This is a genomic window from Tsukamurella strandjordii (assembly GCF_039525985.1).
GTDB classification, from domain to species: Bacteria; Actinomycetota; Actinomycetes; order Mycobacteriales; family Mycobacteriaceae; genus Tsukamurella; species Tsukamurella strandjordii.
On the sequence record NZ_BAAAII010000016.1, the window covers coordinates 30,148 to 144,756 of the forward strand.

General features: G+C 70.4%; 107 protein-coding genes and 1 riboswitch (1 of these 108 only partly in view). Of the genes, 68 read left to right on the forward strand and 39 right to left on the reverse strand.

Annotated features, from left to right (window positions below; all coding sequences use genetic code 11):
* From ABD108_RS21035 to ABD108_RS21045, 3 genes are all read left to right on the forward strand, one after another.
* Positions 1-1,100 (forward strand): glutamine synthetase family protein (locus ABD108_RS21035; protein ID WP_343931301.1); only part of this gene is annotated, 1,100 nt, incomplete at its 5' end.
* A 12-nt stretch (positions 1,101-1,112) separates the two neighbouring features.
* Positions 1,113-4,142 (forward strand): bifunctional [glutamine synthetase] adenylyltransferase/[glutamine synthetase]-adenylyl-L-tyrosine phosphorylase, encoded by a 3,030-nt coding sequence (locus tag ABD108_RS21040; RefSeq protein WP_220655873.1) that lies wholly within the window; start codon positions 1,113-1,115, stop codon positions 4,140-4,142.
* A 54-nt stretch (positions 4,143-4,196) separates the two neighbouring features.
* Positions 4,197-5,135, forward strand: coding sequence for an endonuclease/exonuclease/phosphatase family protein (locus tag ABD108_RS21045; RefSeq protein WP_343931302.1), 939 nt, complete (start codon positions 4,197-4,199; stop codon positions 5,133-5,135).
* Positions 5,136-5,137: 2 nt separating this feature from the next.
* Here the strand turns inward: ABD108_RS21045 and ABD108_RS21050 are convergent, their stop codons facing one another.
* The gene (locus tag ABD108_RS21050; RefSeq protein WP_343931304.1) at positions 5,138-5,614 is read right to left on the reverse strand and encodes a nitroreductase family deazaflavin-dependent oxidoreductase; all 477 of its coding nucleotides are present in this window, start codon (positions 5,612-5,614) and stop codon (positions 5,138-5,140) included.
* Positions 5,615-5,693: 79 nt separating this feature from the next.
* Positions 5,694-6,245, reverse strand: coding sequence for an FKBP-type peptidyl-prolyl cis-trans isomerase (locus ABD108_RS21055; protein WP_343931305.1), 552 nt, complete (start codon positions 6,243-6,245; stop codon positions 5,694-5,696).
* 140 nt (positions 6,246-6,385) lie between these two features.
* Between ABD108_RS21055 and ABD108_RS21060 the strand changes: the two genes are divergently transcribed.
* Entirely contained in the window at positions 6,386-6,919 is a 534-nt protein-coding gene (locus ABD108_RS21060; RefSeq protein WP_343931306.1) for a P-loop nucleotide/nucleoside kinase family protein, read from the forward strand.
* A gap of 10 nt (positions 6,920-6,929) precedes the next feature.
* Here the strand turns inward: ABD108_RS21060 and ABD108_RS21065 are convergent, their stop codons facing one another.
* Both ABD108_RS21065 and glnA read right to left on the reverse strand, forming a co-directional pair.
* Entirely contained in the window at positions 6,930-7,112 is a 183-nt protein-coding gene (locus ABD108_RS21065) for a hypothetical protein (protein WP_220655868.1), read from the reverse strand.
* A gap of 118 nt (positions 7,113-7,230) precedes the next feature.
* On the reverse strand, positions 7,231-8,664 hold the full coding sequence (gene glnA / locus ABD108_RS21070) for a type I glutamate--ammonia ligase (protein WP_220655867.1): 1,434 nt from the start codon (positions 8,662-8,664) through the stop codon (positions 7,231-7,233).
* Between the two features lie 190 nt (positions 8,665-8,854).
* Between glnA and ABD108_RS21075 the strand changes: the two genes are divergently transcribed.
* Positions 8,855-9,337 (forward strand): RDD family protein, encoded by a 483-nt coding sequence (locus ABD108_RS21075; RefSeq protein ID WP_220655866.1) that lies wholly within the window; start codon positions 8,855-8,857, stop codon positions 9,335-9,337.
* 18 nt (positions 9,338-9,355) lie between these two features.
* Here the strand turns inward: ABD108_RS21075 and ABD108_RS21080 are convergent, their stop codons facing one another.
* Genes ABD108_RS21080 through ABD108_RS21090 form a run of 3 tightly spaced genes read right to left on the reverse strand, consistent with a single transcriptional unit; the run spans position 9,356 to position 14,274 of the window.
* The gene (locus ABD108_RS21080; protein WP_220655865.1) at positions 9,356-10,117 is read right to left on the reverse strand and encodes a DUF4191 domain-containing protein; all 762 of its coding nucleotides are present in this window, start codon (positions 10,115-10,117) and stop codon (positions 9,356-9,358) included.
* 21 nt (positions 10,118-10,138) lie between these two features.
* The gene (gene lipA, locus ABD108_RS21085; RefSeq protein WP_220655864.1) at positions 10,139-11,164 is read right to left on the reverse strand and encodes a lipoyl synthase; all 1,026 of its coding nucleotides are present in this window, start codon (positions 11,162-11,164) and stop codon (positions 10,139-10,141) included.
* Positions 11,165-11,223: 59 nt separating this feature from the next.
* Positions 11,224-14,274, reverse strand: coding sequence for an MMPL family transporter (locus ABD108_RS21090; protein ID WP_343931307.1), 3,051 nt, complete (start codon positions 14,272-14,274; stop codon positions 11,224-11,226).
* A gap of 148 nt (positions 14,275-14,422) precedes the next feature.
* Here ABD108_RS21090 and ABD108_RS21095 point away from each other — a divergent pair, with 148 nt between their 5' ends.
* Positions 14,423-14,842: a winged helix-turn-helix transcriptional regulator gene (locus tag ABD108_RS21095; RefSeq protein ID WP_305112138.1), complete on the forward strand. Its 420-nt coding sequence runs from the start codon at positions 14,423-14,425 to the stop codon at positions 14,840-14,842.
* Here the strand turns inward: ABD108_RS21095 and lipB are convergent, their stop codons facing one another.
* The 4 genes from lipB to ABD108_RS21115 form a co-directional block, all read right to left on the reverse strand.
* On the reverse strand, positions 14,843-15,547 hold the full coding sequence (gene lipB, locus ABD108_RS21100) for a lipoyl(octanoyl) transferase LipB (protein WP_220655862.1): 705 nt from the start codon (positions 15,545-15,547) through the stop codon (positions 14,843-14,845).
* Positions 15,548-15,557: 10 nt separating this feature from the next.
* A complete protein-coding gene (locus ABD108_RS21105) occupies positions 15,558-16,469 on the reverse strand; it encodes a TIGR01777 family oxidoreductase (RefSeq protein ID WP_343931308.1) in 912 nt (303 codons plus the stop codon).
* The gene (gene sucB, locus ABD108_RS21110; RefSeq protein ID WP_343931309.1) at positions 16,466-18,217 is read right to left on the reverse strand and encodes a 2-oxoglutarate dehydrogenase, E2 component, dihydrolipoamide succinyltransferase; all 1,752 of its coding nucleotides are present in this window, start codon (positions 18,215-18,217) and stop codon (positions 16,466-16,468) included. The genes ABD108_RS21105 and sucB overlap by 4 nt, the downstream gene beginning before the upstream one ends.
* A 169-nt stretch (positions 18,218-18,386) precedes the next feature.
* On the reverse strand, positions 18,387-19,919 hold the full coding sequence (locus tag ABD108_RS21115) for a leucyl aminopeptidase (protein WP_343931310.1): 1,533 nt from the start codon (positions 19,917-19,919) through the stop codon (positions 18,387-18,389).
* 132 nt (positions 19,920-20,051) lie between these two features.
* Between ABD108_RS21115 and ABD108_RS21120 the strand changes: the two genes are divergently transcribed.
* The 5 genes from ABD108_RS21120 to ABD108_RS21140 all read left to right on the forward strand — a co-directional run bounded on the left by ABD108_RS21120 (position 20,052) and on the right by ABD108_RS21140 (position 26,290).
* Positions 20,052-21,368, forward strand: a complete 1,317-nt coding sequence (locus tag ABD108_RS21120; RefSeq protein WP_220655858.1) for an alanine racemase — start codon at positions 20,052-20,054, stop codon at positions 21,366-21,368.
* Positions 21,365-22,702 (forward strand): D-arabinono-1,4-lactone oxidase, encoded by a 1,338-nt coding sequence (locus ABD108_RS21125; RefSeq protein WP_343931311.1) that lies wholly within the window; start codon positions 21,365-21,367, stop codon positions 22,700-22,702. Before ABD108_RS21120 ends, ABD108_RS21125 begins: the two co-directional genes overlap by 4 nt.
* Positions 22,703-22,720: 18 nt before the next feature.
* On the forward strand, positions 22,721-23,977 hold the full coding sequence (locus ABD108_RS21130; RefSeq protein ID WP_425579809.1) for a uracil-xanthine permease family protein: 1,257 nt from the start codon (positions 22,721-22,723) through the stop codon (positions 23,975-23,977).
* A gap of 10 nt (positions 23,978-23,987) precedes the next feature.
* A complete protein-coding gene (gcvT, locus tag ABD108_RS21135) occupies positions 23,988-25,088 on the forward strand; it encodes a glycine cleavage system aminomethyltransferase GcvT (protein WP_220655857.1) in 1,101 nt (366 codons plus the stop codon).
* 98 nt (positions 25,089-25,186) lie between these two features.
* Entirely contained in the window at positions 25,187-26,290 is a 1,104-nt protein-coding gene (locus ABD108_RS21140) for a branched-chain amino acid aminotransferase (protein WP_343931312.1), read from the forward strand.
* 6 nt (positions 26,291-26,296) lie between these two features.
* Here the strand turns inward: ABD108_RS21140 and ABD108_RS21145 are convergent, their stop codons facing one another.
* On the reverse strand, positions 26,297-27,514 hold the full coding sequence (locus ABD108_RS21145; protein WP_343931314.1) for an oxygenase MpaB family protein: 1,218 nt from the start codon (positions 27,512-27,514) through the stop codon (positions 26,297-26,299).
* 159 nt (positions 27,515-27,673) lie between these two features.
* Between ABD108_RS21145 and ABD108_RS21150 the strand changes: the two genes are divergently transcribed.
* Positions 27,674-28,894 carry an HNH endonuclease gene (locus tag ABD108_RS21150; RefSeq protein WP_343931353.1) on the forward strand — a complete coding sequence of 407 codons (1,221 nt, stop codon included), beginning with the start codon at positions 27,674-27,676 and terminating at the stop codon, positions 28,892-28,894.
* Between the two features lie 7 nt (positions 28,895-28,901).
* Here the strand turns inward: ABD108_RS21150 and ABD108_RS21155 are convergent, their stop codons facing one another.
* Genes ABD108_RS21155 through ABD108_RS21165 form a run of 3 tightly spaced genes read right to left on the reverse strand, consistent with a single transcriptional unit; the run spans position 28,902 to position 32,046 of the window.
* Positions 28,902-29,654 (reverse strand): adenosylcobinamide-GDP ribazoletransferase, encoded by a 753-nt coding sequence (locus tag ABD108_RS21155; RefSeq protein WP_343931315.1) that lies wholly within the window; start codon positions 29,652-29,654, stop codon positions 28,902-28,904.
* A 1-nt stretch (position 29,655) separates the two neighbouring features.
* Positions 29,656-31,356 carry a nicotinate-nucleotide--dimethylbenzimidazole phosphoribosyltransferase gene (gene cobT / locus ABD108_RS21160; protein WP_343931316.1) on the reverse strand — a complete coding sequence of 567 codons (1,701 nt, stop codon included), beginning with the start codon at positions 31,354-31,356 and terminating at the stop codon, positions 29,656-29,658.
* 3 nt (positions 31,357-31,359) lie between these two features.
* A complete protein-coding gene (locus tag ABD108_RS21165; protein WP_343931317.1) occupies positions 31,360-32,046 on the reverse strand; it encodes a DUF3043 domain-containing protein in 687 nt (228 codons plus the stop codon).
* Positions 32,047-32,101: 55 nt separating this feature from the next.
* Here ABD108_RS21165 and ABD108_RS21170 point away from each other — a divergent pair, with 55 nt between their 5' ends.
* The 7 genes from ABD108_RS21170 (at position 32,102) to ABD108_RS21200 (ending at position 37,520) form a co-directional block, all read left to right on the forward strand.
* Complete coding sequence (locus ABD108_RS21170; protein WP_343931318.1) at positions 32,102-33,178, forward strand: glycerate kinase family protein; 1,077 nt, start codon at positions 32,102-32,104, stop codon at positions 33,176-33,178.
* Between the two features lie 69 nt (positions 33,179-33,247).
* Positions 33,248-33,601: a HesB/IscA family protein gene (locus ABD108_RS21175; protein WP_220655849.1), complete on the forward strand. Its 354-nt coding sequence runs from the start codon at positions 33,248-33,250 to the stop codon at positions 33,599-33,601.
* A gap of 78 nt (positions 33,602-33,679) precedes the next feature.
* Entirely contained in the window at positions 33,680-34,660 is a 981-nt protein-coding gene (locus ABD108_RS21180; protein WP_220655848.1) for a carbohydrate kinase family protein, read from the forward strand.
* A 47-nt stretch (positions 34,661-34,707) separates the two neighbouring features.
* On the forward strand, positions 34,708-35,364 hold the full coding sequence (gene trhA, locus ABD108_RS21185) for a PAQR family membrane homeostasis protein TrhA (RefSeq protein WP_220655847.1): 657 nt from the start codon (positions 34,708-34,710) through the stop codon (positions 35,362-35,364).
* Positions 35,361-36,032 carry an oxygenase MpaB family protein gene (locus ABD108_RS21190; RefSeq protein ID WP_343931319.1) on the forward strand — a complete coding sequence of 224 codons (672 nt, stop codon included), beginning with the start codon at positions 35,361-35,363 and terminating at the stop codon, positions 36,030-36,032. The genes trhA and ABD108_RS21190 overlap by 4 nt, the downstream gene beginning before the upstream one ends.
* Positions 36,033-36,111: 79 nt before the next feature.
* The gene (locus ABD108_RS21195) at positions 36,112-36,867 is read left to right on the forward strand and encodes a MerR family transcriptional regulator (protein ID WP_343931320.1); all 756 of its coding nucleotides are present in this window, start codon (positions 36,112-36,114) and stop codon (positions 36,865-36,867) included.
* Positions 36,864-37,520: a hypothetical protein gene (locus ABD108_RS21200; protein ID WP_343931321.1), complete on the forward strand. Its 657-nt coding sequence runs from the start codon at positions 36,864-36,866 to the stop codon at positions 37,518-37,520. The genes ABD108_RS21195 and ABD108_RS21200 overlap by 4 nt, the downstream gene beginning before the upstream one ends.
* On the opposite strand, the gene asnB is transcribed toward ABD108_RS21200, so the two are convergent.
* Positions 37,517-39,481 carry an asparagine synthase (glutamine-hydrolyzing) gene (gene asnB / locus ABD108_RS21205; protein ID WP_220655845.1) on the reverse strand — a complete coding sequence of 655 codons (1,965 nt, stop codon included), beginning with the start codon at positions 39,479-39,481 and terminating at the stop codon, positions 37,517-37,519. The genes ABD108_RS21200 and asnB overlap by 4 nt on opposite strands.
* A gap of 232 nt (positions 39,482-39,713) precedes the next feature.
* Here asnB and ctaC point away from each other — a divergent pair, with 232 nt between their 5' ends.
* The 3 genes from ctaC (at position 39,714) to ABD108_RS21220 (ending at position 42,082) form a co-directional block, all read left to right on the forward strand.
* The gene (gene ctaC, locus ABD108_RS21210) at positions 39,714-40,814 is read left to right on the forward strand and encodes an aa3-type cytochrome oxidase subunit II (protein ID WP_220655844.1); all 1,101 of its coding nucleotides are present in this window, start codon (positions 39,714-39,716) and stop codon (positions 40,812-40,814) included.
* A 3-nt stretch (positions 40,815-40,817) separates the two neighbouring features.
* Entirely contained in the window at positions 40,818-41,249 is a 432-nt protein-coding gene (locus tag ABD108_RS21215; protein ID WP_220655843.1) for a cytochrome c oxidase subunit 4, read from the forward strand.
* A gap of 104 nt (positions 41,250-41,353) precedes the next feature.
* Positions 41,354-42,082 (forward strand): hypothetical protein, encoded by a 729-nt coding sequence (locus ABD108_RS21220; protein WP_343931322.1) that lies wholly within the window; start codon positions 41,354-41,356, stop codon positions 42,080-42,082.
* 123 nt (positions 42,083-42,205) lie between these two features.
* Here the strand turns inward: ABD108_RS21220 and qcrB are convergent, their stop codons facing one another.
* The 4 genes from qcrB to ctaE are packed head-to-tail and all read right to left on the reverse strand — an operon-like array spanning position 42,206 to position 46,582.
* Positions 42,206-43,831 carry a cytochrome bc1 complex cytochrome b subunit gene (gene qcrB, locus ABD108_RS21225; RefSeq protein ID WP_220655841.1) on the reverse strand — a complete coding sequence of 542 codons (1,626 nt, stop codon included), beginning with the start codon at positions 43,829-43,831 and terminating at the stop codon, positions 42,206-42,208.
* Complete coding sequence (gene qcrA, locus ABD108_RS21230) at positions 43,831-45,012, reverse strand: cytochrome bc1 complex Rieske iron-sulfur subunit (protein ID WP_255585458.1); 1,182 nt, start codon at positions 45,010-45,012, stop codon at positions 43,831-43,833. The genes qcrB and qcrA overlap by 1 nt, the downstream gene beginning before the upstream one ends.
* Complete coding sequence (gene qcrC, locus ABD108_RS21235) at positions 45,009-45,929, reverse strand: cytochrome bc1 complex diheme cytochrome c subunit (RefSeq protein WP_220655839.1); 921 nt, start codon at positions 45,927-45,929, stop codon at positions 45,009-45,011. Before qcrC ends, qcrA begins: the two co-directional genes overlap by 4 nt.
* Positions 45,930-45,967: 38 nt before the next feature.
* Positions 45,968-46,582, reverse strand: coding sequence for an aa3-type cytochrome oxidase subunit III (ctaE, locus tag ABD108_RS21240; RefSeq protein ID WP_220655838.1), 615 nt, complete (start codon positions 46,580-46,582; stop codon positions 45,968-45,970).
* Between the two features lie 145 nt (positions 46,583-46,727).
* Between ctaE and ABD108_RS21245 the strand changes: the two genes are divergently transcribed.
* The 4 genes from ABD108_RS21245 to ABD108_RS21260 are packed head-to-tail and all read left to right on the forward strand — an operon-like array spanning position 46,728 to position 49,663.
* Positions 46,728-47,168 carry a hypothetical protein gene (locus ABD108_RS21245; RefSeq protein ID WP_220655837.1) on the forward strand — a complete coding sequence of 147 codons (441 nt, stop codon included), beginning with the start codon at positions 46,728-46,730 and terminating at the stop codon, positions 47,166-47,168.
* Positions 47,169-47,191: 23 nt separating this feature from the next.
* Positions 47,192-48,238 carry an anthranilate phosphoribosyltransferase gene (gene trpD / locus ABD108_RS21250; RefSeq protein ID WP_220655836.1) on the forward strand — a complete coding sequence of 349 codons (1,047 nt, stop codon included), beginning with the start codon at positions 47,192-47,194 and terminating at the stop codon, positions 48,236-48,238.
* Complete coding sequence (locus ABD108_RS21255) at positions 48,235-48,801, forward strand: aminoacyl-tRNA deacylase (RefSeq protein ID WP_343931323.1); 567 nt, start codon at positions 48,235-48,237, stop codon at positions 48,799-48,801. The genes trpD and ABD108_RS21255 overlap by 4 nt, the downstream gene beginning before the upstream one ends.
* A gap of 10 nt (positions 48,802-48,811) precedes the next feature.
* Entirely contained in the window at positions 48,812-49,663 is an 852-nt protein-coding gene (locus ABD108_RS21260) for an HpcH/HpaI aldolase/citrate lyase family protein (RefSeq protein ID WP_220655834.1), read from the forward strand.
* Between the two features lie 3 nt (positions 49,664-49,666).
* Here the strand turns inward: ABD108_RS21260 and ABD108_RS21265 are convergent, their stop codons facing one another.
* Positions 49,667-49,942 (reverse strand): Lrp/AsnC family transcriptional regulator, encoded by a 276-nt coding sequence (locus ABD108_RS21265; RefSeq protein WP_220655833.1) that lies wholly within the window; start codon positions 49,940-49,942, stop codon positions 49,667-49,669.
* 25 nt (positions 49,943-49,967) lie between these two features.
* Positions 49,968-51,803, reverse strand: a complete 1,836-nt coding sequence (locus tag ABD108_RS21270; RefSeq protein WP_220655832.1) for a DEDD exonuclease domain-containing protein — start codon at positions 51,801-51,803, stop codon at positions 49,968-49,970.
* A 134-nt stretch (positions 51,804-51,937) separates the two neighbouring features.
* On the opposite strand from ABD108_RS21270, the gene ABD108_RS21275 reads away from it, so the two are divergent.
* The 5 genes from ABD108_RS21275 (at position 51,938) to ABD108_RS21295 (ending at position 57,244) form a co-directional block, all read left to right on the forward strand.
* Positions 51,938-52,177: a hypothetical protein gene (locus ABD108_RS21275; RefSeq protein ID WP_220655831.1), complete on the forward strand. Its 240-nt coding sequence runs from the start codon at positions 51,938-51,940 to the stop codon at positions 52,175-52,177.
* 118 nt (positions 52,178-52,295) lie between these two features.
* A riboswitch (cyclic di-AMP (ydaO/yuaA leader) is annotated at positions 52,296-52,459 on the forward strand.
* 15 nt (positions 52,460-52,474) lie between these two features.
* The gene (locus ABD108_RS21280) at positions 52,475-53,170 is read left to right on the forward strand and encodes a C40 family peptidase (protein WP_305112117.1); all 696 of its coding nucleotides are present in this window, start codon (positions 52,475-52,477) and stop codon (positions 53,168-53,170) included.
* A gap of 75 nt (positions 53,171-53,245) precedes the next feature.
* The gene (locus ABD108_RS21285; RefSeq protein ID WP_343931324.1) at positions 53,246-54,292 is read left to right on the forward strand and encodes an NlpC/P60 family protein; all 1,047 of its coding nucleotides are present in this window, start codon (positions 53,246-53,248) and stop codon (positions 54,290-54,292) included.
* A 43-nt stretch (positions 54,293-54,335) separates the two neighbouring features.
* Positions 54,336-56,054, forward strand: coding sequence for an acyl-CoA dehydrogenase family protein (locus ABD108_RS21290; protein ID WP_343931325.1), 1,719 nt, complete (start codon positions 54,336-54,338; stop codon positions 56,052-56,054).
* A gap of 59 nt (positions 56,055-56,113) precedes the next feature.
* Positions 56,114-57,244 (forward strand): glycosyltransferase family 4 protein, encoded by a 1,131-nt coding sequence (locus ABD108_RS21295; protein WP_220655827.1) that lies wholly within the window; start codon positions 56,114-56,116, stop codon positions 57,242-57,244.
* A gap of 57 nt (positions 57,245-57,301) precedes the next feature.
* On the opposite strand, the gene ABD108_RS21300 is transcribed toward ABD108_RS21295, so the two are convergent.
* The gene (locus ABD108_RS21300) at positions 57,302-59,107 is read right to left on the reverse strand and encodes an AMP-dependent synthetase/ligase (protein WP_343931326.1); all 1,806 of its coding nucleotides are present in this window, start codon (positions 59,105-59,107) and stop codon (positions 57,302-57,304) included.
* A gap of 148 nt (positions 59,108-59,255) precedes the next feature.
* Here ABD108_RS21300 and ABD108_RS21305 point away from each other — a divergent pair, with 148 nt between their 5' ends.
* The 9 genes from ABD108_RS21305 to ABD108_RS21345 all read left to right on the forward strand — a co-directional run bounded on the left by ABD108_RS21305 (position 59,256) and on the right by ABD108_RS21345 (position 67,423).
* Positions 59,256-59,666: a hypothetical protein gene (locus ABD108_RS21305; RefSeq protein WP_220655825.1), complete on the forward strand. Its 411-nt coding sequence runs from the start codon at positions 59,256-59,258 to the stop codon at positions 59,664-59,666.
* Complete coding sequence (locus ABD108_RS21310; protein ID WP_343931327.1) at positions 59,659-60,120, forward strand: SRPBCC family protein; 462 nt, start codon at positions 59,659-59,661, stop codon at positions 60,118-60,120. The genes ABD108_RS21305 and ABD108_RS21310 overlap by 8 nt, the downstream gene beginning before the upstream one ends.
* A complete protein-coding gene (locus tag ABD108_RS21315; protein WP_343931328.1) occupies positions 60,120-61,331 on the forward strand; it encodes an ArsA family ATPase in 1,212 nt (403 codons plus the stop codon). Before ABD108_RS21310 ends, ABD108_RS21315 begins: the two co-directional genes overlap by 1 nt.
* Complete coding sequence (locus ABD108_RS21320) at positions 61,324-61,830, forward strand: hypothetical protein (RefSeq protein WP_305112110.1); 507 nt, start codon at positions 61,324-61,326, stop codon at positions 61,828-61,830. Before ABD108_RS21315 ends, ABD108_RS21320 begins: the two co-directional genes overlap by 8 nt.
* Entirely contained in the window at positions 61,827-62,789 is a 963-nt protein-coding gene (locus tag ABD108_RS21325; protein ID WP_343931329.1) for an ROK family protein, read from the forward strand. Before ABD108_RS21320 ends, ABD108_RS21325 begins: the two co-directional genes overlap by 4 nt.
* A gap of 98 nt (positions 62,790-62,887) precedes the next feature.
* Positions 62,888-63,598 (forward strand): lysophospholipid acyltransferase family protein, encoded by a 711-nt coding sequence (locus ABD108_RS21330; protein WP_220658403.1) that lies wholly within the window; start codon positions 62,888-62,890, stop codon positions 63,596-63,598.
* Between the two features lie 11 nt (positions 63,599-63,609).
* The gene (locus tag ABD108_RS21335) at positions 63,610-64,086 is read left to right on the forward strand and encodes a polyadenylate-specific 3'-exoribonuclease AS (protein ID WP_343931330.1); all 477 of its coding nucleotides are present in this window, start codon (positions 63,610-63,612) and stop codon (positions 64,084-64,086) included.
* A gap of 27 nt (positions 64,087-64,113) precedes the next feature.
* Positions 64,114-65,511, forward strand: a complete 1,398-nt coding sequence (locus tag ABD108_RS21340; protein WP_220658402.1) for a class II 3-deoxy-7-phosphoheptulonate synthase — start codon at positions 64,114-64,116, stop codon at positions 65,509-65,511.
* Positions 65,512-65,548: 37 nt separating this feature from the next.
* On the forward strand, positions 65,549-67,423 hold the full coding sequence (locus ABD108_RS21345; protein ID WP_343931331.1) for an acetate--CoA ligase: 1,875 nt from the start codon (positions 65,549-65,551) through the stop codon (positions 67,421-67,423).
* Between the two features lie 42 nt (positions 67,424-67,465).
* On the opposite strand, the gene ABD108_RS21350 is transcribed toward ABD108_RS21345, so the two are convergent.
* A complete protein-coding gene (locus ABD108_RS21350) occupies positions 67,466-68,254 on the reverse strand; it encodes a GTP pyrophosphokinase (protein ID WP_344186375.1) in 789 nt (262 codons plus the stop codon).
* Between the two features lie 10 nt (positions 68,255-68,264).
* On the reverse strand, positions 68,265-70,457 hold the full coding sequence (gene pknB / locus ABD108_RS21355) for a Stk1 family PASTA domain-containing Ser/Thr kinase (RefSeq protein WP_343931332.1): 2,193 nt from the start codon (positions 70,455-70,457) through the stop codon (positions 68,265-68,267).
* Positions 70,458-70,577: 120 nt separating this feature from the next.
* On the opposite strand from pknB, the gene ABD108_RS21360 reads away from it, so the two are divergent.
* Entirely contained in the window at positions 70,578-70,958 is a 381-nt protein-coding gene (locus tag ABD108_RS21360; protein WP_220655816.1) for an Rv2175c family DNA-binding protein, read from the forward strand.
* A gap of 6 nt (positions 70,959-70,964) precedes the next feature.
* On the opposite strand, the gene ABD108_RS21365 is transcribed toward ABD108_RS21360, so the two are convergent.
* The 6 genes from ABD108_RS21365 to ABD108_RS21390 form a co-directional block, all read right to left on the reverse strand.
* Positions 70,965-72,524 (reverse strand): alpha-(1->6)-mannopyranosyltransferase A, encoded by a 1,560-nt coding sequence (locus ABD108_RS21365; protein WP_343931333.1) that lies wholly within the window; start codon positions 72,522-72,524, stop codon positions 70,965-70,967.
* Between the two features lie 36 nt (positions 72,525-72,560).
* On the reverse strand, positions 72,561-73,364 hold the full coding sequence (locus ABD108_RS21370) for an iron ABC transporter ATP-binding protein (RefSeq protein WP_343931334.1): 804 nt from the start codon (positions 73,362-73,364) through the stop codon (positions 72,561-72,563).
* Positions 73,361-74,395, reverse strand: a complete 1,035-nt coding sequence (locus tag ABD108_RS21375; protein WP_343931335.1) for an iron chelate uptake ABC transporter family permease subunit — start codon at positions 74,393-74,395, stop codon at positions 73,361-73,363. The genes ABD108_RS21370 and ABD108_RS21375 overlap by 4 nt, the downstream gene beginning before the upstream one ends.
* Positions 74,382-75,350: an ABC transporter permease gene (locus tag ABD108_RS21380; RefSeq protein WP_343931336.1), complete on the reverse strand. Its 969-nt coding sequence runs from the start codon at positions 75,348-75,350 to the stop codon at positions 74,382-74,384. The genes ABD108_RS21375 and ABD108_RS21380 overlap by 14 nt, the downstream gene beginning before the upstream one ends.
* The gene (locus ABD108_RS21385; protein WP_220655813.1) at positions 75,347-76,339 is read right to left on the reverse strand and encodes an ABC transporter substrate-binding protein; all 993 of its coding nucleotides are present in this window, start codon (positions 76,337-76,339) and stop codon (positions 75,347-75,349) included. The genes ABD108_RS21380 and ABD108_RS21385 overlap by 4 nt, the downstream gene beginning before the upstream one ends.
* Before the next feature lie 115 nt (positions 76,340-76,454).
* Positions 76,455-77,543, reverse strand: coding sequence for a polyprenyl synthetase family protein (locus tag ABD108_RS21390; RefSeq protein ID WP_343931337.1), 1,089 nt, complete (start codon positions 77,541-77,543; stop codon positions 76,455-76,457).
* Between the two features lie 84 nt (positions 77,544-77,627).
* On the opposite strand from ABD108_RS21390, the gene metF reads away from it, so the two are divergent.
* Positions 77,628-78,512 (forward strand): methylenetetrahydrofolate reductase [NAD(P)H], encoded by an 885-nt coding sequence (metF, locus tag ABD108_RS21395; protein ID WP_415847201.1) that lies wholly within the window; start codon positions 77,628-77,630, stop codon positions 78,510-78,512.
* On the opposite strand, the gene ABD108_RS21400 is transcribed toward metF, so the two are convergent.
* The 3 genes from ABD108_RS21400 to ABD108_RS21410 are packed head-to-tail and all read right to left on the reverse strand — an operon-like array spanning position 78,502 to position 81,433.
* Complete coding sequence (locus ABD108_RS21400) at positions 78,502-79,254, reverse strand: LppM family (lipo)protein (protein WP_220655810.1); 753 nt, start codon at positions 79,252-79,254, stop codon at positions 78,502-78,504. The genes metF and ABD108_RS21400 overlap by 11 nt on opposite strands.
* Positions 79,251-80,831 (reverse strand): phytoene desaturase family protein, encoded by a 1,581-nt coding sequence (locus ABD108_RS21405; protein ID WP_343931338.1) that lies wholly within the window; start codon positions 80,829-80,831, stop codon positions 79,251-79,253. The genes ABD108_RS21400 and ABD108_RS21405 overlap by 4 nt, the downstream gene beginning before the upstream one ends.
* On the reverse strand, positions 80,828-81,433 hold the full coding sequence (locus ABD108_RS21410) for a GNAT family N-acetyltransferase (RefSeq protein ID WP_305112102.1): 606 nt from the start codon (positions 81,431-81,433) through the stop codon (positions 80,828-80,830). Before ABD108_RS21410 ends, ABD108_RS21405 begins: the two co-directional genes overlap by 4 nt.
* A gap of 253 nt (positions 81,434-81,686) precedes the next feature.
* On the opposite strand from ABD108_RS21410, the gene ABD108_RS21415 reads away from it, so the two are divergent.
* The 23 genes from ABD108_RS21415 to ABD108_RS21525 all read left to right on the forward strand — a co-directional run bounded on the left by ABD108_RS21415 (position 81,687) and on the right by ABD108_RS21525 (position 108,587).
* Entirely contained in the window at positions 81,687-82,100 is a 414-nt protein-coding gene (locus tag ABD108_RS21415; protein ID WP_220655808.1) for an SAV_6107 family HEPN domain-containing protein, read from the forward strand.
* A 104-nt stretch (positions 82,101-82,204) separates the two neighbouring features.
* Positions 82,205-82,615, forward strand: coding sequence for a DUF3040 domain-containing protein (locus ABD108_RS21420; RefSeq protein ID WP_220655807.1), 411 nt, complete (start codon positions 82,205-82,207; stop codon positions 82,613-82,615).
* A gap of 733 nt (positions 82,616-83,348) precedes the next feature.
* Positions 83,349-83,780: a division/cell wall cluster transcriptional repressor MraZ gene (gene mraZ, locus ABD108_RS21425; protein ID WP_220655806.1), complete on the forward strand. Its 432-nt coding sequence runs from the start codon at positions 83,349-83,351 to the stop codon at positions 83,778-83,780.
* Between the two features lie 179 nt (positions 83,781-83,959).
* Positions 83,960-84,955, forward strand: a complete 996-nt coding sequence (gene rsmH / locus ABD108_RS21430; RefSeq protein WP_220655805.1) for a 16S rRNA (cytosine(1402)-N(4))-methyltransferase RsmH — start codon at positions 83,960-83,962, stop codon at positions 84,953-84,955.
* Positions 84,952-85,779, forward strand: coding sequence for a cell division protein FtsL (ftsL, locus tag ABD108_RS21435; protein ID WP_220655804.1), 828 nt, complete (start codon positions 84,952-84,954; stop codon positions 85,777-85,779). The genes rsmH and ftsL overlap by 4 nt, the downstream gene beginning before the upstream one ends.
* Positions 85,776-87,737 (forward strand): peptidoglycan D,D-transpeptidase FtsI family protein, encoded by a 1,962-nt coding sequence (locus tag ABD108_RS21440; RefSeq protein WP_343931339.1) that lies wholly within the window; start codon positions 85,776-85,778, stop codon positions 87,735-87,737. Before ftsL ends, ABD108_RS21440 begins: the two co-directional genes overlap by 4 nt.
* A 24-nt stretch (positions 87,738-87,761) precedes the next feature.
* Positions 87,762-89,339, forward strand: a complete 1,578-nt coding sequence (locus tag ABD108_RS21445) for a UDP-N-acetylmuramoyl-L-alanyl-D-glutamate--2,6-diaminopimelate ligase (RefSeq protein ID WP_343931340.1) — start codon at positions 87,762-87,764, stop codon at positions 89,337-89,339.
* Positions 89,336-90,871 carry a UDP-N-acetylmuramoyl-tripeptide--D-alanyl-D-alanine ligase gene (locus tag ABD108_RS21450; protein ID WP_343931341.1) on the forward strand — a complete coding sequence of 512 codons (1,536 nt, stop codon included), beginning with the start codon at positions 89,336-89,338 and terminating at the stop codon, positions 90,869-90,871. The genes ABD108_RS21445 and ABD108_RS21450 overlap by 4 nt, the downstream gene beginning before the upstream one ends.
* Positions 90,868-91,953 (forward strand): phospho-N-acetylmuramoyl-pentapeptide-transferase, encoded by a 1,086-nt coding sequence (gene mraY, locus ABD108_RS21455; RefSeq protein WP_220655800.1) that lies wholly within the window; start codon positions 90,868-90,870, stop codon positions 91,951-91,953. Before ABD108_RS21450 ends, mraY begins: the two co-directional genes overlap by 4 nt.
* A gap of 2 nt (positions 91,954-91,955) precedes the next feature.
* Entirely contained in the window at positions 91,956-93,419 is a 1,464-nt protein-coding gene (gene murD, locus ABD108_RS21460; RefSeq protein WP_220655799.1) for a UDP-N-acetylmuramoyl-L-alanine--D-glutamate ligase, read from the forward strand.
* Positions 93,416-95,044: a putative lipid II flippase FtsW gene (gene ftsW / locus ABD108_RS21465; protein WP_343931342.1), complete on the forward strand. Its 1,629-nt coding sequence runs from the start codon at positions 93,416-93,418 to the stop codon at positions 95,042-95,044. The genes murD and ftsW overlap by 4 nt, the downstream gene beginning before the upstream one ends.
* Complete coding sequence (gene murG, locus ABD108_RS21470) at positions 95,038-96,120, forward strand: undecaprenyldiphospho-muramoylpentapeptide beta-N-acetylglucosaminyltransferase (protein ID WP_343931343.1); 1,083 nt, start codon at positions 95,038-95,040, stop codon at positions 96,118-96,120. The genes ftsW and murG overlap by 7 nt, the downstream gene beginning before the upstream one ends.
* Positions 96,117-97,592, forward strand: coding sequence for a UDP-N-acetylmuramate--L-alanine ligase (gene murC, locus ABD108_RS21475; RefSeq protein ID WP_220655796.1), 1,476 nt, complete (start codon positions 96,117-96,119; stop codon positions 97,590-97,592). The genes murG and murC overlap by 4 nt, the downstream gene beginning before the upstream one ends.
* Positions 97,589-98,290 (forward strand): cell division protein FtsQ/DivIB, encoded by a 702-nt coding sequence (locus ABD108_RS21480; protein WP_220655795.1) that lies wholly within the window; start codon positions 97,589-97,591, stop codon positions 98,288-98,290. Before murC ends, ABD108_RS21480 begins: the two co-directional genes overlap by 4 nt.
* Positions 98,291-98,481: 191 nt before the next feature.
* Positions 98,482-99,630, forward strand: a complete 1,149-nt coding sequence (gene ftsZ / locus ABD108_RS21485) for a cell division protein FtsZ (protein ID WP_220655794.1) — start codon at positions 98,482-98,484, stop codon at positions 99,628-99,630.
* A gap of 36 nt (positions 99,631-99,666) precedes the next feature.
* Positions 99,667-100,428, forward strand: a complete 762-nt coding sequence (gene pgeF, locus ABD108_RS21490) for a peptidoglycan editing factor PgeF (protein ID WP_220655793.1) — start codon at positions 99,667-99,669, stop codon at positions 100,426-100,428.
* Positions 100,425-101,135, forward strand: a complete 711-nt coding sequence (locus tag ABD108_RS21495) for a YggS family pyridoxal phosphate-dependent enzyme (RefSeq protein WP_220655792.1) — start codon at positions 100,425-100,427, stop codon at positions 101,133-101,135. Before pgeF ends, ABD108_RS21495 begins: the two co-directional genes overlap by 4 nt.
* Positions 101,136-101,187: 52 nt before the next feature.
* The gene (locus tag ABD108_RS21500) at positions 101,188-101,862 is read left to right on the forward strand and encodes a cell division protein SepF (protein ID WP_220655791.1); all 675 of its coding nucleotides are present in this window, start codon (positions 101,188-101,190) and stop codon (positions 101,860-101,862) included.
* Positions 101,863-101,884: 22 nt separating this feature from the next.
* A complete protein-coding gene (locus ABD108_RS21505; RefSeq protein WP_220655790.1) occupies positions 101,885-102,184 on the forward strand; it encodes a YggT family protein in 300 nt (99 codons plus the stop codon).
* 158 nt (positions 102,185-102,342) lie between these two features.
* Positions 102,343-103,140: a DivIVA-like cell division protein Wag31 gene (gene wag31 / locus ABD108_RS21510; RefSeq protein WP_220655789.1), complete on the forward strand. Its 798-nt coding sequence runs from the start codon at positions 102,343-102,345 to the stop codon at positions 103,138-103,140.
* A 27-nt stretch (positions 103,141-103,167) separates the two neighbouring features.
* Positions 103,168-103,827, forward strand: a complete 660-nt coding sequence (locus ABD108_RS21515; protein ID WP_220655788.1) for a hypothetical protein — start codon at positions 103,168-103,170, stop codon at positions 103,825-103,827.
* Positions 103,828-104,077: 250 nt separating this feature from the next.
* Positions 104,078-107,200 (forward strand): isoleucine--tRNA ligase, encoded by a 3,123-nt coding sequence (ileS, locus tag ABD108_RS21520; protein WP_255585707.1) that lies wholly within the window; start codon positions 104,078-104,080, stop codon positions 107,198-107,200.
* A complete protein-coding gene (locus ABD108_RS21525; protein WP_220655786.1) occupies positions 107,169-108,587 on the forward strand; it encodes a DNA polymerase IV in 1,419 nt (472 codons plus the stop codon). Before ileS ends, ABD108_RS21525 begins: the two co-directional genes overlap by 32 nt.
* 13 nt (positions 108,588-108,600) lie before the next feature.
* Here the strand turns inward: ABD108_RS21525 and ABD108_RS21530 are convergent, their stop codons facing one another.
* The 3 genes from ABD108_RS21530 to ABD108_RS21540 form a co-directional block, all read right to left on the reverse strand.
* Positions 108,601-109,779 (reverse strand): HNH endonuclease signature motif containing protein, encoded by a 1,179-nt coding sequence (locus ABD108_RS21530; RefSeq protein ID WP_255585453.1) that lies wholly within the window; start codon positions 109,777-109,779, stop codon positions 108,601-108,603.
* On the reverse strand, positions 109,776-110,216 hold the full coding sequence (locus ABD108_RS21535) for a DUF222 domain-containing protein (RefSeq protein ID WP_255585452.1): 441 nt from the start codon (positions 110,214-110,216) through the stop codon (positions 109,776-109,778). The genes ABD108_RS21530 and ABD108_RS21535 overlap by 4 nt, the downstream gene beginning before the upstream one ends.
* Before the next feature lie 88 nt (positions 110,217-110,304).
* The gene (locus tag ABD108_RS21540; RefSeq protein ID WP_220655785.1) at positions 110,305-110,694 is read right to left on the reverse strand and encodes an SRPBCC family protein; all 390 of its coding nucleotides are present in this window, start codon (positions 110,692-110,694) and stop codon (positions 110,305-110,307) included.
* A gap of 101 nt (positions 110,695-110,795) precedes the next feature.
* Here ABD108_RS21540 and ABD108_RS21545 point away from each other — a divergent pair, with 101 nt between their 5' ends.
* Complete coding sequence (locus tag ABD108_RS21545; RefSeq protein WP_343931344.1) at positions 110,796-111,596, forward strand: DUF6891 domain-containing protein; 801 nt, start codon at positions 110,796-110,798, stop codon at positions 111,594-111,596.
* A 3-nt stretch (positions 111,597-111,599) separates the two neighbouring features.
* On the opposite strand, the gene ABD108_RS21550 is transcribed toward ABD108_RS21545, so the two are convergent.
* Positions 111,600-112,547: an asparaginase domain-containing protein gene (locus ABD108_RS21550; RefSeq protein WP_343931345.1), complete on the reverse strand. Its 948-nt coding sequence runs from the start codon at positions 112,545-112,547 to the stop codon at positions 111,600-111,602.
* 140 nt (positions 112,548-112,687) lie between these two features.
* Here ABD108_RS21550 and ABD108_RS21555 point away from each other — a divergent pair, with 140 nt between their 5' ends.
* Positions 112,688-113,188: a WKL family lipoprotein gene (locus tag ABD108_RS21555; RefSeq protein WP_305112089.1), complete on the forward strand. Its 501-nt coding sequence runs from the start codon at positions 112,688-112,690 to the stop codon at positions 113,186-113,188.
* A gap of 4 nt (positions 113,189-113,192) precedes the next feature.
* Here ABD108_RS21555 and ABD108_RS21560 read toward each other — a convergent pair whose 3' ends face one another.
* The gene (locus ABD108_RS21560; protein WP_220655781.1) at positions 113,193-114,191 is read right to left on the reverse strand and encodes a hypothetical protein; all 999 of its coding nucleotides are present in this window, start codon (positions 114,189-114,191) and stop codon (positions 113,193-113,195) included.
* Here ABD108_RS21560 and lspA point away from each other — a divergent pair.
* Positions 114,190-114,609 carry the 5' portion of a signal peptidase II gene (gene lspA / locus ABD108_RS21565; RefSeq protein WP_305112088.1) on the forward strand. 135 nt of this gene lie beyond the right edge of the window, so 420 of the gene's 555 nt are visible here — the first part of the coding sequence; its start codon is at positions 114,190-114,192; the stop codon falls past the right edge of the window. The genes ABD108_RS21560 and lspA overlap by 2 nt on opposite strands.

The window sequence follows — 114,609 nt, forward strand, 5'->3', positions numbered from 1 at the left end:
GGGTGGGCAACGACGGCGAGATGCACTCCGTGCGCATGTTCTGCGACATCGCGATGCCCGACGGTACGCCGTCGTGGGGCGACTCCCGGCACGTCCTGCGGCGCCAGCTCAACCGCGCCGCCGACCTCGGATTCTCCTGCTACGTGCACCCCGAGATCGAGTTCTATCTGATGAAGAAGGAACTCGACCCGCACGGCAATCCGATCCCCGCCGACAACGGCGGCTACTTCGATCAGGCCGTGCACGAGACCGCCCCCAACTTCCGGCGCGCCGCGATCGAGGCGCTCGAAGCCATGGGCATCTCCGTCGAATTCAGCCACCACGAGGCGGGCCCCGGCCAGCAGGAGATCGACCTGCGGTACGCGGACGCACTGTCCATGGCCGACAACGTGATGACCTTCCGCTATCTGGTCAAGGAAGTCGCGATGGCCGGCGGCGTGAAGGCCTCCTTCATGCCCAAGCCCTTCAGCGACCACCCCGGCTCGGGCATGCACACCCACATGAGCCTGTTCGAGGGCGATTCCAATGCCTTCCACGACCCCGACGACGAGCTACAGCTGTCGGCCACCGGCAAGGCCTTCATCGCGGGCATCCTGCATCACGCCCCCGAGATCTCCGCCGTCACCAACCAGTGGGTGAACTCCTACAAGCGCCTGGTGACCGGCGATGAGGCGCCCACCGCGGCCACCTGGGGCGCCGCGAACCGGTCGGCGATGGTGCGGGTGCCGCTGTACACCCCCAACAAGTCCAGCAGCCGCCGCATCGAGGTGCGCTCGCCCGATTCGGCGTGCAACCCGTACCTCGCCTTCGCCGTGCTCTGCGCGGCCGGACTCGAGGGCGTCAAGGGCGGGTACGAGCTGCCCGAGGCCGCCGAGGACGATGTGCGGCAGATGACGGCGCGCGAGCGCCGCTCCATGGGATTCCGCGACCTGCCCACCGCCCTCGATGACGCCCTGGTGCTCATGGAGAAGAGCGAGCTGGTCGCGGAGACCCTGGGGGAGCACGTCTTCGAGTACTTCCTGCGCAACAAGTGGTCGGAGTGGAACGACTACCGGTCGGTGGTCACCCCGTTCGAACTCAACCGCTACCTCTCGCTGTAGGCGGGGGCGACGGTGCCGCCGACCAATCGCGAGGTGCGCCGACCGAGTGCCGGTCGGCTGGGACTGCTCGACCCCAATGCGGAGGACAACCTCCGCCTGCTCGGGTGGGCGAACTCCGCCTGCAGTGACGTGCTGTGGGCACTGTCCCGCGCCGCCGATCCCGATTGGACCCTGCGTGCGCTGGTACGGCTGCGCGAGGCGGTCGGCGAGGAGTGGGAGGAGATCGCGGGACTCATCCTGTCCGACACCACCTTCCGCGGCCGGCTGTTCGGTCTCCTCGGTGCCTCCGATGCGCTCGGCGACCATCTGATCAGCAATCCGTCGTCCTGGCGGCTGCTGACCGATACCGCGCCGCTGAAGAGCCGCGACGAGGTGATCGACGCGATGCTGGCCTCGGTGGACGCAGTGAAGGTGCCCGGCCGCCCCGACGACGATCTGCTCTACCGCGCGGCGATCACCGGGGGAGAGGCGATCTCGAAGCTGCGCGACGCCTACCGCGACCTGATCATGGTGCTCGCCGCCCGGGACCTCGCGGAACTCGTGGAGAACGAGCCGACCCTGCCCTTCCCGCTCGTCGGTGCGCACCTGGCGGACCTGGCCGATGCGGCCCTGACGGCCGCGCTGTCCGTGGCGGTGGCCACCACCTTCCCCGACTCCGATCCCGAGGGCAGGCTCGCGGTGATCGCCATGGGCAAGTGCGGTGCGCGAGAACTGAACTACGTGTCCGATGTGGACGTGATCTTCGTGGCCGAGCCCGCCGATTCGGCGAGCGCGCGGTTGGCCGGCGAGATGATGCGGATCGGCTCGGCGGCCTTCTTCGACGTGGACGCGGGCCTGCGCCCCGAGGGCAAGAACGGCAGCCTCACCCGCACACTGGATTCCCATGTGGCGTACTACAAGCGGTGGGCCAAGACCTGGGAGTTCCAGGCGCTGCTCAAAGCGCGCCCGCAGACGGGCGATCTGCGACTGGGCCACGACTACATCGCGGCGCTCAGCCCGATGGTGTGGGACGCCAGCCAGCGTGAGGACTTCGTGCCCGAGGTGCAGGAGATGCGCCGCCGGGTGGAGGAGAACATCGCCCCGGACCTGCGCGAGCGGGAACTGAAATTGGGACGCGGCGGCCTGCGGGACGTGGAGTTCGCCGTGCAGCTCCTGCAACTCGTGCACGGCCGCACCGATGAATCGCTGCGGGAACTGAGCACCGTCTCCGCGCTCTCCGCCCTCACCGCCGGCGGCTACGTGGGACGGGAGGACGGCGCCAACTTCACCGCCTCGTACGAGTTCCTGAGGCTGCTGGAACACCGCCTCCAGCTGCGGCGGATGGAGCGCACCCACCTGCTGCCGCCCGCCGATCACGAGGAGGCCTGGCGCTGGCTCGCGCGCGCCGCGCACATCCGTCCCGACGGTGACCGCGACGCCACCGGCGTGCTGCGTGCCGAACTCAAGCGGCAGTCCGCCCGGGTGCGGCGGCTGCACACCAAGCTGTTCTACCGGCCGCTGCTGGATTCGATCGCGCACCTCGACTCCGATGCCATGCGGCTGTCGGACGACGCCATCATCTCCCGGCTCGGCGCACTCGGCTTCCGCCAGGCCGGGAACGCCCTCGCGCACCTCAAAGCGATGGCGGATTCCTCCCGCCGTGGCAGGATCCAGACCATCCTGCTGCCCACCCTCCTCGAATGGCTCAGCGAGACACCGAATCCCGACGCCGGCCTGCTGAACTACCGCAAGCTCTCGGAGGACCTGCGCGATGTGGAGTGGTACCTGCGGGTGCTGCGCGACGAATCGGTGGTGGCGCAGCGATTGATGACGGTGCTGGGATCGTCGACCTTCGTCGCCGAACTCCTCGCCCGGTCGCCGGAAGTGATCCGGCTGTACGCCGACGGTGCCACCGGCCCGAAACTCACCGAGACCTCGCCGCAGGAGGTCTACAACGGGATGCTCGCCGCGGTCAGTCGTGCGCCGCACCGGGACCGGGCCATCGCCGTGGCCCGCGCCATGCGCCGCAGCGAGATCGCGCGCGTGGCCTCGGCCGACATCCTCGGCATGCTCACGGTGCCGGAAGTGTGCACCGCACTGTCGTCGGTGTGGGCCGCCGCCCTCGATGCGGCCCTGGTCTCCGAGATCGCCAGCACCATCGCCGAACGGGAATCCAGCGGCCGGGACGCGCCGCCCGGTGCGCCGGCGCGGATCGCGGTGATCGGCATGGGACGCCTCGGCGGCCACGAGATCGGCTACGGCTCCGACGCCGACGTGCTGTTCGTGTGCGATCCGGTGTACGGCGCCGACGAGGCCGACGCCGTGCGCTGGGCGAACCAGGTGGCGGACGCCGTCCGTACTCGGCTCGGCGCACCGTCGGTGGATCCGGGGCTGGAGGTGGACACCGGGCTGCGCCCCGAGGGCCGCAACGGACCGGTCGTGCGCACCCTGGCCGCGTACCGCGCCTACTACGCGCAGTGGGCCCAGCACTGGGAGGTGCAGGCGCTGTTGCGGGCCACGCACGTGGCCGGCGACGAATCGTTGTCGCTCGAATTCCTGCACATGGTGGACGAGACCCGGTACCCGGCGGGAGGCGTCTCGCCCGACACCGTCAAGGAACTGCGACGCATCAAGGCGCGGGTGGATTCGGAGCGGTTGCCCCGCGGCGCCGACCCCGCCACGCACACCAAACTCGGGCGCGGCGGCCTCTCGGACGTCGAGTGGACGGTGCAGCTCGAGCAGTTGCGCTACGCGAGTGACGTTCCGGCGCTGCAGAACACCTCGACGCTGGAATCTCTCGATGCGATCGGCTCGCACGAGCTGCTCCCCGAGGCCGATGTGGAACTGCTCCGCGACGCCTGGCTCACCGCGACCCGCGCCCGCAACGCCCTCTTCCTGGTGCGTGGCAAGCCCGTCGATCAGCTGCCGGGCCCGGGTGCCGTCCTGTCCAACGTCGCCTACGTGGCGGGCTGGCGGGGGAGTTCGCTCGACTTCCTCGAGGACTACCTGCGCACCACGCGCCGCGCCCGCGCCGTGGTCGACCGCGTGTTCTGGGGCGAATAGCCGCCACGACCTGCGGCTCCCGTCCGCTGCGCCGGCGCCGGGCACAATGGCCGCATGAGAATCGTCCTGCGCCCGGTGGCGAGCATCGTGGGCACCGCGGCCCTGATCGTCGCGATCGTGGCACTGGCGCTGCACTTCTGGCCGGGCTCGCGGGACGCGACGCTCGCCGCGACCGCCGTCTCACCGGTGCTGTTCGTGGCCACCGCGGTGCTGGCGCTGGTGTGCCTCATGGCGATCCGGGCGTGGCTGCGGCTGGTGCTCGTCTGCGCGGTGGTGGCGGCCGGCCTGTGGGTGCAATCGCCGCTGTACCGGGCCGATGGCCCGCCCGTGGACCGGGTGATCACCGTGCTCACCTCGAACCTGCAGGTCGGCGCCGGCGATGTCGACGCCCTCGCGAAGTTGGTGCGGGACAAGCGGGTCGACGTGCTCGCCGTCGAGGAGCTCACGCCCGCGGCGGCGCAGCGGATCGCGGCGTCCACGATCGCGACCGACCTGCCGAACGGCTTCGTGCGGCCCGTCGAGATGGCCGACGGCACGGGACTGTACAGCCGCTACCCCCTGACCAGCTCGGCGTCGATCCCGGGATTCACCCTGGAGGGGATCACCGCCGTGGCCACGGTCCCGGGGCGCGGCGAGGTGCAGCTGTTCGCCCTGCATCCCGTGCCGCCGCTGCAGCCCGAGACCTGGGACCGCGAACTGCGGCAGATCGGGTCGCTGCTGCAGGGCGTTCCCGCGGGCCGGCCCGTGATCGCGCTGGGCGATTACAACGCCACGTACGATCACGTGCAGTTCCGCCGACTGCTGACCGGCGGCTACCAGGACGCGGGGATCCTCGCGGGCGCCGGATGGCTGCCCACCTACCCCACGGACAAGCCCTACCCGCCGATGGTCGGGATCGATCACGTGCTCCTGCGCGGGCTCGGCGCCTCCGAGGTGACCAGGCACGAGATCCCGGGGGCCGACCACAAGGCGCTGCTCGCCACGGTGGGCTGAGCTCAGGCGACGCGCAGCTGCAGGCAGTTCTCCACGTTGAACAGCCGCAGGGTGCGGCGCAGCGAGGCAGGCAGCTCGTCCACCACCTCGGCGGTGGCCACCACGCGCGGCGCCGTCACCGTGAACTCGCGGCCCCGGCGCAGCACATCGGCGCCACCCGCCGCGGTGATGTTGCGCACCCAGTCGGTGTCCGGGCCGTAGGGCAGCGCGACCAGCAGCGTGTCGCGGCCGGTGTCGAAGGCGTCGACCGGGGTCTCGTAGGCCTTGCCGCTCCTGCGGCCCACATGCCGGACCACGGTGCGCGTCGACTCCTCGTTCTCCGCGTAGCCGAGGGCACGCGGGTTGGTGACGGCGCGGTTGAACCGGCGCACGGCATCGAGGATCGGGCGCACGTTGTAGCGCATGCCGAGCACGATGGTGGCGACCGCGGCGATCGGCAGGAGCGCGAGGGCTCCCAGGGTGATGAGCAGTGTGCGCACGAGGCCTCCTGGATTCGACGGTGCCTCCAGTGTGGCCGCGGGGCGCCGCCCGCACATCGGGACTATCCCCGAGATCGGGCTACTTCGCCGACAGGATCTTCAGCACGAAGATCAGGGTGTCGCCCGCCTGGATGCCGGCCGCCGGCTGGCCCTCCGGGTAGCCGTCCGCGGGGGCGACGGCCACGCCCACCGTCGAACCGACCTTCTGGCCCTCCAGGGCCTTCTTGAAGCCCGGGATCACGCCGTCGAGGGAGAACTCGGCGGGCGTGCCGCGGTCGTAGCTGCTGTCGAAGACCTTGCCGTCGCGGCCGTTGACGCCCATGTAGCAGACCGAGACGGTGGACTTCTCGCTCACCTCGGCGCCGTCGCCGCGCGGGGCGAAGGTCTGCACGTGCGTCTGCGCCACCTCGAACGGCGTGGTGACCGTGATGCGCGGGGCGTTGGCATCGGTGGGGCCGGTGACCTCGAGCGAGCCCTTGGCGCCCTGGTAGCGCCAGTCCGGGGCGGTCGACGTCCCGGGCGAGCCGGACGGGCAGGTGGCCTCCGACTTCGGACCCGAACCGCACGCCGTGAGGGTGGCGGCGGCGAGGGTGGCGACGGTGACGGTGGTCAGGAGGCGGGACGCATGCATGGGGCCAACCTACCGGGTCCAGGACAGCGTGTAGCGGAAGGGGATCCGGCGGTCGATCCGTGTTCCGGGGAGGATGCGGGCGGCGATCGGTGACCGTCGCGTGTTCACGCCCCGAGGCCGCCACCGTTACCTTGGAAGGCGTGATCATCTGGATCAACGGCGGATTCGGGGCGGGGAAGACGACGCTGGCGGAGGAACTGCACCGCAGGCTGCCCGATGCGGTGGTCTACGACCCCGAGGACGTGGGCACGATGCTGTGGCGGTGGCTGCCCCGCAATTCCGACTTCCAGGACCTGCCGAGTTGGCGTGAGCTCGTGGTGGCGACGGCGTTATCGCTGCGGCGGCACCACGCCGAGACTCTGATCGTGCCGATGTCGCTTCTGCGCGACGCCTATCGTGACGAGATCCTGGACGGCCTCGCGGCCGCGGGGGAGCCGGTGCTGCACGTCTTCCTCGACACCGACCCCGAGGTGCTGCGCGAACGGCTACGGGCGCGCGCCGTGGACGCCGGATTCGGACCCGACGCCGCGAGCTGGGCGATCGAACGCCTCGATCCCGGGGCGGCGGCCCGTCAGTCCGGCGCGACGATGATCCTGCGGTCCGACCGGTCGAGCCCGGCCGCGCTCGCCGACCAGGTGCTCGCCGCCGTGGAATCAGGCAGCCGAAGCGAGTGAGCGACTCAGATCAGGACGGCTCCGGGCGCGTGCCGCCGGAGTCCTTGGGGTCGTCGTGCTGCCGACTCTTCTCGACGGTCGGGATGATGAGCTGCTGACCGTTGGGGAGCGTCGTACTCACCCGCGGCTTCGGCCGGTCACCCGAACCGATGCGGTCGATCACCTCGTCGCGCTTCAGCTTCGCCTCGAACATCGTGGCCTCCTTCGGTCCGTTCCGACGATACCGCCGGATCGCCGCGGGGCTCCGAAACGCAGGTCGGCCCCGCACCTGATGCCAGGTACGGGGCCGACCGGTCGTTCAGTTCGACGATTTACACGTCGTAGTACAGCTGGAACTCGTACGGGTGCGGGCGCAGGTTCACCGGAGCGATCTCCTGCTCACGCTTGTAGGCGATCCAGGTCTCGATCAGATCCTCGGTGAACACGCCACCGGCGGTGAGGTACTCGTGGTCCTCCTCGAGACGATCGATCACGTCCGCGAGCTGCGTCGGGGCCTGCGGGATGCCCTTGGCCTCCTCGGGCGGCAGCTCGTAGAGGTCCTTGTCGACCGGAGCGTGCGGCTCGATCTTGTTCTTGATGCCGTCCAGGCCCGCCATCATCATGGCGGCGAAGGCCAGGTACGGGTTGCCCGACGAGTCGGGGCAACGGAACTCGATGCGCTTGGCCTTGGGGTTGTTGCCCGTGATCGGGATACGGACACACGCCGAACGGTTGCGCTGGCTGTACACCAGGTTGATCGGGGCCTCGTAGCCCGGCACCAGGCGCTTGTACGAGTTGATCGTCGGGTTGGTGAACGCGAGCAGCGACGGGGCGTGGTGCAGGATGCCGCCGATGTACCAGCGCGCCAGGTCCGACAGGCCGCCGTAGCCGGCCTCGTCGTAGAACAGCGGCTTGCCGTCCTTCCACAGCGACTGGTGGGCGTGCATGCCCGAGCCGTTGTCACCGAACAGCGGCTTCGGCATGAACGTGACGGTCTTGCCCTCCTGCCACGCGGTGTTCTTCACGATGTACTTGAACAGCTGGACATCGTCGGCCGCGTGCAGCAGCGTGTCGAACTTGTAGTTGATCTCGGCCTGGCCGCCGGTGCCCACCTCGTGGTGGCCGCGCTCCAGCGTGAAGCCGGCGTTCTGCAGGTTCGTCGAGATCTTGTCGCGCAGGTCCACGTAGTGGTCGTACGGCGCCACGGGGAAGTAGCCGCCCTTGGTCTTGACCTTGTAGCCGAGGTTCGGCGAGCCGTCCTCCTCGACCGAACGGCCGGTGTTCCACGAACCCGAGATCGAGTCGACCTCGTAGAACGAGCCGTTGATCGTCGAGTCGTACGAGACCGAGTCGAAGATGTAGAACTCGGCCTCGGCACCGAAGAAGCAGGTGTCGGCGATGCCGGTGCTCTTGAGGTACTCCTCCGCCTTCCGCGCGATGTTGCGCGGGTCGCGGCTGTAGGCCTCACGGGTGAACGGGTCGTGGACGAAGAACGAGATGTTCAGGGTCTTCGCCGCGCGGAAGGGATCGATGCGCGCCGTGGTGACGTCGGGGAGCAGCATCATGTCGGATTCATCGATCGACTGGAAGCCGCGGATCGACGAGCCGTCGAAGGCCAGACCGTCCTCGAAGACGCTCTCATCGAACGCCGAGGCGGGGATGCTGAAGTGCTGCATCGTGCCCGGCAGATCGCAGAAGCGGATGTCGACGTACTCGACGTTCTCCTTCTTCAGGTAGTCGAGAAGTTCCTCTTTGGTAGTGAACACCTGTTACTGGCTCCTTCGTCGTCCGATGGCGGAAGCGGGCCGGCTCACCGTCTCGCCCTGTCACCGAGGTTACGAGAATTGACGCTATGGACGCGGTGTTGCCCGCGAACTAACGGAATGTTTCATCGGTGTTACACATCTGTTGGGACCGCGAAATCGCCCATCACCTGCTTGGCCGTACCCTGGAGGCATGGGTCGAGAAACGGGATCATGGCTGTCCGGCGCCTCCGCGGCGCTGCCCGAGGGCGCACACGGCGAGTACCGGGGCGCGGGCCTCGGCCTCCCGCGCGACGGTGCCGGATCGCTCGCGCCCACCGGCCGCCGCGTGCTCGCGCTGATGCTCGACTGGGTGCCCTCGGCACTGATCGCGCTCGCGATCGCCGGACCGTCGAAGGTCTTCGGCGGCGAGCCCACAGCCTTCGACACCAGCGCGCTGGGCATCTGGTTCGTGGTGGGCGTGCTCGCGGTGACGCTGTTCGGCTTCACCCCGGGCCAGTACTTCGCCGGCCTGCGGGTGGCCCGGATCGAAGACCCGGCCATGCGGGTGGGGCTGCTGCGCGCGCTCGGCCGCAATGCGCTGATCGTCTTCCTGGTGCCGCCGCTGATCCAGGACGTGGACGGCCGCGGAATGCAGGACCGCGCCACCGGCACCGTCGTGGTGCGGACCCGGTAGCGCGGTCGCCGTCGTTCGCTAGTTCGAGCCGGTCTTGCGCCGGACGGTGCGCTGCACGCTGCGCATCTTGGCGCCCTGCGGCAGGGGACCGCGGGGCAGCTGCGCGCCGCCACTGCGGTTCGACAGTGCCGCGAGGCGGCCCTCCAGCTCGTCCATCTTCTTGCCGTTGATGTTCGAGGGCAGCTTGTTCAGCGTCTTCTGCAGCTTGCGCAGCGGGACCTGGCCCTCGTCGGGACCCACCACGAACTCGTAGATCGGGGTCTGGCCCACGACGCGCGCCGTCTTCTTCTTCTCCTGCGCCATCAGGCCGCGGACCCGACCCTCGTTGCCCTCGGCGATCAGGATGATGCCCGGCTTGCCGATCACGCGGTGCACGGCATCGGCGTGGGTGGTGCGGGCCACGGCCTGGTTCACGCGCCACGAGCCGCGCATGTTCTCCAGCGCCCAGCCGGCGGCGCCCACCTGTCCCTCGTTCTTGGCGTACACGCTGCGCTCGAGGCGGCGGGTGAAGGTGATGAACGCGCCCAGGGCACCGAACAGGATGCCCAGGATGAGGAACATCCACCAGTTGCCGAAGAAGTAGCCGATCACCACCGAGGCGACGATCGCTGCGAAGAAGATGCCGATCATGATCGGCAGGAGGGCCTTGTCCTCCTTGCGCTGCATCTGGAACGCCTGCCACATCTGCTTGCGGCGCTCCTTCGAGGCGGCCCGGCGGGCCTTCTTCGCCTCGGCCTTGGCTGCCTTGAGCTTGTCTGCGGCTGCGTTGTCCTTTGCCATGGGAGTCAGTTTACGGCGCGGCTACTTGGCGGCGGCCATACGGCTCAACACCGAGGTGGCCTCCTGGGCCGCATCGCCCTCCGCGGTCAGGTGCGCCATGTTCTCCGGGATGGGACGGCCGTGGTGCGCCATCGCCTTCGCGTACAGCTTTCCGGCGCGGTACGACGAGCGGACCAGCGGTCCGGCCATCACACCGGCGAAGCCCATCTCCTCGGCGGCCTGCGTGTGCTCGACGAACTCCTCGGGCTTGACCCACCGCTCCACGGGGTGGTGCCGCGGCGAGGGACGCAGGTACTGGGTGATGGTGATGATGTCGCAGCCCGCATCGTGCAGGTCCTGCATGGCCGAGGTGACCTCCTCGGGGGTCTCGCCCATGCCGAGGATCAGGTTCGACTTGGTGACCAGGCCGAAATCGCGGGCCTGACGGATCACGTCCAGCGAGCGCTCGTACCGGAAGGCGGGCCGGATGCGCTTGAAGATCCGGGGCACCGTCTCCAGGTTGTGCGCGAGCACCTCGGGACGCGATTCGAAGACCTCGGCCAACAGCTCGGGCTTGGCGTGGAAATCGGGGATCAGGTTCTCCACACCGGTGTTCGGGTTCAGCGCGTGGATCTGGCGCACCGTCTCGGCGTACAGCCACACGCCCTCGTCGGGCAGATCGTCGCGGGCGACGCCGGTGATCGTGGAGTAGCGCAGGCCCATCGCCTGCACCGACTCGGCGACGCGGCGCGGCTCATCGCGGTCGAGCTCGGCGGGCTTGCCGGTGTCGATCTGGCAGAAGTCGCAGCGGCGGGTGCACTGCTCGCCGCCGATCAGGAAGGTGGCCTCCCGGTCTTCCCAGCATTCGTAGATGTTGGGGCAGCCCGCCTCCTCGCACACCGTGTGCAGGCCCTCGCGTTTGACGAGGCCCTTCAGCTCGGTGAACTCGGGACCCATCTTGGCGCGGGTGCGGATCCAGTTCGGCTTCCGCTCGATCGGCGTCTGCGCGTTACGGACCTCAAGACGGAGTAGCTTGCGGGGGGTGTCCGGGGTACTCACCTCGTCCATGCTACACCGCCCCGTCCGGCCCCACGGTGTCGCGGGTCACGCCTCGTGGCGCCGCCCGTTCAGGGTTTGCTCGGCCACCAGATCCGGTCGCCCAGGGCGGTGATCGCGGCGGGCACGAAGACGGTGCGCACCACCACGATGTCGAGCAGCAGCCCGATGCCGACGGTGGACCCGATCTGCAGCAGATTGATCACGCTGCCGCTCATGAGCGCGAACATGGTGATCGCGAAAACCAGTCCGGCGGTGGTGATCACGCTGCCCGTGGTGCCGAAGGCGCGGAGCACGCCGCGCACCGTGGAATTGCCCGCGGCCTCTTCCCGGATCCGGTCGGCGAACAACATGCTGTAGTCGGCGCCCACGGCGACCAGCGCCATGAACGAGATCGGGAGCACCGACCAGTCGACGGGGATGCCGAGCCCGTGCTGCCACAGCAGGACGGAGGCGCCGGCGGCCGCGCCGAAGGACAGGACGACGGTGCCCACCATGAGCAGGGGTGCGATCACCGAGCGCAGCAGCACCAGCAGGACCAGGAAGACGCCGATCACCGCCACGAGGCCGAACAACAGGAAGTCGCGCAGCACCTGATCGCGCATCTGCGAGGAGATGGAGGCGAGGCCGAAGCCGTCCATCGTGGACGCCTCCAGCACCGTGCCCTTCGCCGCGGCCTGCGCCGCGGCCGGGATCGACGCCGCGGTGTTGAGGGCCTCGTCGGAGTACGGGTTGATGCCCCACACCACGAGCATGCGGGCCGAGCGGCCGTCGGGCGACATCAGCACCCGCGAACCGTCCACGAAGCGATCCGACTGCAGGCCCTGCGCGGGCAGGTAGAAGCCGCGGCCGGGCCCCGCTGCGGTACCGGCGCTGAGCCCGCCGAGGTAGTCCGTCGCGGTGGACAGGCCGTCCTGCAGCCGGCCCGTCATCTCGACGACCTGATCGGTGCCCGTCTTCACCTGCCCCAGTCCGGTGCTCAGCTGCTGCAGGCCGGAGGCCAGCTGGTCGACGCCGGATGTGAGCTGTCCCAGCTGTGCTTTGAGCTGCTCCGGGCTGAGCCCGCCGAGCCCGCTGATCAGCCCCTGCAGCTTGGTCAGCGCGTCGTCGGCCTGGCTCAGGGCGGTGGCGGCGCGGTCGGTGGAACCGGCGGGGAGCGGCACGACGGCGGTCGCGGCGCGCACCGCGGTGGACGCGCCACCGGCGGTGGCGCGGTCGAGCTGGACGAAGGCGTCGTGTGCGGCGCGGCAGTTCGCGTCGGCGGAGCACGCCGGGCTGATCGGGCCGACCAGCGGGCCGAAGACGGTGGCGATTCCCGCTGTGGCGGAGGCGGTCTGCTGCTGGGCCGCGCGCACCGCATCGGTGGCGACGGTCAGCGTGTTCACGGCGGACCGCAGCAGCGCCGTCGCCTGCGCCACATCGACGGAGTTCCCCGTCGCGGTGGCCAGCGCGCGCTGGGCGGAGCTGAGCGCGTCGAGCACTCCGGTGGCGAGACCGGTCACGCGGCGGGTGCCGTCCACGAGCTCGGGCACCCGGCGGGAGGCCTCGCCGGCACCGGCGTTGAGCTGATCGACTCCGGCCGCGAGCGCCTTGAGCTGTGGCGAGGCCTCCGTGAGCTGGCGGTTGGCATCGCCGAGTCCATCGGCGACCACCTTGGTCTGGTATCCGACCGCGGATTCGGGAATGGGCTCACCGTCGGGCCGGGTGATGGACCGGACGTACGCCACCTGCGGCAGGTTCGACACCCCGATCGCGACCGCCTCCAGCGCCGCGAGGTCGTTGGTGTTGCGCATGTCGTGATCGGAGCGGATCAGCAGGAATTCCGGGACCGCCTCGTTCACGCCCCAGTGCTCCATGACCGTCTCGTAGCCGTTGCGGGAGTCGGTGGCGCGCAGCTGCATCCGGTTCTCGTCGAAACCGATCACCATGGTGGGCAGCACGGCGGCGGCCGCCAGCAGCACCACCAGGGCGGCGGCCGACAGCGGCACGGCCCGGCGCATCACCCGGGCGCCGGTGCGGCGCCAGCGCTTCTCGGTGCTCGCTCGCGGCTCCACCCACCCCCAGGCGCCGAAGTAGCGCAGCAGCGCGGGCGGCAGGGTGAGGGCGATCAGGCAGGTGACGATGATCGAGATGGTGGTCGGCAGGCCCGCGGTGACGAAGATGCCCACCTTGCAGAAGATCATGGCGCCGCTGGCGACCGCGATGGTGAGCGCGGAGGCCACGATGATCCGGCCCACCCGGGTGGACGCCGCGACTGCGGCCTCGTCGGGCGGCAGGCCGGAGCGGCGGGCCTCGTGGAACCCGGCGACGGCGAAGATCGCGTAATCGGTGGCGGCGCCGAGCACCATCGCGGTCATGATCGCGATGGAGAAGTTGGACACCGGGATCACCTCGTGCTCGCCGAGCAGCGAGACGATCGGCCGGGCCACGGCGAGCGAGAGGCCGATGGTGAGCAGGGGCACGAGTGCTGCGCCCACCGAGCGGTAGGTGATCAGCAGCAGCGTCATGATCAGCACCACCGAGACCGCGGTGATCACCAGCAGGGACGAGTCGATCGCGGTGAACAGATCGGAGAGGGTGGGCGCGGTGCCGGTGAATTCGACGGTGGTGCCCGGCGGCGCGGGGATGGAGTCGATCGTGGTGCGGATCGCCTCGGTGCTCGATTGCGCTCGGGTGGAACCGATGTCGCCGACCTCGGCGACGAGCAGGTTGATGGCCTTGCCGTCGGGGCTCAGCCCCACCTCGCGGGCGGCCGGTTTGCCGAAGGTGTCGATCACGTAGGCGACGTGCTCCTTGTCGGCCTCCAGCGCGGTCGTGAGCGCGCGGTAGTAGGCCTCCTGCGCCGGGCCGATCCTGTCCTGCGCCGCGACGATCACGTTGCCCTGCGCGGTGGACGAGGGGGTGCCGAACTCGTCGGCCATAGCGCGCAGTCCGTCGACTCCGGGCAGGTCGCCGGGGATGAACGGCGCCGAGTGCTTGTGGACGGTGACCTCCAGCTGGGGGATCGCCACGTTGAGCACCCCGGCGAGGCCCACCCAGAACAGCAGGACCCAGGCCGCGTGCCGTACGCACCACCGCCCGAGTCGCGTGGTGAACGAGGTTCTGCTCTGCTGATCGGTCACGCTGGCCTCCCGGCTGAGTCCTTCGAATATCGGACCCGGTGAGAGGAATGTCTCGGGACACGGCCCGGACTTGGTCCAAATTTCGAACTAGACTTGGTTGCTGAGGACGCTAGCCCAACCCTATTTGGGGTACAACAAGGTGTGGAGCGTGACGTTCGACCAATCCGACGAGGGGAGTGATGTGGATCACAACGACGAGGTGATCGACGACGACGCCCTCGAACCGCTTCCCGGCCGCAGGGTCCGCGGATCGGAGACCGGCCGGCCGATGATGGCCGCGCTCGATCTGTTCGGCCGCCGCTACACGCTGCGCATCGTGTGGGAGCTGCGGTTCGGGCGCTCGCGGTTCTCGGATCTGCGCACCGCGATCGACGGCATCTCGTCGAGCACGCTGTCGCAGCGCCTCACCGAGTTGCTGGCCGCCCGCATCGTCACGCAGGTGCCCGGTGGTGCCTACCGGCTCACCAATCAGGGCCGCGCACTCCTGCTGGCGCTGGGACCGCTGGAACTGTGGGCGCACACCTGGGCCCGTACGGTGGCGGAGGACCGCCCCTCCGACCGACGCTGATCAGGCCTGATCGGCCGTGGCGTGCAGGTTCTCGTCGGCGACGGCGAGGTCGCCGTTCAGGGCGCGGGTCACCGCGTCGACCACGGCGTCACGCACCTCGCCGACGCCGACATCGCGGCCGAGTTCGGCGCTGAGCGTGGTGACACCGGCATCGGGGATACCGCACGGGATGATCGCGTCGAAGCCGCCGAGGTTGTTGTTGCAGTTGAGGGCAAAGCCGTGCAGCGTGACACCGCGCGCCACGCGGATGCCGATGGCGCCCACCTTGCGCTCGGGCCGCGCACCGTCGGCCGGGAACCACACGCCCGAGCGTCCCTCGACCCGGCCCACCGTGAGCCCGAGGCCGCGACACACCTCGATCAACGCCTGCTCGATGCGCCGCACGTAGTCGACCACGTCGACGGGGGAGGCCAGCTTGATGATCGGGTAGCCCACCAGCTGCCCGGGACCGTGCCAGGTGATCTTGCCGCCGCGGTCCACATCGATCACCGTGCTGCCGTCGGTGGGACGGTCCTGCGGCTCCGTGCGGCGGCCCGCCGTGAACGTGGGCGGGTGCTCCAAGAGCAGCAGGCGGTCGCTGATCTCCTCGTCCGCCCGCTGGTTCGCGAGATCGTGCTGGAGGTCGAAGGCCTCCTGGTAGCCGATGGTGCCGAGGTCCTCGACGACGAGGTCGGTCCTGGCGGCGCGGGCGGAGCGGTGCGGCATGGCCTCGACGCTACGCCCCGTCGGCGAGCGCCACGGCGAGTGCCGCCGGAAGCGCAGTATGCGCGAATCGGAATCCGGTGTCGTGCAGCACTCGGGGCACCGCCCGCTGCGAGGCGAGCAGGCCCTCCTCGGCGAACTCACCGGCGGTGGCGCGCAGCGCGAACCGAGGGACCACCCAGCGGGCGGGCCGGCTGACCTCGCGCCCCAGGGCCTCGCTGAAGGCCTGCTGCCGGGAGGGGGCGGGCCCGGTGATGTTGACGGGGCCGCTGATCGTGCCGGCCAGCGCACCGTCGAGCACGTGCAGCGCGGCGCGGGTGGCGTCCTCGCGGACGATCCAGGAGATCCACTGGTGGCCGCTGCCGAGCCGTCCGCCCAGGCCCAGTCGGTACACGCGGCGCAGCGCGGCGAGCATGCCGCCCGCGTTGGAGAGCACCTGCCCGTACCGCAGGTGAGCCACGGCCGCACCCGCCGCACGGGCGGGCGCCGCGGCGGCCTCCCATTCGATGCACAGGTCGGCGAGGAAGCCGGTTCCGGATGCGGTACCGCCGGGCGCGTCGATGCAGTCGGTCTCGCCCGCATCGCCGTAGATCCCCACGGCGCTCGCCACCAGGTACGCGGGAACGCCGGCGGCGACCACGGCCTCGGCCAGCGTGGCCGCCGGCTCGATCCGCGAATCCCTCAGTTCCTGTTTGACCGCACCGGTCCAGCGCTTGCCCGACACGGACTCGCCGCACAGGTTGATCACCGCGTCGAAGCCGGACAGGTCGGGTGCCGGTCCGGTGGGCGACCAGGTGAGACCGCCTGGGCGCGACGGGGTCCCGTCACGCACCAGGGGGACGACGGTGTCGCCGCGCCGGGTCAGGGCGCCCGACAGCGCGCTGCCGATGAGCCCCGACGACCCGGCGATGGCGACCCTGGTCACAGCCCGAGATCGGCCTCGAAGGCGCCTTCCTCGAGGCGGTGCTTGACGGTGGTCAGGAAGCGACCGGCGTCGGCACCGTCGATGAGGCGGTGATCGTAGGTGAGCGGCAGGAAGGCCATCGGGTGGATGCCGATGGACTCGGTGCCCGCGGCGTCCTTCACCACGACGGGGCGCTTGACGATCGCACCGGTGCCCAGCATCGCCGCCTGCGGCGGCACCAGGATCGGAGTGTCGAAGAGCGCGCCCTCGCTACCGATGTTGGTGAGCGTGAAGGTGCCACCCGACAGCTCGTCCGGCTTGAGACCGCTGTTGCGGGTGCGCTCGGCGATGTCGGCGATCGCGCGGGCCAGGCCGGCCAGCGAGAGATCGTCGGCGTTCTTGATCACCGGCGACAGCAGGCCCTGCGGGGTATCGACGGCGATGCCCAGGTTCACCACACCGTGGTAGGTGATCTCCTTGAAATCGTCGCTGATCGACGCGTTGACGTTCGGGTGCACCTTGAGCGCCTCGATGACGGCCTTGGCGATGAACGGCAGGTACGTGAGGTTCACGCCCTCCTTCGCCGCGAAGCTGGCCTTCGCCTGGGTGCGCAGCGCCACGATCTTGCTGAAGTCCACCTCGAAGACCTGCGTGAGCTGAGCGGACTGCTGCAGCGAATCGCGAGTGACCTTCGCCGTGATCTGGCGGATCCGGTTGGTCTTCTGCGTGGTGCCGCGGAGCTCGGCCAGCTCGGGGCGCACGCCCTTCGGGGCCGACGGTGCCGCCGGCGCGGCGGCGGCCGGTGCGGACGAGGCGGCGGGCGCGGCCGGGGCCTTCGAGGCCTCGGCGGCGGCGAGCACGTCCTGCTTGCGGATGCGGCCACCGACGCCGGTGCCCTTGACCGCGTTGAGATCGACGCCGTTCTCCGCGGCGAGCTTGCGCACCAGCGGGGTGACGTACGGGGTCGAATCCGATGCGGCGGCGGGTGCCGCAGCAGCCGGAGCGGGGGCGGCCGGAGCGGGAGCAGCCGGAGCAGGCGCCGCGGGTGCCGGTGCGGCGGGAGCCGGGGTGGGCTCAGGAGCCGGTGCCGGAGCGGCGGGCTCGGGAGCCGGTGCGGGCGCCGACGGTGCCGACGCCGCGGCGGGCGCACCCGAACCGACGATGGCGAGCACGCCGCCGACGGCGATCACGTCGTCCTCGTTGGCCTTGATCTCCAGCAGGGTGCCGGCGACGGGCGAGGGGATCTCGGTATCGACCTTGTCGGTGGACACCTCGAGCAGCGGCTCGTCGACCGCGACCTCGTCGCCGATGCCCTTGAGCCAGCGGGTCACGGTGCCCTCGGTGACGGACTCGCCCAGTTCGGGCATGGTCACCTCGGTGCCGGACGCGGGGGCCGACGGTGCGGCGGGCGCGGCGGCCGGTGCCGCGGGAGCTGCGGCGGCGGGAGCCGGGGCGGGCTCGGGCTCGGCCGGTGCAGCGGGAGCCTCGGCAGCCGGAGCCGGATCCGCGGCGGGCGCGGAGGCCTGCTCGCCGGCCTCGCCGATCTGCGCGAGATCGCCGCCGACCTCGACGACGTCGTCCTCCTGCGCCAGGATCTTCAGCAGCACACCGGACGCCGGCGCGGGGATCTCGGTATCGACCTTGTCGGTCGAGACCTCGAGCAAGGGCTCGTCGACGGTGACGGTGTCGCCCTCCTGCTTGAGCCACCGGGTGACGGTGCCCTCGGTGACGCTCTCGCCGAGTGCCGGCATCTGGACGGAGAAGGCCATGTCCTCTGACTCCTCGAAGTTGTTATCTGCTGTGATCCGAGCAACTGAACGTGGGCTTCGGCTGGTGGCCTCCGCCGACTCCAAACCCTACCCTCAGCCGCATGTTCTGCGCGGCGGTTGGGGGCCTACTCGTCGGTAACCGAAGGACCGCGCCGGTCAGCCCCGCCGGTCAGCCTCGTTGTGCGATGTCACGCAGCACGGCGAGCATCGTGCGGACCGGTACGCCCGTGCCACCCTTGCCGATGTAGCCCCACGGAGCGCCGGTGTTGAACGCCGGGCCCGCCACGTCGATGTGCGCCCACTGCACGCCGTCGGCCACGAACTCCTTGAGGTAGACACCGGCGGTGAGCATTCCGCCCCACCGGTGGGGGCTGACGTTCGCCAGATCGGCGACGCGCGAGTTCAGATCGGCGCGCAGTTCCTCGGGGAAGGGCATGGCCCAGCCGTTCTCGCCCTCCGCCTGCGACAGCGCGGCCACGCGATCGCGGAAGTCGTCGGTGCCCATCACGCCCGGGGTGCGGGTGCCCAGCGCCACCATCTGCGCGCCGGTCAGGGTGGCGGTGTCGATCAGGTAATCGGGGCCGTCCTCGCAGGCTCGCACCATGGCGTCGGCGAGGATCAGGCGTCCCTCGGCGTCGGTGTTGATCACCTCCACGGTGATGCCGCCCTTCCCGGCGCCGGGGTACTGGGTGAGCACATCGCCGGGCCGCTGCGCGGTGTCCGAGGGCATGTTCTCGGCCATCGGCACGGTGGCGGTCACGTCCACTCCGAGGTTCAACTGCGCCGCCAGGATCACCGTGGCGATCACGGCCGCCGCGCCGCCCATGTCCGAGGTCATCTGTTCCATGCCCGCGGCGGGCTTGATCGAGATGCCGCCGGTGTCGAAGGTGATGCCCTTACCCACCAGCGCGACGTGCTTGGCACCGTCGACCCCGGAGACGTGACGCAGCCGCACCAGGCGCGGCGGGCGCGAGCTGCCCTGTCCCACACCGACGATGCCGCCGTAGCCGTTATCGGCCAGGTACTTCTCGTCGAAGACCTCCACCTGCAGGCCCGCCTCGGCGCCCAGCCGCTGCGCCCGGTCGGCGAATTCGACCGGCGAGAGCACGTTCGGCGGCGTGTTGACGAAATCGCGGGCCAGTGCCACCGCGGCGGCGGTGCGCCGGGCCTGCTCGACGGTGTCGCGGGCCTCCTCGGAGACGGCCTCCGACCCGGCCGTGGTGACCAGCGCGAGCGCGCCGAGCGGGGCCTCCTTGGGCGCCGACGTGTTCCGGAACTCGGCGAACCGGTAGGAGCCCAGGTAGGCGCCCTCGACCGTGGCCGCGAGATCCAGCGTGGACAGGGTGGTGACCGCGGTCGCGACACCGTCGAGGGCGCGACCCGCCACGCCGGCGGCCCGCCGCACCGTCTCCGCAGTGACGCGGTCACCGTCGGCGGGCGCCGCGCCCAGGCCGACGCCGAGGACCGTCGCCGCACCGAGTCCCGCGCCCGCCGGAGCGGGCACCCGTACCGCCTCGCCGGCCTTGCCCTTCGCACCCACCACGGCGAGCGCCTCGGCGATGGGGCCGCGCGCCGCCTCGGGCACACCGGCATCCACCGTGATCCCCGCGTCGCCGGAGAAGACGCCGACGACCAGTGCGTCGGCGGGAGCCGCCGGATCGTGGGTGACCGAGAACTCGGGGCCGGTGAAGGGGGTGCTCAAGGGGATTCCTCTCGTCGGGACGGCGGGGGTGTGTGCCGGTACGGATGCTACGCCTGGGACACGGGCGGTGGACGGCTCGCGGATGGTCGCGCCGGGCGCGCACCGGATGCCCCGCACGTACGATCGGTGCTCATGACAGCGAACGGCACGGGGGAGACCACGACCGGCGCGGCCGATCTGGACCTGGGCGCGCCGCCCTCGACCACCGAGCGGCCGTGGGAGACCGACCCCGCGGCCTACTGGGCCACCATCGACGCGGGCACGCAGGCGCTCGATGCCCCGATCCTGGCAGCCGACCTCGATGCCCTGCGGCACAACGTTGCCGATATGCGCCGCCGCGCGGGCGGCACCCCGATCCGGGTGGCCTCGAAGTCGGTGCGGTCGCGGCCGATCCTGGACGCCCTGCTCCGCGTGCCCGGCTATGCCGGTGTCCTCGCCTACGACGTGGCCGAGGCGCACTGGCTGGCGGCCGACGGCCTCGCGCACGACGGTGCCGACCGGCCGGGCTGCCCCGACGTGCTGGTCGGGTATCCGAGCGCCGACCTCGGAGCCATCGCCGCGCTCGCCGCCGATGAGCAGGCCGCCTCCCGCGTGACCCTCATGATCGACGATCCGGAGCAGCTCGACCTGGTGGACGCGGCCGTACCGCCGAGCCGTCGGCCCGATCTGCGGGTGTGCATCGACATCGACGCCTCGTTCCGCGCACCCGTGCTGGGCGTGATCGGCGCGCTGCGGTCCCCGGTCCGGACCCGCGCCGAGGCCTCCGCGCTCGCCGTCACGGTGTCCGGGCGCAAGGGCTTCCGGCTCGTGGGCGCGATGACCTACGACGCGCAGATCGCCGGCGTGGGCGATCTCAGCATCCGCCGGCCCGGGGCCGCCGCGCTGCTGCGCACCATGCAGCGCGCCTCCTGGGACGAACTGGTGGCGCGGCGCCTGGACATCCTCACCGACCTGCGTCGCATCGCCGACCTGGAGTTCGTCAACGGTGGCGGCACCGGCTCGCTCGAACTGAACGCGAGCGACCCCAACATCAGCGACATCGCCGCGGGAAGCGGCCTGTACGGGCCGCACCTGTTCGACGGTTACTCCCACTTCCGGCCCGCGCCCGCGATGGCCTTCGGTCTCGCCGTGGTGCGGCGCCCGGCACCGGACACCGTGACCTGCCACGGCGGCGGCTGGATCGCCTCCGGCGCTGCCGGAAGCGATCGCCTCCCCGTCCCGGTGTGGCCCGCCGGTCTCGAACTGACGGGGCGTGAGGGCGCCGGTGAGGTGCAGACGCCGGTGCAGGGGCCCCGTGCCCGGCGGATCTCCCTCGGCGACCGAGTATGGTTCCGCCACACCAAGGCCGGGGAACCGGCCGAACACGCGCAGCAGATCGCTGTGCTGTCCGACGGTGCCGTGGTCGCGCAGGTGCCGACCTATCGCGGCGAGGGAAGGTGCTTCCTGTGAACAACTGGATTCCGGGATTCGACGAGCTGACCGGCAAGCCGGGGGAGTGGCGGAACTGGGGGCGCACCGCCTCGGCGTACCCGTCCTACGTCTCGCGTCCGGGGACCATCGAGAACGTGGTCAAGACCATCGAGCGCGCCCGCGAGCGCGGGAACAAGGTCAAGGCCGTGGGCGCCGGACACTCGTTCACGGCGGTCGCCGCCCCGCGCGATGTGGCCCTGGCCCCCGACCATCAGGGCGGCCTGGAGACCGTGGACGTCGAGCGCAAGCGGGTGACGCTGCGCGCGGGCACCCGGCTCTACGACGTGCCGACGTTGCTGGAGCCCTACGGGCTGGCCATGCCGAACCTCGGAGATATCGACAAGCAGACCATCGCCGGCGCCATCTCCACCGGAACCCACGGCACCGGACTGGAATTCGGCGGCATAGCCACCCAGGTGGTGGGGGCCACGCTGGTCAGCGGTACCGGCGCCGTCATCAAGATCGGCGAGGACGATCCGCGGCTCAAGGCGGTGGCGCTGGGCCTCGGCGCCCTCGGCGTGCTGGTGGAGGTGACCCTGCAGTGCGTCGACCGGTTCGTGCTGGAGTCGGTGGAGGGCAGCGCCCCGCTGGCCCAGACCACCGAGGGCTTCCTCGACACGGTGCGCACCGCGGACCATTTCGAGTTCTTCTGGTTCCCCGGCACCGAGGTCGCGGTGACCAAGACCACCACTCGGCACCCCGGTGACCACAAGCGCACACCGCTCAACCCGGTGCGCCGCTTCGTGGACGACCGGCTGGTGGGCACCGGTGCGCTCCTGGGGATGTGCGAACTGGGGCGGGCGGTCCCGTCGTTGACGCCGCGGCTGGTGACCCTCGCCTCGGGGCTGATGGGCAACCGCACCGTGACCGACTACTCCACGAACGTCTTCGCCACCGATCGCTCGGTGCGGTTCCGCGAGACCGAGTGGGCGGTGCCGCTGGAGAACACCACGGCTGCATTCGAGGCGCTGAAATCGACCATCGCGCAGCGGGACTGGAACATCACCTTCCCCATCGAGGTGCGCGTGGCAGCGGCCGACGATCTGCTGCTGTCCACCGCGAGTGGCCGCGAATCCGGCTACATCGCCGCGCACCGCTACGTGCGCGACCCGCAGGACGACTACTTCGCCGAGGTCGAGCGGATCATGATCGACCACGGCGGCAGGCCGCACTGGGGCAAGATGCACACCCGCACCGCCGAGTTCTTCCGCGAGGCCTATCCGCGCTTCGACGACTTCCTCGCCGTGCGTGAGGAACTCGACCCCGATCACGTCTTCGTCAACGACTACCTGGACGCGGTGCTCGGAGCCTGACCTGTCAGGATGCTGCGCATGACGATGCGCGAGCAGTTCAGGTGGACGCCGGTGGAGGGCTCCGATGTGGTGGGCCCCGGCGAACGCCTGAGCTGGCCGAAGACCCTCGGCATCGGTGTGCAGCACGTGGTGGCGATGTTCGGTTCCACCTTCCTGGTTCCGGTGCTCACGGGCTTCCCGCCCGCCACCACCCTGCTGTTCTCCGGCATCGGGACGCTGCTGTTCCTGGTGATCACCGGCAACCGACTGCCCAGCTACCTGGGATCGAGCTTCGCCGTGATCTCGCCGATCACCGCGGCCACCGCCTCCCAGGGCACCGGCAGCGCACTCGGCGGCATCGTGGCCGTGGGCGTCCTGCTCGTCCTGGTGGGCGGCGTGGTGCACTTCGTGGGAACCGCGTGGATCGAGAAGCTGATGCCGCCGGTGGTGACCGGCGCGATCGTCGCGCTGATCGGACTGAACCTGGCACCCGCGGCGAAGGCGAACTACGAGAAGGCCGCCATCACCGCCACCATCACACTGGTGTGCCTGATCCTCTCTCTCGCCCTGTTCAAGGGCATGCTCGGCCGGCTCGCGATCTTCACCTCCGTGCTGATCGGGTACCTGGTCGCGTGGTTCCGCGACGAGGTCGACTTCTCGAAGGTCTCCGCGGCGTCGTGGGTCGGCTTCCCGGAGTTCCACGCACCGTCGTTCCACTGGGCCGTGCTGCCCATGTTCCTGCCCGTGGTGCTCGTCCTGGTCGCCGAGAACGTGGGGCACGTGCGGTCGGTCGCGCAGATGACGGGCCAGGACTACGACCCGCTGATGGGGCGCGCCATCGCCTCCGACGGCCTGGCGACGGTGCTGGCCGGCGCGGGCGGAGGCTCGGCCACCACGACATACGCGGAGAACATCGGGGTGATGGCCGCGACCCGCGTGTACTCGACCGCCGCCTACTGGATCGCGGGCACCGCCGCGATCCTGCTGGGCCTGTCGCCGAAGGTGGGCGCGGTGATCGCGTCCATCCCGCCCGGCGTACTCGGCGGCATCACCACGGCGCTCTACGGCCTCGTCGGCATCCTCGGCGTGCGGATCTGGGTGCAGGCCCAGGTCGACTTCAGTCAGCCCATCAACCAGCTCACCGCGGCGGTGCCGCTGATCATCGGCATCGCCGATTTCACCTGGTCGATCGGCGATGTCACCTTCACCGGCATCGCGCTCGGCTCGGTGGCCGCGATCGTGATCTATCAGGGAATGCGGCTGCTGGGCCGGTCCGGCAGCGCGGCTCTGGACTAGAGTGCCGGGCATGAGTGACGCGCTGATCGAAGGTCCCCTGAACGCGGTGCACGTGGAGCTGGGAGCGGCGTTCGCGCCGTTCGGCGGCTGGTCGATGCCGGTGAAGTACGCGGGCACCGTAGGCGAGCACACTGCCGTCCGTGAGGCCGTGGGCATCTTCGACGTGAGTCACCTCGGTAAGGCGACCGTCGCCGGTCCCGGCGCGGCGGAGTTCGTCAACCGCGTGCTGAGCGCCGACCTCGGCAAGATCCGCCCGGGCAAGGCCCAGTACACGCTGTGCACCAACGAGACCGGCGGCGTGATCGACGATCTCATCGTGTACTACGTCTCCGACGACGAGCTCTTCCTGGTGCCCAACGCCGCGAACACCGCGGCCGTGGTGGCGCACCTGCAGGCCCGCGCCCCCGAAGGCATCACGATCACCGATCAGCATCGCGACTACGCCGTGCTCGCCGTGCAGGGCCCGAAGTCGGCCGAGGTGCTGCAGGCCGTGGGCCTGCCCACCGAGATGGAGTACATGGCCTACGAGGACGCCTCCCTGGGGGGCACCCCCGTGCGCGTGTGCCGCACCGGCTACACCGGTGAGCACGGCTACGAGCTGATCCCCGCGTGGGGCGACGCAGAGACCGTCTTCCGTGCTCTGCTCCCCGAGATCACCGCCCGCGGCGGCCAGCCCGCCGGCCTGGGTGCCCGCGACACCCTGCGCACCGAGATGGGCTACCCGCTGCACGGGCACGAGCTCACCGTCGACATCACCCCGGTGCAGGCCCGCGCGGGCTGGGCCGTGGGCTGGAAGAAGCCCGAGTTCGTGGGCCGCGACGCCCTGCTCGCCGAGAAGGAGGCGGGCCCGGCCCGCAAGCTCTGGGGCCTCAAGGCCACCGGCAAGGGCGTGCTGCGCGCCGACCTCACCGTGCTGGGGCCCGACGGTGCGCCGATCGGGACCACTACGTCGGGCACCTTCAGTCCCACGCTGAAGACCGGAATCGCCCTGGCGCTCATCGACTCCGACGCCGGTGTCGAGAAGGGCACCGTGGTGAGCGTGGACGTGCGCGGCCGCGCCATCGAGTGCGAGGTGACCCTGCCGCCCTTCGTGGAGGCGAACACCAAGTAGGCGCTCCGGGCAGTCGGAGGGCCGCCCCGGAAATACTTGGACGTCCTACCGACCGGTATCGCACTCGGCCGGCCGGAGCGGTCGTAGAATCTACTCCCATGACTACCGGCCTCGCCTTCGCTCTGACTCGCAACGACCACCCCCGTGCGGACGCGGAGCGCGCCGAGATCCTGGCGAACCCGGGATTCGGCAACCATTTCACCGACCACATGGTCTCGCTGCGCTGGAGCGAGAGCGAGGGCTGGCACGCCGCCGAGGTGATGCCCTACGGCCCCATCCCGATGGAGCCGTCGGCGTCGGTGCTGCACTACGCGCAGGAGATCTTCGAGGGGCTCAAGGCCTACCGGCAGCCCGACGGTTCGATCGCCACCTTCCGTCCGGAAGCGAACGCCGCCCGGTTCCAGCGCTCGGCCGAGCGCCTCGCGATCCCGCCGCTGCCCGAGGAGGTCTTCCTCGAGGCGCTGCGCCAGCTGGTGGCCGTCGACAGTGCCTGGGTCCCGGCCGCCGGTGGTGAGGAGTCGCTGTACTTCCGCCCCTTCATCTTCGCCGACGAGGAGGCGCTCGGTGTGCGCCCCTCGAACAGCTACCGCTTCCTGGTGATCGCCTCGCCCGCGGGCGCCTACTTCGCGGGCGGCGTGAAGCCGGTGTCGGTGTGGCTCTCGCGCGAGTACGTGCGTGCGGCGCCCGGCGGCACCGGGTTCGCCAAGTGCGGCGGCAATTACGCCGCCTCCCTCGTGGCGCAGGCGCAGGCCGCGCAGCAGGGCTGCGATCAGGTGGTGTGGCTCGACGCCATCGAGCACGAGGCGATCGAGGAGATGGGCGGCATGAACCTGTTCTTCGTGCTGGGCTCCGGTTCGGGCGCGAAGATCGTGACTCCTGAGCTCTCGGGTTCGCTGCTGCCCGGCGTCACCCGCAGCTCGCTGCTGCAGCTGGCCCGCGACGCCGGATTCGAGACCGAAGAGCGGCGGATCACGGTGGACGAGCTCAAGGAGGGCGCCGCGTCCGGCGCGATCACCGAGGTCTTCGCCTGCGGCACCGCCGCCGTGATCACCCCGGTCGGTCACGTCAAGGGCGCCACCGAGGACTTCCTCATCGGCGATGGTCAGCCCGGCGAGATCACCATGGCCCTGCGCGAGACCCTCACCGGCATCCAGCGCGGCACCGTCGAGGACAAGCACGGCTGGATGTCCACGCTGAGCTGATCGGCGTCAGTGTGCGACGTGCTGCGCCGAGTGACCGATCGCGGCTTTGTCGGGGATCATCGTGCGCATCAGGCGGGCCTGCCGTCGATCGCCCAGTTCGGCACCGCGGCGCCGTCCGCCCGGGAGTTGGAAGATGACCGACTCGATGAGATTGATCGGGATCTTCAGTGCCGGGTACCAGGGGAGGACGGCCGGCACGCCGAGCTTGCGCATGGCGTGCCGTCCCAGGTAGGCCGTGGAGATCGAGAGGTGCTGCGAGCGCGCGATGCGCCTGCGCAGCCCGCCGAGCACGGGGTAGTGCCACTGCAGCGGATCCTCTGCCATCGGTTGGGCGAGAACGCGACTGGTCTCGTCGGGGGTCGACAGCGCCCGGGAGGTCTGGAACAGGATGCGAAGGCTGTCGCGGAAGCTGTGCGGCAGGAAGTCGTCGTGCACGCCCATGAGCCGGCCCACGTAGCGGGTCAGATGCGCGGCCGCCTCGTACTCGCGCGGGTTGGCCAGCATGCCCAGGCCCGTGCCCGTGGCGACCGGTGCGATGAGGGCGCCCACGAGTGTGGCGGCCATATCCGTCTGGTTGATCGGCAGGCCGTACGCCGCGCAGTCCCAATCGTCCATCGCGATCACGTGCCGCCGCACCAGTGAGTGGATGAACCGCACGTGCAATGTCGATCGGTATCCGACGCCGCCGGGACGCAGCGCATCCTCGCCGATCACGTCCAGCGCCCACTGCGTGGTCTCAGCGAAGCGCCGGTTCGAGCCCTTCTCCAGAGCACCCGTCCGCAGGAGCGTCTGGTTGAAACCCGAGAACATGTATCCGCCCATCAGTGCCACATCCCGGGCCACCGCAAGCCCGTCGGCGCCGCCGCTGCGCATGAGCTGGCCGCCGGTGCGAATGGCGTTCCAATCCGCCCAGTCGGGAACGGTCTCCATCTCTTCGAAGAAGTCCCGGAGAATCGGCGGCGCCTCCGGCACCGAGTCGATGCCCTCGGCGAGGGCGCGGTTGAACATCGCCTTGCGGGTATCGGTGTCCTGCGCGTACATCCACGCCACCAGCTCGTCCATCGGCTCATCGCCGACGGTGAGCAGCTCGCCGAACCGCCGGAACTCCGCGTCGGTCGGTTCCGGTAGACGCAGTGCCCTGCTTACGAACGTGATCCCCGGTGGAACGCGGCGCGGACGCGCGGGATGGCGGGAGGGGATGGGCCTCGAGGTGGCTGCGGTCATGGTGCCTCGCAAATCTCGTACGACAACAGTTGTTGTCGAGTCTGTCGGCCATTCTTCCAGGCAGGCGTGAACTCTGGAAGGAGAATCGCGAATCCCTATCAATCGAACTGATGAGCTAAACGTGTCGGTGGGTGTGGGTAGCGTTGAGACATGGAAGAGATGGAGCTTCTCGATCGGGTAGATGCAGGTGGCATCCGTGTCGCCACGGATATCATCGACAGGTTGAGCGTGTTGGAGCGGCTTCGTTCCCGCTCCGCCGCAGAAATGTATGAACTGGTGTTCGATATTCTCGCGGTGCGGCGTCGGGAACGCGCCGCGGCCGGCCTGCCTCCGAGCCGTTGGGATGCGGGCGTCGCAGCCGAGGTCGCCCTGGCGATGTCGATCTCACCGAACCGGGCCACCGCCATCCTGTCGCGGGCCCGGGCACTCCATGAGTGCCTGCCCCACACGCTGGCGCGGCTGTGGGACGGCGATATCTCGCCGGAGCGGGTCGAGATCCTGATCGCGGGGGTGGCGCACCTCGACGCCGACCTCCGCCGCCGCGCCGATGCACTGCTCTGCGCTGATCCCACCGTTCTGGCGGGCCTCGGCACACGCCGCTTGCAGGACATGGTGTTCCAGATGGCGTACCAGCTCGATCGACAGGCGATGGTCGACCGGCTCGCCAAGGCGGAGGCGCACCGTCGCGTCACCATCCGCCCCGAACCCGATGCGATGGCGCGGGTCTCGATCCTCCTGCCGGTCGCGAAGGCCGTTGCCGTCTTCGCATCGCTCAAGCGGCGCGCGGACGGCATCGTGGGCGTCGGACCCGAGGTGCGTACCCGTGGACAGGTGATGGCCGACGCGGCATTCGAGCTCCTGACCGGACGCACGGCCGCAGACGGTCAGCCCGTCTCGGTGAACATCACCGTCTCGGACCGGGTGCTCCTCGGCGGCGGGACGGGGACGGCGCATCTCGCTGGGGGAGGAACGATCCCGTGCGAGGTGGCCCGGAACCTGGTCGCCCGCGCCGCCTCGCGGGGCGAGGCGTGGCTGCGACGGCTCTACGTGCAGCCCGAATCCGGTGCCGTGGTGGGCATGGATTCCCGATCGCGTGCCTTCCCCGACGGGCTGGGCGCGCTGATCGCCGCGCGTGACCGCACGTGCCGCACCCCGTACTGCGATGCGCCGATCGCCCACAACGACCACGTGATCCCGCATGCCGCGGGCGGTGAGACTAGCATCGACAACGGCCAGGGACTGTGCGCCGCCTGCAACTACGCGAAGCAGGCCGCGGGCTGGGAGCAGCGAGTAGTCGACGATCCGTCGGGGCGGCACACCGTGGAGACCATCACGCCCACCGGGGCCGTGCACCGCTCGACCGCGCCCGATGCCGCCTGACGGAGGGTCACCGCACGCAGAGGCCCACCAGCGCGACGGCCGTCGCCAGCTCGATGCCGAAGCCGAGAACGTCACCGCTGACCCCGCCGAACCGGCGAACACAGTGCCGCATCGCGAGGGCGGCCACGAGCAGCGCCGCGACCACCGCGAGCGGACCCTGCCAAGGGACGCCCGGAACCGCCCAGATCGCGGCGACCGCAGCCACGATCACCCAGAAGGCCTGCGCCGCACCGCCCTGCGTACCCGCGGTCAGTGCACCGAAACCGTCCGGATTCGCGGCGGACCAGCCCCGTCGACACCCGATCACCGCTGCCACCCGGGCCGCACCGATCGCGATACCGATCGCGAGCCACCGCCCGCGATCGGCCAGATCGCCGAGAGCGGCGGCGTCGATCACCACGACCAGCGCCAGCGCGGCCGCGCCGAACGGGCCGACGGTGCCCTGCCGCATGATCTCGCGCGCCCGCTCCGGCGGACCGTAGCTGCCGAGGCCGTCGACGCAGTCGGCGAAGCCGTCCACGTGCATGCCCCGCGTCACCAGAGCCGCCCCGCCGATCGCGAGGGCACCGACCAGCATCCAGGGGAGCCCCGCGGCGGCCGCCGCCCAGGCGATCCCGGCGACGGTCGCACCCACCACGGCCCCGGCCACCGGGACGAAGAAGATCACCCGTCCCGCGCCCGAACGGTCCACCGCCGGTTGCAGGCGCTGCGGCACCGGCAGCACCGTCATCCAGGCGAGCGCCGTCGGCAGGTACCGCATCTCAGCCCCGCGAGACCCCGGCGGAATCGAACGTCGCCATCTCGCCGAGCACCGCCACCGCAGCCCGCACCACGGGCAGAGCCGTCGCGGCGCCGCTCCCCTCGCCGAGCCGCATCCCCAGGTCCAGCAGGGGCTCCAAGTCCAGACGGTGCAGCGCCAGCGAATGCGCCGGTTCCGGACTGCGGTGTCCCGCAACCCACCAGGACGAGGCGCCCGGCGCCAGCTCCTGCGCCACCAGTGCCGCGGCCGTCACCACGACACCGTCGAGGATCACCGGCGTGCGGCGCACCGCGGCCTGGGCCAGGAACCCCGCCATCGCGGCGAGATCGGCGCCGGCGGCGGTGCGCAACAGCGCCTTCGGATTCCCGACATGCGGTCGCGCGCGGTACATCGCATCGCGGATCGCTGCGGCCTTGCGCATCCACGCGTTGTCGTCGATCCCGGTGCCGCGACCCACCACGAGCACGGGCTCGGTATCGGTGATCGCACCGATCAGGACCGCCGCGGGGGTGGTGTTGCCGATGCCCATATCACCGAGGATCAGGAGGTCGGCGCCGGAATCGATCTCCTCGTCGGCGATCCTTCGGCCGGCGGCGATCGCGGCGATCGTCTCCTCGTCGGTGAGGGCGTCCACCGTCGAGATGTCGCCCGACGACCGGCGGATCTTGTTGCGGCTCAGCGCCGGGCTGGTATCGGCCGAGACGGCGATGTCCTCCACCCGCACCGACGCCCCCGCCTGGGTCGCGAGCACGTTCACGGCCGCACCGTCGGCGGCGAAGTTCGCCACCATCTGCGCGGTGACCTCCGGCGGATACGCCGACACGCCGGTCGCGGCGACACCGTGATCGCCGGCCAGCACCACGATGCGCGCGCGTTCGAACTGCCGTGGGGGACAGGCACCCTGACACGCGGCGATCCACTCGCCGAGCTCCTCGAGCCGGCCCAGGGATCCCTTCGGCTTGGTGAGCTGCAGCTGCCGGTCCCGCGCCTGCTGCGCCACGAAGGCATCGGGCGGCGTGATCGACGGGAAGGACAGCGGATCGGCGTCGGGATCGAACGGCGGGAGTTCGACCGGGGCCAGCGCGACGACGGGTGCCGGGGCCTCCGTTGCCGGGGCGGCCGTCACTGGGGCGGGCGCTGCGGCCGCCACCGTGGACGGCGAGGGGGAGACCACCGGTTGCCCGTCGAGCGCCACCGAGCGTCCGGCGACCACCAGCTCGACACCATCGGCCACCGCCGCCAGGCGTGCGTTCAGATCACCCAGCAGATCCTGGAACAGGCGTCCCGCGTGCGTCGCCGGGACCACGGACAGGCCCACCTCGGGGCTGACGAAGATCAGTTCGCCCGGATACGCCGACGCCGCGTCCACCAGCGCCGCGACCTCGTCGTCGACGCGCTCGGGCGTCTCCCAACCGGCGGCGTCCAGTCGCGCCGCGAGCCAGGCGCCGAGGTCATCGACCAGGGTCGCGACATCGCCCGTCGCGAGCACCGCCGCGAGGTCCTGCGTCTCGACGGTGGTCCACGAGTCGGGCCGCCGCGACCGGTGCGCGTCGATCCGGGCGGTCAGGTCGGGGTCACCGTCGGGCCGCGGCGCGGTGGCCACGTACCGCACCGGAGCGGGGCCGGCGGCGGTGGTGATCAGGTGTTCGGCGCGAGCCGACTTGCCCGAGCGGACACCGCCCAGGACGAGGCGCAGGGCCACGGCTTAGACCGCGTCGCCGGGCGAGACCCGGGGCCGGGGGATGCGCATGCGCCGCAGTTGCGTGGACCGCATGAACGCGTACCAGCCCAGCTTGAAACCGGTCTCGGTGGTCTCCGGGTACTTCTCCTGAACGCGCTTGTTCACACGGCGGCCGGTGAAGTAGCCCTCGATGCCCATCACGATGATCAGCACCATGAGGATCGGCATCGCCAGCGCGCTGAGCGTGGGGTTCTGCACGGTGATGAACATGTAGACCATCACGGCCACCGCGATCGGGATGAACATCGTTGCGATGTGCCGCTTCGAATCGACGAGATCGCGGGCCATCGCCTTCACCGGGCCCTGATCGCGCACCGGCAGGTAGCGCTCGTCGCCCTGCATCATCAGCTCGCGCCGCTCGTTCGCGGCAGCCCGGCGCTCGGCGGCGGCGGCCTTGCGCTCCTCCTTGCTCATGGAGCTCTTGAGCTCCTTGCGCCGCGCCCGGGCCTCCGCACGGGTCTGCGGCGCGGGGGCGACGGGGCCGCGCTTGCGGCCCTCCGCCTCGCGGCGGCTGGGGGTGGGGCGGCCCTTGCCCGGGGTCTGCGTGGGCTTGGCGGCGGTCGCAGCGGCGTCGTCGTCCGCGGTACCGGTGGCCGCGCTGTCGGCGGTCTCGGGAGCCGTGTCTTCGGCCTTCTGCCAGGGGAGTTTCACGGCGTCCAGCCTAGAAGATCGCGGCGAGTGCGCGCACCGTGCCTACACTCGCCGCATGTCGTCGCAGTTGGCGGGGGTCTCCGCCCGGGTACTGGTGGCACCGGACTCGTTCGGCGGCACCCTCACCGCGGCGCAGGCGGCGCACGCGATCGCCGCCGGTTGGCGCACCGCCAGGCCGTCCGACGAGGTGATTCTCGCGCCCCAGTCCGATGGCGGCCCCGGCTTCATCGACGTCCTCGCCGCCGGACTGGGCGCGGCCCCCGAGACCGTGACCGTGTCCGGACCGCTCGGCGAACCCACCCCCGCGCAGTTCCTCCTCGTGGACGAGACCGCCTACATCGAGTGCGCGCAGGCCTGCGGGCTCGACCTGCTGCCCGACGGGCCCACCGCACGGACGGCGCTCGCCGCGGGATCCCGCGGCGTCGGCGAACTGATCGTCGCGGCGCTCGCGGCGGGCGCGACAACGGTGGTCGTGGGGCTCGGCGGTTCGGCGTGCACCGACGGCGGCGCGGGTCTCGCCGAGGTCTTCGGCGGCTACCCCGGCGCCGCGGGGACCCTCGCGGGCGTCCGCCTGATCGCCGCGACCGATGTCGAGAACCCACTGCTCGGCCCGTTCGGGGCCGCCGCCGTCTTCGGCCCGCAGAAGGGCGCACCGTCGTCTCTGATCCCGGAGCTGGAGGCCCGGCTGGTCCGGACCGAGCTCGCCTGGCGCGAGGCCACCGGCCGCGACGTGGCCGAGCTGCCCGGGGCGGGCGCCGCCGGCGGCCTCGGCGCCGCACTGCTCGCGCTGGGCGCGGAACGGACCTCCGGGGCGGCCGTGGTGGCCTCCGCGACGGGTCTCGACGAAGTGCTCGACACCGTCGATCTGGTGCTCACCGGCGAGGGCAGATTCGATCGGCAGTCGCTGCGCGGCAAGGCCGCGATCGCCCTGGCCGAACGCGCGGCCGGGCGCGGCGTCGACACCGTGGTGCTCGCCGGACAGGTGGATCTCGACCCCGCCACGGTCCGCCGGCATCACGTTCGCGCGGCGTATTCGCTGGTCGACAGTGCCGGATCGGTCGAGGTCGCGATTCGCGACGCCGACGGTGCCCTCCGCGCTCTGGCGGCCGCCGTCGCCCGGGAACTCCGATGACGGGATATCGGGAATGACGGGCGGGGGAGTACCGTTGAACAGGACACCCTGCGTGTGAGGAGAACGTGAATGACTGCTGCTGAAGCACAGACCGACACCACCGGCGTGGTGCTGACCGAGCCTGCCGCCGCCAAGGCGAAGGCGCTGCTGGACCAGGAGGGCCGTGACGACCTGGCCCTGCGCATCGAGGTACAGCCCGGCGGCTGCGCCGGCCTGCGGTACCAGCTGTACTTCGACGATCGCTCGCTCGACGGCGACGTGGTCTCGGAGTTCGGCGGTGTGAAGCTGTCCGTCGACCGGATGAGCGCACCGTTTCTGATCGGCGCGAAGATCGACTTCGTCGATTCCATCGAGAAGCAGGGCTTCACCATCGATAACCCGAACGCCACCGGCTCCTGCGCCTGCGGCGATTCGTTCAACTGACGCCCGCTCTGCAGTAACGAACCCTCCCGCGACTAGGCTGGACCGATACGGTCCACCGAATCACGGGAGGGTTCTGCTGTGTCGATAGCCGTTTCGGGCTCGATCGCCACCGATCATCTGATGCGCTTCGAGGGGAAGTTCTCCGAGCAACTGCTCGCCGAGCACCTCGCGCACCTGTCCTTGAGCTTCCTCGTCGACGAACTGGTGATCCAGCGCGGCGGCGTGGGGGCGAACATCTCCTTCGGCATGGGCCGGCTCGGCCACAAGCCCGTGCTGGTGGGCGCCGTGGGCGCCGACTTCGACGAGGGCTACCGCGGCTGGCTGGAGAACGCCGGCGTGGACACCCGTGCCGTGCGCGTCTCGGAGACCGCGCACACCGCCCGCTTCATGTGCACCACCGACGTCGAGATGGCGCAGCTGGCGTCGTTCTACTCGGGCGCCATGGCCGAGTCCCGCGAGATCGCCATCGCGGACGTGACCGCCAAGGTCGGCCCGCTCGACCTCGTGGTCGTGGGCGCCAACGATCCCGCCGCCATGAGCCTGCACTCCGCGCAGTGCCGCGAGGCCGGCATCCCGTTCGCGGCCGACCCGTCGCAGCAGCTCGCCCGCCTCAACGGTGAGGAGGCACGCGAGCTGGTCGAGGGCGCCAAGTACCTGTTCACGAACGAGTACGAGTGGGGCCTGCTGCAGCAGAAGACGGGCATGAGCGCCGAGCGGCTGACCGCGCTGGTGCAGGTGCGCGTGACCACCCTCGGTGCCCGGGGCGCCGAGATCGAGGTGACCGGCGCCGAGGCCGAGCGCATCCACGTGGACGTGGTGCCCGACCGCGGCCGGGTGGACCCGACCGGCGTCGGCGACGGCTTCCGCGCGGGCTTCCTCGTGGGCCTCGAATCCGGCCTCTCGCTGGAGCGATCCGCCCAGCTCGGCTCGTACGTGGCCGTCAAGGTGCTCGAGACCGTCGGCCCGCAGGCCTGGGACTACGACGAGGAGGACGCCGCCGAGCGGCTCGCCGAGGCGTACGGCACCGAGGTCGCGGCGGAGATCCTCGCAGCGCTCTAGGTCACAACACCGGTTACCGACGCGTAACCTACGGTACCGTAGGTTTTATGGCGGTCATCGGCGTACCCGAGATCAAGCCGCGGCTGCGCGGCGTGATCCATCAGTTCGGCGCGCTCGGGGCCATCGCCCTCGGCGTCCCCCTCGTGATCGCCGGCTTCCGGCAGTCCACGGCGGCGGGCCTCGCCCTGCTCGTCTACGCCGTCACCGTGTTCGGGGTGTTCGGCGTGAGCGCCGCCTACCACCGCGGCCGCTGGACCGATGCGCAACGCATCTGGATGAAGCGTGCCGACCACTGCATGATCTTCCTGTTCATCGCCGGGAGCTACACGCCCATCGCGGTGCTCACCTTCCCCGCGTCGGTGGCCCGGTGGGTGCTCGCCGTGGTCTGGGGTGGAGCGCTCGCGGGCGTCGCCCTGAAACTGCTGTGGCCGCACGCCCCGCGCTGGGTGGGGGTGCCGCTGTACATCGCCCTCGGCTGGGTCGTCGTGGCGGTCGCGGGCGACCTGATCGACGGTGCCGGGTGGGTCGCCTCGATCCTGCTCGCGATCGGCGGCGTGCTCTACAGCGGCGGCGCCGTGCTCTACGCGACCCGGTGGCCGAACCCGTGGCCCGGCGTCTTCGGGCATCACGAGTTCTTTCATGCCGCCACGGTGATCGCCGCCCTCTGCCACTACGCCGCGATGTGGATAGCCTTGCTTCGATGAGCTCGATCCTGCTGCGCCACCTCGATTCCCGGCGGTTCCGGCTCGCCCTGCCGCGCGCCGTCGCGCTGCAGGTGCTGCATCCGTCGATCGCGGCGGCCTTCACCGAGCACGTCTCATCGAGCCTGTGGGGCCACAAGCAGCGCACCGTGGGACCGCTGGTCCGGATGGCCTACCGGGGCGAGAAGTCCGACTGGATCATCCGATTCGCGCACGAACACGTGAAGGGCGTCGACTCGACGGGGGAGCGGTACCACGCGCTCACCCCCGAGCTCTTCCACTTCCAGCACGCCACCTACGTGGACGCAGTCGTGGCCGGCATCGAGACCTACGCCGGACCGCTCACCGCCGCCGAACACGAACAGCTCTACCGCGAATGCTGCGACTGGTACCGCGCGTACGGCATCTCCACGCGCCCCATGCCCACCACGTGGGAAGGGTTCACCGAGTACTTCGCCGATGCCTGTGCCGGCCTGCGGCTCACCCCCGAAGGCCGGGCCCTGGGACCGCAGGCGCTGAGCCCGCCGCGCTGGGCGTTCGGCACCATCCCCGGCTTCGCCGCCCGCGGCATCCAGCACGAGCGCGCCCGCGAACTGCTCGACGTGCCCATGAGCGCCGTCGACCGGCTCGCCTTCGACGCCTTCGCCGCCGCGCAGCGCAGGGTGGCGTAAGGGCGCCCGGCGACGAGCCGGGCTTGACCTTGTCGCAGCGTCAAGGTGTGTACTTCTCTCAGACGAGAAGGAGGCCGCCATGAGAATCGGCGATATCGCCCGCGTGGTGGGCGTGTCCACCCGGGCCATCCGGCACTACCACCGGATCGGCGTCCTCGCCGAGCCCGCGCGGGAATCCAACGGCTACCGCTCGTACACCCTCGACGACGTGGTGCTGTTGTTGCGCGTGCGGCGCCTCGCGGAGACCGGGATGTCGCTCGACGAGATCGCGGACGTGCTCGACGACGACGAGCGTCATCGCGACCTCGATGAGGTGCTCGCCGAGCTCGACGCCGATCTGGCCCGGCAGGAGGAAGCGATCCGAGATCGCCGCCTGCGGCTCGCCGAGCTCCGGTTCACCGCGACCGGATCACTGGTGACCGAGCGCGTCGAGGCGCTCGCCGAGCGGATCGCGGGCGTCTACGACCACGGCGCCGCGGCACGGATGGAGCTGGCGATCATGGAGGTGTTGACCAGCGTGGTGCCGGGCGCGGTCGAGGCCTACGAGGCCGCCCTCGACGATCCCGCAATGGTGGCCGCCTCGGGTGATATCGCAGTGGAGTTCGAGCAGCTGGCCCAGGTCGATCCCGACGACCCCCGGGTACAGGCGCTCGCCGCCCGGATCGTCGCCGCTGCAGTCGATCTCGAGTTTCCTGAGGCGGCGGCGCCGGGCATCCCGCGGATCGTCGCGGACGATGTGACGGCGTGGTTCGACTCCGCGGACTGGATGTCGGAGGCGCAGCGCCGCTGCATCGATCTGATGATGCGGCAGCTGGCGGGCGGGGAGCCGGAATGAGTGGGGAGTTCTGGCGTGCGGAGGCCGCGCTGAGCCGGGTGCTCCCGGGGAGGCTCGTGACAGCGCTGCTCGCCGAGCCTCGCGGCGTGGCGGCGATTCTCCGCTGGGGTCTGCGTAGACGGCCTGCCGGACAGCTCTTCTCGCACCACCGCGATCTCGTCGTCCTGATGTGCTTCCTCGTCGCGATGACGGTGCTCGAGGGCGCCGTGCTCGACTTCGTGCTGCGTATGGTGCTCGGTCCGTCGCCGTGGGTGTGGATCGTGCTGGGACTGCACCTGTGGGCGGTGTACCTGATGGTCGCTGCGTACGCGGGCATGGTCACTCGACCGCATTCGCTCGACGACGGCGTGCTCCGGTTGCGCTCGGGCTTGGGGACCGAAGTCGGCGTCGCGGTGACCGCCATCGAGGCTGCCAGCCCGGGGCGCTACCCCGACTTCGACCGCTCCAACTGGAGAGTCGACGGTGCCGGGAATGCCACCATGGCGCCGAACGAGGCGAACCTGCGGCTCATGCTCGTTCCAGGTTCGGAGGTCGCACTGAACGGGCGAATCATTCCGGCGCCGAGATCGATTCACCTCACCGCCGACGAACCGCGCCGCCTCGCTTCCGCCATCGCGGCGGCGCGGGACGACCTCGGAGCGACGAGCCGCTAGAGACGCACGGGGTAGTCCGGCTCCTCGATCGCGGGATGGATGCGATTCTCGACGAAGATGCCGTGCCAGACCATGAACATCAGCACGGTCCAGATCCGTCGCGAATGATCCGTGCCGCCCGGCCAGCCCTCGGGCGCCTTGGCCCTGTGCTCGTCGAGCATCGCCAGTACTGCCCGGCGGTCGATCCACTCATCGGTCTGCGAATCCTCGATGGTGGTCCGGGCCCAGTCGTACAGCTCCGGACCGGCCAGCCAATGCCGCAGCGGCACCGGGAATCCCAGCTTCTTCCGGTGCAGCACGTGCGGCGGGATGATCTCCTCCAGCGCACGGCGCAGCGCGTACTTCGACGTGCCGCCGGCCAGCTTGAGATCCGCCGGCAGCGTCTCCGCCACCCGGAAGACCTCCTTGTCCAGGAAGGGCACGCGCAGCTCCAGCGAGTTGGCCATCGTCATTTTGTCGGCCTTGACCAGGATGTCGCCCCGCAGCCAGGTGAACTGGTCCAGGTGCTGCATCCGCTCGACCGGGCCCCAGCCCCGGGTCTTCGCGTAGATGGGAGCCGTCACATCGGTGTGCGTCCACTCCGGGCGGAAGTCGCGGAGCACGTAGTCCAGCTGCGCGTCGTTGAACGAGCGTGCATTGCCGTAGTACCGGTCCTCCAGCGCCAGCGAGCCGCGCTGCAGCAGGCTCTTGCCGCGCTGCCCCTCGGGCATCCGGTCGCCGATCTTCCCGGCGGTGCGCCGCGCCCACGCGGGCAGCTTGTCGAAGGGCGCCAGCGACAGCGGCTCCTTGTAGATGGTGTAGCCGCCGAACAGCTCGTCGGCGCCCTCGCCGGAGAGCACCACCTTGACGTGCTTGCGGGCCTCGCGGGCCAGGTAGTACAGCGGCACCAACGACGGATCGGCCACCGGATCGTCGAGGTACCAGACGATCGCCGGGATCGCGTCGCGGAACTCCTCGGGGGAGACCACCTTCACCACGTGCCGCGCGCCGATCGCCTCGGCCGATTCGGCGGCCACGTCGATCTCGCTGTAGCCGTCCCGCTCGAAACCGGTGGTGATCGTGATCAGATCGGGGTTGTGCTGGATCGCTAGCGCCGCGACGGCCGTCGAATCGATGCCGCCGGAGAGGAACGAACCCACGGTCACATCGGCGCGCATGTGCATCTTCACCGAATCGCGGAGCGCGTCGGCGATATCGCGGTACACCGCCTTCGCCTCGGCGGACTCCAGCCCGCCCGAGACCTGCTTCACCGGGAACTTCGGCTCGAAGTACCGCACGCCCTCCACCGAGCCGCCCGGCACCACGGTGGCGTAGCAGCCCGATTCCAGCCGGCGGATGCCGAGATGGAGGGACTCGGGCTCGGGGACGTACTGCAGCACGGTGTAGTGCTGCACGGCCCGCGGGTCGAGTCCGGGCTGCAGGCCCGCCTCGTCGGCGAGTTCGAGCACCGACTTCTTCTCACTGGAGAAGACGGTGCCCTTCGAACCCGTGGCCACGTACAGCGGCTTGATGCCGAACGGATCGCGGGCCAGCGTCAGCTCGCGCTGCTCGGTGTCCCAGATCGCGAAGGCGAACATGCCGCGCAGCCGCGACAGCACACCGTCGATGCCCCAGTAGTGGAAGCCCGCGACGATCGACTCGCCGTCGCCCTCGGTGCGGAACTGCGCGCCGAACTCCTCGACGAGCTGGGTGCGCAGCTCGAGGTAGTTGTAGATCTCGCCGTTGAAGGTGAGCGCGTACCGCTCCGGATTCTCGGGCGGACCCCACCGCAGCGGCTGATGCGCGTGCTCGATGTCGATGAAGGCGAGCCGGTTGAACGACAGGGCCAGATCGTCGTCGTGCCACGCGCCGCCGAACTCGTCCGGGCCGCGGTGCCGCATGCACCGGCCGGCCGCGGTCACCGCGTCGACGACGTCGCCCGCGCGCTGGTCGGCGGACAGGAATCCCAGGAGGCCACACACGAGGATTCAGTATGCCGGAACCGTGGGCGCGCGCATCAACGCCGCAGGCCGACGGTGTGCGGCACGGCACGACTCGCCATTTCGTGACCCCGGAGCGTGCACGGGGCCTCGTTGGTCTACGCTGCGTAGTACAAGGGGAACGTGCAGCCCCGGCCCTGAGTTCCCGCTGGGAAATCGCACGGCCGGAACGAGCCCCGCAGCACTGACCGTGTTTCAGCAGGAAGGCGCGACATTGGCACCCGGAAGTAACGCCCACGGTGGGCCCGCGTCCTGGCGTAAGCGCCTGGTCGTGGCCGCCGGACTGGTCGTCGGCATGTTCGCTATGTCGGGCTGTTCCGCCGACGAGGTGATGCGTTTCGGTTGGCCCGAGGGTGTCACCCCCGAGGCCCGTGAGATGACGAATCTGTGGAGCTGGTCCGTGGTGGCCGCTCTCGCGATGGGCGTGCTCGTGTGGGCCCTCACGTTCTGGACGATCACCTTCCACCGTAAGAAGGCCGACTCGCCCGACTTCCCGCGGCAGACCGCGTACAACGTTCCCCTGGAGCTGCTGTACACCGCCGTCCCGTTCCTCATCATCGCGGTGCTCTTCTACTTCACCGTGATCGTGCAGACCAAGGTCGAGAAGCTCGAGGACAACCCGGCCGTCACCGTCGACGTGACCGCGTTCCAGTGGAACTGGCGCTTCGCGTACCGGGAGATCACCGAGAACGGCAAGGACGGCGGCACGCCGATCAAGCTGGAGCGTCCCAACCCGTACGGCCAGCAGCCCGACCTCAAGAAGCTCAACGAGGAGGCCGCCAAGGAGAAGGCCGAGACCGGTGAGATCGAGCATCAGCCGGAGCGCGGCCCCAACCACGGCCGCTTCCAGGAGATCCGCGACTACCTGAAGTTCAGCACCGTCGAGGTGCAGGGCTCGTCCGCCGAGATCCCCGTCCTGGTCCTGCCCACCGGCGCGCGCATCGAGTTCGTGCTCGCCTCGGCCGACGTGGTGCACTCCTTCTACGTTCCGCAGTTCGCGTTCAAGCGCGACGTGATGCCGAACCCCAAGGAGAACCACTCGCAGAACCGGTTCCAGATCACCGAGATCGAGCGCGACGGCGACTTCGTCGGCCGCTGCGCCGAGATGTGCGGCGACTACCACTCGATGATGAACTTCGAGATCCGCGCCGTGTCGCCGGAGAAGTTCACGCAGTACATCAAGGCCCGCCAGGGCGGCAAGGACAACGCCTCCGCGCTGGAGTCGATCGGCGAGTCGCCGGTCTCCACCAGCACCGCGCCGTTCGATACCCGCCGCACCGGCCGTACCGCGTCGACGGTAGAAGGAGCGAACTGACCCATGAAGGTCGAAGCGAAACTCTTCGAGTGGCTCACCGTGTTCTTCTTCGCCGTGGGCATCCTCTACACCGTGGTCACCTACATCTGGGGCACCGGCCATGACGGCGGCGGCGTCGAGTGGGTCGGCACCACCGGCATGTTCCTCACCGGCGGCCTGACCCTGATCACCGGCACCTACTTCCGGTTCGTCGCCAACCGCGTCGACACCCGCCCGGAGGACTACGAGGACGCCGAGGTGTCCGACGGTGCCGGCGAGCTCGGCTTCTTCAGCCCCCACTCGTGGTGGCCGATCCTGCTGTCGGCGTCGGTGGCCGTCGTGGGCATCTCCGTCGCCCTCCAGCTGTACTGGCTGTGGGCCTTCGGCGGCTTCCTCGTGGTGGCCGCGGCCTGGGGCCTCGTCTTCGAGTACCACAAGGGTCCCGAGAAGCACTAAGAGCAGATCCATCGTCCGGCGCCCGCCCCGAGTTCATCGGGGCGGGCGCCGCTCGTTCGGCTGCGTTCACCTCGGCGTCGCCGGCCTCTGGTTGCATGCAAGCCATGACGTCGGCCAAGTCCTCGCTGTCCGTTCGCAAGCTCACGGATGACGAGTTGCGGGGCAGGGGCCGCACCGTGGCCACCCCACCGCCGCCGAAGCTCGACTTCGCGGCCACCGAGGCCGAGGCGTACGGCGGGGAGCCCTTCGACGGCGTCGGCCACGTGGGAGTGGTGGTGGCGCCTGAGCGCTCGTATCTCGCCGTCACCACCTCGGGCAGCCCCCGCACCTCGGAGGACTACCGCGTGGCCGCAGAGGCGCTGTACGCCGCCGCCTACGGCGTGAAGGTGCGCAACAAGGCCCTCGCCCGCCGCGGCACCCCGGGCGCCGATGATGCGGTGCGCAGCGACTTCAGCGTGCCGCCCCTGGAGCGGCTCCGCGGCGACACCACCGCCCACACCACCGACGATGCGCAGTGGACGCTGCTGCTGCGCCGGCCCGCCTGGATCGACGATGCCGAGGTGGGGGACGTGCTGGAGCAGCTGGAGGTGTCCAAGGGCCTCAAGCAGCTCAGCCGGGTGCGCTGCGTAGACCTCGCGACGGCCTCGTACCTGCAGACCCGGGTGGACGGCCGCTGGTCCGCCGCGCTGACACCCACTGCGAAGGCCTTCGACGTGCAGCTGCGCGAGCGTGGCCTCACCGCCGTCGACGACGCCTGGCACGAGATCTGCCTCGGCGAGCCCGGCGCTCCCGTAGGGCAGAGCAGCTACCTGCTGCGCCGTCGCCTGGCCTGAATCAACGCGTCGACCGCAGTGATACGACTGCGGTCCAGTGACACGACTGCGGTCCAGTGATACGACTGCGGCCCCTCCCCGGGGTAGGGGAGGGGCCGCAGTGGTCGTGCGGGTGACGCGGAGTTACTCGACGTCGAGCTTGCCGCCGTTGTCCTGAACCTTCTTCAGGGCCTCGAGCGCCTTCATCTCGTTCGCGTGATCGCGCTCGGCGTTGGCCTGCTGCTCGTCGGCCGGGTCGGGGCGCAGGAACGAACCCGTTCCCGGCTGGCCGGCGGCACCGAGCTGGTTGGCCTTGGTCGGCACGACCGCACCCTCGTAGGGGAGCGGAACCGCGTGGCCGTGATCGTCGACCGGTCCGAGCGGCTGGTGCAGCTCGATGAACTCACCGTTCGGGCGACGCACGATGATGCCGGTCTCGATGCCGTGCTCCAGCACCGCGCGGTCGGCACGCTGCAGACCGATGCAGAAGCGGTAGGTCAGCCAGTACGCGACCGGCGGCAGGATGACCAGGCCGATGCGGCCGATCCACGTCATCGCGTTCAGCGAGATGTGGAACTTGTACGCGATGACGTCGTTCACACAGGACAGCGTGAGCACGATGTAGAAGGACAGTGCCATGGCACCGATCGCGGTACGCACCGGCACGTCACGCGGACGCTGCAGGATGTTGTGATGCGCATCGTCGCCGGTGAACTTCTTCTCGATCCACGGGTAGGCGAACATGAGGCCGAAGATCACGCCGATGATCGCGGCCACGAAGGCGGCACCCGGAACCGTGTGGCCCCAGAAGTACAGCTCCCACGCGGGCCACAGACGGGCCATGCCGTCCGTCCACATCAGGTAGATATCGGGCTGCACACCCGCGGACACCTTGGCCGGATCGTACGGGCCGAGGTTCCACACCGGGTTGATCGTGAAGATGCCCGCCATCACGGCGATGATGCCGAAGGTGGCCGCGAAGTACGCGCCCGTCTTCACCGCGAACACGGGGAGGATACGCACACCCACCACGTTCTCCTCGGTGCGGCCGGGGCCGGCGAACTGCGTGTGCTTCTGGTACCAGACCAGCGCGAGGTGACCCGCGATGAGCGCCAGGATGATGCCGGGGAACAGCAGCACGTGCGCCACGTACAGGCGGCTGATGAAGATGTCGCCGGGGAAGTCACCGCCGAAGATCAGCCAGTGCATCCAGGTACCGATGATCGGCAGGCCGACCACGATGCCCGACATGGCGGCGCGAACGCCGGTGCCCGAGAGCAGATCGTCCGGGATCGAGTAGCCGAAGAAGCCCTCGAACATGGCGATGGCCAGCAGCGCGCAGCCGATCAGCCAGTTGGCCTCACGCGGGCGGCGGAAGGCGCCCGTGAAGAAGATGCGCGCCATGTGGATGATGATCGACGCCGCGAACATCAGGGCCGCCCAGTGGTGGATCTGGCGGACGAACAGGCCGCCGCGCACCTCGAACGAGATGTCCAGGGTGGTGGCGAAGGCGCGCGACATGGTCACGCCGTTGAGCGGCTCGTAGGCGCCGCTGTAGTGGACCTCCGCGAGCGACGGGTCGAAGAACAGGGTGAGGTACACGCCCGACAGCAGCAGGATCACGAAGCTGTACAGCGCGATCTCACCCAGCATGAACGACCAGTGCGTGGGGAAGACCTTGTTGATCTGGCGCCGGATACCGGCAGCCAGGTGGTATCGCGAATCGACCTCTTCGGCCTGCTGCGCGACACGATCTCCGATCGTCGTCATCAGTGCGTCGCCTCCCAGAAGGCCGGTCCGACCTGCTCGATGAAGTCGCCGTTGGCGACCATGTAACCCTGCTCATTGACCGAGATCGGCAGCTGTGCCAGCGCGCGGGCGGCGGGGCCGAAGACCGGCTTGCCGTACTCGAGCGCGTTGAACTGCGACTGGTGGCACGGGCAGAGGATGCGGTTGGTCTGCTGCTCGTACAGCGAGGTGGGGCAACCGAAGTGGCTGCACACCTTGGTGTAGGCCCAGTAATCGCCGTAGTTGAAGCTCTCCTGGCCCTTCCGCTTGATGGCGCGGGCGCCGTCGTCGGGGCGCAGGCGGATCAGCATGACGGGGTTACGGATGCCCTTGAGGCCGTGCAGCAGCTTCTTGCGCGACTCCTCGGTCTCGCCGAAGCCGTCCGAGACGCGCCACGGGAACACCGTCATCATGCCGCCGGCGTCCATGTCCTCCGGACGGACCAGCTTCACCTTGTACGGATCGCCGACGTCGTTGCGCAGGAACACGGTCTCGTCGTTCAGGTCGCTGCTGAAGTCGTTCTTGTACGAGTCCCAGTAGGGCGACCAGCCGGTGTGCCACAGCGGCGACGCGTCGCGCTTGGCCCACGGGTTCTTGATCAGGCCACCCAGGAAGCCCGCGGCGGCCGCGAGGCCCAGCACGCCCACGCCGAACCCGGCCGAGGCCAGGATCATCTTGCGGCGGGGGAGCGTGGAGGTGTCCAGCGCGTCCTTGAACAGGGCGCCGGTGGTCAGCTTGTCGACCTTGGCCGAGCCGCCGGCGTCGTGCCGCTGCTGGACCGCGATCTCCTCGGGGATGAACTTCTTCGTGAACAGCACGGCGCCCACGAAGACGGACAGCAGGGAGAGGCCGGCGGTCACGCCGAGCGCGGGGGTGTACAGCGTGTACCACCAGTAGCGCTCGTCATGGACGCCCTGGTACTCCCACGGCCAGAACAGGAAGACGCCCAGGAAGGCGAGGGCGAAGACTCCGGCGAGGAAGAACCACAGGGCGACGGTGCGCTCGGCGCGCTTCTCGGCGCGGGTGCCGGGCTCGGGCCAGCGGGGCTCGCGGTAGACCAGCTCGACACCGTCGAGGTTGGTACCGAGTTTCACCAGCTCGTCGTGCGAGAGGTTGTCCAGTTCGTCGTCCGACGGGACGTTGTTCAACGGCTTGGCGGTCAATTCCTGCTCCCAACCCACATCGCGGCGCCGACGACGGCGATCATCCCGGTGAACCACATCACCATGCCCTCGGAAGCGGTACCGAAACCGCCGAGGCCCGAACCGCCGGGGGACTGCGTCTCCTTGGCGTTCTTGATGAAGCCGATGATGTTCTTCTTCTCTTCCTGCGACAGCTGGCGGTCCGAGAACTTGGGCATGTTCTGCGGGCCGGTGAGCATCGCGGCGTAGATCTCCTGCTCGTTCGCCGGGTCGAGGACCGGGGCGAACTTACCGCCGGACAGGGCGCCGCCCCGGCCGGTGAAGTTGTGGCAGGACGCGCAGTTCAGGCGGAACAGCTCGGCGCCGGCGCCGAGGTTCGTACCGCGCAGCGACTCCATCGCCATGACGCGGTTGCCGTTCTCATCGCGCTTGATCGAGCCGTCCGGGTTGTACTCCCAGACGATCGACGGTCCGCCGCCGATGGACTGGATGTAGGCGCCCATGGCGTCGATCTGCTTGGTGTCGAACTTGGCCGGCTTGCGCACGATCTGGGCCGAGTTGACGGTGGCCGGCATGCGGCCCGAGTGCACCTGGAAGTACACGGCCGAGTCGCCCACACCCACGAGGGACGGACCGCGGTCCTTGACGCCCTCGAGCGCAGCGCCGTGGCAGCTGATGCACGAGGTCTTGTAGAGCTCCTTGCCCGCTTCGATCTGGGCCGCGTCGCCGCCCTCGGCGACCGCGACCTGCGGGGTGGGAGTGGCGACGGTGGCGATACCGCCGGCGGCCAGCAGGCCGCCGATCAGCAGCGCGGCACTGGCGAGCTTGCGGCGGAGCTTGCGCTGCTTGCGGGCCTTGCGCGCCTGCGCGACGGGGGCTTGCCCGGCACCGTCGGGCTCGCCTCCCTCGCGGGTTGGCTCAAAGTTGGCTGAACTCATCTGCTATCCCTCTGTGATGGCGACGTGAGAAGAAAGTCTTAGCGAATGATGTAGATGACGGCGAAGAGGCCGATCCACACCACGTCGACGAAGTGCCAGTAGTAGCTGACGACGATCGCCGAGGTCGCCTGGGCGGGCGTGAACTTGGAAGCGCGGCTGCGGGCCAGGATGAAGATGAACGCCACCAAGCCGCCCATCACGTGCAGGCCGTGGAAGCCCGTGGCCATGTAGAAGACCGAGCCGTACACCGACGAGCTGAGCGTGAGGCCCTCGCTGATCAGCGTCTTGTACTCGTTCAGCTGGCCGAGGATGAAGGCGAAGCCCATCAGGAACGACACGAAGTACCAGATGCGGAACTTGAAGACGTCACCGCGCTCGGCGGCGAAGACACCCAGCTGGCAGGTGACCGACGACAGGATCAGCACGATGGTCGGCGGGAGGGCCGCCATCAGGCTCACGTTGGTGTCGGCGGGCGGCCAGCCGTTCTCACCGGCGCCGGCTCGGGCCACGAAGTACATGGCGAAGAGCCCGGCGAAGAACATGAGCTCGCTCGACAGCCAGACGATGGTCCCGACGCTGACCATGTTGGGCCGGTTGAGTGAGTGCACGCGCTGGGTGATGGCTGTAGCTGAGGTGGGTGCGGCGCTAGTCACCTCGCAAGTATGACCGGTCGTAGTATCGAATGCCTACCCGGGTCGCAGATTGGGCGCGTCGAATATCGCGGGCAGGCCGGAGGCCTTCCGCACCCCGCAACGAAGTGCCACGTCAGCGCCGTGAACGCCGCGAGATGGAGCACCGATGCCCTACGACCTGAACGGCCGACCGGAGCATCAACCACGCCTGCGGCGCCTCTTGCGCCGTCCCACTGAAGAGATAACGCCCGACGACCCCGGTTTGGTTCCCGTGGCCGGATCGGCCGACGACACCGTGGCCTCGTCGGCTGTTCTGGACGCCGCCGAGGCCTTCGATCCGCAGGCCCAGAGCGTGCTGCGCCACCTCCTCGAACTGCCCGCCGGACAGGTCGACGAGGTGCTGCGGCTCGTGGGCCAGGACAACTACGTGCGGGTGCCCGATTCCGGGGTGCTCGGCCACGGTCCGGGGTGCGAGCTGGTCGCGGTGGCGCGGGTGCAGAAAGTGGACGCGCTGCACGTCTCGCAGGAGCGGTCGCGGATGGCGGGCGTGTGCGCCCGGCACGGCGGGCAGGCGCTCCACTGGCAGGTGCTCCAGATACCGGCTTGATCGAGCCGATTACGCTGATCGGCATGGATTGGCCGACGGTTCTCACCGAGCTCACCTCCCACCGCGATCTCAGCGCGGAGCAGGCGCGGTGGGCGATGTCCGAGATCATGAGCGACGGTGCCACCCCGTCGCAGATCTCCGCCTTCGGCGTCGCGATCAAGATGAAGGGCCCGTCGCCCGTCGAGGTGCGGGCGCTGGCCGACGTGATGCTCTCGCTCACCACCCCCGTGCCCTTCGCGGGGCGCGCCGTGGACGTGGTGGGCACCGGCGGCGACCGCAGCCACTCGGTGAACATCTCGACGATGACCTCCATCGTGGTGGCCGCGGCCGGTGTGCCCGTGCTCAAGCACGGCAATCGCGCCGCGTCGTCGAAGTCGGGCGGGGCCGACTGCCTGGAGGCGCTGGGCGTGGCGATCGCGCTCGACGCCGACGGGGTGGCGCGCACCGTCTCCGAGCTCGGCATCGGCTTCTGCCTCGCCTCGGTCTTCCACTCCGGCCTGCGGTTCGCCGGCGCCACCCGCAAGGAGATCGGGATTCCCACGGTGTTCAACGTGCTGGGCCCGCTCACCAACCCGGGACGTCCCTCGTCGGGCCTGATCGGCTGCGCCTTCGCCGATCTCGCGCCCGTGGTGGCCCAGGCCTTCGCCGACCGCGGCGGCGAGGACCACGTGATCGTGGTGCGCGGCGACGACGGCCTCGACGAGCTGACCACCACGTCGACCTCCACGGTGTGGCGGGTCCAGGAGGGCGGGGTGGGCGTCGAGTCCGTGGACCCCACCGCACTCGGTCTGCCGCGGGTGACCCTGGACGAGCTGCGCGGCGGCGATGCCACGGTGAACGCCGCGATCGCGCGGGACTTCCTGGGCGGCAAGACCGGCCCGGTGCGCGATGCGGTGCTGCTCAACGCCGCCGGCGCGGTGGCCGCCTACGAGGGGCTCGTCGCGGGGGAGACGGTGCAGGACTCGATCGCGAGCCATCTGCCGCGGGTCGCCGAGGCCGTCGACTCCGGTGCTGCGGCCGAGCTGCTGGACAAGTGGGTGGCCCTCTCGCAGGAGATCGCGCGGGCATGACCGCGGGTCTGGACCGCATGCGGGCGGACGCTGCGGCGCGCGGCCTCGCGGTCACGGTGCGGGCCCGGCCCGCCGCCCGCTCGCTCGACGAGGCCGCCGCCCTCATGGAACTGCCGCCGTCCCGGCTGGTGAAGTCGCTCGTGGTGCGTCGCGGCGAGGGCGACTACCTGTTCGCGCTGGTCCCCGGCGACCGTTCGATCGCCTGGCCGAAGCTGCGCGCCGTGGTCGGGGTGAACCGGCTCGCCATGCCGCCCGCCGATGAGGCGCTGGCCGCCACGGGCTACGAGCGCGGCACGATCACCCCCGTCGGTGCCACCGGGGGAGTGGCCGGTGTTCGTCGACGAGCGGATCGTGGGCCCGACGGTGGCGCTCGGCGCGGGGGAGCACGGCTACAGCGCGCTCCTCGATCCCGCAGATCTGGTGGCCGCCTACGGCGCCACGGTGGCCGACATCTCCGACTGACACCGCCCCGGATCGGCTCGGCCGCGGTGAGCACAACGAGCAGAAGTGGAAACTATGAACACAAGGCCCGATCGCCCGTGAGCCGCGTGCGGCGTCCCTAGACTCCGCTGCGTGACCGCCCGCAAAGTATCGCCGCAGATCGCCCGCTCCTGGCTGCTCGTTCCCGCCTCCCACCCCGAGTCCTTCGCCGTCGCGCAGGCCAGCGAGGCCGACGCCGTGATCATCGACCTCGAGGACGCGGTCGCCGCGAACGACAAGGAACAGGCTCGGGCGGACACTGTGGAATGGCTGAGCACCGGCCACCGCGCGTGGGTGCGCATCAACGATGCGGCGAGCGAGTACTGGAGCGCCGATTGCGCCGCGCTCAAGCAGTGCGCCGGGCTCGAGGGCGTGATGCTCGCGAAGTCCGAGGGATCGAGCCATCTCGACGACACCGCGGACCGGCTGCCCGACGGTACGCCGATCCTCGCGCTGGTCGAGACGGCCCGCGGGATGCAGAACGTCGCGCGGATCGCCGCCGCGCCGTCGACCTTCCGAATCGCCTTCGGCACCGGCGATTTCAAGCGCGACACCGCCGTCGGCGAGGACCCGATCGCACTCGCGTACGCGCGGTCGCAACTGGTCATCGCCTCGCGTGCGGCGCGCCTGCCTGCGCCGATCGACGGTCCGACCCTCAACATCGCGCACCTGCCCACGGGGACCGCCCTGGCGAAGGAGATGGGCATGTCGGGGAAGCTGTGCCTCACGCCGGAGCACGCCGGTGTCATCAACAGCGGCCTCAGCCCGAGCGAGTCGGAGATCGCCTGGGCACACGGCTTCATCGCCGCCTTCGAGAAATCCGGCGGCAAGATCACCGACGGCTCCGACCTGCCGCGCCTGGCCCGCGCGCAGAAGATCGTTCAGCAGGCCCAGGACTTCGGGATCGAGGTCGACGCCGCCGAGGTCAGCCACAGCGGCTACTGACGGTCAGTTCCCGATGTCGAAGCCCGCGTCCACATCGGAATTGGCGTACTCGCGGAAGGCGATGTGCGTGGACGTGCTCACCACACCGTCGATCCGGTTGATCTTCTCGGTGACCACCTCCGCGATCTGATCGTGCTCGCGCACACGGACCTTCGCGATCAGGTCGATATCGCCCGCGCACGAGTACACCTCGGACACACCGTCGATGTTCGCCACCGCCTGCGCGGTCTCGGGGATGCGATGCACGTTCGCGTTGATGAGGACGATCGCGGTGATCACTGCGGCTGCCTTTCGTCGCCGGGGCTCACGCGGCGTGCGTGGTCCCCTCACTGTATTGCCTGCCCCGCCGCTGCGGTTCCGATGCCGCCGCCCGGGCGTCGCGCCCGGCGGTACCGGCCCGGTCGGCCCACTCGCGCCACCGGCCGGCGCCGTGCAGCGGCTCGCCCCAGGTGCCCTGCACATCCACCACGCGGGTGCCCGGGCGCAGGGCCCACCGGCGTAGCAGTGCCGCCTCCTCGGGGCTGGCGCCGTGCAGGGCATCCGCGGGGAAGAGGGTCTCGGGCACGAACAGTCCCGGCGGGCCCTCCGGTTCGGCCGGCGCCTCGTAGACGGTCTCGGCGCCGGCGCGCAGCCGGTCGAAGACCGGCATCGGCGGCACCCCGCGCGGCGCGACCCCCGCGGCCGCGAGCCGCCCGTGTCGCACGATCGACAGTTCCCAGCCGCCGCTGCCGTCCGGGTGCGCCACCGACAGTTCGGGGACCTCGGCGAAGGCGGCGAGGGCGTGCGAGCGCACGGTGAGGTCCACGAGCTGCGCGGTCCGGTCCCGCAACCGCGCCGCCGATTCGAAGAACTCGCGCTCGGCCAGCGACGCCAGGCGGGACTCCAGGGCGTCGAAGACCTCGGACGATCGCCCGGTGAGCATCGCCGCCGCGCGCTCGGCCCGCGGACGGTACGCCGTGGCCGGCTCCGGTTGCGCCGCCGAGGCGTGGCAGCCGCCGAGGGGACGCGCACCGTCCGGCCCGAGCGCGCACGCGTGGACGCCGCCCGGCCGCAGCCGAGTGGTGCAGGTGCGCAGGCCGCACGCCTCCGCGATGAGATCGGCCAGATCGGCCGCATCGCCCCGCGCGCGGACGGGGCCGAGGCACGCCGATCCGGCCGGCGCGGAGCGCTTGACCGCCAGCCGCGGGAAGGGCTCGGTGGTGAGGCAGATCCACCATCCCCGCTTCGGGTACTTCGAGCGCCGGTTGTACGGCGGAGTGTGGGCCGCGATCAGCCGTAGCTCGCGCGCCGCGGCCTCCAGCGCGTGCGCGCACTCGACATGGTCGACCCGCTCCGCGAGCCCCACCATCTCCTTGATCCGGCCTCGGGTCTCACCCGAGGTGAAGTAGCTGCGCACCCGCCGCCGCAGGTTCCCCGACGTGCCCACGTAGAGCACCTCGTCTCCGGGACCGCGGAACAGGTAGACGCCGGGCCGTTCCGGGAGCGGATCCGCCAGGCCGCGTTTGGCACGCTGCTGCGGCGTGACCGAGGGGAGGTGGCCGCGCAGTTCGCCGAGCGTGCGGATGCCGAGGTTCCCCACACGGCCGATGAGCCCGTGCAGCACGTCGACGGTGGCGCGGGCATCGTCGAGCGCGCGGTGCGTGGGCGTGGTTTCGGCGCGGAACAGCCGGGCCATCTCACTGAGCTTGACCGACGGTGCCTCGTCCCGCGTGAGCACGCGGCGGGCCAGCTGCACGGTGCACAGCGTCTGCGGTGTCGGCCACGGTGTGCCGGTGGCCGCGGCGGCCGCCTTGAGGAAGCCGATGTCGAACCGCGCGTTGTGGGCCACCAGCACGGCGCCGTGGGCGAACTCCAGGAAGGACGGCAGCACGGAGGCGATCGTGGGGGCATCGGTGATCATCGCCGTGGTGATGCCGGTGAGGTGCGTGATGTGCGGCGGGATCCCGCGGCCGGGGTCGACGAGGGTGGCGAACTCACCGAGTACCTCCCCGCCGCGCACCTTCACCGCCCCGATCTCGGTGATCGCGTCGCCGCCCTTCGCCGAACCGCCCGTGGTCTCCAGGTCGACCACCACGAAGGTCACGTCCCGGAGATCGGGATCGGTGGCCGCGGAATCGCAGTCGTCGAGGGTCAGCTGCATGCGGTGAACGTAGGACGGGGCACCGACAGGTTTCGGCCGCCGTCCCGCCCGGGCCCCCGTCCGCGGAAACTTGTCGGTGCCCCGACCTACCTTCCGGATCGACGAGAAGAACCCGATCACGAAGGGACGCCGCCATGGCGCTGCACATCGACTGCTCCACCTGCCCCGCCAAACCGCGCGCCTGCGGCGACTGCTCGGTGGGTTTCCTGCTCGGCCCGGTCGTCTCGGTCGCCCCCGAAGCCGCGCCGGCGCCTGAGGCGGGGCTCGAGGTCACGCCCGAGCCCGACCTGAATGTCGCGATCGCGCATTTCGCCGATGCGGGCATGCTGCCGCACCTGCGCGTGGTCTCCGACCAGGGCAAACGAGCCGGCTAGGTGGTGCGACACTGGAGTGTCGCGTGTCACATCGGCGCGTCCGGCTAGACAGCTGCGTTTCCGTTTCGTAATCTTTCCGAGACCTTAGGAGGACTCCGAGACGATTCCGTCTCGTCTCCGGAGGTCACCGCCTAAGGGGCCGCAAGGCCCCGCCGGGGACCCACACGCAGTATCTGGGGTGAATCGCCGGAGGTGCGCCGCTCTCGTGCGACGCACACCGCGTAGGGCATCTTCCTCGCCCGAACCCGTCAGCTAACTCGGTCGGCGGTCGGGAAGAAACATAGGAGAGACCCCTTCGTGGCGAAACATCGTCTTCAGCCGCAGCCCAGCAAGGGTGCCACCGCCGCGCGCGGTGCACTCGCCGCGGGCGCCGTGACCATCGGCACCCTCGCCGCACCCGCCGCCACCGCTTTCGCCGCTCCGGCACCCGCGCCCGTCGCCCCCGGCGCGCCCGCACCGGCCCCCGCCGTCAAGGCCAAGCCCGCCGTGGCGCCCAAGGCCAAGCCCGCGCCGAAGCCCGCCGCTCAGGTCGCCCCCGGCGCGCCGGGCGTTGCCAGCACGCACAACATCGCCGCCCGCCCGGGCGTCGTGGCCGGTGTCGAGACCGCGCCGAAGCCGGGCGTCACCACCGTCGCGGGCGTGCAGCCCGGCGCCGCCAAGGCCAAGGTCGTGCAGGCCGCGCTGTCGCGCACCGGCCTGCCCTACTCCTACGGCTCGGCCGGCCCCAACTCCTTCGACTGCTCCGGCCTCGTCTACTGGTCGATGAAGCAGGCCGGAATGAGCGTGCCTCGTGACAGCTACGGCCAGCTCGGCGGCGGTCGACCGGTGCCGGTCGCGGACCTGCAGCCCGGTGACGTCGTGATCTACAACGGCGGCAGCCACGCCGCGCTGTACATCGGCTCCGGTAAAGTGGTGCATTCGGTGAACTACGGCACCCCGGTCAAGGTCAGCCCGCTCAACGAGATGTCGGTATACGCTGTCCGTCGCTACTGACGTATTCTGGGCGCTGTTGCAACCGCAACTGCTCGCCGCGTGACCTGCGGCATCCCTGGAAGGATCCTCTCGCTCGTGCCCTCGATTCCGCCCGCCCTCCGCGCCCCGTCCCGGCGCGGCGTCGCCGTGTCGTCGGCGCTGCTCCTGCTGCTCGGTGCCGCCGTCGGTGGTGGCGCGGGTGCCGATCCCACCGATGCGGATGCGGCGCTCAAGCAGTACGAGAAGCTGTCCGAGCAGGCGTCCGGCACCAACGAGGCCGCCAAGGGCGCGCAGGAGGATGTCGAGAGGGCCACCGCGGCCAAGCGCGCAGCGGATTCCACGCTCGTCGCGGCCAAGCGCGAGGTGGCCGCCGTGCAGGCCCGCCGCGATTCGCTGCAGCCCACGGTCGATTCCATCGTGCGCGCCAATTACAAGGGCGCCCGCACCAACCGCACCTTCGCGCTCCTGGTCAGCGATTCGCCGCAGACGATGCTCGACCAGATGTCCACGCTGGACTTCATCAACCGCGACGTGCTGAACACGATCGACGGCTTCAAGAAGGCCAAGGCCGCGGCCGTGTCCGCGGAGCAGCGCGCCGCCGATGCCTCGAAGTCCGCGGATACCGCGAAGACCGACGCCGAGCGCAAGCGCGACGATCTGAACAAGAAGAAGGCGCAGCTGGCGTCCGAGATCGCCCGGATCAAGGCCCTCTACGACCGGCTCACCGGCGCCCAGCGCGGTGCCCTGATCGGCCCCAACGTTCCCGTCGACCCGGGCAAGCTGCCGCCCGGCGGCGCGTCCGAGGCCGTCGCGGTGCGGGCCGCGCTCACCCGCGTGGGCATGCCCTACGCGTGGGGCGGTTCGGGCCCCGGCCAGTTCGACTGCTCCGGCCTGATGCTCTGGGCGTACAAGCAGGCCGGCAAGTCGCTCCCGCGGACCTCGCAGGCGCAGCTCGCGGGCGGACAGCCCGTCTCGCGGTCGAGCCTGCAGCCGGGCGACATCATCGTGTACTACCCGGGTGCCACCCACGTCGGCATGTACATCGGCGATGGGAAAGTGGTGCACGCCTCCACCTTCGGCGTTCCCGTTCAGGTGGTGCCCATCGACAAGGCCGGCCCGTTCAACTCGGCGGTGCGTTTCTAGAACACGCCGGGCGCGCGGGTTCGTCCGCGCGGTACCGTGAGGCATGCCTCGCCTCCTGATGAACCCGCTCACCACCGACTACGCGCACTTCGATCCCGAGACGCGCCGGCTCCTGCTCGCGACCGTCGAATTCTTCGAGTCGTACGGCAAGGAGCGGCTGCTGCAGGCCGATCTCGACGCGGAGTGGGTCTCGGACTTCCTGGAGTTCGAGAAGCGGGAGAAGCTGTTCGCCACCTTCCTCACCCCCGCGGCGTACGCGGACGGCGATCCGAACCGTCGCTGGGACGGCGCGCGCAACGCCGCCCTGAGCGAGATCTTCGGCTTCTACGGCCTGTCCTACTGGTACGCCGAGCAGGTCACCATCCTCGGCCTCGGCCCGATCTGGATGAGCGACAACGAGGGCGCGAAACGCGCAGCGGCGCAGCAGCTCACCGACGGCGGGGTGATGGCCTTCGGGCTCTCGGAGCGCGCGCACGGCGCTGATGTCTACGACACCGACATGATCCTCACGCCCACCGCCGACGGCGGCTTCACCGCATCCGGCACCAAGTACTACATCGGCAACGGCAACGTGGCCGGGATGGTCTCGGTGTTCGGGCGCCGCGCCGATATGGAGGGCCCGGAGGCCTACGTCTTCTTCACCGTCGACAGCCAGCACCCGAACTACCGGCTCATCGACAACGTGGTGCACGCCCAGATGTACGTCTCCACCTTCGAGCTGGTCGATTACCCGGTGACCGCCGCCGATGTGCTGCACACCGGACCCGAGGCCTTCGCCGCGGCGCTCAACACCGTCAACATCGGCAAGTTCAACCTCTGCCACGGGTCGATCGGCATCTGCGAGCACGCCTTCTACGAGGCGATCACCCACTCCAACAACCGGATCCTGTACGGCCACCCGGTCACCGATTTCAGCCACGTGCGCGGCAACTTCGTCGACGCCTACGCGCGCCTGGTGGCCATGAAGCTGTTCAGCGACCGCGCCGTGGACTACTTCCGCAGCGCCAGCCTCGACGATCGCCGCTACCTGCTGTTCAACCCGGTCACCAAGTCGAAGGTCACGGCCGAGGGCGAGAAGGTGGTCACGCTGCTGCTCGACGTGATCGCCGCCAAGGGATACGAGAAGACCACCTACTTCCACCAGGCGAACCGGTTCATCGGCTGGCTGCCCCGGCTCGAGGGCACCGTGCACGTGAACGTGGCCCAGATCCTCAAGTTCATGCCGAACTACCTCCTGAACCCCGCCGAGTACCCGGAGATCGGCACCCGGCGCGATGCCACCGACGACGCCTTCTTCTTCGCGCAGGGGCCGCTCGGCGGCGCGGGCAAGGTGCGCTTCGCCGACTGGACCAAGCCCTACGAGGCCCGCCTCGACATCCCCAACGTGGCGACCTTCTACGAGCAGGCCCAGGCGCTGCGCACCTTCCTGCAGACCGCGGCGCCCGATGCCGAGCAGAGCAAGGACCTCGACTTCGTCCTCGACATCGGCCACCTGTTCTCGCTGGTGGTGTACGGACAGCTGGTGTTGGAGCAGGCCGCGCTCACCGGCCTCGACGCCGATGTCCTCAGCCGCATCTTCGACGTGCTGATCCGCGACTTCTCGGGCTACGCCGTCGGCCTGTACGGCAAGGCCTCGGCCACCGCCGCGCAGCAGGAGTGGGCGCTGGGCGCCGTGCGCCGCCCCGCCGTGGATCCGGAGTCCTTCGACCGGGTGTGGCAGCAGGTGGCGTCGTACGACGGTGCCTACGCCATGCGGCCCTGATCCGACCCGCACGTGGGGGCGTGCCCCGGTCCGGGGCACGCCGCCAGTACGGTTGAGGCATGCCGCGCACGCTGCTGGTCACCAACGACTTCCCGCCCCGCCCCGGCGGCATCCAGACGTATCTGCAGGCCTTCGTCTCGCAGCTGCCCGCCGACGAGCTGGTGGTGTACGCCTCGCGGTGGCGCGGCAGCGAGGAGTACGACGCGGCGCAGGACTTCGAGGTGGTGCGCCACCCCACGTCGCTGCTGATCCCCAGCCCCGATGCGCTCAGTCGCGCGCGGGAGCTGGTGCGCGCCCACGACATCGAGACGGTGTGGTTCGGCGCCGCAGCCCCACTCGCGCTGCTCGCGGCGCCGCTGGAAGCGGCCGGGGCGCAGCGCACCGTCGCGTCCACGCACGGTCACGAGGTGGGCTGGTCGATGCTGCCGCCCTCGCGGGCGTGCCTGCGCCGCATCGGCGACACCACCGACGTGATCACCTACGTCAGCAAGTACACCCGCGGCCGGTTCGCCTCGGCGTTCGGTCCGCAGGCCGCGCTGGAGCACCTCCCGCCCGGCGTCGACACCGAGGTCTTCAAGCCCGACGATGCCGCCCGCTCGGAACTGCGCCGCCGGTACGGCCTGGCCGACGACGAGCCTGTGGTGCTGTGCCTGTCGCGGCTGGTGCCGCGCAAGGGGCAGGACATGCTGATTCGGGCCCTGCCGAAGATCCGGGCCCGGGTGCCCGGAGCGAAGCTGGTGATCGTGGGTGGTGGGCCGTACGCGGAGACCCTGCACAAGCTCGCCGCCGGCAGCGGTGTCGAGGACGCGGTGATCTTCACCGGCGGTGTCGCCGCCGATGAGCTCGCGGGGCATCACAACCTCGGTGACGTCTTCGCGATGCCCTGCCGCACCCGCGGCGCCGGGCTCGACGTGGAGGGCCTCGGCATCGTCTTCCTCGAGGCGTCGGCGACCGGGAAGCCGGTCGTGGCAGGCGATTCCGGGGGTGCGCCGGAGACGGTGTGGGAGGGCGAGTCCGGTCATGTGGTGCCGGGACGCGATGTGGACGCGATCGCCGATGCCGTGGCCGGGCTGCTCGCCGATCCCGATCGTGCCGCCGCCATGGGGGCCCGTGGCCGCGAGCTGGTGGGCGAGCACTTCAACTGGCGCCGCCTCGGCCACCGCCTGCAGACCCTGCTCAGCCCGTACTGACCGCGAACGAAGGAGTGCCCCAACGGAATCCGGTGGGGCACTCCTCGTACCAGCTACCTACTTCGCGTAGATCTCGGCGATGTCGTCGGCGTACTTCTGGGCGACCACGTTGCGCTTGACCTTCATGGTCGGCGTCATCTCACCGGTCTCCTCGGAGAAGTCCTCGGGCAGGATGCGCACCTTCTTGATGGCCTCGGCCTTGGACACGGTCTCGTTGGCCACGGCGACGGCCCTGTTGATCTCCGCCACCAGATCGGGGTCGGTGCGCAGGTCGGCGACGGTGGCCGACTCCGGCTTGCCGTTCGCGGTCTTCCACTGCGGGAAGGCCTCCGGGTCGATCGTGATCAGCGCCGCGATGAAGGGCTGCGCATCACCGATCACCATGGCCTGCGAGATCAGCGGGTTGCCGCGCAGCGCGTCCTCGAGGCCGGCGGGCGAGACGTTCTTGCCGCCCGCGGTCACGATGAGTTCCTTCTTGCGGCCCGTGATCGAGAGGAAACCGTCCTCGTCGATGGAGCCCAGATCGCCCGTGTGGAACCAGCCGTCCTCGAGCGCGGCCTTCGTCGCCTCGTCGTTCTGCCAGTACCCGCGGAAGACCACCGAGCCCTGCAGCAGGATCTCGCCGTCCTCGGCGATCTTGGCGGCCTGACCCGCGAGCGGACGCCCGACGGTGCCGATCTTCTGTGCGCCTTCGACGTTCACGGTGATCGCGGCGGTCGATTCGGTGAGACCGTAGCCCTCCATCACGGTGACGCCGACGCCGCGGAAGAAGTGGCCCAGGCGCGCACCGAGCGGGGCGCCGCCGGAGATCGCGACCTTGCAGTTCCCGCCGAGGGCGGCCTTGAGCTTGCCGTAGACCAGCTTGTCGAAGACGGCGTGCTTGACCTTGAGCACCAGCCCGGGGCCGCCGTTGTCGAGCGACTCGCTGTACTCGATCGCGGTCTGCGCGGCGGCGTCGAAGATCTTGCCCTTGCCGCCGTCCACGGCGCTCTGCTGCGCGGAGGCGTAGACCTTCTCGAAGACACGCGGCACCGACAGGATCAGCGTGGGCTTGAAGATGGCGAACTGCGGCACCAGGTTCTTGGTGTCGTTGAAGTGGCCCACCAGTGCTCCGCCCTTGAAGCAGGCGATGTTCACGGCACGCGCGAGCACGTGCGCGAGCGGCAGGAACATCACGTTCGAACCGCCGCGGATGGCGTCGCCGAAGGGGGAGGTGAGGATCGCCTCGGCCTCGCTCATGAGGTTCGAGTGCGTCAGCTCGCAGCCCTTGGGCCGACCGGTGGTGCCCGAGGTGTAGATCAGCGTGGCCAGGTCGGCGGCCTTCACGCCGGCGCGGCCCGCGTGCACCTGATCCTCGGTGACTTCGGCCCCCTCGGCGGTGAGCGCCGCGACGGCTCCCTGCTCGCCCTCGGGCGCGTCGATCTGCAGGACCCGCTTCACGTTGTGCAGCTTGCCGTTGAGCTCGGCCACCTCGGCGGCCTGCTTCGGGCCCTCGATCACCATGAGTACCGCATCGGAATCCTGCAGGATCCAGTCGATCTGGCCCGAGCTGCTGGTCTCGTACACGGGAACCGTCACGGCGCCCACCGCCCAGATGGCGAAGTCGATCAGCGGCCACTCGTAGCGGGTGGAGGAGACGAGTGCGACGCGGTCGCCCGGCCGCACGCCCTGCGCGATGAGTCCCTTGGCCACACCCAGGATCTCCTCGGCGTACTGCTTCGAGGTGACGGGCACCCAGTCCTGCCCCACCAGGCGCTTGATCCGCACGCTCTGCGGATCGGTGCGGGCCACGTCGAAGACGACGTCCACCGTGGACGCATCCGGGTCGATGGTGAAGTTGGCGGGGACAGATATCTCGCGCACGAATCCTCCGGGTCGCAAACGGTGGGTATGTGGTGAACCTTACACCGGTGGAAAACGGCGACGGAGGGCCCTCGCACCGCCGTGACCGTCGGTGAACGAGGGGCTTCGCACGATTAAGCGGACCCGGCACCGTCCGCCCGGACGCCGGATGTGTGAAGCTTGTGTGGTGAGCACCATCCAAGTGGCCGACGTCGCCTTCATCGCCGCACATCCGAGCGCCGTGGCAGCCGCGATGGCGGGGTCGCAGCGGTGGCGCGGCTGGTTCCCGGATCTGCGACTGACGCTCACCGAGGACCGGGGCGCGCTGGGCCTGCGCTGGCAGGTGGCCGGCCCCGTGGTGGGCACCTCGGAGATCTGGATCGAGCCGCACCTGGACGGCAGCCTCGTGCACTACTTCCTGCACGCCGAGCCGGCCGCGCCGATGACGCCGGAGCAGATCGTCGCCGAGGTGGCCGCCCGCCGCGTCCGCGGGCACGAGGTGATGTTCGACCTGAAGTTCACCGCCGAGGACGGCCGCGTCCTGGGTGGCCCCGCGGTGCCGGAGGTGAGCGGTGTCTGACGCCGACCGGACCCGCGAGTCCATCGTCATCGATGCGCCGCCCGAGCCGATCATGGCGGCGATCTCGGCCTTCGACCGCTACCCCGAATGGGTCTCGGCCGCACGGGAGGTCACGGTTCTCGAGACCACCGCCGACGGTAAGCCCAAGCGCGTCAAGTTCGCACTGGAGGAGGGATTCCTCCGGGACACCTACGAGCTCGAGTACACCTGGGCGCCCGGCGGCCGGTCGGTGGAGTGGGATCTCGCGGCCAGCACCCTGCAGCGCACCCAGCACGGACGGTACGACCTGACGCCCACCGCGGACGGCGGCACCACGGTCACCTACACGCTCGAGGTGACGCTGCAGATCCCGATGCTGGGAATGCTGCGGCGCAAGGCCGAGAAGGCCATCACCGATACCGCGCTCAAGGAGCTCAAGCGTCACGTCGAGGGCGACCGGGCGGCCGGTTCCTGATGTCCGGGGACGCCGCCCGCGTACTGCTGGTGGCCGGCGCCGGGGGGACGGGAAGGACCACGCTGGCGACGGCGTTGGCGGCACGCGCCGCACAGTCGGGCCGCACCCTCCTGGTCACGCTGGGGCGCGTGGTCGATCCGCTCGTGGCGGACGGCTCCGGCGCCTTCGATCACGTGCACCTCAACCCCGTCGAACTGCTCGGGCAGTGGTGGGAGACGTTGTCGTCCACGGTGCGGGCCGGACGCAGCGGCGAGGACGAGGCCCCGTCGGGATTCGACCCGTTCGTGCTGGAGGCGCCCGAGCTCACCGGCCTCGCGGATGCGGAGCACCTGCTGACGCTGCGGGCGATCCGGGGCCACGCGCAGTCCGGGGAGTACCGCACCGTGGTGGTCGACGGTCCCGCGTTCGACGCGATGGTCTCGCTGCTCACGGCACCGTCGTCGATGGCCGCGCACCTGGAGCGCGTATGGCCGCGCCACGTGCGGCTCTCCGGCCCGACGGGGCGGGCCACCGGCTCGCTCGCGGGGCTGCTGCTGGTGGAACCGCTCGCGGGCCTCGCCGAGCAGCTCGCGGCGTTCGTGGGCGATCGGTCGCGCCTGGAACTCGTCTACGCGCTCACCGGAGACGGTGGCCGGCCCGCGCGGGCGCGCCAGGAGATCGCCGCCCTGGAGGTGCTGGGCCTGCGTCCGGCCGCGCTGGTGCTCAACCGGCTGCTGGAGGTGGATGACCGCTTCGCACTGGACCTTCCGCATCCGGCCGTGCAGTTGGTGGCCGCCGCGGTGGCATCCCAGGACGATGCGCGTGAGGCCGCCGCCGACCTCGGCGAGGCGATCGCGCGGCCGGTTCTGGAGGTCACCGAGGCGGAGGTCCCCGTCCGGGATGCGGCGGACGCCGCCGCGCTCGACTGGGACGCCGCGCGCATCCTGTCCGGGCCCGCCGGTCCGCCCGCCCCCGTGCCCGAGGTCCGCCGGAGCGGCGGCGAGGGCCTGGACGTCCGGTACGAATGGGCGCTGGAGATGCCCCTGGTCGACCCCGCGACGATCGGCCTCGGGCGGGTCGAGGAGGACCTCCTCGTCGATGCGCAGGGTGTGCGGCGGCGAATGCGGCTACCGTCTGTGTTGCGCCGTTGCGTCGTTGCAGGCGCTACCTACACGGAAGGGGAGTTGCGCGTGACCTTCGCCCCCGATCCGGAGGTGTGGCCTCGTGCCTGATGAGACCTCCGGCGCCGGCCCGGACTTCTCCTCGTTCTCGTCCGAGGAATTCGCAGCGGCCGCCACGCGCCTGTTCGAGACCGCGCGGCCGTGGCTCTCGGCCGCGCTCGCCGAGCACGCGGCGCACCCCGAGGGCGAGCCCGGCGGCTGCCGTCTGTGCGCCCTGGGCGGTGCGGTTGCCCGGAACGTGGAGCCCTTCGCCGAGGAGGCCGCGCGCTCGCTGGGCGCCTTCGCCGACGAGGTGCTCGCCGACCTGATGAAGCTCGCGGAGGAACTGATGGGCAGCGCCCGGACCACCGCGGCGGCCGTCGCGGCCGACTACCTGGCCACGGTGCGCGGCGACGCGCCCGCCGCCCCGCCCGACGGCCCGGTCACCCCGGCCGACGGTCCGGTCGCGGCACCGTCGCCCTCGTCCCAGCACACCGGTTACGAACGGATCGACGTGCAGTTGCCCGGCGAACCGCCCACGCCCGCATCCCCGAACGGTGAGGACGAATGACGCAGACCATCGGCATCGACATCGGGGGGACGTCGGTGCGGGCCGGCGTGGTCACGGAGGACGGCACCGTGGTCGACACGGCGCGGGCGCAGACCCCGCGCAGCGCCCGCGCGCTCGAGGAGTGCCTGGACCGGCTGGTGCAGGAGTTGTGCGTGGAGCACGAGGTGGGCGCGGTGGGTCTCGCTGTGGCGGGCTTCCTCGACCCCGCCCGGCAGAAGGTCTCCTTCGCGCCCCACCTGCCGTGGCGCAACGCGGCCGTCCCGGCGGAGATGACCGAGCGGATCGGCATGCCCGTGGTGATGGAGCACGACGCGAACTCGGCGGCCTGGGCGGAGTACGTCTTCGGCCCGGCGCGGCGCAGCACGGTGACCTGCGTGGTGGCGCTGGGGACCGGCATCGGGTGCGGGCTGCTGATCGACGGGCAGCTCTACCGGGGCGCCTTCGGTGTGGCCCCGGAGCTCGGTCACCTGCAGGTGGTGCCGGACGGAAGGCCCTGCGACTGCGGCAAATCCGGTTGCTGGGAGCGCTACTGCAGCGGCACGGCGCTGGTGGAGACCGCGATCGACCTGATGGGGCCGCAGGGCTCGCAGAGCGTGCTCATGGCGCGGGAGCTGGCCGACGATCCGGGATCCCTCACCGGGCGCAAGGTGGCCGCGGCGGCCGAGGCGGGCGATCCCGTGGCCCAGGAGGCGGTGGCCGACCTCGCGAAGTGGCTCGGCGTGGGCCTGGCGATGGTGAGTGATGTCTTCGATCCCGACCTGATCATCGTCTCGGGCGGCGTCGGCGCCTCCTCGCGGCTGTTCCTCGACGATGCGCGGGATCACTACTCCGCGCTCCTCACCGGCGCCAAGTACCGGCGCAAGGCCCGGATCCGGGCCACCGAGCTGGGGGAGCGCGCCGGCATGCTCGGCGCCGCGGCGCTCGCCCGCGACGCGTTGTCGCCGCTGGTGGAGCGCTGATTCGCGCGTCTGCAAATCCGACGTTCCCCGGGTTGGGGTGCGCGAACACCGGTAGAGTGGGCGAGAACACGATCGACCGCGAACGGGAGCTGCGCGACATGTGGTGGATGGTCTTCAAATGGGTCCTCATCGGACCACTGCTGCGTCTGTTCGGGCGCCCCCGCGTGGTGGGCCTGGAGAACCTGCCGAAGGACGGCGCGGCGATTCTCGCGAGCAATCATCTGGCGGTGATGGATTCGTTCTTCCTGCCGCTCATGGTGCCGCGCAAGATCAAGTTCCTGGCCAAGAGCGAGTACTTCACGGGCAAGGGTCTCAAGGGCGCGTTCAAGAAGTGGTTCTTCTCGTCCGTCGGCAGCATTCCGATCGTCCGCGGCAGCGCCAGCGCGGCGCAGGACGCCCTCGATGCGGGCGTCGGCGCCCTGGAGCAGGGCCACCTCCTGGGGCTGTACCCGGAGGGCACGCGCAGTCCCGACGGCCGCCTGTACAAGGGCAAGACGGGCATGGCCCGCATGGCGTTGGAGACCGGGGTGCCGATCATCCCCGTCGCGATGGTCGACACCGAGAAGTTCAACCCGCCCGGCACCACGCTGCCGCGCCCCACCAGGGTGCAGATCCGCATCGGGAAGCCGCTCGACTTCTCCCGGTTCGAGGGGATGGCGGGTAATCGCTTCATCGAGCGCGCCGTGACCGACGAGGTGATGTACGAGCTGATGAAGCTCTCCGGCCAGGCCTACGTGGACGTGTACGCCCAGGACGTCAAAGACGGTGTCGTGGTGCCGGGCGAGGAGCGCGTGGCCGGCGCCGCGTAGCGTCCACCCTCATGCGCTTCTTCTACGATTCGGAATTCATCGAGGACGGAAAGACCATCGAGCTGGTCTCGATCGGCATCGTCGGTGAAGACGGCCGGGAGTTCTACGCGTGTTCCACCGAGTTCGATCCCGAGTCGGCGGGCCCCTGGGTGCGGGCGAACGTCCTGCCCAAGCTGCCGCCGCCCGCCAGCAAGTCCTGGGGCTCGCGCGCCGCGATCCGTGACGGGGTCTTCGACTTCCTGTCCGCGGCGCCGGGCGACATCGAGCTGTGGGCCTGGGTGGCCGCGTACGACCACGTGGCGCTGTGCCAGCTCTGGGGCCCGATGACGGCGCTGCCGCGGTCGATGCCGCGGTTCACCCGCGAACTCAAGCAGCTGTGGGACGAGCGCGGCCGGCCCTCCCTGCCCCCGGCACCGGCCGATGCCCACGATGCGCTCGCGGACGCCCGCCACAACCTGGCGAAGTACCGGGCGATCATGGGCGGATGAGCGGCGCGTAATCTTTCTCACGTGGCTGTGAACTGGACCGTCGACGTCCCCATCGATACCCTCCCCAAGCTCCCGGCGCTTCCGGGTGACCTGCGTGAGCGCCTCGACGATGCGCTGGCCAAGCCGGCGCTGCAGCAGCCGAGCTGGCCGCGCGAGCAGGCCGACGCGATGCGCACCGTGCTCGAATCGGTGCCGCCGATCTGCGTGGCACCGGAGATCCAGTCGCTGCAGGACCAGCTGGCCGAGGTCGCCCTGGGGCGCGCCTTCCTGCTGCAGGGCGGCGATTGCGCCGAGACCTTCGTCGACAACACCGAGCCGCACATCTCGGCGAACATCCGCACCCTGCTGCAGATGGCCGTCGCGCTGACCTACGGCGCCTCGATGCCCGTGGTGAAGGTGGCCCGGATCGCCGGCCAGTACGCCAAGCCGCGTTCCTCGGACACCGATTCGCTGGGCCTGAAGAGCTACCGCGGCGACATGGTCAACGGCTTCCCGCCGGAGGAGGCCGTCCGCAAGCACGACCCCTCGCGCCTGATCCGCGCGTACGCGAACGCCTCGGCCGCGATGAACCTGGTGCGCGCCACCACCAACTCCGGCATGGCCGATCTGCACAAGGTGCACGAGTGGAACCGCGAGTTCGTCGCGAATTCGCCCGCCGGTGCCCGGTACGAGGCGCTCGCCGCCGAGATCGACGGCGGCCTGCGGTTCATGGCCGCCTGCGGCGTGGAGGACCGGAACCTCAAGACCGCCACCATCTTCAGCAGCCACGAGGCGCTGGTGCTCGACTACGAGCGCGGTCTGCTGCGCCTGGCCGACAACCCGGAGGACCCCGAGGCCCAGCAGGTGCTCTACGACCTGTCGGCGCACTTCCTGTGGATCGGCGAGCGCACCCGCCAGTTGGACGGCGCGCACATCGCCTTCATGGAGCTGATCAACAACCCGATCGGCGTCAAGATCGGCCCCACCACCACGCCCGAGCAGGCCGTGGAGTACGTCGAGCGGCTCGACCCGCACAACAAGCCCGGCCGCCTCACGCTGATCTCGCGGATGGGCAACGGCAACGTGCGCACCGCCCTGCCCCCGATCGTCGAGGCCGTGGAGGCCACCGGCCACAAGGTGATCTGGCAGTGCGATCCGATGCACGGCAACACCCACGAGTCGTCCACCGGGTACAAGACCCGCCACTTCGATCGCATCGTCGACGAGGTGCAGGGCTTCTTCGAGGTGCACCGGGCCATCGGCTCGCACCCGGGTGGCGTGCACGTGGAGCTGACCGGCGAGAACGTGACCGAGTGCCTCGGCGGCGCGCAGGACATCTCCGACGCCGATCTCGCCGGCCGCTACGAGACCGCGTGCGACCCGCGCCTGAACACGCAGCAGAGCCTGGAGCTGGCCTTCCTGGTCGCGGAGATGCTCCGCGGATAGCCCGCGCGCCCGCACCCGCGGGTAATAGGGTCGCGGTATGGGTTCCTACGCCGACGAGTACCGCCGCAGCATGACCGACCCGTCCGGGTTCTGGGCGGAGCAGGCGCGCCGGATCGAGTGGATCACGCCGCCCACGGAGGTCCTGGACTCCTCGGATGCGCCGCTGTACCGGTGGTTTCCGGGTGCGGAGCTGAACACCTGCGTGAACGCGGTGGACCGGCACGTCGCGGCGGGACGGGGCGATCAGGTCGCGGTGATCCATGACTCCGCGATCACCGGCGAGGTGCACACGCTCACCTACCGGGAGCTGCTGGGGCGTGTCTCGAAGTTCGCGGGTGTACTCGAGGATCTCGGTGTGGGCAAGGGTGATCGGGTGGTGATCTACCTGCCGATGATCACCGAGGCCGTGGTCGCGATGCTCGCCTGCGCCCGGATCGGGGCGGTGCACTCGGTGGTCTTCGGCGGCTTCGCCGCGCCCGAACTGGCGGCGCGGCTCGACGATGCGCAGCCGAAGGTCATCGTCACCGCGTCCTGTGGCCTGGAGGGCAGCAGGGTGCTGCCGTACCTGCCCATCGTGCACGCGGCGATCGACGCGGCCGCCGCGAAGCCGGACACGGTGGTGGTCTGGCAGCGGCCGCAGCTGACCGCGGAACTGGGCCCGCGCGATCACGATTGGGCCGCGGCGGAGGCGGCGGCGCAGCCCGCGGAACCGGTGGCCGTGAAGGCCACCGACCCGCTGTACATCCTGTACACCTCCGGGACCACCGGCAAGCCCAAGGGCGTGGTCCGCGACAACGGCGGACACGCTGTGGCGCTGTCCTATTCGATGGGCGCGATCTACGATGCGCATCCCGGGCAGGTGTGGTGGACCGCCTCCGATGTGGGCTGGGTGGTGGGCCACAGCTACATCGTGTACGCGCCGCTGCTGATCGGAGCCACCACCGTGGTCTACGAGGGCAAGCCCGTGGGCACGCCGGACGCCGGTGCGTTCTGGCGGGTGATCGAGCGGCACGGCGTGAGCAACCTGTTCACCGCTCCCACTGCGCTGCGGGCCATCCGCAAGGAGGACCCGGACGCCGAGTTCGTGGCGACGTCCGATCTGTCGAGCCTGCGCACGCTGTTCATGGCGGGGGAGCGGCTCGATCCCGATACCTACGAGTGGGCGTCGGACAAGCTGGGCGTGCCGGTGATCGATCACTGGTGGCAGACCGAGACCGGCTGGCCGATCGCGGCGAACCTGCGCGGCGTGGAGCCGATGCCGGTCAAACCCGGCAGCGCCACGGTCCCGGTGCCCGGCTACGGCGTGCGCATCGTCGACGATGCCGGCAACGACGTGCCCGCGGGCGCCGAGGGAGCCGTGGTGATCTCGTTGCCGCTGCCGCCGGGCACGCTGCCCACGCTGTGGGGTGCGGACGAGCGGTACATCGACTCGTACCTCACGGCCTTCCCGGGGAACTACCTCACGGGCGACGGCGGCTATCTCGACGAGGACGGCTACCTGTTCGTTATGGGCCGCACCGACGATGTGATCAACGTTGCGGGGCACCGGCTCTCGACCGGTGCGCTGGAGGCGGCGATCGCCGGACATCCCGCGGTCGCCGAGTGCGCCGTGATCGGTGTGGCCGATCAGCTCAAGGGGCAGCTGCCGCGGGCGCTGGTGGCGCTCAAGGCCGGCGCCGACTGGGACCACGAGACGGTGCGCGCCGAGATCGTGCAGCGGGTCCGCGAGACCATCGGCGCCGTCGCGGCGCTGCGCGAGGTCGCGATCGTCACCGCGCTGCCCAAGACTCGATCGGGAAAGATCCTGCGGCGCAGCATGCGTGCCATCGCCGAGGGGCGCGACGAGGCCGTCCCGTCGACCATCGAGAACCCGGCCGTCCTCGAGGATCTGCGCGGGATCCTGCGTGGCTAGCGCTGCAGCAGGGCGCAGGATCGGAGGAATCCGATCGGATGTTCACCGGTCGGTCGGCGCCCGTTCGGCCAGCGTGAGCAGGCGGCGCAGCAACTCGTTCCCGGCCAGCTCCGTCGCCGCGTCGTCGTCCTCGGTGCCGTGGGCGGTGTCGGTGCCCCCGTGCACCTGTGTGTGCAACTGCTCCATCCGCTTGTCCAACTGCTCCGCGACCGCCGCGGCGGCGGACAGCTCGTCGACCAGGCGCGGCGGCACGGCGCGGTCGTACTTGTAGTAGATCTTGTGCTCCAGGCTGGCCCAGAAGTCCATCGCGATGGTGCGGATCTGCAGCTCCACGGGAACATGCACCGGCCCCGTCGAGAGGAACACCGGGATCTCGATGATCGCGTGAAGGCTCTTGTAGCCGTTCGGCTTCGGGTTCGCGATGTAGTCCTTGACCACGATCAGCCGCACATCGTCCTGCGCGGTGATGGTCTCCAGCACGCGGTAGGTGTCGGCGATGAAGCTGCACGTGATCCGGATGCCGGCGATATCGGTGATCGCCTCCCGGATCAGCGACAGATCGGCCGCGATCCCGCGGCGCCCCACCTTCTTGACGATGCTCTCGGGCTTCTTGATCCGCGAGGTCACGTGCTCGATCGGGTTGTATCGATGCAACTGCACGAACTCCTCGCGCAGGATCGACACCTTCGTCAGCACCTCGTCCACCGCGAACTGGTACTCCATCAGGAACCGCGTCAACTGGTCCCGCATGCGGCGGGCGGTGGCCAACATCTCGGGATCGGGGACGAATCCGAGCCCGAACGGGTCCGACGGTGCGGGTTCGGCGTTCATCGCGTCACCCTCACGGGATCGCCGTCACGGTCACGGTGGAGCCAGCCTTCACGCGGGTGCCGCCGCCCGGATCCTGCCAGATCACCTGCGAGTTGTCGGAGGCGAAGATGCCGTTGACCTTCACCTGCAGGCCGGCGTCCTGAAGCACGGATCGCGCCTGGCCCACCTTCATCCCGGTCACCGACGGCACCACGACGCGCGCCGCCAGGGTCACCGTGACGCGGTTGTTCGCCGGGTCCACCCGCGCCCCGGCGGCCGGGCTCACCGATGTCACCACGGCACCCGAACCGCTCTCGCCGGTCAGCTCGCCCACCAGGCCGGCCCGCTGCAGCATGCTCTGGGCCTCCGCGGCCGATTTGCCGGTCACATCGGGCACGGTGAGCGCGTTCGAGACCAGCAGCGTGACGCTGCCGCCCTTGTTCACCTGACCCGAGGGGTCCGTACCGAAGACCCGGCCGAGCTCCGTCGACGCGTCGAACTGCTGCTTGGTCTCCTTCACCGTGAGACCGGCCGACCGCAGGATCGACGTGGCCTCGTCGGCGGTCCTGCCGCGGACGTCGGGGATGGAGACGGGCTGATTGCCCGCCGACGCCACCACGGTCACCGCGGAACCCACGCCCACCCGGGTACCCGGAGTGGGGCTGAGCCCGATCACGCCGCCCTGGGGCACGTCCCGGCTGAACTGCGACGGCCCCCGCTTGGGCACCAGCCCGTTATCGCGCAATTGCTGCTCGACGGATTCGATGCTGGCGCCGGAGGTGAACTGCGGCACCGTCGGGCGGCCGCGCGAGTACTCCACCGTGACGCTGCCGAACCGGCTCACCCGGCTGCCCGACGGCGGCTTGAGCGCGGTCACGGTGTCCTCGGTGAGATCGTTGCTGTAGGTGCCCGCCAACTCGACGTCGAGCCCGGCGTCCTTGATCGCGCGCTCGGCCGCCGGCCGGTCCATCCCGGACACGTTCGGCACCGTCGTGTACTGCCCCGAGGCGAACCACCAGCCACCGAAGGCCAGCAGGATCGCGACCGCGGCGATGATCGCGACGATCGCCCAGGACTTCGCGCGGCTCTTGGCGGGCGGCTGCCCGGCCCACTGGGGACGCGCCGGGGGAACCTCGGCGGGCAGCGACTCGTGCATCGTCTCGGCGCGGGTGTACTGCACCGGTGTGCCCGGCGGGGGCACCTGCGGCACCGCCGCGGCCACCGTGTTCGGCGGTGCGGGCGCCTGCGCCCCGGCGGGCAACGCCGAGGTGGGATCCGCCGCGGCCGGGATCAGCGGCTGATTGCGCTGCGCGTCGTACATCGCGGCGGCCGCGCGCTGCTCGGCGCTGGACTGCGGCGCGGGCACCGTGAACGAGGGCAGTTCCAGGTTGTCCGCGATCGCCGCCAGCGCCTCCGCCATGGCGAAACCGTCGGTGTACCGGCGCGACGGATCGCGGTCGGTGGCGCGCGCCACGAACTCGTCGAACTCGGGCGGCACGCCCGCGATCGACGCGCTGGGCGCGGGCACGTCGTTGTGCAGCCGCTGGTAGGCCAGCGAGATCGCGGTGTCGCCGGTGAAGGGGACTGCGCCGGTGAGCAGCTCGTAGACCAGGACGCCGCTGGAGTAGACATCGGAGCGCGCGTCGGCGTTCCCCGACTCGACCTGCTCCGGGGAGAGGTACGCGGCCGTGCCGAGGATCACCGAGGAACTGGTGACGGACGCCGCGGCGATCGCGCGGACCAGTCCGAAGTCGGCGACCTTGACCTCGCCGCTGTCGGAGATGAGTACGTTCTCGGGCTTCACATCGCGGTGCACGAGCCCCGCGCGGTGCGCCGTGCCCAGTGCCGTGAGCACCGGCTCCATCACGGCCGCCACCGCGTGCGGGGGCATGGGGCCGCGCTCGTTGAGCAACTCGCGCAGGGTGCCGCCGGTCACCAGCTCCATCACGAGGAAGGCGAGATCGCCGTCGACGCCCTGGTCGTACACGGCCACCAGGCCGGGGTCCTTGAGCTTGGCGACGGCGCGGGCTTCGAACTCGAACCGGGAGACGAACTGCGCGTCCTCCGCGTACTTCGGGTCCATCACCTTGATCGCGATCGGCCGGTCGAGACGCAGGTCGAGGCCCATGTAGACGGTGGACATGCCGCCGCGCGCGATCACCGCATCGATGCGGTAGCGGCCCTCGATGCGGGCACCGAGGAGCCGGTCGCGGGGAGTGTTCACCTTCTTCGATCCTCTCTCAAGTCACTCGGCGGACGCGCCTGCCACGGCAGGTGTCGACAGTTCAGCCTAGCGACCCCGGGGTGGGAGGGGGTGGACCTCGAGCCTCGGTACAGTGTGACGGTGAGCTCGATCCCTTATGTCAGTGACGACCTGCTGCCCGATGGCACCGCCACCTTCTCCGCCTCCGCGGTCGCGAAGGGCCTCGGCGTGTCGTCGTCCAAGGTGCTGCAGTTGGTGCGTGATCGCCAACTGATCGCGGTGCGGCGCGGGGGAGACTTCCACATCCCGCAGCTCTTCTTCGGAGAGACCGACGGTCGCTTCGCGATCGCCAAACACCTCACCGGGCTGCTCCAGGTGCTGCGCGACGGCGGCTTCCAGGACGACGAGATCATGCAGTGGCTGTTCGCGCCGCTCGACGACCTCGACGGTGCCCCCGCCGAACTGCTGCACACCGATTCGGCGCGCGAAGTGATCCGGCGCGCCCAGTCGATGGCCTTCTGACCCCGCTCAGGCCGGAACGGGCTGCAGCCCCAGCTTGGGGCGCAGTTTCAGTGGATCCGGGTGCGCCAGCGAGTACCCGGCGAGCGCGCCGAGCGCGATGGCGAGCAGCACGTTCCACCACGAATACAGGCCGATCGAGCCGGTGGGCATGAACACGGCCATCAGCCACACCGAGATGCCGACGATGATCGCCAGCGTGCGGCGCGACCACGTGAACGCGCCGGCCACCGCCAGCGGCCAGGTGTAGTACCAGGGCAGCGACGCGGGCGAGAGCACGCACACCGCGAGCAGTCCCAGCAGGATGCCCATCACGTTCCGGCGCTCGTTCTGCCGGTACCGCCACCACAGCACCACCAGGGTGATCGCCAGGAGGGCGATGCCCAGGGCGCGGGTGACCACCAGGATCGGCGCCAGGTGCAGGTCGGTGAACGGAGCCGCGAGGAAGGCGGTGATCTGTGCCACGGCCGTCGGCAGGGTGATGTAGTTGATGATCTTGATCGACCCGGCCAGCGCGGTCACCCAGCCCAGCCCCACGCCCGCGATCGCGGTGAAGGCCGCGAACAGCGCCGCGAAGATCGCGACCGAGGCCGCGCCCACCGAGACGAAGGCGCGGGTGGCCGATTCCGACGGATCGTCCTCCCGCCGGTGGTGGTACCAGATCCACACCACGAAGGGCAGGGCGATCGCGGCGGTGCCCTTGACCGCCACCGCCGTCACGATCACGGCCACACCGAACCAGTGCTTGCGCCGCAGTACCAGCACGATGCCGGTCACCATGAGCCCCACCATGAGTGCCTCGTTGTGCACGCCGCCCACGAGGTGCACGATCACCAAGGGGTTGAGCACCGCGAACCACAGCGAGACGGCCGGCCGCGCGCCGAAGTGCTGCGCCAGCCGGGAGACGCCCCACACCGACAGCGCGATGCCGGGCAGCATCACCAGTCGCAGCGCGATCGTGCCGGTGAGCGCGTTATCGCCGCAGATCACCGTGACCCACTTCGCGATCAGGATGAACAGTGGACCGTACGGGGCGGTGGTGGTGGTCCAGATCCCGCTGACATCGTCGAGCAGGCCGTTCGGGTTGACCACGGGGCCCACCTCGTACGGATCGAAGCCGTCGCGCAACAGCGCGCCCTGCGCGAGGTAGCTGTAGGCGTCGCGGGAGTACAGGGGCACCGCCACGATCAGCGGCGCCGCCCACAGCGCGACGGTGCCCGCGATCTGCCGGGCGGAGACCTCGTCGCGGAGGGCGCTGCGCCCCAGCCGGACCCAGGCCAGCATGAGCAGCGCGATCCCCGTCCAGAACAGCACCGAGCTGAGCACCAGGCCGTGGCCGTAGCGCAGCCACGACAGGTGCGCGGATTCGAGCGTCACATCGTGCACGCGGATCGCTCCGGCGCCGAAGCTGCCGAGTGTGGTGAGGACGGCGCCCGCACAGCCGAGCAGGGCGGGGCGGCCCATAGCGGACCGCAGGAAGGCGGCGTAGCCGCGCACGGCGTCGCCGACGGCCGCGCGGGCGGCCCCGGCGTCGCGCTCGGTGCGGACGGGATCGTGTGAACCGGACATCCCCGCCAGTCTAGGCGCAGCCGTGCGCGCCCCGGCTCACCGTCGATCCATCCCCGCGTAGACCGCGACGCGCAGCCCCTCCACGGCGTGCACCGCGACGGGGGTCTCGAAGATCTCGGTGAGCAGATCGGAATCCATGATCTCGGCCGGTGTCCCGGCCGCGGCGATCACGCCGTTCTTGAGGGCGACGATCCGATCCGCGTACGCGGCGGCGAAATTCAGGTCGTGCACCACCAGGATGATCGTCTTGCCGAGCTCGTCGGCCGCGCGTCGGAGCTGCCCCATCATGCCCACCTGATGCCGCAGGTCGAGATTGTTGAGCGGCTCGTCGAGCAGGATCACCTCGGTGTCCTGGGCCAGCGTCATCGCCACGTAGGCCCGCTGCCGCTGCCCGCCCGAGAGCTCGTCGAGGAACCGATCCGACAGCTCGGTGAGGCCGAGGAAGCCGAGCGCGTCGTCGATGTGCCGTACGTCCTCGGCGGTGAGCCGTCCCCGGCTGTGCGGGAAGCGCCCGAACCCCACCAGATCACGCACCGTGAGCCGGGCGTTGACGCCGTTCTCCTGGCGCAGGATCGCCAGCTTGCGGGCGATCTGCGTGGGCTTCATCGATCCCACCTCGACGCCGTCGAGTTTCGCCGTCCCGGCGTCGGGTGTGAGCAGTCGGCCCAAGATGGTGAGGAGCGTTGACTTGCCGGCGCCGTTGGGTCCGACGAGGGCGGTGACGCCCCCGCGCTCGAAGGAGCCCGAGACGGGGCCGAGGACCACGGTCTCGGCGTACGACTTGGTGAGGTCCGCGAATTCGATCGCGGGTGTCGAGGCTCCGGTCGCTGCGTTGGTCACATCGTCCCCCTTCGGCGGAACAGGATGGCGAGGAACAGGATCCCGCCGGCGAACTCGATGATCACGGTGAGCATGCCCGCGGCGTAGAAGACGTTCTGCAGGATGAACTGTCCGGCGGCCAGGGTGATCACACCCAGGAGGAAGGCCATCGGCAGCGTCGCGCGGTGATGCCAATCGCCGGCCAGCTCGTAGGCGAGCGTGGCGATGATGAACCCGAAGAAGACCATCGGACCCACCAGTGCCGTGCTCACCGAGATCAGCAGCGCGATCAGCATGAGCGCCTTGGTCAGTTCGCGGCGGTGGTCGACGCCCAGCGCGATCGCCGGATCGCGGCCCAGCAGCAGCACGTCGTAGACGTTGCGCCGGCGCCACGCGTACACGGCGACCACCACGCACACCACCGCGGCGATCGGCAGCAGGTCGGCGTTCACCGAGCCGAGGCGCCCGAACAGCTTGATCGAGAGCGCGTCGAACTCGGTGGGGGAGAGCAATCGCTGCAGGAACTCGGCGACCGCACGGAAGGCCAGGCCCAGCACCACACCCACCAGCAGGAGCAGGAACAGGCTGGCGAACCGGCCGGAGAACAACCAGCGGTACAGGATCGACGCGAACAGCACCATCGCGCCGGTCTGCGCGAGGAACTGGGGCACGCTGTCGAAGTTCTCCACGAAGCTGCCGCCCACCAGGAACACGCCCACGGTCTGGATCAGCACGTACAGGCTGTCCAGGCCGATGATCGAGGGCGTGAGGATGCGGTTGTGCGTCACCGTGTGGAACAGCACCGTGGCCACGCCCTGGCAGAACGCGGCGATGATCATCGCGCACACGGTGCGCACCCGCCGGTCGAAGGACAGACCGAAGGTGAAGTCCCAGCGCAGCACGTCGTCGGCGCCCGTGCGCATGAGCAGGAACAGTGCCACCGCCAGGGTGGCCACCGCTGCAGCGATGCCCAGGCGGGCGCGCCAGCCCACCCGGCCGGTGGACGATCCGGCCAGTGACGGTGCGCCCGTGGCGGTATCAGAGGGCGACACGATTACTCCTGGTGAGGATGAGCGCGAGGAAGGTGACGGCGCCGATCACACCCATGATCACCGCGACCGGGATCTCCATGGGGCGCACGATGATCCGGCCGATCAGATCGCACCCGGTGATCAAAGCGATGGACAGTGCCGCGACCCAGGGCAGGCCGGACCTGACATCGTCGCCGCGCAGCGCGCTGATGATGTTGGGCACCACCAGCCCGAGGAAGGGCAGGAAGCCCACCACGACGCTGGTCACGCCCGTCGCGAGCGCCACCATCGTGACGCCCAGGCCCACGGTGAGCCCGTACCGCAGCCCGAGGGAGGTGGCCACATCGCGGCCGAGGCCGGCGATGGTGAAGTAATTGGCGAGCGCGAACGTGGCGACGGCGATGATCGCCACGGCCCACAGCGGCTCGTAGAAGCCGCGCACGATATGCGCGAACCCGCCCGAGCGCCAGGCGACCACCGATTGCAGCAGGTTCCGGTCGACGGCGAGGTAGGTGGTGATCGCGCTGACCACGGCGCCCATCATGAGGCCCACCAGCGGCACGATCGCGGAGCGCCGGGCGCGGATCCGCGAGAGGAACCCGAGGAACAGCAGCGTGCCGACGAAGGCGGTCGCGGTCGCGAAGCCCATCTTCACCAGGGGCGGTGCACCGGGTACGAGGATCAGGCAGAGCAGCACGCCCAGGCCCGCCCACTCGGCGGTGCCGGCGGTGGTGGGCTCGACGAACCGGTTCTGGGTGAGCCGCTGCATGATCACGCCGGAGAAGCTCATGGCGAGTGCGGCGAAGATCAGTGCCAGCGTGCGCGGTACCCGGGAGATGAAGAACATCCGCCACATGTCACCGTCGCCGGACATCAGCCCGGCGACGGTGATGTGGTACTCGCCCGTCATCAGGGACAGCACCACCAGCACCGCGCACGCCGCCGCGATCAGCGGCAGCGCGGCGCGGCGGGTCACTTCTTGGCGGCGAGCGCCTCCGCGAGGCGCTGGTAGTTCTCGCCGTAATCCTGGATGCCCTCGCGGACGTAGAAGAAGTCGTCCAGGTAGAAGATCCGGTCCTGCTCGAAGAAGCCCTTGCCCTTGAAGGCCTCCTGCGCCTTGAACACCGAGGCGGCGGGCTGCGGGGTGGTGCCCGGCTTCGGGGTCACGGCGGCGTCGCGGTCCATGACGATGACCCACTGCGGGTCGGCCTGCGCGATCGCCTCGGGGGTCAGGCCCGAATCCTGGTGGATGTTGCCGCCCTGGCCGCCGAAGACGTCCTTGAGGTTGAGCTGCTCGATGAAGGGCTTCATGCGCGCGGCGCCGTTGTCGATCTTGCCGCCGTTGACATTCGCCAGGAACACGGTCTGACCGGTGGCCTGCGCCTTCGCGGCATCGAGCCGCTTGTCGAAGTCGGCCACGATCTGCTTGGCCTGATCCTGCTTGCCGAAGATCTCACCGAGGGTGGTGGTCTGGCTGCGCATGGTGTCCACGCGGCCCTTCGGTGCGTCGTCCTCCGCGGCGATGTCGATGAACGCGGCGCCGGTCTGGTCGGCGATCTTCTTCAGATCGCCCTCCTTCTTCTGGAACCGGTAGCCGCCGATGATCAGGTCGGGCTTGACGTCCTCGATCACGTCGAGCTTCGGCTCGGCGTGCGTGCCGACGTCCTTGATCTCGGGGTCGTTGATCCACTCGCCCAGCACGTTCTTCGCGAACAGCGGCTTCGGGATGGCCACCGGGGTCACGCCGAAGGCCTTGAGGGTCTCCGCGCTCGTGTTGTCGAGGGCGACCACGCGCTTCGGGTTCTTCGGCACCTGGACATCGCCCTTGTTGGTGCTGATCGTGATCTTCTCGCCGGCGGCGGGCTTCTCGTCGTCGGAGCTCGTGGTCGAGCATCCGGCGAAGACGAGGCTCGCGGCCACCAGCGCGGCGGCCACGGGGGCGCCCTTGCGGAAGCGGGTGAACATGCGGGGACTCCTTCTGAGCAATAGTGACGCGATACCGTAAGGCCTTGGTAAAGGCCTTAGGCAACCGAAACCATACCCAGAGATGGCAAGGATTACCTAACTCAGCAGGAAGGCGTCAGGCGGCGCGGTCCACCAGGACCGCCGCCAGCCCGGCCAGCACCGGGCGGGCCTGGTCATCGATCGGCGCGTCGTCGATGGCCGTGGTGGCGCGGGAGGTGAGCTCCTCGACCCGGGACTGCATCGCCGACGGTGCGCCCGTCGCCCGCAGCGCCGCCCGGGCCCGCTCGACACCCTGGTCGTCGAGGTCGGTGCCCACCAGCGAGCGCAGCTCGTCCGCCGCATCGCCGCCGGTGGCGAGCGCGTGGGCGAGCATCGGCGTGTGCTTGCCGGAGCGCAGATCGTCGCCCGAGGGCTTGCCGGTCACCGCGGGATCGCCGAACGCGCCCAGCAGGTCGTCGCGCAGCTGGAAGGCCACGCCCAGGTCGACGCCGATCTCCCGCAGCGCGGCGATCGCCGCGTCGGAGGCGCCGGCCAGCGCGGCGCCCACGTGCAGCGGCCGTTCCACGGTGTACCCCGCGGTCTTGAACCGCACCACGCGCTCCGCGGCGTCCTCCGATTCGTCCCGCGAGGCCTCGCTCACGATGTCGAGCAGCTGTCCGCCGAGCACCTCGGTGCGCATCGCCGCCCACGCGCGCGCGGCGCGCAGGTAGCGCTCGGGCTCGAGACCGGCGCCGAGGAACATGTCGTCGGCCCAGGCCAGGGCGAGGTCGCCCAGCAGGATCGCGGTGGCCTCGCCGAACTTCTCCGACGAGCCCGACCAGCCGCGCTGCGCGTGCAGCTCGGCGAACTCGCGGTGCGTGGTGGGGTAGCCGCGGCGGGTGAGCGAGGCGTCGATGATGTCGTCGTGGATCAGGGCGCACGCCTGGACGAACTCCAGCGAGGAACAGGCCCGCAGGGCGGCCCGCGCCACCTCGCCCTCGGCCGGCCCGCCGCCCGCCAGCCACCCCGTCCAGGCGAACGCGGGGCGAATACGCTTACCGCCGCGCAAAACGAAGCGCTCCAGTCCGGCGGTCGCCTCCGAGAACACCGGACCGACGGGTTCGACCAGGTCACGGCGCTCTTCGAGGAAGGATTCGAGCTGTGGCCGCACGGCCTCCGCGATGTCGGCCAGGGTGGTCTGGGGCGGGGCGACCGGCAGCGTCATACCTGGAAATCTATTCTCAATGGTGTGACCGAACCAAGCCGGACCGTACTCGACCGTCTCGACGCCGTGCGCGCGAGCGGGCGAATGCCGTTCTCGGTGGAATTCATGCCCCCGCGCGACGAGGCGGGGGAGGCCCGGCTGTGGCGCGCGGTGCGCACTTTCGAGCGGATGGATCCGGCCTTCGTCTCGATGACCTACGGTGCCGGCGGGTCCACCCGCGACCGCACCGTCCGCGTCACCGGCGAGATCGCCGCGTCGACCACCCTGCTGCCGGTGGCGCACCTGACCGCCGTGGACCACAGCATCGAGGAGCTGCGCGCGCTGATGGGCGCCTACGCCGATCAGGACGTGCGCAACGTGCTGGTGCTGCGCGGCGACCCGCCCGGTGATCCGCTGGGCAAGTGGGTGCGGCACCCCAAGGGGCTCAAGTACGCCAGCGAGGTCGTCGAGCTCGTGCGCGAGCTGGGTGATTTCCACGTGGGCGTGGCCGCGTTCCCGGAGGGACACCACCGTTCACCCGATCTCGACAGTGACGTGCGGTACTTCGCGAACAAGCTGCGCTCGGGCGCCGACTACTCGATCACGCAGATGTTCTTCGACGTCGACGACTACCTGCGGCTGCGCGACGCCGTGGCGGCGCTCGATCCGGAGCAGGGCGCCAAGCCGCTGATCCCGGGCATCATGCCGATCACCTCGCTCAAATCGGTCTCGCGCATGGCCGAGCTGTCGAATGCGAAGATCCCCGATGCCATGCGTGCCGAGCTCTCGGCGGCCGCGGGCGACGGGCCCGAGGAGGATCGCGCCGCGGTCCGCGCCGTGGGCATCGAGATCGCCACCCGGATGGGTGAGCGGCTGATCGCCGAGGGCGCACCGGCGCTGCACTTCTGCACGTTGAACTTCGCGAAGGCCACCAGCGAGGTGCTGGAGAACCTGTCGATGCTGCCGGAGCCCGCGGGCACTACTTCTTGAGCTTCTCCCGCAGCCACTGCGGAAGCTCGACGAGCGATTCCGTCTCGCCGGAGTCCTGGCCCACCTTGGCGCTGCGGTCCCGGTTGACGTAGGCGACCGCGGCCACGACCGCGGCGGCGAGGAAGGACACGATCGCGGTGATCCACGACCACAGGGTGAACGAGGCGATCGACGGATCGGCGTAATCGGCCTCGGCGGTGAGCGCGGCGGAGGTGCCCGCGTTCAGCGTCCAGGTCACCAGATCGTCGTTCTCCTGCTGCCCGTTGGTGGCGGTCACCGGGCCGGGGAACTGCACCGAGACCACGATCACCGCCGAGTTCGGCGCCAGCGACGCCATATCGGCGGTACCCGACAGGATCACCGTGCCGCCGTTGCGCTGCACCCGCATCTTCATCGACGTCGCGGAGTTGTCGAAGGCCTGCGAGACCACCTCGCCGAGCTGGTTGAACTGCCCGAAGGTGATGGTCTCGAACAGCATCTGGGTGCCGATCTTGCCGTTCGAGTCGTACGCCTGCACCTGGGCCTGACCGGTCAGTTCCCCCGGCACCGACAGCTGCGGGCCCTTCGGGTCGGAGTTCGGCGTCTGCGCCGCCACGATCTTGCCGGACATGCGGTCGCCGGGGCCGGGGTTCGCACACGCGGCGGGCACCGCCGCCAGGAACAGCAGCATGACCGCGGCGAGCAGCCGGGCCGGGCGGAACCGGGGCCGGGGCGTGTCGACTTGGCGGGATCGGGAGCTCACGACCGCCATCGTGCCAGGCCCCGCAGGTCGCGGGCGAGTAGCCGCGCCGCGATCCGGCCATTGGAACCGTTCACGCCCCCGCCCGGGTGCATCGACGCGCCCGCGAGGGCCAGGCCCGGCGCTCCCGGTACACGGGCGCCGGCCAGGTCCGGGATCGGCCGGAACAACAGCATGTTGTGCAGCGCCATCTCGACGTGCATCACGTTCCCGCCGAGCAGGCCGAGCTCGGATTCGAGGGTCGCCGGTGTCTGCACGTACCGGTGTTCGACCGTGTCGGCGAAGCCCGGCGCCCAGCGCTCGGTCTCGCCGACGATGCGATCGGCCTCCGCCTCGGCCAGGGCGGCCCAGTCGCCGCGGGCGAGCGCGTAGGGGTACCACTGGGCCCACAGCGTGGTGTTGTGCCGGCCCGCGGGCGCGATCGACGGGTCCAGGCCCGAGAAGGTCATCGCCAGCACGGCGGGCCGACGGGGCGGATCGCCCGCCAGCATGTCGCCGCGGGCGCGGGCGAGGTGACCGCGGTCGGCGGTGAGCAGGCCCAGCCCCGATTGCTCCTGCAGCGGAACGCCGTCGAAAGCGGGTGGCGCCGTGGTGCCCAGGCGCAGCACCATGCCCACTCCCGGGCCCACCTGGATCTGCCTGCGCCAGCGCAGGATCCGGTCGCCGTCGTAGCCGCCGGCGGCGAGCAGGTCGAGGGTCGTCAGCACGTGACACCCGGCCAGCACGGTGCGGGCGTGCACGGTGCGCGGACCGTCGGGCCCGGCGACGGTGACGCGCCAGCCCCGTCCGGCCCGGCGCAGCTCGGTGACGGGCGTGCCGAGTTCGACGGTGCCGCCGTCGGATTCGAGACGGCTGATCAGGGCGGCGGTCAGTGCCCCGCTACCGCCGACGGCGCGCCCCGGGGGCAGGGTGTGCATGAGTGCGGCGAAGCCGACCATCGGCGCGGTGCCGGGTTCGCTCATCGCGGGACCGGACTGCGCGCCGAACCAGGCCAGCGCGGCCTTGAGGCGTTCGTCGTCGAAGTACTCGTCGAGGAGGGCGTCGCCCGATGCGAGGTAGGCGCGGGACATGCCGACCACCGAGTCCCGCCCCTTGGTGGGCCAGAACGCCCGCCCCAGCCGCGCGGCCGTCGGACCGGCGCCGAAGGCGTTCATGGTGGCCCGGGCGCGCGGCGTCCAATCGGCCACGAAGCGGCGGTACGCGGCGGCGTCCCGCGCCCCGCACGCCGCGGCCACCGAATCCACGGTGGCATCGAGGTCGGTACGGAAAACGATGGGCGGCAGCGAGGTTCCCGGGGGAACGGGCGCGAAGGCCCACGGATCGCAATCGATGTACTGCAGACCGTGCGCGGCGAGACCGAGCTCCTCGGCGATGCCGGTGTGTCGGAACATCAGGTGGGCCGACGAGCCGCGGTCCACGCGGTACCCCGGGAACCGCTCCACGGTGCTCACCGCGCCGCCGGGCACCGCATCGGCCTCGAAGACGGAGACGCGCCGGCCGCGGGCGGCGAGGAGGGCGGCGCCCACCAGTGCGTTGTGGCCGGAACCGACCACCGCGACGTCGAGCTCGGCGGCGGTCACCGGGAGTAGGGGAGGTCGCGGCCCAGGACGGCGAAGGGGCGCGGATCGCCCGCGAACCGGAAATCACGGAGCACGTCGATGAATCCGGTGCGCCGGTACAGGCGCCAGGCGCGGTTCGCCTCGCCGGCGACCTCCGGGGTGGACAACAGGACGCGGGCCTCCGGCCGCCCCGCGAGCAGGGCCGCCAGGAGGCCGCCGCCGACGCCGTGCCCCTGCGCCGTGGGGTGCACGTGCAGCTCGGTGAGTTCGAAGTAGTCGCCGGCGATCGCCTCGATCGCGGTGGGCGCCGTACCGCGGCGGGTGAGGCCGAGGCGGAGCTGCCGGTTCCACCACTGGTCACCGCCGCCGCTGTAGCCGTAGGCGATGCCCACGAGGTGGTCGACGAGCGTCCCGTCGGGTGTGGGGAGGGCCTGTACGGCGCCGAAGGCCGAATACCCGGGCCGCGCCAGATGCTCGCGCCAGGTGGGGAAGCGGTGCGCCTCGGTGCCCGCGGGATAGGCCATGGCCGCCACGTAGATCTGCAGGGCGGCGGGCATCCAGAGCGTGGCGTCCTGCGGGGAGAGCTCGAGGATCCGGGGGGCGGGCGGAGTCACTGCGGTCACGGTTCCTCCTCTCCCTTGACGTGTCGGTCCCTCACGCTATATTAGAAGTGATCGAATGGTTGTTCGATCACGGGCCATCGGATTGGCGCGCATGTTCTGGCGCCGGAGCGGAACGCCGATCCAGCGGTCGCCGGCGGGTCTGGCGCGAAACGAGGGAAGCGTTCCGTGTCAGTCCCGTCCGGTACAACGAGGTCAACGAGAACACGAATTCGCTTCGCCGAGATTCGAAGCGTCAGCAAGGAGAGGAGCCGTCATGGTCGACAACGTCACTCGGATCGATCGCGTCGGGTCGCGTCGGGTCGTCGGTCAGTCGGGTGCGGCCCGCATCCTGGACCGCGCCGATCAGTTCCTCGCCCGGGCCGGCGGCTCGCCTGCGCTCGCCGATCAGTACCGGGAGATCTACCACGCCGCGCTGCGCGGGGCCGCTGCGTTGCTGGCGGAGCGGGAGAAGGGAGTGCGCCGCCCAACACGTAATGCGTGGCTGCGCCTGGCGAAGGCAGCACCGGGCTACGCCGAGTGGGTGGCCTATTTCACATCGGTGTCCGGTGTCGTCGCGGCGCTCGAGACCACCGCGCGATCGGTCACCGCCGACGAGGTCGCCACGCTGCACGAACGGGTCCAAACCTTCCTGAATCTCGTCGAGTCCGACCTCGCGCCCGCGGCCTGAACCGATTCCGCACGGTATTTGTTCATCGGTTAGTGGTCGTGCGGTCGCAAGGCTCGTATCATGAGGGGAGGAGTTGGACCCCATGAGTGCTGAAGGAGGGGAACGTGCCACTCTCCGAGCACGAGCAGCGCATGCTCGATCAGATCGAGAGCGCGCTTTACGCTGAGGACCCGAAGTTCGCGTCGAATGTGCGCGGCGGCCGCCTCGGCGGCGCAGTCGGTAAGCGCCGCGTCGTCGCGGCGATCGGCTTCGCTGTCGGGTTGATGCTGCTCATCGCGGGAATGTTGCTCTCGCAGGTGCAGTACACGGTGATCGTGGGCATCGCAGGTTTCCTGCTGATGTTCGGCTCCGTGGTCTATCTGTTCTGGGCCGGGCCCAGCACGTCGGGCCCGCGCGGCACCGTCGCGGACGACGGTTCGGTCCGCGCACCGTCCGGCCGGGGCAAGGTGAACAAGGGCTCCGGCCCGTCGTTCGTCGCACGGATGGAAGACCGCTTCCGCCGTCGTTTCCCGTGATCCACTAACGCTTCATCGTCGCGCCGAGGGCCGCTGATCCACTGGATCGGCGGCCCTCGGCGTCTGTCGGGGCGAAATTCTGCCCTCGGTTGATCCGCTCGTAGCGAACGCAGTCGCGCTGTCGCCCCGCTGCCGGCCGATGCGAGCCGGTCGTCGCCGCGCCGCGCTGTCGCCCCGCTGCGCCCGTCGATACGCGGGCCGCGCGGTTTCGTCCCCCGCGCCGCGACCGTCCCCCCACTGTCCCGCGTCTGCGCCTGTTCCCGCTCCCGTTCCTTTGCCCCGCTCCCGTCGCATGGGGAGCGGGATGGGGAAACGGGAGCGGGAGGCGCGACGGTGCGGCACCGTCGGCCCGGCACGCGTCCGGCCGCGGCGTAGGCGGCGCCACATCCTGGCAGGTCGGGGCGTTTCCCCACTTCTCCCCACCGGAGTTCCCCACATCTCCCCACGGACTCCATCTCAGACGTAACTCCTTTCTCTGACATCACAAGAATCTCGGCATTCACGGCCGCGCGACGAGGTGTGAGCAAGTCCGCCACGCCGGGCAGGTTCGCGTCCCCCACTTCACGCCACACATCTGACCTGCAGTAATCCTGAGAATTCCGTGCGAAACGCGTCGCGAGGTGGTTGAAAGTGGAGATTGGTGGGGTAATGTGGGGCGCACTGGAGAGAGACGCGCTACGCTGAAGGCTCGATCCAGTGACAGCCCCATCGGGGGAGGCGGGAGGTTGCCGTGATGTTCACGGGTACCTACACGCCGAAGCTCGATGACAAGGGACGGCTCACGCTTCCCGCCAAGTACCGCGAGGAACTGGCGGGAGGACTGACGATCACGAAAGGACAGGATCGAAGCCTCACGGTGTACCCGAAGGCGGAATTCGAGCGCATCGCCGAACGTGCGGACGCGATCGAATGGACCGACCCCGCGGGACGCGCCTTCTACCGCAACTTCTTCGCCAGCTCGGACGATCAGCGGCCCGATTCACAGGGACGCATCACGCTCTCGTCCGATCACCGCCGCTACGCAGGCCTCACCAAGGAATGCGTCGTCGTCGGATCGCGGAGATTCCTGGAGATCTGGGACGCGGAGGCGTGGGACGCCTACCAGGCACAGCACGAAGACGACTACGCACAGCCGCAGTCCGAATCGCTCAAGGCGATCTTCTAGCAGCACGCGGCCATCGCCGCGCTGCGGACGAGGTGGACCGAGGCCTGCGCCCGAAACGGCCCTGACGTACTTCCCCAACGCCAGGTACGGGTCGGGCGGGGACCCCGATTCACCGGTCCTCAACCACCGCACCACGACCGCCCACGTATCCGCATGTCCGCACGTGCCCTGGAGGAGCCATGCCCGAATCCGGTGAGGACTACGGTCACGTCCCGGTTCTGGCGACCCGGGTCCGCGAACTGCTCGCCCCGGCCCTCGCCCACGACGGTGCCGTCTACGTCGACGCCACCCTCGGTGCCGGCGGACACTCCGAGCTCATCCTCGACAGCTTTCCCGCCGCGCGCGTGATCGGCCTCGACCGCGATACCGATGCGCACGAGATCGCCGGCGAGCGACTGGCCCGCTTCGGCGACCGGTTCACCGCGGTGCACACCCGCTACGACGGAATCGCCGACGCGCTCGACGATCTCGGCATCGCCGCCGTGGACGCGGTGCTGTTCGATCTCGGCGTCTCCTCGATGCAGCTCGACCGCGCCGAACGCGGCTTCGCGTACTCGGTGGACGCACCGCTGGACATGCGGATGAACGCCGACGATCCGCTCACCGCCGCCGATGTGCTCAACACCTACAGCCACGGCGACCTCGCCCGGATCCTGCAGCGCTACGGCGACGAGCGGTTCGCCGGGAAGATCGCCTCCGCCGTGCTCAAGGAGCGCGAGAAGGAGCCCTTCACCACCAGCGGGCGCCTCGTCGAGCTGCTGTACGCCACCATCCCCGCGCCGGCCCGCCGCACCGGCGGACACCCCGCCAAGCGCACCTTCCAGGCCCTGCGCATCGAGGTCAACGCCGAACTCGCCTCGCTGGAATCGGCGGTGCCGCAGGCGCTCGACGCACTCGCGCCCGACGGGCGCATCGTCTTCCTCAGCTACCAGTCGCTCGAGGACAAGATCGTCAAGGCCGAGCTCGCCGCGCGCACCCGGTCGACCACGCCCGCCGGCCTGCCGATGGACCTGCCCGGCACCGGCGCCACCTTCGAACTGCTCACCCGCGGTGCCGAACGCGCCACCGAGGAGGAGATCGCCGAGAACCAGCGCGCCGCCCCCGTCCGCATGCGGGCCGCGCGCCGACTGACCACCGACCCCCAGACGCACCGTCGAACCAGGAGCGCGCGATGACCGCACCGAACGCCACCACCGCACCCGGCACCGGTACCCGCGCACGGCGCGCACCCGGGCGCCGCGACGATCGCGACACCTCCCGTCCCCGTTCGAGTTCCGCGCAGCGGGCCCTGGCCCGGCGGCAGAAGCGCCTCGAAGCCGAACAGGCCGTGGTCGCCGCCGGCGGCCACGTCCGCGAGACCTCCGCCGAGCGTGCCCTGCGCCGGCACCGTGAGGGACCCGCGCCCGCTCTGCTGACCCGGCTGCCCAAGGCCCCGGCCGCTCTCGCGCGCCGGGTTCCGTTCGTGCTGGCCGTGATCGGCCTCGTCGGCGCCGGCCTGGTGCTGACCCTGTGGCTGTCCACCGGCAGCGCCGAGAACTCGTACGAGCTCAGCAGTCGCGAACGGGTCAACGACACCCTCGCCGAGAAGAGGGCGGCACTCGAGCGCGATGTGAAGGCGGGGGAGAGCGCTCCCGGCCTCGCCCAGCGCGCCACCGAGCTCGGCATGGTCCCCGCCGGAACCCTGCCCGTCCTGGTCGCCGCACCCGACGGCAAGGTGACCGTGGTCGGAAAGCCCGCCCCCGCCACGGGATCTCCGAAGCCGGCGCTGAACCCGCCCGCGCCCACCACCGGGCAGGACTCCCAGACCGGCACCGCCGGATCCGGCGCGCCGAGCACCGCGAATCCCGGGGCCGGCCAGGGTGGCGGTGAACAATTGGTGACCATGAACTCCGGCACCCCGGCGGTCGCGAACACCGCACCGACGCAGGGCGCGACGCCGAGTCCGGCGCCGCCCGCCGCGACCCCGGCTCCCGCACCCGCCGCTGGAGCCGCGCGATGACCCGCGCACAGCGCCCGCCGACGTCCTCGCGGCCCACTCGGCGCCCCGGACCCCGCACGGCCGCACCGCGTTCGGCGTCGAGCGCCCCGCGATCCGCGCGCGCCCGGGTCAAGGGTGGCCAGCAGCCCGAGGTGGCCACCTCCTTCCTGCACCGCAGCCGCTTCTCGGGCTGGGTGATCGTGGCGATCTTCTCGGTGATCGCCGTCTGGCTCGGCGTGGTCCAGTTCGTGCAGGCCCCCGATCTGTCCGCGAAGGCGGCCAGCCAGCGGCAGGTCAAGGAGACGCTGCCCGCCACCCGCGGCGCCGTGGTCGATCGTTCCGGTCAGCCCATCGCCTTCACCATGGAGGCGAAGTCGCTCACCTTCCAGCCGGTGATCGTGCGCAAGCAGATACAGGAGAAGTACGACAAGGACCTCGAGGCCCAGAAGTCGGGCGGCCAGGGGAACACCCCGGTCACCGTCGACGACCGCCTCCAGCAGATCGCCAAGAAGATCGTCTCGGTCCTCGGCGACGCCGTCTCCGAGCAGAAGCTGCTCGAGCAGCTGCGTGGCAACGAGACCTTCGTCTACCTCGCCCGCGGCGTCGACCCGGCGAAGGCCTCGGCCATCACCGACGAGTTCACCGAGGTGGGCGCCGAGCGCCAGTCCATCCGGCACTACCCGGGCGGCTCCCTCGCCGCGAACCTGGTGGGCTCCACCGGCTGGGACAACCGCGGCCTGATGGGCATGGAGTTCTCCCTCGACTCCATCCTCGCCGGCACCGACGGCAGCCAGACTTACGACCGTGGCTCCGACAACGCCGTGATCCCCGGCAGCACCCGCGAGGTGCACCCGGCCGTCAACGGGGCGAAGGTCACGCTGACGATCGACAACGACGTGCAGTTCTTCGTCCAGCAGGCGGTACAGGACGCCAAGCAGCGCTCCGGCGCGAAGAACGTGCAGGCCGTGGTCCTCGACGCGAAGACCGGCCAGGTGGTCGCGATGGCCAACGACACCACCTTCAATCCCGGCATCGGCGTGGCCAACAACCCGAAGTCGGCGCGCACCGGCAACCTGCCGGTCAGCAGCCCGTTCGAGCCCGGTTCGGTGAACAAGCTGATCACCGCCGTGGCGGCGATCGAGAACGGCAAGACCAAGCCCGACGAGGTGCTCCAGGTGCCCGGCACCATCCGGATGTCCGGCGTCACCGTCAAGGACGCCTGGGCGCACGGCACCGAGCCGTACACCACCACCGGCGTCTTCGGTAAGTCCTCCAACGTGGGCACCCTGATGCTGGCCCAGCGGGTCGGCGAGGACGCCTTCGCCGACTACGTCGACAAGTTCGGACTCGGCAAGGCCACCGGCGTGGGGCTCCCCGGCGAGTCCGGCGGCGAGGTCCCGGCCCGCAACCAGTGGTCCGGCGGCACCTTCGCCAACCTGCCCATCGGTCAGGGCCTGTCGATGACCCTGCTGCAGATGACCAGCATGTACCAGGCACTCGCCAACGACGGGGTCCGCGTGCCGCCGCGCATCATCAAGTCGGTCGACGGTGCCGCCGACCCGGCGCCCGCCGGTGAGCCGGTGCGGGTGATGAGCCCGGAGACCTCGCGCACCGTGCTCGACATGTTCCGCGCCGCCCTGCAGCGCGACCCCATGGGCTACCAGCAGGGCACGGGCCCCGGCGGCGCCGTGGACGGCTGGCAGATCAGCGGCAAGACCGGTACCGCGCAGCAGGTCGATCCGGCCACCAAGGCCTACTCGAACTCGATGTACAACATCACCTTCGCGGGGGTCGCCCCATCGAACGATCCGCGGTTCGTGATCGGTCTCATGATGGACGCGCCGGCCCGCAGTTCCGACGGCACGGGCGGCCAGTCGGCCGCGCCGCTGTTCCACGACATCGCCGCGTTCATGCTGCAGAAGTACGGCGTGCCGCTCTCGCCGCCGGCACCCAAGCTGACGCTCGTGGCCGGGAAGTAGTTAACCGACCGGTAGGATTCATCGGTGCCCCAAACGACTCTCACGCGACCCGCCCACCCCCGCGGAGCCACGCTGACGGAGATCGCCGCGCAGGTACCGGGCGTCAGCAGCGCCCCGACCGCGGCGGCCGGCGTCGATGCCGATTCGGTCCGCTGCAGCGGCGCCACCATCCGCGCCCAGGACGCCCTCCCCGGCGACCTGTTCTGCGGCGTACCCGGCAACACCACCCACGGGGCCCGGTTCGCGCCCGAGGCCGTGGCCGCGGGCGCCGTGGCCGTGCTCACCGACGCCGCCGGCGCCCAGGTGCTCGCCGAGGCCGGCGTCGACGTCCCCGTGCTGCTGCACGACGACCCCCGCTCCGTACTCGGCCCCGCCGCCGCCGTGATCTACGGCGCACCGTCGAGCCGGATGACCCTCGTCGGCATCACCGGCACGTCCGGCAAGACCACCACCAGCTTCCTGGTGGAGGCCGCGCTCGGCTCCACCCAGGCCACCACCGGCCTGATCGGCACCGTCGGCACCCGGATCGCCGGGGTCGACGTACCCACCTCGCTCACCACCCCCGAGGGCACCGCCCTGCAGGGCCTGTTCGCCTCCATGGTCGAGCGCGGCGTCACCTCCGCCGTGATGGAGGTGAGCTCGCACGCGCTGTCCCAGAACCGCGTGGGCGGCACCCGCTTCGCCGTGGGCGCCTTCACCAACCTCAGCCAGGACCACCTCGACTACCACCCCACGATGGAGGACTACTTCGCCGCGAAGGCCCTCCTCTTCGTGCCCGACGAGTCCGGCGACGGTCCGGTGTGCGAGCAGGCCGTGATCTGCGTCGACGACGAGTGGGGCAACCGCATGGCCGATCTGCGCCGCGCCGCGGGGCTGCCGCTGGTCACCGTCGCCACCACCGGCCCCGCCGACTGGACCGCGGGTGCGGTCTCCGCGCACGCCGACGGCACCCAGCGGTTCACCCTCACCGGCCCCGGCGGCCAGACCTACGCCGCCACCGTCGGGCTGCCCGGTGCCTACAACGTGGCCAACGCCGCGCTGGCCCTGGTGATCGCCCACGAGGCCGGCGTGCCGCTCGCGGACGCGGTCCGCGGCATCGCCGCCGTCGCCGTGCCGGGCCGGGTGCAGCGCATCGACCGCGGCCAGGACTTCCTCGCGGTGGTCGACTACGCCCACAAGCCCGCCGCGCTCGACGCGGTGATCGCCACGCTCCGCGGCCAGACCGCCGGCCGGATCGCCGTGGTGGTCGGTGCCGGCGGCGACCGCGACCGCGGCAAGCGCCCGCTCATGGGTGAGGCCGCCGCCCGCGCCGCCGAACTGGTGATCGTCACCGACGACAACCCGCGCACCGAGGACCCCGCCGCGATCCGGGCCGCCGTCCGCGAGGGCGCCGAGGCCGTGCCCGGCGGTGGCGAGGTCCGCGAGGTCGGCGACCGTCGTGCCGCGATCATCGAGGCCGTGAACTGGGCCCGCACCGGCGATGTCGTGCTCATCGCCGGCAAGGGACACGAGGCCGGCCAGGAGATCCACGGCGTCAAGCACCCCTTCGACGACCGCGACGAGCTGGCCGCCGCGCTGGACGCGCGAGGGGAGCAGGCATGATCGAGCTGACCCTGGCCCAGATCGCCGAGATCGTCGGCGGCACCCTGCACGATGTGCCCGATCCGGACGCGAAGGTCACCGGGACCGTCGAATTCGACTCCCGCGAGATCGGCCCCGGTGGCCTCTTCCTCGCCCTGCCCGGTGCCCGGGTCGATGGCCACGATTTCGCCGCCACCGCTATCGACAAGGGCGCGGTCGCCGTGCTCGGCGCCCGGCCCGTGGGCGTGCCCGCGATCGTCGTGCCCGTCTCCGGCGAGACCGACAACCGCGTCATGGCCCTGGAGAGCGACACCGACGGCACCGGCGCCGCCGTGCTGGGAGCACTCGGCGCCCTCGCGGCGTACTGCACGAAGGCGCTCGCCGCCGACGGCCTCACGGTGGTCGGCGTCACCGGCTCCGCCGGCAAGACCTCCACCAAGGACCTCATCGCCGCGGTGCTCCGCCCGCTCGGCGAGACCGTCGCACCGCCCGGCTCCTTCAACAACGAGATCGGCCACCCCTGGACCGCGCTGCGGGCCACCGCGTCCACCAAGTACGTCGTGCTGGAGATGTCCGCCCGCGGCGAGGGGCACATCGCCGCGCTGGCGAAGGTCGCGCCGCCGCGCATCGGCGTCGAGCTCAACGTGGGCACCGCGCACCTCGGCGAGTTCGGCTCCCGCGATGCCATCGCCCGCGCCAAGGGCGAGCTCGTCGAGGCACTCCCGGCCGACGGTGTCGCGGTCCTCAACGCCGACGATGCCGCGGTCGCCGCCATGGCCTCCCGGACCTGCGCACGGGTCGTCTTCTACGGGACCGCCGACGCGGACGTCCGCGCGTCCGACGTGGTCCTCGACGCGCAGGCCCGCGCCTCCTTCACCCTGCACACCCCCGCCGGCACCGCGCCCGTCGCGCTCAAGGTGCACGGCGAGCACCAGGTGCACAACGCGCTCGCCGCGGCCGCCGTCGGCCTCGAGTGCGGCGCCACCCCCGCGCAGGTGGCCGAGGCGCTCTCCGCCGCCGGTGCCGCGTCCCCGCGCCGGATGGACGTCTTCACCACCGCCGACGGCGTCACGGTGGTCAACGACACCTACAACGCCAACCCCGACGCGATGCGCGCCGCACTGCGCAGCCTCGTGCTCATGTCCGAGCACGACGCCGACGGTGCCCGCCTGCCCGGCCGGGAGCGGCGCCGCACCTTCGCCGTGCTCGGCGAGATGGGGGAGCTGGGCGAGGAGTCGATCCTCGAACACGACCGCCTCGGCCGGTTCCTGGTGCGCCTCGACATCACCTCGACCATCTGCGTCGGCGGCTCGCGTGCGGTGCACGCGCTGTGGCAGGGCGCCGTGATGGAGGGTTCCTGGGGCAGCGAAGCCGTGCGCGTGGACACCCGCGAGGAGGCAGTGGAACGGCTGCGCGCGGAGCTGCAACCCGGCGACCTGGTTTTGGTCAAGGCCTCCAAGTCCGAGAAGATGTGGGAGGTCGCCGAGAGCCTCGGGCCGGCCGCGCACACCTCGCAGAACGAAGAGAACACGCAAGGGGAGTCACCGAAGTGATCCAGATCCTGTTCGCGGGCGGCATCTCGCTGGCCGTCGCGATCCTGCTCACGCCTGTGCTGATCAGGGTGTTCTCCCGGCAGGGATTCGGTCAGGAGATCCGTGTCGAAGGCCCCGAGAGCCACCAGACCAAGCGCGGCACCCCGTCCATGGGCGGCGTCGCGATCGTCGTGGCCCTGTGGGCCGGCTACCTCGGCGCGCACCTGCTGGGCTGGAACTCCGGTCCCGGACCGAGCGCCTCGGGCCTGCTCGTGCTCGGCCTGGCCACCACGCTGGCCTTCGTCGGCTTCCTCGACGACTTCATCAAGATCCGCAAGCAGCGCAACCTCGGCCTGAACAAGACCGCCAAGACCGTGGGCCAGACCATCGCCGCCCTGATCTTCGGTGTGCTCGCGCTGCAGTTCCCCAACGCGCAGGGCATCACGCCCGCCAGCGAGCACCTCAGCTACACCCGCGACATCAACGCCATCTCCATGGGCGCCATCGTCTTCGTGCTGTTCTGCTGGTTCGTGGTGTCCGCGTGGTCGAACGCCGTGAACTTCACCGACGGGCTCGACGGCCTGGCCGCGGGCTCGATGGCCATGGTGCTCGGCAGCTACGTGCTCATCACGTTCTGGCAGTACCGGTACGCCTGCACGGGCCCCCGCGGACCGTCGGCCGGCTGCTACGACGTGCGCGACCCGCTGGACCTGGCGCTGATCGCCGTCGCCGCGGGCGGCGCCTGCCTCGGCTTCCTGTGGTGGAACGCCGCGCCCGCGAAGATCTTCATGGGTGACACCGGCTCGCTCATGCTGGGCGGCCTGCTCGCCGGACTGTCGATCACCACTCGCACCGAGCTGCTGGCCGTGGTCCTCGGCGCCCTGTTCGTGGCCGAGATGGTCTCCGTGGTCACCCAGATCGCGGTCTTCCGCACCACCGGCCGCAGGGTGTTCCGGATGGCGCCCTTCCACCACCACTTCGAGCTGGCGGGCTGGGCCGAGACCACCGTGATCATCCGGTTCTGGCTGCTCACCGCGATCTCGTGCGGCCTGGGTCTGGTGCTGTTCTACGCCGAGTTCCTCGGCTCCGGCGCGGGCGGATAGCGATGGCGACGCTTCCCGGGCCCGGCGCGCACGTCCTCGTCGCGGGCGGGGGCGTCACCGGTCCGGCCGTGGCCCGGGCACTGCTCCGGCTCGGCGCCGAGGTCACCGTGGCCGACGGTAAGCCCACTGCGCGCGCGAAGATCGCCGCCGACGTACCCGGGATCACCGTGACCGATCTCGACGGGCTCGATCCGTCGGGGTTCGACCTCGTCGTGGTGGCGCCGGGCTTCCGCCCCGACGCCCCCGTGGTGCGGGCCGCGGAGCGCGCCGGTGTCCCCGTGATCGGCGACGTGGAGCTGGCCTGGTGGATCGACCGCGCGGGTGCCTTCGGGGCCCCGCGGCAGTGGCTCGTGGTCACCGGCACCAACGGCAAGACCACCACCACCCAGATGCTCGAGGCCATCCTGCTCGGTGCGGGGGTCCCGGCGGTGGCGTGCGGCAACATCGGCCGCCCGGTGATCGACGCGATCGCCGACGACGCCGATCCGCGAGTGCTCGCCGTGGAGCTGTCGTCCTTCCAACTGCACTGGGCGCCCTCGGTGCGGCCGCGCGCCGGGGTGGTGCTCAACATCGCCGAGGACCACCTGGACTGGCACGGCTCGATGGCGGCGTACACGGCCGATAAGGCACGCGCACTGTCCGGCGAGATCGCCGTGGTGGGGCTCGACGATCCGGTGGCCGGCGGGCTGCCCGCCACCGTCGGGTTCACCGTCGGGGAGCCGCAGCCGGGGCAGTACGGCGTGCGCGACGGTGTCCTGGTCGACGGTGCCGGAGCGCCCGTCGTCGCGGCGGACCGGATCTCGCCGCCCGGTCCCGCCGGCATCGCCGACGCGCTGGCGGCGACCGCGCTGGCGCAGGCCGTCGGTGTCACCGCCGAGCAGGCGGGCGAGGCGCTGGCCGCGTTCCGGGTGGGCGCGCACCGCGCCGAGCCGGTCGCGACGGTGCGCGGCGTCACCTACATCGACGATTCCAAGGCCACCAACCCGCATGCCGCCCAGAACTCCATCGAGGCGCACGAGCGCGTGGTGTGGGTGGCGGGCGGCCAGCTCAAGGGCGCCGATATCGATCCGCTCGTCGCCCGCGTGGCGCCCCGTCTCGTGGGTGCGGTGCTCCTGGGCCTGGACGCCGGGTTGATCGCGGCGGCAATGGCGCGACACGCGCCGGATGTACCGGTGGTTCGGGTGACTTCAGGCGACGATAGTCCTGTGTCTCCTGTGACTAATGATGCGAACCGTTCTGTAGGGACGTTTGTGGCTGGCGATGTGCGAGTGTCCGGCGATGCGGATGCGGTCATGTCCGCGGCCGTCGACGCCGCCGCTCGACTCGCCGATGTCGCAGGTCAGACTGGCCCCGCCCCGGTGGTCCTGCTGGCGCCGGCCGCGGCCTCGCTCGACATGTTCACCTCGTACGGCCACCGCGGCGACGCCTTCGCCGCCTCGGCCCGCGCGCTCGGAGCGGCGTCGTGAGCCGCGCCCGCGACACCGAGGCCCTGCCCGAGGACCTCGAGCCCGGCGCCGTCAACGCACCCGAGAGCACCGAGTTCGAGGTGCAGCCGGGGCAGACCGTGCCCGATCTCGACGACGCGGCGCCCCGCCGCGGCGGCGCCGATATCGCCCGCACCGGCGCGAGCATGCTCCGCGATACGGCCGTCAACATGGCCACCGCGCTGCGCCGCCCGCTGGCCTCGTACCACCTCGTGCTCGGCCTCACGGCCGTGCTCACGGTGCTCGGCCTGGTGATGGTGCTCTCGGCCTCCTCGGTGGAGGACATCAGCGCCACCGGCTCGCCGTACAGCAAGTTCACCAGCCAGCTGATCTACGTCGCCCTCGGTGTGGTGGCCTTCTTCGGCGCGCTGTACCTGCGCCCCACCCTGCTGCGCCGGGTGGCCCTCGGCGGCGTGCTGGTGTCGATCGTCCTGCTCATCGCCGTGCTGGTCCCCGGCATCGGCACCAAGGTGGGCGGCGCCCGCCGCTGGATCGATGTGGGCGGCTTCACGCTGCAGCCCTCCGAGATCGCCAAGGTCGCGCTCATCGTGTGGGGCGCGCACCTGCTGGCGGACCGCAGCCGCACCGGCGGACTCAAGGAACTGCTGCTGCCGCTCGGCCCGGTCGCGGTTCTCATGGCCGCGCTGGTGGTGGCCGAGCCGAACCAGTCGACCGCCATGATCATCGCCGTCACCGCCGGCATGCTGCTGTTCTACGCCGGACTCTCCTCGCGACTGTTCCTGTCCATCGGCATCGCCGGTATCTGCGCCGCGGTCTTCCTGGCCCTGATGGAGGGCTACCGCTCGGCCCGCCTGTCCGCGTGGCTCGGCCGCACCAACGACACCCTCGGCGTGAGCTACCAGTCGAACCAGGCGCGGTACTCGCTCGCCGACGGCGGCTTCTTCGGCGTGGGCCTGGGCAACTCCACGGCCAAGTGGAGCTACCTGCCCAACGCGCACAACGACTTCATCTTCGCCATCATCGGCGAGGAGCTCGGTTACCTCGGCGCCGGCGTGGTGATCCTCATGTTCGGCCTGCTCACCTGGGTCGGCCTGCGGATCGCATGCCGGGTGGCCGATCCCTTCCTGCAGCTCATGTCGGCCACGATCACCACGCTGATCGCCCTGCAGGCCATCATCAACATGGGCTACGTGGTGGGCCTGCTCCCCGTGACGGGCATCCAGCTGCCGCTGCTGTCCGCGGGTGGCAACTCGGTGATCCTCGTGCTGTTCATGCTGGGACTGCTGGCCGGTGCCGCGCGGCACGAGCCCGAGGCCATCGCCGCGCTCGCCGGTGGCGGTGCCGGGCGGGCCGGGCGCCTGTTCCGCCTGCCCAAGCCGCACCCGTACGTGCCGCCGCGGCCCGCCCGCGCCGCCGCCCCGCGGGCGGGGGAGCGTCGTGCGCCTGCGCGCCCCGTGGCGCCGTCGCCGTACGATCGACTTCCGTACGGAGACGCGCGCCTCGCGCGGCCCCGTCGGGACGTTCCGCCCGCCCGGCCCCAGCGCCGGTCCGGCGAGCCCTGGCGCGGCGAGCGGGCCCGCGTTCAGGATCGGCCCGCCTCCGGATCGCGGCGCCGTGGAGAGGAAAAGGGTAGACGGGCGTGGTGAGTTCTTCGGTCTCGGTGGTGGTGGCCGGCGGTGGCACCGCAGGACACATCGAGCCAGCGCTGGCGGTGGCCGACGCGGTTCGTGCGGCCGACCCCGGGGCCCGGGTCACGGCGCTCGGTACACCCAAGGGACTCGAGGGCACCCTGGTGCCCGCCCGCGGGTACGACCTGCGGATGATCCCGCCGGTGCCGCTGCCCCGTAAGCCCAACGCCGATCTCGCGAAACTGCCCTTCCGGCTGGCGAGTACGGTGCGCCGCACCCGCGCGGTGCTCCGCGATGTCGGCGCCGATGTGGTGGTCGGCTTCGGTGGCTACGTGGCACTGCCCGCCTACCTCGCCGCGCGCAGCATGGGCGTGCCGATCGTGATCCATGAGGCGAACGCGAGCGCCGGCATCGCCAACAAGGTGGGTGCGCGCCTGGCCACCAAGGTCTTCGCCGCCGTGCCCGGCTCCGGCATCCACGCCGAGGTCGTCGGCATTCCGGTGCGCAGCTCCATCACCGGGCTCGATCGCACCGCCCTGCGCGCGCAGGCCCGCGCCCACTTCGGGCTCCCCGCCGACGGCCCGGTGGTTCTGGTCTTCGGCGGCAGCCAGGGCGCGGTCCGGCTCAACGACGGTGTGGTCGGTGCGGCACGGGATTTCGCGGACGCCGGTATCGCCGTGCTGCACGCCTACGGGCCCAAGAACGCCGTCGATGTCGATGTGCCCGGCTATGTGGCCGTGCCCTACCTCTCACGCATGGATCTGGCCTACGCGGCCGCCGATCTCGCGGTCTGCCGCTCCGGCGCGATGACGGTGGCCGAGGTGGCCGCGGTGGGCCTGCCCGCGGTGTACGTGCCGCTGGCGCACGGCAACGGGGAGCAGGCGCTCAACGCCAAGCCGGTGGTGTCCGCCGGCGGCGGACTCCTGGTCGACGATGCCGCGTTCACCCCGGACCTGGTGCGCGAGACGGTGATCCCGCTCGCCGCCGATGCGGATCGGCTCGCGGCCATGGGTGCCGCCGCCGCCGGGACCGGTCACCGCGACGCCGCGGGCACCGTCGCCGCGACCGCCCTGGACCTGGGAGGCCGGCGATGAGCGATCTGCCCGAGAAGCTGCAGCGTGTGCACATGGTGGGCATCGGGGGCGCCGGTATGTCCGGCATCGCCCGCATCCTGCTCTCCCGCGGCGGCGAGGTGTCCGGCTCCGATGCGAAGGAGTCGCGCAGCGTGATCGCGCTGCGCGCGCGCGGCGCGCAGGTGCAGATCGGGCACAGCGCCGAGGCCCTCGATCTGCTGCCCGGCGGCCCCACCGTGGTGGTCACCACGCACGCGGCGATCCCCAAGGACAATCCCGAGCTGGTGGAGGCCCGGCGGCGCGGCATTCCCGTGATCCTGCGCCCCGAGGTACTGGCCGACCTCATGGAGGGGTACCGCACGCTGCTGGTGAGCGGCACCCACGGCAAGACCTCGACCACCTCGATGGCCGTCGTCGGCCTGCAGCACTGCGGCGGCAATCCGTCGTTCGCCGTGGGCGGCGAGCTCAACGAGTCCGGGACCAATGCCTTCCACGGCACGGGCGACGTCTTCGTCGCCGAGGCCGATGAGTCCGACGGCTCGCTGCTCCAGTACAGCCCCGACGTGGTGGTCGTCACCAATGTCGAGGCCGATCACCTGGACTTCTTCGGCTCGGAGGAGAAGTACGTCGCGGTCTTCGACGCCTTCACCGAGCGGATCCGTCCCGGCGGCACGCTGGTGGTGTGCCTGGACGATCCGGGCTCGGCGGCCCTGGCCCAGCGCACGCACGCCGCGCTCCGGGCCCGCGGCGTGCGGGTCTTCGGCTACGGCGAGGGCACGCACCGCGACCTCGCTCCCGATGTCACGCTCATCGCGGAACTGCTCGAGTACAAGCCGCGCGCCGAGGGCGGCATGCTCAAGGTGCGCTTCTCCGACGAGAACCGCAAGGTCACCGAGCGCGCGATCATGCTCTCCGTGCCGGGACGGCACATGGCGCTCAACGCCATTGCAGCCACCATCGCGGTGGTCAACCTGGGCTACCCGACGGCCAAGGTGATCGCCGGTATCGAATCCTTCGGCGGCGTGCACCGCCGGTTCCAGTTGCGCGGCACCGAGGACGGGGTGCGGGTCTTCGACGATTACGCGCACCATCCGACCGAGGTGCGCGCGGTGCTCACCGCGGCCGCCGAGATGGTGGCCAAGCAGGCGATCCCGGGACGGGTCGTCGTGGCCTTCCAGCCGCACCTGTACTCGCGCACCGAGCAGTTCGCGGGCGAGTTCGCCGAGGCGCTCAGTCTCGCCGATCACGTGGTGGTGCTCGATGTGTACGGGGCGCGTGAGGCGCCGCTGCCCGGCATCACGGGGGAGCGGATCGCCGAGAAGGTGACCTCCGCGGTGACCTACGTGCCCAGCCAGGCCGATGTGGCGACCACCGTCGCCGACGTGGCGCGTCCGGGTGACGTTGTGATCACCATGGGCGCGGGCGATGTCACGATGCAGGGGCCCACGATCCTGGCCGCGCTGGCGCACCGCGGCGGAGGGGCCGCTCGGTGACTGCGCCCGCACCGCGCCGGCAGGTGCCGGGGCTGCGCCGGCTGCTGGTGCTCGTCCTGGTGCTCATCGTCGCGGGCGGCCTGTTCGCCATCGCCTACTTCACCCCGCTCATGTCGGCTCGCAACGTCTCCGTCACGGGTGCTGCGCACGCGCCCACCGAGGAGATCGAGAAGGTCGTCGAGCCGCTCAAGGGCAAGCCGCTGCTGCAGATCACGAAGTCGCGCACCGCGGAGTACGCGGCCGCGGTGGTGCGGGTGAGCCCGTGGATCGACTCGGCGACGATCACCGTCTCGTATCCGTCGACCCTCGTCGTCGAGGTCACCGAGCGCGAGGCGGTGGCGTACGCCGATCGTTCCGGCGTCACCCTGGTCGACGCCAAGGGGGTGCCCTTCATCAAGGTGGGCGAGCCCCCGATCCTGACGCCGAAGCTCACCGTCGAGAACCCGGGTGCCGACGATCCGAACACCAAGGCGGCGATCAGCGTGCTGCAGTCGCTGCCGCAGGACATCCGCGGCCAGGTCGTCGAGATCGGCGCCGATTCGCCGGCGAACGTGCGATTCGTGCTGCGGGACAAGCGCGTCGTCTACTGGGGCGACGCCTCCCGCGCGGATGCGAAGGTGGCCGCGCTCAAGGTGGTGCTCACCCGCCCGGGCCGCGAGTTCACCGTGATCGACCCCGACGTGCCCACCACGCGCTGAGCCGGATCGGCCCGATCGCGGCGATGTGACACGGTTTTTCGCCGACACGCCCACGCGCCTGCGGGCATCGGGCCCCATGGGCCTCTACCTTGGTTTCAGAGCAGCTACTTGACATAACTTTAAGCCTGTGGTTGAGGTTTAGGGTTCTGGAGGGTCGCGAGACCAACCCGCACATCCAAGGAAGGCGAAACATGACCGCCGCGCACAACTACCTCGCCGTAATCAAGGTCGTCGGCATCGGCGGTGGCGGCGTCAACGCCGTGAACCGGATGATCGAACAGGGCCTCAAGGGTGTCGAGTTCATCGCCATCAACACCGACGCCCAGGCGCTCATCATGAGCGACGCCGACGTCAAGTTGGACGTCGGCCGCGAGTCCACTCGCGGCCTCGGCGCCGGCGCCGATCCCGAGGTGGGCCGCAAGGCCGCCGAGGACGCCAAGGACGAGATCGAGGAGCTCCTCAAAGGCGCCGACATGGTCTTCGTGACCGCGGGCGAGGGCGGCGGTACCGGCACCGGTGGCGCACCCGTCGTCGCGAGCATCGCCCGCAAGCTGGGCGCGCTCACCGTGGGTGTCGTGACCCGTCCGTTCACCTTCGAGGGTGCGCGCCGCGGCAAGCAGGCCGACGCCGGCATCACCGCGCTGCGCGAGTCCTGCGACACGCTGATCGTGATCCCCAACGATCGCCTGCTGCAGCTCGGCGATGTGAATCTCTCGGCGCTGGACGCCTTCAAGAGCGCCGACGAGGTGCTCCTCAACGGTGTGCAGGGCATCACCGACCTGATCACCACGCCGGGTCTGATCAACGTCGACTTCGCCGACGTCAAGAGCGTCATGTCCGGTGCGGGCAGCGCCCTCATGGGCATCGGCTCGGCGCGCGGTGAGGGCCGCGCCCTCAAGGCCGCCGAGCAGGCCGTGAACTCGCCGCTGCTGGAGACCTCGATGGAGGGTGCGCACGGCGTGCTCATGTCCATCGCCGGCGGCAGCGACCTGGGCCTGTTCGAGATCAACGAGGCCGCTTCGCTGGTGCAGGAGGCCTCGCACGAGGACGCCAACATCATCTTCGGCACCGTGATCGACGACAACCTCGGCGACGAGGTGCGGATCACCGTGATCGCCGCCGGTTTCGACGGCGCGGCACCCGTGCGCCGCACGGTCGCGGCACGCACCATCGGCCAGCACACCGCCCCCGACGCCGCCGAGGCGCCGGATGCGGGGCGCGGCAACGTCTTCGCGCGTCCCCCGCGCACCGACGATCCGTTCCCGGCCCGCACCTCCATCCGTGAGTCGGGCGACGAGGACGATCTCGACGTCCCGTCGTTCCTGCAGGGCCGTCGCTGACGACCCCGCCGGGCGGGCATCGGTAGCCTCGAAGGCATGACTGATCCGGCGAGCACACCTGTCGTCTCCGCGCGCGTGCGGCGGGTGACCACCACCCGTGCGGGCGGCGTCTCCGCGGCGCCCTACGACACCTTCAATCTCGGCGACCACGTCGGCGACGATCCGGCGGCGGTGGCGGCCAATCGGCTCCGGCTGGAGCGTGAGATCGGCGTCGCCCCAGGGCATGTGGTGTGGATGGAACAGATCCACAGCCGCACCGTGACCGTGGTCGACGGTCCGCGCGAGCAGCCCGTCGAGGCCACCGACGCGCTGGTGACCACCGTGCCCGGGCTGGCGCTGGCGGTGCTCACCGCCGATTGTGTTCCCATCCTGCTCTCGGACGACGAAGCGGGCGTCCTGGCCGCGGTGCACGCGGGCCGCGTCGGTGCGCGGATCGGCATCGTGCCCACGGTGATCGAGGCGATGCGCGATCTCGGCGCCCGCCCCGAACGCATCGGTGCCTTCCTCGGCCCCGCCGCCAGTGGCGGCAAGTACGAGGTTCCCGCCTCCATGGCCGCCGATGTCGAGGAGCACCTGCCCGGCAGTCGCTGCCGCACCGAGAAGGGCACCGACGGACTCGATCTGCGCGCCGGGATCCGGCGCCAGCTGCAGAGTCTCGGCGTGACCGCGGTCGCCGAGGACCCGCGCTGCACCATCAGCGACCCCACCCTGTTCTCGCACCGCCGGGGCGCCCCCACCGGTCGCATCGCCTCGGTGATCTGGATCGACCCCGGCACCGGGGACGCGAGCGCACGGTGAGCCGCCGCGAGGAGCTGGCGGCGGGCCTCGCCGCCACCCGCGCTCGACTCGACACCGCCTGTCGCGACGCCGGCCGCGCCCCCGCCGAGGTGACGCTGCTGCCGGTCACGAAGTTCTTCCCCGCGTCGGATGTCGCGCTGCTGCAGGAGTTGGGCTGCACCGACTTCGGCGAGAACCGGGAACAGGAGGCCGCGGCGAAGGCGGCCGAGCTGAGCGATGCCCGGTTCCACATGCTGGGGCACATCCAGCGCAACAAGGCCAAGTCCGTCGCGCGGTGGGCGGCGATGGTCCACTCGGTCGACAGCATCCGGCTCACCGACGCGCTGGAGCGCGGGGCCGCCGCCGCGCTCGACCGGGGCGACCGCAGCGCCCCGCTCGACGTGCTCGTCCAGATCAGTCTCGACGGTGACCCGGCGCGTGGGGGAGTACCGCGCGCCGATCTCGAAGCCCTGGTGACCACGATCGCCGCCGCGCCCTCGCTGCGGCTGCGCGGCGTGATGGGAGTGCCTCCGCTGGAAGCGGATCCGGAGCGCGCCTTCGACGAACTGGCCGGTCTGTGGCGGGGCCTGCGCGCCGATCACCCGGCGGCCGACGTCTTCTCCGCGGGAATGTCGGGTGACCTGGAGCTCGCCGTGAAACTCGGATCCACGTGTGTGCGTGTCGGAACCGCGATTCTGGGGCAGCGCCCACTAATCTCACATCCATAACGACAGTCACAACCGTCACACCAGCCCATGCAGGCGCCGAGGAAGGGCAAAGATGAGCACTCTGCACAAGGTCAAGGCGTACTTCGGCATGGTTCCGCTGGACGCGTACGACGACCGCTATATCGACGAGGCGACTCCCGAGCCCCGGGGCCGCCGCAGCCTCGACGACGAGTTCGGCGCCGACTACCGCGGTGAGCGCGGCTACGCCTACGACGGCCGCCGCGCCGAGGAGTACGACTCCTACGACGCCGGCTACGGCCGCGAGTCCTACGACGACGGCTACTACCGCGACGGCGGCTACGAGGGTCGCTACCGCGAGCCCGCCCGCGCCGAGGCCCCGCGCCTGCCGCGCCTGGAGCCGCTGCGGGACGCCTCGCGTTCCGTCGCCCCCTCGACCCGTGGCGCCCTCGCCATGGACACCCGCGCCGATGTGCTGAGCCAGGAGAACCCGATGTCGCGCATCACCACGCTGCGTCCCACCTCGTACGAGGAGGCGCGCACGATCGGTGAGCGGTTCCGCGAGGGCATCCCGGTGATCATGGACCTGACCGCGATGGACAACGCCGATGCCAAGCGCCTCGTCGACTTCGCCGCCGGCCTGACCTTCGCGCTGCACGGCTCCTTCGACCGGATCACCACCAAGGTTTTCATGCTGGCCACCTCCGATGTCGACGTGACCGCCGAGGATCGCGCGCGGATCGCGGAGACCGGCTTCTACAACCGCTGACGGATTCGGGCAGACTGTATTCGTGCAAGCTATCTGGCTGACCCTGTACGCCCTGCTGGGCGTCTACACCTTCCTTCTGATCGTCCGCTTGGTGATCGAAGTGGTGAAGTCGTTCGCGCGGGACTGGAACCCGACCGGCATCGTCGCGGTGCTGCTCGAGGCGATCTTCTCCGTGACGGATCCGCCGCTGAAACTGCTGCGCAAGTTCATACCGCCGCTGAAGCTCGGTCAGATCCAATTGGACCTGTCGTACCTGGTGTTGTTCATCCTGCTCGCCGTCCTGCGATACCTGATTCAGCTTGCAGCTGCATCGTCATCGTGAATGACCTGGCCCTACGTCCCCGGAATTCAGTCATTTCCTCGCCGAATTCCGGGTGATGAGGAACAAACGGGTCTGGTGTGACAGGATGTGCACCAGTTACAGTGTTGGCCCAAGTGACTTGGGATCTGTCGAGCAGCCGATTTGAGGGGAAACGACCTATGAAGCTGACACCCGCCGATGTGCGCAACGTTGCGTTCAGTAAGCCGCCGATTGGCAAGCGCGGCTACAACGAGGACGAGGTGGATCAGTTCCTCGATCTGGTCGAGACCGAGCTGGCTCGGCTGACCGAGGAGAACAACGACCTGCAGCAGCGCAACGCCGAGCTCGAGCGCGAGCTGGCCGATGCGCGTGCCGGTGGCGGCCAGCCGTCGGCCGGCAGCACCGTCGCGTTCGCATCGCCGAACGCTCCCGCCGTCCAGGAAGCGGCGCCCGCGAACGACGAGGAGGCCAACCTCCGCGCCGCCCGCGTGCTCGCCCTGGCGCAGGACACCGCTGATCGTCTGACCAACAACTCGCGCTCCGAGGCCGAGAAGCTCGTCTCGGACGCGCGTTCGCAGTCCGAGGCGATGGTCACCGACGCCCGGCAGAAGTCGGAGTCGATGGTCTCCGACGCCCGCCAGCGGTCGGATGCGCTGCTCGCGGATGCGCAGACCCGCTCGGAGAACCAGCTGCGCCAGGCGCAGGAGCGTTCGGATGCCCTGCAGGCCGAGGCCGAGCAGAAGCACACCGACATCATGACCACCATCAACCAGCAGCGCACGGTGCTGGAGGGTCGGATCGAGCAGCTCAAGACCTACGAGCGCGAGTACCGCACCCGCCTCAAGACCTACCTCGAGGGCCAGCTGGAGGAGCTGCAGTCGCTGCGCTCCGCTGCGCCGGTCGACCACGCTCAGGGCCGCGGTGGCGATTTCAACGATCCGGGCAACAGCTCGGGCGGCAACCCCTCGTTCAAGTAGTCGCACCGACCCGAGGGGCGATAACGGATGCTGTTAGCCGCGCTGGGGGCGACGATCGTCGGGTTCGTCCTGCTGATCGTCGCCCTGGTCACGGCCAATCTCTGGCTCGCCATCGCGTGTGTGGTCGTCTCGGTCATCGGCGTCGTCCTGCTGCTCGTCGACGTCCTGACCTACCGCCGCGCCGATCGCGATAAGAACGTCGCGAAGAAGCTCGGCGACGAGGACGAGCCCGGGTGGTCGCCGGGCGACGAGCCGAAGGACGATTCCGCCGGGGAGCCGGACGATCGGCCCTCCGGTCTCGCCGCGAAACCCGCCGTCGAACCGCAGGGCGGGCTCATCGGCGGCGAGAGCGATGCCGAGATCACCCAGCACGTCCCCCGGATCACCGACGGTGATGCCGACGCCGTCCGCGAGGCGGGCACCGTCGGCCACGAGGAGTTCGGGCATCACGACGACGCTCCGGCCACCGACGCCGACGACACCGCGACCGGACAGTTCGCCGTCGGAGGCGGTGCCGCGGACCAGTGGTCGCACGAATCGGCCGCCGACACCGACGACGATTCCACCCGCGGCCTGTTCGCGCCCGGCCGCTACGACCCCGACATGACCGATCAGATCCCCCAGATCGAGGATGAGCGGGCGTGGGGCGCCGAGTGGGAGCCGCCGGAAGAACCCGGCAAGAAGTAGCGTTATCCTGATAGTGCGTTGATCCGGCCATCACCGGGGAGCATCCGGAAGAACGGGCGCACGCCCCAGTAGAACCGGACGGGCGGGCCCGTCACAGCCCACGTGAAGTGGCGCCGCCCCGAGACATCGGGAGGGCGCAAGCGGGGTGGTACCGCGGTTGCCGACCACAGGTCGGCGTCGTCCCCGTGCTGGTAGTACACGGCACGAGGAGCCTGCAGTGAGCAACAGCCGCCCGTATCCCCAGGTCGACATGACGGTCGACGATGGCGCCCCCGCCCGATCCGGCGCACCGTCGTTCCCCGATCTCGAGGAGCGCGTGCTCGCCTACTGGGCGGCGAACGACACCTTCCGCAAGAGCATCGCCAACCGCGAGAACGACGAGGAATTCGTCTTCTACGACGGTCCGCCCTTCGCCAACGGCCTGCCGCACTACGGCCACCTGCTCACCGGCTACGTCAAGGACCTCGTCCCGCGCTACCAGACCATGCGCGGCAAGAAGGTGGACCGCCGCTTCGGCTGGGACACCCACGGCCTGCCCGCCGAGCTCGAGGCCGAGCGCCAGCTGGGGATCAAGGACAAGTCCGAGATCGAGACCATGGGCGTGGAGAAGTTCAACGACTACTGCCGCACCTCGGTGCTGCGGTACACGGAGGAGTGGCGCCAGTACGTCACCCGCCAGGCCCGCTGGGTGGACTTCGACAACGACTACAAGACGCTCGACCTGGACTTCATGGAGTCCGTCATGTGGGCGTTCAAGACGTTGCACGACAAGGGCCTGATCTACCAGGGCTACCGCGTGCTGCCGTACTCCTGGTACGAGCAGACTCCGCTCTCCAACCAGGAGAGCAAGCTGGACGACGCCTACAAGATGCGCCAGGACCCGGCGGTCACCGTCGGCATGCCCTTGCGCACCAAGGGCACCTCGCTGGAGGCGCTCGACGGTGTCGAGGCCCTGATCTGGACCACCACGCCCTGGACGCTGCCGTCGAACCTCGCCATCGCCGTGCATCCGGACCTGGACTACGTGCACGTGACGGCTCAGGAAGGCTCTGCTTTCGAAGGGCACGACTACCTGCTGGCCGAGGCCCGGCTGGGCCACTACGCCCGCGAGCTGGGGGAGACGCCGGAGGTCAAGGGGAGCTACAAGGGGCGCGAGCTGGAGTTCGCCGCCTACGAGCCGCCCTTCGACTTCTTCGCCGGCCACCCCAAGGCGCACGTCACGCTGCTCGCCGACTACGTGACCACCGACTCCGGTACCGGCGTGGTGCACCTCGCGCCCGCCTTCGGCGAGGAGGACATGGAGCTGGCCACCGGCAAGTACGGCATCGAGGTCGTGCAGCCGCTGGACCCGGGCGGCAAGTTCACCGCCGCCGTGCCGCCGTACGAGGGCCTGCAGGTTTTCGAGGCGAACCCGGTGATCAGCAAGGACCTCAAGGCCAAGGGCCGGCTGCTGCGCCACGAGACCATCGAGCACAGCTACCCGCACTCCTGGCGCTCCGGGCAGCCGCTGATCTACATGGCCGTGCCCTCGTGGTTCGTCGAGGTCACCAAGATCATCCCGCGCATGCTGGAGCTGAACCAGGACATCACCTGGAACCCCGCCCACATCCGCGACGGCCAGTTCGGCAAGTGGGTGGAGGGCGCCCGCGACTGGAACATCAGCCGCAACCGCTACTGGGGTGCGCCCATCCCGGTGTGGGTGTCCGACGATCCGCAGTACCCGCGGGTCGACGTCTACGGTTCGCTGGACGAGCTGGAGCGCGACTTCGGCGTGCGCCCGACCAACCTGCACCGCCCGTACATCGACGAGCTGACCCGGCCGAACCCCGACGACCCGAGCGGGAACTCGACCATGCGCCGCGTCCCCGAGGTCCTGGACTGCTGGTTCGAGTCCGGCTCGATGCCCTTCGCGCAGGTGCACTACCCGTTCGAGAACCAGGAGTGGTTCGACAGTCACTTCCCTGGCGACTTCATCGTCGAGTACAACGGGCAGACCAAGGGCTGGTTCTACAACCTGCACGTGCTGGCGACGGCCCTGTTCGACAGCGCCGCCTTCCGCACGGTCGCGGCACACGGCATCGTGCTCGGCCACGACGGCCTCAAGATGTCCAAGTCCAAGCGGAACTACCCGGACGTCAACGAGGTCTTCAACCGCGACGGCTCCGACGCCATGCGCTGGTTCCTCATGGCCTCGCCCATCCTGCGCGGCGGCAACCTGGTGGTCACCGAGCAGGGCATCCGCGACGGCGTGCGGCAGACGCTGCTGCCGCTGTGGAACGCCTACTCGTTCCTGCAGCTGTACGCGGAGAAGCCGGCCACCTGGCGCACCGATTCGCAGGACGTGCTGGACCGGTACATCCTCGCCAAGCTGGCGCAGACCCGCGACGCCATGACCGAGGCGCTCGACACCTGCAACATCGCCGACGCCTGCGAGGAACTGCGGCTGTTCGTGGACGCGCTCACCAACTGGTACGTGCGTCGCTCGCGGGCACGGTTCTGGGACGGCTCGGACGACGGTGCCTTCGACACCCTGTACACGGTGCTGGAGACCACGTGCCGGCTCGCGGCGCCGCTGCTCCCCATGGCCACCGAGGCCATGTGGCGCGGTCTCACGGGCGGCGAGTCGGTGCACCTGACCGACTGGCCGTCGGCGTCCGAGCTGCCCGCCGATCCCGCCCTCGTCGCGGCGATGGACGAGGTCCGGGACGTGTGCTCGGTCGCCTCCTCGGTGCGCAAGGCGAACAAGCTGCGCGTGCGGCTGCCGCTGCACTCGCTCACCGTCGCCGGCCGCGACGCCGAGAAGCTGGCCCCGTTCGCGTCGATCATCGCCGACGAGGTGAACGTGCGGGACGTGCAGATCTCCAGTGATGCCGATGCTTTCGGCAAGGTCGAGATCGCGGTGAACGCACGCGCCGCCGGGCCGCGTCTGGGCAAGGACGTGCAGACGGTGATCAAGGCGGTGAAGTCGGGCGACTACACCGTGTCCGACGGGGTGGTGACTGCGGCCGGGATCGAGCTCCAGGACGGCGAGTACACGCGCAAGCTCGTGGCCGCCGCGCCCGATTCGACCGCCGAGCTGCCCGACGGCGCAGGCCTCGTGGTGCTCGACCTCACGGTCGACGCCGAGCTGGAGGCCGAGGGCTGGGCCAAGGACCGCATCCGCGAGCTGCAGGAGGCGCGCCGCGCCGCCGGGCTCGACGTGAGTGATCGCATCGCGCTCGTGCTCGACGTGCCCGAGGAGCATCTGGCCGCCGCGCAGGCGCACCGCGAGCTGATTGCGGGCGAGGTGCTCGCGACGTCGCTCGAGTTCGGTCCGGTGACCGACGGAGTGGATCTGGGCGATGGCGTCCGGGGCCGACTCACCAAGGCCTGACGCCGGAGCGTCCTCGGACAGCAGCGCCCGCTGGGTGCTGCACTTCGATATGGACGCCTTCTTCGCGTCCTGTGAGCAGCTGACCCGCCCCACCCTGCGCGGCCGCCCCGTGCTGGTGGGCGGGATCGGCGGCCGCGGTGTGGTGGCGGGATGCTCCTACGAGGCGCGTGTTTTCGGCGCGCGGTCGGCGATGCCGATGCATCAGGCGCGGCGGCTGGTGGGGGCGAGCGCGGTGGTGCTGCCGCCGCGCGGAGCCCTGTACGGGGTGGTGAGCCGCCGCGTCTTCGCGACGGTGCGCGAGCTGATCCCGGTGGTCGAGACGCTGTCCTTCGACGAGGCCTTCGGCGAACCGGCCGAGCTGGTGGGGGCCTCGTCGACCGAGGTGGTGGCCTTCGCGGAGGAGCTGCGGGCGCGGATCCGTGGCGCGACGGGGCTGGTGGCATCGGTCGGCGCGGGCGCGGGCAAACAGGCCGCCAAGATCGCCTCCGGCCTCGCCAAGCCCGACGGGGTTTCGGTGATTCCGCCCGCCGCGCAGGAGGCGATGCTGTATCCGTTGCCCGTGCGCAAGCTGTGGGGCATCGGCCCGGTGGCGGGGGAGCGGCTGTCGCGCTTGGGGATTGAGACCATCGGCCAGTTCGCCGCGATGAGCGAGGTGGAGGTGGTCTCGGTGCTGGGTGCCACGCTGGGACCGGCGTTGCACCGGTTGGCGCGGGGCGAGGACAACCGCCCGATCGAGACGCGGACCGAGGCGAAGTCGATCAGCGCGGAGCACACGCTGGAGGTGGACGTGACCACGATGGCGGCGTTGCGTCGCGAGATCGACCGGAGCGCCGAGCATGCGGTGCGCCGGCTGCGCCGCGATGGACGCGGGGCGCGCACGGTGGTGCTGAAACTGAAGCGGTCCGATATGTCGATCCTGACGCGGTCCGCCACGCTGCCCTCGGCCACGACCGATGCGGCCGTGTTGACCGCCACCGCGCAGCGCCTCGCGCTCGATCCCGTGGAGATCGGCGGTCTGCGCCTGGTAGGGGTGGGCTTCTCCGGGCTGAGCAGCATCGAGCAGTTCACCCTGTTCGGCGACGAGCCGGCCGCAGCGGGGGAGGCCGACGAAGCCGCTGCGGAGGCGGCCGAGGTGCTCGACGGTGCCGCGGTTCCGGCGGCCGTCGTGGGCTGGCGCACCGGTATGGATGTGCGGCACCCCGAGTTCGGGCACGGCTGGGTGCAGGGGGCGGGGCACGGCGTGCTCAGCGTCCGCTTCGAGACCCGTGGTTCCGGACCCGGCCGCATGCGCAGCTTCCGTGCCGACGATCCCGATCTCCGCGAGGCCGATCCTCTCGACTCGTTGGACTGGTCCGCCGAACACCTGCACGTCGACGAGGACGACTGATCGGCACCCGCGCTCAGGCCGCGACCGCGGATTGAGCGGGCTCGCCGAGTCGCCAGGCATTGTCGGCATCGTGTTCGGCGAGAAGGGCTTCGAGCACGGGCGGGCCGTGCGGGCCGTCGAGCATCGCGGCGATGTCGTCGTGGATCGTGCCGACGAAGTGGAGGTGCTGCACGCGGAGATCTTCCCGCCGCCACACGTTCTGATACCGCTCGCGGCTGCGGCGCCAGTGCGCGAGGGCCTGCCGGAAAAGCTCCTCGGGACGGTGCGTGTGGTTCACGCGGTGTTGCTGGGACGGATCGGTGGTGCGCCGCCAGCCGGTCCGTCCCGCGAACTCACCGCCGGGCACGGTGATCGTCTCCCATCCGCGCGGGAAATCGGCGGTATCCGGTGTGACTTTCCCGTGGTGGGCGTCGCACGCGAGGGTCAGCGTGGTGATGTCGGTGGCGCCGCCGTCGGCCCATTCGTTGATGTGATGCACCTGGCAGCGTGTCGCGGGTGCGTCGCATCCCGGTGCGGTGCACCCCTGGTCCGATCCGTACAGCGCGATCCGCTGATCGGTGGAAGCCAGGCGCTTCTCGCGGCCCAGGAACAGCGGCCGGGAGGCGAGATCCAAGACCAGAACGTACTTCGGATTCGCGCCCATCATGCGCAGCGCATCGGCCACGGGCAGGCGGCCTCCGGTGGCGGTGGTCGCGATCCCGGTCGCGGATTCGAGCTGGTCGATCCCGAGCGTGATGATCGGTACGCAGGGAACGCCGCGGTGCTGCCCCAGCGCGCCCGATCCGATCGCGATGTTCAGGGCATGCACGAGCGCATCGTGATTGCGCTGCGACACATTGCGGTGATCACGCCTCGCGGCTGCACGCACCGCATCGGCGTCTCCGATGTCCACCGGATTCGCCGCATCCGCCGGGTTGTTCACTCCGGGGCGGCCGAACTTCGCGAAGACCGTGTCGAGCAGTGCCCGGCACTCCGGGGTCAGCGCGCCCTCGATCCCGGACATCAGATCGTCGTCCTGCCGCCCCAGATGGAAGCTGCGGGCGCGGGCGATCACCTCGTCCTTGGGCTCGGCACCGTCGGGATCGATGAGGTCGATGGCGTGCCTGCCCACCTTGGCGACGTCCTCCGGGGTGGTGTCCTGCGCGGCCGCAACCAGAATGCCCTCGAGGATCTCGGCGTTCTCCGGGGTCATGGTCTTCCGGCAGACGCGAACACCCGCTCGATCGCGAGCGCATGCCGCTCCGAGATCGTTCCGGCGCGCTGCGCATCCGAAACCAGTGCGTATCTCGGTTCGGGCGGAACGGATCTCGAGTGCTGGGGGACACGATCGCGTGCCCCGTGGATTCTGTTCCGTGCCTCTGGACCGGCCAGATGGAGCTGGTCGACGAGCAGTTCCTTCAATCCCGTGTAGCCCAGTTGCCCGGGCAGGTCCTGCTCCGCTCCGACCTGAGCGAGTAGGTGCTGGCTGTACGGCACCGTGCGCGCCGCCGCTTCGAGCCGGCCGAGCGCGCCCAGGACCGCTCGGGAGTCGAGCATCACCGGATCCGCCTGAGCCAGGCGGAATGCGGCCTGTTCGAAGAGGGTGAGCGCGTCGAGATATTCGGCTGCAGTGCAGGTCTCGTTCGACATGGCCCCTCCTCTCACTGACTCCAATCTACCGGCCGGTTCGAGAATCTGCCGCACAGTCGAATGTGCGTTCTATCGCGATGGAACTGATCTAGAGCAGGAGGCCTCGCAGGCGCTCGAGATCCGATCGCACTGTGCCGCAATCGCGGTCGAAGTCCGTATCGCTCGCACCGAGACGCCGCACGGTGAACAGCACCTCGGCCCCGTCGGGGTGCCGCAGTACCCGGAGCGGATTGTTGACCACCGTGCCGTCGGGGAGCGTCACGTCGTGGTCGAGTACGCCGTACTCGTTGTCGTTCGCGAACCGCACGCGCACCTCGCCCATCGGGGAGTCGGTGATGAGGTCGTCTCCGTCGTGCCGCACGCCCGTCGCGAGGCCCGCCGCCCACAGCGGCAGGTTCTCGGGATCCCGGGCGAAGGCGTACACCTCCAGCGCGGGACGCTCGATCACGATGCTGATGTGGCGCGACTGCTCGGGCATACCGGCCACGCTACCCACGGTGCTCGACCCCGCACGTCGGGATCGGGCGGACCGCGGTGGCGATCCGAAAGTGCCAATACCGTGTCCGTTATCGTGCATGCATGGCGAATCGCTTCGCGCAGCAGAACCAGGTCGTGCCCGAGATGTTGCGCTTCGGAACGCTGGTGCGGATCCTGCCGGAGGACCGTCTCCGCGCGGCGTCGATGCTCGTCTACCCCGGCTATCTCACCGCCGAGCACGCCGCCGGGGTGATGGAGGCCGCGGGGATGGAGCCGCAGGACGCGCGTGACATCGTGCAGACCGCACGGGAGAAGTATCAGGCCCATCTCGACAGGTCGGACGGTCCCGGCGATTGGGTGCGGTTCGACGCGGCCTGCGAGGCGATCGCGGCGCACGGCCTCGTCGTCCGGCAGAACTTCACCTGCTGCCGGACCTGCGCCGATGAGGAGATCGGCGACGAGCGCACCGGTGACGAATGGGGCTACGTCTACTTCACCCAGCAGGACGCGGTCGAACTCGCCTACGGCAAGGCCGGCGTCTACCTCGGCTACGGATCCTTCGGTCCGTCACCGTCGATCGATCCCGATGAGCTCGAACGGTCCCGGGGCGACGCCCGGAAGATGTCCGCGCACTACGAGCGGACCTTCGACGATCTCGCCGCCGCGATCACCTCCGCGCTGGACGCGCAGGGCCTGCGCTACGACTGGGACGGTGATACCGGCAATCGGATCAAGGTCATCGACATGGACTGGCGGCGACCGCTTCCCGAGGACGGTCCGGTGTTCGAGGGCGTTCCGCCACCCGAGACCGACGCCGCGAACGAGCCGGAGTCGGAGCCAGAACCGAAGCCGGAACCCGAGCCGGAACCGAAGCGGCCCCGTCGATTCGGTTTCCGGTTCTGACGGTCAGCGGCCGAGGTACGCCGCGATCCACCGGGGCCCGACGCCCGCGGCCAGCAGCGCCAGCAGCACGATCCGGGCCTGCCCCGGCCGCAACCGCCGCGACATGACGGCCCCGGCGGCCACGAGATCGGCTGCACCGCCGCCCCCGCCGTAGCCCGCGTCGACCTCGCCGGTGCACACGCGCGTCGACACCGCGACCACCACCCCTGCGGCGATCGCGCGCCGCACCGCATCGGCCAGCGCCACCGTCGTATTGCCGCTTCCCGTGCCCACCAACACGATGCCGTCCGCGCCGGCCGCCACCGCGGCATCCACGAGCGCACCGTCGGCGCCCGGGTACGAGGCGACGATGTCCACCCGCACCCCGGCGACCGGCATCGGCTTGGTGAGGAGACGATTCGGTGCGGTGCCCCCGAGCTCGGCCACGGGGAGGCCGCCCTCGAAGGGCTGCGGCGCCACGGTCGAGACCTTGGCCAGACCGCGGACCGTCTGCACGTGGCCCGCGAACGACAGCAGCACCCCGAGCCCGCGGTACTCCGGGGCGGCGGCCACGGTGATCGCCTCGGCCAGATTCGCCGGACCGTCGGCCAGCGGTGAGTCGGCGGCGTGCTGCGCCCCGGTGAAGACCACGGGCCGCGGATCGCCGTGCGAGAGGTCCACCAGCAGCGAGGTCTCCTCCATGGTGTCGGTGCCGTGCGTCACCACCACACCCGCCACGTCCGGCGATTCCAGCGCCTGCGCGACCGCCGCACGGATCGCGTCCAACTGATCGAGCGTGAGCGCCGACGAATCGACGGTCACCACATCGCGCACCGTCACCTCGAGACCGGCCGGCGCGCCCGGCAGCGAGGACACCAGATCGGCCCCGGTATCGGCCGCCACCGCGGTCCCCGTGCCGTCGTCGCGACTCGCGATGGTGCCGCCTGCGGCGATCACGACCACTTCCACCATGGGAGCAGCTTCGCGGGTGCGCGGCTGCTGCGTCAAACTTCGCTCAGGTGTCGCAGGCCCCGTCGACGGCTCCGCGCCCCCTTGGCATAGTGGAGGCCGCCGGAACGAGCGGGCGGGAGAACGAGCAGGAGGTGGGAACGATGACGGGCTTGAGCCGTGCGCTGGCACCGACCGTGGCCCTCGCCGCCCTGCTGGCGGGCTGCGCGAGCCAGAACTCCGCGTCGCCTCCGAGCCCGATGGGCACCACGGCCACCGTCGCCGCCCAGGCGGAGAATCCGTCCACGAGTCCCGATCGGGCGCCGTCCGCCGCGCAGCTCGAAGCCATGCTCGAACGTGCCGTGGACCCGAGCGTGCCCTCCGCAGCGAAGGTCGATCTCGTCCAGGGCGCGACGCCGGCCGATGCGCCGCTGTTCGACGAGCTGGTCCGGCTGCGGCAGAACAACCCGCAGTTCACGTGGCACATCGGTAAGCCCGTGCTCGAGGAGTTCGGCGTGTCGAGGGCGCCGGTGTCCGGGCTCGTCGGCGGCGCCAACCAGACCGCGTACGCGACCTTCGTCTTCGAGGGCGGTTGGAAGCTGCAGCGCGATTACGCGTGCGACATCGTCGCCCAGGTGGGACGCAGCGCCCCGTCCTGCGGCTGAGCGGCTACCGCGCCGTCCAGCGGTACACCGAACCCGTCTTCTGGGTCAGCTTGCGCGCCGGATCGTCGCCCACCAGGGTGCGACCGCCCTCCAGCTGGACGCCGCCGTCCACGGGGACGGCGAGCGCGGGGTCGAGGGTCGCCGATCCGTTGCCCGCGCTGGTGTAGCTCTCGATGGTGAGCGTGGTGTTGCTGCCGGGCACCCGGAACACCGAGCCGTCGGGTTCCTCGTCGATCACGGCGGTGACGGCCGGCCGCTCGACGGTGCCGCCGAGGCTCACCTTCATGGTCTGGGTCAGGTCGCTATCGGCGCGGATCTTGCGGATCGCCGTCCAGGTCGCGCCCGCTCCCACCGGCTCGGCGGGCAGCGGGATCGCGCGCAGGAAGGTCTGCAGCAGCGCCTGCTCGAACGCCGCCTGCGCCTCGGTGGCGATCCCCGGGGGCGCCGCGATCGTGAACGAGCGCACCTCGCCGCCCGGGGTGAGCTTCATCCGCGCGATCTGCCCGTCCTGTGGGGCCAGCGCCTTGGTCATCCCGGCGTCGGTGGAGGTGGGAGCGCCGAAGTACAGGGTGGACTCCAGCGGATCGGCGCAGCTCGGCTGGGCCACGATCGGCAGCGTCACATCGCGGTTGCCGCCCGACGGCGGATCGTTCGCCACCATCGACACCTGCAAGGAGTTGGTGAACAGGGTCGATGCGGAGGTGCGGGTGGGGTTGACCGCCACGGTGCGCCGGTCGCCGGAGCCCGGCGCGTCGACGGTGACCGTGGCCTGCGGTACGTCGATGGTGGTCGCGTTCGCGGGAAGCGCGGGCGGATTCGCCGCGCATCCCGCCGCGGCGGCCGGTGCCGCGTGCGACGCCGCTGCGGGCGGGGACGACGATGCCGGCGCGCCGCCCTCCGAGGATCCGCACGCCGCGGAACCCACCGCGACCGCTGTGAGTGCCGCCACCACCTGTAACCGCCTGCCATGCACACCGCCACCGTAGTGGATGATGGAAGTCATGGATTCGAGCCCAACCGAGAGACCGCGCTGGTACCGCGACCCGCGCGTCCTGCTCGCCGTCGTGGCGGTCACGGCGTGGCTGATCGACCTCGCCGCCAAGACCTACGCCGTGCGGAACATGGAATACGGCGAGCGGATCCACGTGCTCGGTCCGTTCAGCCTGATCTTCATCAAGAACCCGGGCGCGGCGTTCTCGATGGCCACGGGCTACACCTGGGTGCTCACGATCGTGGCGGTGTGCGTGGTCGCCTGGATCGTGCACATGGGCTCGAAGCTCACCTCGCTCCCGTGGGCAGTGGGCCTCGGGCTCGTGCTCGGCGGCGCGCTGGGCAACCTCACCGACCGCATCTTCCGTGCCCCGGGCGTGTTCCGGGGCCACGTCATCGACTTCTTCTCGGTGGGCGACTGGTTCCCGGTG

Excerpts from the sequence above, each read along its gene's own strand:
- ABD108_RS21045 (WP_343931302.1), top strand. The coding sequence starts at position 4,197 with ATGAGAATCGTCCTGCGCCCGGTGGCGAGCATCGTGGGCACCGCGGCC.
- ABD108_RS21055 (WP_343931305.1), bottom strand. The coding sequence starts at position 6,245 with ATGCATGCGTCCCGCCTCCTGACCACCGTCACCGTCGCCACCCTCGCC.
- ABD108_RS21065 (WP_220655868.1), bottom strand. The coding sequence starts at position 7,112 with ATGTTCGAGGCGAAGCTGAAGCGCGACGAGGTGATCGACCGCATCGGT.
- ABD108_RS21075 (WP_220655866.1), top strand. The coding sequence starts at position 8,855 with ATGGGTCGAGAAACGGGATCATGGCTGTCCGGCGCCTCCGCGGCGCTG.
- ABD108_RS21080 (WP_220655865.1), bottom strand. The coding sequence starts at position 10,117 with ATGGCAAAGGACAACGCAGCCGCAGACAAGCTCAAGGCAGCCAAGGCC.
- lipA (WP_220655864.1), bottom strand. The coding sequence starts at position 11,164 with ATGGACGAGGTGAGTACCCCGGACACCCCCCGCAAGCTACTCCGTCTT.
- lipB (WP_220655862.1), bottom strand. The coding sequence starts at position 15,547 with ATGCCGCACCGCTCCGCCCGCGCCGCCAGGACCGACCTCGTCGTCGAG.
- sucB (WP_343931309.1), bottom strand. The coding sequence starts at position 18,217 with ATGGCCTTCTCCGTCCAGATGCCGGCACTCGGCGAGAGCGTCACCGAG.
- ABD108_RS21120 (WP_220655858.1), top strand. The coding sequence starts at position 20,052 with ATGACAGCGAACGGCACGGGGGAGACCACGACCGGCGCGGCCGATCTG.
- ABD108_RS21130 (WP_425579809.1), top strand. The coding sequence starts at position 22,721 with ATGACGATGCGCGAGCAGTTCAGGTGGACGCCGGTGGAGGGCTCCGAT.
- gcvT (WP_220655857.1), top strand. The coding sequence starts at position 23,988 with ATGAGTGACGCGCTGATCGAAGGTCCCCTGAACGCGGTGCACGTGGAG.
- ABD108_RS21140 (WP_343931312.1), top strand. The coding sequence starts at position 25,187 with ATGACTACCGGCCTCGCCTTCGCTCTGACTCGCAACGACCACCCCCGT.
- ABD108_RS21145 (WP_343931314.1), bottom strand. The coding sequence starts at position 27,514 with ATGACCGCAGCCACCTCGAGGCCCATCCCCTCCCGCCATCCCGCGCGT.
- ABD108_RS21150 (WP_343931353.1), top strand. The coding sequence starts at position 27,674 with ATGGAGCTTCTCGATCGGGTAGATGCAGGTGGCATCCGTGTCGCCACG.
- ABD108_RS21155 (WP_343931315.1), bottom strand. The coding sequence starts at position 29,654 with ATGCGGTACCTGCCGACGGCGCTCGCCTGGATGACGGTGCTGCCGGTG.
- ABD108_RS21170 (WP_343931318.1), top strand. The coding sequence starts at position 32,102 with ATGTCGTCGCAGTTGGCGGGGGTCTCCGCCCGGGTACTGGTGGCACCG.
- ABD108_RS21175 (WP_220655849.1), top strand. The coding sequence starts at position 33,248 with ATGACTGCTGCTGAAGCACAGACCGACACCACCGGCGTGGTGCTGACC.
- trhA (WP_220655847.1), top strand. The coding sequence starts at position 34,708 with ATGGCGGTCATCGGCGTACCCGAGATCAAGCCGCGGCTGCGCGGCGTG.
- ABD108_RS21190 (WP_343931319.1), top strand. The coding sequence starts at position 35,361 with ATGAGCTCGATCCTGCTGCGCCACCTCGATTCCCGGCGGTTCCGGCTC.
- ABD108_RS21195 (WP_343931320.1), top strand. The coding sequence starts at position 36,112 with ATGAGAATCGGCGATATCGCCCGCGTGGTGGGCGTGTCCACCCGGGCC.
- ABD108_RS21200 (WP_343931321.1), top strand. The coding sequence starts at position 36,864 with ATGAGTGGGGAGTTCTGGCGTGCGGAGGCCGCGCTGAGCCGGGTGCTC.
- ABD108_RS21215 (WP_220655843.1), top strand. The coding sequence starts at position 40,818 with ATGAAGGTCGAAGCGAAACTCTTCGAGTGGCTCACCGTGTTCTTCTTC.
- ABD108_RS21220 (WP_343931322.1), top strand. The coding sequence starts at position 41,354 with ATGACGTCGGCCAAGTCCTCGCTGTCCGTTCGCAAGCTCACGGATGAC.
- qcrB (WP_220655841.1), bottom strand. The coding sequence starts at position 43,831 with ATGACGACGATCGGAGATCGTGTCGCGCAGCAGGCCGAAGAGGTCGAT.
- qcrC (WP_220655839.1), bottom strand. The coding sequence starts at position 45,929 with ATGAGTTCAGCCAACTTTGAGCCAACCCGCGAGGGAGGCGAGCCCGAC.
- ABD108_RS21245 (WP_220655837.1), top strand. The coding sequence starts at position 46,728 with ATGCCCTACGACCTGAACGGCCGACCGGAGCATCAACCACGCCTGCGG.
- trpD (WP_220655836.1), top strand. The coding sequence starts at position 47,192 with ATGGATTGGCCGACGGTTCTCACCGAGCTCACCTCCCACCGCGATCTC.
- ABD108_RS21255 (WP_343931323.1), top strand. The coding sequence starts at position 48,235 with ATGACCGCGGGTCTGGACCGCATGCGGGCGGACGCTGCGGCGCGCGGC.
- ABD108_RS21270 (WP_220655832.1), bottom strand. The coding sequence starts at position 51,803 with ATGCAGCTGACCCTCGACGACTGCGATTCCGCGGCCACCGATCCCGAT.
- ABD108_RS21275 (WP_220655831.1), top strand. The coding sequence starts at position 51,938 with ATGGCGCTGCACATCGACTGCTCCACCTGCCCCGCCAAACCGCGCGCC.
- ABD108_RS21290 (WP_343931325.1), top strand. The coding sequence starts at position 54,336 with ATGCCTCGCCTCCTGATGAACCCGCTCACCACCGACTACGCGCACTTC.
- ABD108_RS21295 (WP_220655827.1), top strand. The coding sequence starts at position 56,114 with ATGCCGCGCACGCTGCTGGTCACCAACGACTTCCCGCCCCGCCCCGGC.
- ABD108_RS21305 (WP_220655825.1), top strand. The coding sequence starts at position 59,256 with ATGTGTGAAGCTTGTGTGGTGAGCACCATCCAAGTGGCCGACGTCGCC.
- ABD108_RS21315 (WP_343931328.1), top strand. The coding sequence starts at position 60,120 with ATGTCCGGGGACGCCGCCCGCGTACTGCTGGTGGCCGGCGCCGGGGGG.
- ABD108_RS21325 (WP_343931329.1), top strand. The coding sequence starts at position 61,827 with ATGACGCAGACCATCGGCATCGACATCGGGGGGACGTCGGTGCGGGCC.
- ABD108_RS21330 (WP_220658403.1), top strand. The coding sequence starts at position 62,888 with ATGTGGTGGATGGTCTTCAAATGGGTCCTCATCGGACCACTGCTGCGT.
- ABD108_RS21335 (WP_343931330.1), top strand. The coding sequence starts at position 63,610 with ATGCGCTTCTTCTACGATTCGGAATTCATCGAGGACGGAAAGACCATC.
- ABD108_RS21345 (WP_343931331.1), top strand. The coding sequence starts at position 65,549 with ATGGGTTCCTACGCCGACGAGTACCGCCGCAGCATGACCGACCCGTCC.
- ABD108_RS21350 (WP_344186375.1), bottom strand. The coding sequence starts at position 68,254 with ATGAACGCCGAACCCGCACCGTCGGACCCGTTCGGGCTCGGATTCGTC.
- ABD108_RS21365 (WP_343931333.1), bottom strand. The coding sequence starts at position 72,524 with ATGTCCGGTTCACACGATCCCGTCCGCACCGAGCGCGACGCCGGGGCC.
- ABD108_RS21385 (WP_220655813.1), bottom strand. The coding sequence starts at position 76,339 with ATGTTCACCCGCTTCCGCAAGGGCGCCCCCGTGGCCGCCGCGCTGGTG.
- ABD108_RS21390 (WP_343931337.1), bottom strand. The coding sequence starts at position 77,543 with ATGACGCTGCCGGTCGCCCCGCCCCAGACCACCCTGGCCGACATCGCG.
- metF (WP_415847201.1), top strand. The coding sequence starts at position 77,628 with ATGCCGTTCTCGGTGGAATTCATGCCCCCGCGCGACGAGGCGGGGGAG.
- ABD108_RS21415 (WP_220655808.1), top strand. The coding sequence starts at position 81,687 with ATGGTCGACAACGTCACTCGGATCGATCGCGTCGGGTCGCGTCGGGTC.
- mraZ (WP_220655806.1), top strand. The coding sequence starts at position 83,349 with ATGTTCACGGGTACCTACACGCCGAAGCTCGATGACAAGGGACGGCTC.
- rsmH (WP_220655805.1), top strand. The coding sequence starts at position 83,960 with ATGCCCGAATCCGGTGAGGACTACGGTCACGTCCCGGTTCTGGCGACC.
- ftsL (WP_220655804.1), top strand. The coding sequence starts at position 84,952 with ATGACCGCACCGAACGCCACCACCGCACCCGGCACCGGTACCCGCGCA.
- ABD108_RS21440 (WP_343931339.1), top strand. The coding sequence starts at position 85,776 with ATGACCCGCGCACAGCGCCCGCCGACGTCCTCGCGGCCCACTCGGCGC.
- ABD108_RS21450 (WP_343931341.1), top strand. The coding sequence starts at position 89,336 with ATGATCGAGCTGACCCTGGCCCAGATCGCCGAGATCGTCGGCGGCACC.
- murD (WP_220655799.1), top strand. The coding sequence starts at position 91,956 with ATGGCGACGCTTCCCGGGCCCGGCGCGCACGTCCTCGTCGCGGGCGGG.
- murC (WP_220655796.1), top strand. The coding sequence starts at position 96,117 with ATGAGCGATCTGCCCGAGAAGCTGCAGCGTGTGCACATGGTGGGCATC.
- ftsZ (WP_220655794.1), top strand. The coding sequence starts at position 98,482 with ATGACCGCCGCGCACAACTACCTCGCCGTAATCAAGGTCGTCGGCATC.
- pgeF (WP_220655793.1), top strand. The coding sequence starts at position 99,667 with ATGACTGATCCGGCGAGCACACCTGTCGTCTCCGCGCGCGTGCGGCGG.
- ABD108_RS21500 (WP_220655791.1), top strand. The coding sequence starts at position 101,188 with ATGAGCACTCTGCACAAGGTCAAGGCGTACTTCGGCATGGTTCCGCTG.
- wag31 (WP_220655789.1), top strand. The coding sequence starts at position 102,343 with ATGAAGCTGACACCCGCCGATGTGCGCAACGTTGCGTTCAGTAAGCCG.
- ABD108_RS21515 (WP_220655788.1), top strand. The coding sequence starts at position 103,168 with ATGCTGTTAGCCGCGCTGGGGGCGACGATCGTCGGGTTCGTCCTGCTG.
- ileS (WP_255585707.1), top strand. The coding sequence starts at position 104,078 with ATGACGGTCGACGATGGCGCCCCCGCCCGATCCGGCGCACCGTCGTTC.
- ABD108_RS21525 (WP_220655786.1), top strand. The coding sequence starts at position 107,169 with ATGGCGTCCGGGGCCGACTCACCAAGGCCTGACGCCGGAGCGTCCTCG.
- ABD108_RS21530 (WP_255585453.1), bottom strand. The coding sequence starts at position 109,779 with ATGACCCCGGAGAACGCCGAGATCCTCGAGGGCATTCTGGTTGCGGCC.
- ABD108_RS21535 (WP_255585452.1), bottom strand. The coding sequence starts at position 110,216 with ATGTCGAACGAGACCTGCACTGCAGCCGAATATCTCGACGCGCTCACC.
- ABD108_RS21540 (WP_220655785.1), bottom strand. The coding sequence starts at position 110,694 with ATGCCCGAGCAGTCGCGCCACATCAGCATCGTGATCGAGCGTCCCGCG.
- ABD108_RS21545 (WP_343931344.1), top strand. The coding sequence starts at position 110,796 with ATGGCGAATCGCTTCGCGCAGCAGAACCAGGTCGTGCCCGAGATGTTG.
- ABD108_RS21550 (WP_343931345.1), bottom strand. The coding sequence starts at position 112,547 with ATGGTGGAAGTGGTCGTGATCGCCGCAGGCGGCACCATCGCGAGTCGC.
- ABD108_RS21555 (WP_305112089.1), top strand. The coding sequence starts at position 112,688 with ATGACGGGCTTGAGCCGTGCGCTGGCACCGACCGTGGCCCTCGCCGCC.
- ABD108_RS21560 (WP_220655781.1), bottom strand. The coding sequence starts at position 114,191 with ATGACTTCCATCATCCACTACGGTGGCGGTGTGCATGGCAGGCGGTTA.